This is a genomic window from Acinetobacter sp. YH12233, assembly GCF_013417725.1.
Lineage (GTDB): Bacteria > Pseudomonadota > Gammaproteobacteria > Pseudomonadales > Moraxellaceae > Acinetobacter.
The window spans coordinates 1-115343 of record NZ_VPDK01000004.1; the positions used below are offsets into that span (position 1 = coordinate 1).

General features: G+C 42.7%; 113 protein-coding genes and 1 pseudogene (1 of these 114 running past the window's edge). 73 read left to right on the forward strand and 41 right to left on the reverse strand.

Annotated elements, in window-relative coordinates; translation table 11 throughout:
- Positions 1-227: 227 nt before the first annotated feature.
- Positions 228-1409: a helix-turn-helix domain-containing protein gene (locus tag FTV12_RS03035; protein WP_166139384.1), complete on the reverse strand. Its 1182-nt coding sequence runs from the start codon at positions 1407-1409 to the stop codon at positions 228-230.
- 207 nt (positions 1410-1616) lie between these two features.
- Between FTV12_RS03035 and FTV12_RS03040 the strand changes: the two genes are divergently transcribed.
- Positions 1617-3128: an aldehyde dehydrogenase family protein gene (locus FTV12_RS03040; RefSeq protein WP_180014192.1), complete on the forward strand. Its 1512-nt coding sequence runs from the start codon at positions 1617-1619 to the stop codon at positions 3126-3128.
- A gap of 500 nt (positions 3129-3628) precedes the next feature.
- A complete protein-coding gene (locus tag FTV12_RS03045) occupies positions 3629-3856 on the forward strand; it encodes a hypothetical protein (protein ID WP_125279759.1) in 228 nt (75 codons plus the stop codon).
- Between the two features lie 10 nt (positions 3857-3866).
- Here FTV12_RS03045 and bioB read toward each other — a convergent pair whose 3' ends face one another.
- The 3 genes from bioB to queG all read right to left on the reverse strand — a co-directional run bounded on the left by bioB (position 3867) and on the right by queG (position 6427).
- The gene (gene bioB / locus FTV12_RS03050; protein ID WP_179993091.1) at positions 3867-4868 is read right to left on the reverse strand and encodes a biotin synthase BioB; all 1002 of its coding nucleotides are present in this window, start codon (positions 4866-4868) and stop codon (positions 3867-3869) included.
- A gap of 139 nt (positions 4869-5007) precedes the next feature.
- Entirely contained in the window at positions 5008-5226 is a 219-nt protein-coding gene (locus FTV12_RS03055) for a hypothetical protein (RefSeq protein ID WP_005236211.1), read from the reverse strand.
- A gap of 106 nt (positions 5227-5332) precedes the next feature.
- Complete coding sequence (queG, locus tag FTV12_RS03060; RefSeq protein WP_159124491.1) at positions 5333-6427, reverse strand: tRNA epoxyqueuosine(34) reductase QueG; 1095 nt, start codon at positions 6425-6427, stop codon at positions 5333-5335.
- Positions 6428-6450: 23 nt separating this feature from the next.
- Here queG and FTV12_RS03065 point away from each other — a divergent pair, with 23 nt between their 5' ends.
- Positions 6451-7908 carry an NAD(P)H-hydrate dehydratase gene (locus FTV12_RS03065; protein WP_180033480.1) on the forward strand — a complete coding sequence of 486 codons (1458 nt, stop codon included), beginning with the start codon at positions 6451-6453 and terminating at the stop codon, positions 7906-7908.
- 11 nt (positions 7909-7919) lie between these two features.
- Positions 7920-8201 carry an acylphosphatase gene (locus FTV12_RS03070; RefSeq protein WP_180002180.1) on the forward strand — a complete coding sequence of 94 codons (282 nt, stop codon included), beginning with the start codon at positions 7920-7922 and terminating at the stop codon, positions 8199-8201.
- Here the strand turns inward: FTV12_RS03070 and ruvC are convergent.
- A complete protein-coding gene (gene ruvC / locus FTV12_RS03075) occupies positions 8198-8743 on the reverse strand; it encodes a crossover junction endodeoxyribonuclease RuvC (protein WP_004784062.1) in 546 nt (181 codons plus the stop codon). The genes FTV12_RS03070 and ruvC overlap by 4 nt on opposite strands.
- A 125-nt stretch (positions 8744-8868) precedes the next feature.
- On the opposite strand from ruvC, the gene FTV12_RS03080 reads away from it, so the two are divergent.
- Both FTV12_RS03080 and FTV12_RS03085 read left to right on the forward strand, forming a co-directional pair.
- Positions 8869-9435 (forward strand): FxsA family protein, encoded by a 567-nt coding sequence (locus tag FTV12_RS03080; protein WP_159124495.1) that lies wholly within the window; start codon positions 8869-8871, stop codon positions 9433-9435.
- Between the two features lie 120 nt (positions 9436-9555).
- Entirely contained in the window at positions 9556-10194 is a 639-nt protein-coding gene (locus FTV12_RS03085; protein WP_180033481.1) for a LysE family transporter, read from the forward strand.
- A 5-nt stretch (positions 10195-10199) separates the two neighbouring features.
- Here the strand turns inward: FTV12_RS03085 and FTV12_RS03090 are convergent, their stop codons facing one another.
- Positions 10200-10400, reverse strand: coding sequence for a hypothetical protein (locus tag FTV12_RS03090; RefSeq protein ID WP_005236199.1), 201 nt, complete (start codon positions 10398-10400; stop codon positions 10200-10202).
- 126 nt (positions 10401-10526) lie between these two features.
- Complete coding sequence (locus tag FTV12_RS03095) at positions 10527-10775, reverse strand: hypothetical protein (RefSeq protein ID WP_004784054.1); 249 nt, start codon at positions 10773-10775, stop codon at positions 10527-10529.
- Between the two features lie 459 nt (positions 10776-11234).
- Here FTV12_RS03095 and FTV12_RS03100 point away from each other — a divergent pair, with 459 nt between their 5' ends.
- On the forward strand, positions 11235-12635 hold the full coding sequence (locus FTV12_RS03100; RefSeq protein ID WP_180033482.1) for a serine hydrolase: 1401 nt from the start codon (positions 11235-11237) through the stop codon (positions 12633-12635).
- Between the two features lie 76 nt (positions 12636-12711).
- Here the strand turns inward: FTV12_RS03100 and ahpF are convergent, their stop codons facing one another.
- Positions 12712-14277: an alkyl hydroperoxide reductase subunit F gene (gene ahpF / locus FTV12_RS03105; RefSeq protein ID WP_180033483.1), complete on the reverse strand. Its 1566-nt coding sequence runs from the start codon at positions 14275-14277 to the stop codon at positions 12712-12714.
- Positions 14278-14510: 233 nt separating this feature from the next.
- On the opposite strand from ahpF, the gene FTV12_RS03110 reads away from it, so the two are divergent.
- Together FTV12_RS03110 and FTV12_RS03115 are read left to right on the forward strand one after the other, a co-directional pair.
- On the forward strand, positions 14511-14729 hold the full coding sequence (locus FTV12_RS03110) for a DUF1653 domain-containing protein (protein WP_166139403.1): 219 nt from the start codon (positions 14511-14513) through the stop codon (positions 14727-14729).
- Positions 14730-14772: 43 nt separating this feature from the next.
- Positions 14773-15363: an O-methyltransferase gene (locus tag FTV12_RS03115; protein WP_166139405.1), complete on the forward strand. Its 591-nt coding sequence runs from the start codon at positions 14773-14775 to the stop codon at positions 15361-15363.
- 16 nt (positions 15364-15379) lie between these two features.
- Here FTV12_RS03115 and FTV12_RS03120 read toward each other — a convergent pair whose 3' ends face one another.
- Together FTV12_RS03120 and ahpC are read right to left on the reverse strand one after the other, a co-directional pair.
- Entirely contained in the window at positions 15380-15586 is a 207-nt protein-coding gene (locus tag FTV12_RS03120; RefSeq protein ID WP_004784043.1) for a KTSC domain-containing protein, read from the reverse strand.
- Between the two features lie 294 nt (positions 15587-15880).
- Positions 15881-16444, reverse strand: coding sequence for an alkyl hydroperoxide reductase subunit C (gene ahpC, locus FTV12_RS03125; protein WP_004784041.1), 564 nt, complete (start codon positions 16442-16444; stop codon positions 15881-15883).
- Between the two features lie 362 nt (positions 16445-16806).
- Here ahpC and hrpA point away from each other — a divergent pair, with 362 nt between their 5' ends.
- The 5 genes and pseudogenes from hrpA to FTV12_RS03150 all read left to right on the forward strand — a co-directional run bounded on the left by hrpA (position 16807) and on the right by FTV12_RS03150 (position 26605).
- Positions 16807-20727: an ATP-dependent RNA helicase HrpA gene (gene hrpA / locus FTV12_RS03130; RefSeq protein ID WP_179992420.1), complete on the forward strand. Its 3921-nt coding sequence runs from the start codon at positions 16807-16809 to the stop codon at positions 20725-20727.
- A gap of 30 nt (positions 20728-20757) precedes the next feature.
- The gene (locus FTV12_RS03135; RefSeq protein ID WP_004784039.1) at positions 20758-21867 is read left to right on the forward strand and encodes a beta-ketoacyl-ACP synthase III; all 1110 of its coding nucleotides are present in this window, start codon (positions 20758-20760) and stop codon (positions 21865-21867) included.
- A gap of 14 nt (positions 21868-21881) precedes the next feature.
- Positions 21882-22641: pseudogene (locus FTV12_RS03140) on the forward strand (1-acyl-sn-glycerol-3-phosphate acyltransferase).
- A gap of 154 nt (positions 22642-22795) precedes the next feature.
- Positions 22796-24802, forward strand: a complete 2007-nt coding sequence (locus FTV12_RS03145) for a hypothetical protein (protein ID WP_180033484.1) — start codon at positions 22796-22798, stop codon at positions 24800-24802.
- A gap of 87 nt (positions 24803-24889) precedes the next feature.
- On the forward strand, positions 24890-26605 hold the full coding sequence (locus FTV12_RS03150; RefSeq protein WP_180033485.1) for an AAA family ATPase: 1716 nt from the start codon (positions 24890-24892) through the stop codon (positions 26603-26605).
- A 209-nt stretch (positions 26606-26814) separates the two neighbouring features.
- On the opposite strand, the gene FTV12_RS03155 is transcribed toward FTV12_RS03150, so the two are convergent.
- Positions 26815-27267 (reverse strand): DUF441 domain-containing protein, encoded by a 453-nt coding sequence (locus tag FTV12_RS03155; protein ID WP_159124011.1) that lies wholly within the window; start codon positions 27265-27267, stop codon positions 26815-26817.
- 137 nt (positions 27268-27404) lie between these two features.
- On the opposite strand from FTV12_RS03155, the gene FTV12_RS03160 reads away from it, so the two are divergent.
- Positions 27405-28112: a pseudouridine synthase gene (locus FTV12_RS03160; protein ID WP_180033486.1), complete on the forward strand. Its 708-nt coding sequence runs from the start codon at positions 27405-27407 to the stop codon at positions 28110-28112.
- 10 nt (positions 28113-28122) lie between these two features.
- Here the strand turns inward: FTV12_RS03160 and FTV12_RS03165 are convergent, their stop codons facing one another.
- The 3 genes from FTV12_RS03165 to FTV12_RS03175 form a co-directional block, all read right to left on the reverse strand.
- Complete coding sequence (locus FTV12_RS03165; RefSeq protein WP_004784033.1) at positions 28123-28566, reverse strand: GNAT family N-acetyltransferase; 444 nt, start codon at positions 28564-28566, stop codon at positions 28123-28125.
- 99 nt (positions 28567-28665) lie between these two features.
- The gene (locus tag FTV12_RS03170; RefSeq protein WP_179992426.1) at positions 28666-29013 is read right to left on the reverse strand and encodes a type II toxin-antitoxin system RelB/DinJ family antitoxin; all 348 of its coding nucleotides are present in this window, start codon (positions 29011-29013) and stop codon (positions 28666-28668) included.
- 113 nt (positions 29014-29126) lie between these two features.
- On the reverse strand, positions 29127-30035 hold the full coding sequence (locus tag FTV12_RS03175) for an RluA family pseudouridine synthase (protein WP_180033487.1): 909 nt from the start codon (positions 30033-30035) through the stop codon (positions 29127-29129).
- A 129-nt stretch (positions 30036-30164) separates the two neighbouring features.
- Here FTV12_RS03175 and tsaE point away from each other — a divergent pair, with 129 nt between their 5' ends.
- The 4 genes from tsaE (at position 30165) to hfq (ending at position 34174) form a co-directional block, all read left to right on the forward strand.
- The gene (gene tsaE, locus FTV12_RS03180) at positions 30165-30641 is read left to right on the forward strand and encodes a tRNA (adenosine(37)-N6)-threonylcarbamoyltransferase complex ATPase subunit type 1 TsaE (RefSeq protein WP_180033488.1); all 477 of its coding nucleotides are present in this window, start codon (positions 30165-30167) and stop codon (positions 30639-30641) included.
- Complete coding sequence (gene mutL, locus FTV12_RS03185; RefSeq protein ID WP_180033489.1) at positions 30634-32604, forward strand: DNA mismatch repair endonuclease MutL; 1971 nt, start codon at positions 30634-30636, stop codon at positions 32602-32604. Before tsaE ends, mutL begins: the two co-directional genes overlap by 8 nt.
- A gap of 6 nt (positions 32605-32610) precedes the next feature.
- Positions 32611-33555 (forward strand): tRNA (adenosine(37)-N6)-dimethylallyltransferase MiaA, encoded by a 945-nt coding sequence (miaA, locus tag FTV12_RS03190; RefSeq protein WP_180017625.1) that lies wholly within the window; start codon positions 32611-32613, stop codon positions 33553-33555.
- Positions 33556-33646: 91 nt separating this feature from the next.
- Complete coding sequence (hfq, locus tag FTV12_RS03195; protein ID WP_180033490.1) at positions 33647-34174, forward strand: RNA chaperone Hfq; 528 nt, start codon at positions 33647-33649, stop codon at positions 34172-34174.
- A gap of 103 nt (positions 34175-34277) precedes the next feature.
- Here hfq and FTV12_RS03200 read toward each other — a convergent pair whose 3' ends face one another.
- Positions 34278-35585, reverse strand: a complete 1308-nt coding sequence (locus FTV12_RS03200; protein ID WP_166139422.1) for a peptidylprolyl isomerase — start codon at positions 35583-35585, stop codon at positions 34278-34280.
- A complete protein-coding gene (gene lptC / locus FTV12_RS03205) occupies positions 35585-38056 on the reverse strand; it encodes an LPS export ABC transporter periplasmic protein LptC (protein WP_180033491.1) in 2472 nt (823 codons plus the stop codon). The genes FTV12_RS03200 and lptC overlap by 1 nt, the downstream gene beginning before the upstream one ends.
- A 121-nt stretch (positions 38057-38177) precedes the next feature.
- Between lptC and FTV12_RS03210 the strand changes: the two genes are divergently transcribed.
- The 29 genes from FTV12_RS03210 to FTV12_RS03350 all read left to right on the forward strand — a co-directional run bounded on the left by FTV12_RS03210 (position 38178) and on the right by FTV12_RS03350 (position 60691).
- Positions 38178-39191, forward strand: a complete 1014-nt coding sequence (locus tag FTV12_RS03210; RefSeq protein WP_159124004.1) for an aminoglycoside phosphotransferase family protein — start codon at positions 38178-38180, stop codon at positions 39189-39191.
- On the forward strand, positions 39192-39881 hold the full coding sequence (murU, locus tag FTV12_RS03215; RefSeq protein ID WP_180033492.1) for an N-acetylmuramate alpha-1-phosphate uridylyltransferase MurU: 690 nt from the start codon (positions 39192-39194) through the stop codon (positions 39879-39881).
- An 85-nt stretch (positions 39882-39966) separates the two neighbouring features.
- Positions 39967-40599, forward strand: coding sequence for a 16S rRNA (guanine(527)-N(7))-methyltransferase RsmG (rsmG, locus tag FTV12_RS03220; protein WP_159124002.1), 633 nt, complete (start codon positions 39967-39969; stop codon positions 40597-40599).
- Between the two features lie 24 nt (positions 40600-40623).
- Positions 40624-41406 carry a ParA family protein gene (locus tag FTV12_RS03225; protein ID WP_004784019.1) on the forward strand — a complete coding sequence of 261 codons (783 nt, stop codon included), beginning with the start codon at positions 40624-40626 and terminating at the stop codon, positions 41404-41406.
- Positions 41403-42290 (forward strand): ParB/RepB/Spo0J family partition protein, encoded by an 888-nt coding sequence (locus FTV12_RS03230; RefSeq protein WP_180002195.1) that lies wholly within the window; start codon positions 41403-41405, stop codon positions 42288-42290. Before FTV12_RS03225 ends, FTV12_RS03230 begins: the two co-directional genes overlap by 4 nt.
- 37 nt (positions 42291-42327) lie before the next feature.
- Positions 42328-42969, forward strand: a complete 642-nt coding sequence (locus tag FTV12_RS03235) for a MotA/TolQ/ExbB proton channel family protein (protein ID WP_180033493.1) — start codon at positions 42328-42330, stop codon at positions 42967-42969.
- Positions 42970-42979: 10 nt separating this feature from the next.
- Positions 42980-43402, forward strand: coding sequence for a biopolymer transporter ExbD (locus tag FTV12_RS03240; RefSeq protein ID WP_159124000.1), 423 nt, complete (start codon positions 42980-42982; stop codon positions 43400-43402).
- On the forward strand, positions 43402-45129 hold the full coding sequence (msbA, locus tag FTV12_RS03245) for a lipid A export permease/ATP-binding protein MsbA (protein WP_159123999.1): 1728 nt from the start codon (positions 43402-43404) through the stop codon (positions 45127-45129). The genes FTV12_RS03240 and msbA overlap by 1 nt, the downstream gene beginning before the upstream one ends.
- Before the next feature lie 3 nt (positions 45130-45132).
- The gene (gene lpxK / locus FTV12_RS03250; RefSeq protein ID WP_125279030.1) at positions 45133-46137 is read left to right on the forward strand and encodes a tetraacyldisaccharide 4'-kinase; all 1005 of its coding nucleotides are present in this window, start codon (positions 45133-45135) and stop codon (positions 46135-46137) included.
- Positions 46138-46149: 12 nt separating this feature from the next.
- The gene (kdsB, locus tag FTV12_RS03255; protein ID WP_180033494.1) at positions 46150-46911 is read left to right on the forward strand and encodes a 3-deoxy-manno-octulosonate cytidylyltransferase; all 762 of its coding nucleotides are present in this window, start codon (positions 46150-46152) and stop codon (positions 46909-46911) included.
- A 14-nt stretch (positions 46912-46925) separates the two neighbouring features.
- On the forward strand, positions 46926-47906 hold the full coding sequence (locus FTV12_RS03260; protein WP_180033495.1) for a DNA polymerase III subunit delta' C-terminal domain-containing protein: 981 nt from the start codon (positions 46926-46928) through the stop codon (positions 47904-47906).
- A gap of 17 nt (positions 47907-47923) precedes the next feature.
- Positions 47924-48265, forward strand: coding sequence for a PilZ domain-containing protein (locus FTV12_RS03265; protein ID WP_004784000.1), 342 nt, complete (start codon positions 47924-47926; stop codon positions 48263-48265).
- A 27-nt stretch (positions 48266-48292) separates the two neighbouring features.
- Positions 48293-49066, forward strand: a complete 774-nt coding sequence (locus FTV12_RS03270) for a TatD family hydrolase (protein WP_180033496.1) — start codon at positions 48293-48295, stop codon at positions 49064-49066.
- 40 nt (positions 49067-49106) lie between these two features.
- Positions 49107-49721, forward strand: a complete 615-nt coding sequence (locus FTV12_RS03275; protein ID WP_125279027.1) for a TetR/AcrR family transcriptional regulator — start codon at positions 49107-49109, stop codon at positions 49719-49721.
- 9 nt (positions 49722-49730) lie between these two features.
- Positions 49731-50279 (forward strand): type II secretion system protein, encoded by a 549-nt coding sequence (locus FTV12_RS03280; RefSeq protein WP_166139438.1) that lies wholly within the window; start codon positions 49731-49733, stop codon positions 50277-50279.
- Positions 50269-50853 (forward strand): type II secretion system minor pseudopilin GspI, encoded by a 585-nt coding sequence (gspI, locus tag FTV12_RS03285; RefSeq protein ID WP_171521873.1) that lies wholly within the window; start codon positions 50269-50271, stop codon positions 50851-50853. Before FTV12_RS03280 ends, gspI begins: the two co-directional genes overlap by 11 nt.
- Complete coding sequence (gspJ, locus tag FTV12_RS03290) at positions 50850-51476, forward strand: type II secretion system minor pseudopilin GspJ (protein ID WP_166139440.1); 627 nt, start codon at positions 50850-50852, stop codon at positions 51474-51476. The genes gspI and gspJ overlap by 4 nt, the downstream gene beginning before the upstream one ends.
- Before the next feature lie 14 nt (positions 51477-51490).
- Positions 51491-52462, forward strand: coding sequence for a type II secretion system minor pseudopilin GspK (gene gspK / locus FTV12_RS03295; protein WP_180033497.1), 972 nt, complete (start codon positions 51491-51493; stop codon positions 52460-52462).
- A 160-nt stretch (positions 52463-52622) separates the two neighbouring features.
- Complete coding sequence (locus tag FTV12_RS03300) at positions 52623-53219, forward strand: 6-carboxytetrahydropterin synthase (RefSeq protein WP_166139444.1); 597 nt, start codon at positions 52623-52625, stop codon at positions 53217-53219.
- Between the two features lie 45 nt (positions 53220-53264).
- On the forward strand, positions 53265-53978 hold the full coding sequence (gene ung / locus FTV12_RS03305) for a uracil-DNA glycosylase (protein WP_180033498.1): 714 nt from the start codon (positions 53265-53267) through the stop codon (positions 53976-53978).
- Positions 53975-55096: an enoyl-CoA hydratase/isomerase family protein gene (locus tag FTV12_RS03310; RefSeq protein ID WP_180033499.1), complete on the forward strand. Its 1122-nt coding sequence runs from the start codon at positions 53975-53977 to the stop codon at positions 55094-55096. The genes ung and FTV12_RS03310 overlap by 4 nt, the downstream gene beginning before the upstream one ends.
- 6 nt (positions 55097-55102) lie before the next feature.
- Positions 55103-55618 carry a tRNA adenosine(34) deaminase TadA gene (gene tadA, locus FTV12_RS03315; protein ID WP_104425959.1) on the forward strand — a complete coding sequence of 172 codons (516 nt, stop codon included), beginning with the start codon at positions 55103-55105 and terminating at the stop codon, positions 55616-55618.
- A 62-nt stretch (positions 55619-55680) separates the two neighbouring features.
- Positions 55681-56115, forward strand: coding sequence for an SRPBCC family protein (locus FTV12_RS03320; RefSeq protein WP_166139449.1), 435 nt, complete (start codon positions 55681-55683; stop codon positions 56113-56115).
- A gap of 14 nt (positions 56116-56129) precedes the next feature.
- Positions 56130-56813: a (d)CMP kinase gene (cmk, locus tag FTV12_RS03325; protein ID WP_166139451.1), complete on the forward strand. Its 684-nt coding sequence runs from the start codon at positions 56130-56132 to the stop codon at positions 56811-56813.
- Between the two features lie 110 nt (positions 56814-56923).
- Positions 56924-58600: a 30S ribosomal protein S1 gene (rpsA, locus tag FTV12_RS03330; RefSeq protein WP_004783987.1), complete on the forward strand. Its 1677-nt coding sequence runs from the start codon at positions 56924-56926 to the stop codon at positions 58598-58600.
- Between the two features lie 164 nt (positions 58601-58764).
- A complete protein-coding gene (locus tag FTV12_RS03335) occupies positions 58765-59070 on the forward strand; it encodes an integration host factor subunit beta (protein WP_005097312.1) in 306 nt (101 codons plus the stop codon).
- A 22-nt stretch (positions 59071-59092) separates the two neighbouring features.
- Positions 59093-59458 carry a lipopolysaccharide assembly protein LapA domain-containing protein gene (locus FTV12_RS03340; protein ID WP_005236124.1) on the forward strand — a complete coding sequence of 122 codons (366 nt, stop codon included), beginning with the start codon at positions 59093-59095 and terminating at the stop codon, positions 59456-59458.
- A 243-nt stretch (positions 59459-59701) separates the two neighbouring features.
- The gene (pyrF, locus tag FTV12_RS03345) at positions 59702-60382 is read left to right on the forward strand and encodes an orotidine-5'-phosphate decarboxylase (RefSeq protein WP_166139453.1); all 681 of its coding nucleotides are present in this window, start codon (positions 59702-59704) and stop codon (positions 60380-60382) included.
- Between the two features lie 87 nt (positions 60383-60469).
- Positions 60470-60691, forward strand: a complete 222-nt coding sequence (locus tag FTV12_RS03350; RefSeq protein WP_005236122.1) for a hypothetical protein — start codon at positions 60470-60472, stop codon at positions 60689-60691.
- Between the two features lie 101 nt (positions 60692-60792).
- Here the strand turns inward: FTV12_RS03350 and FTV12_RS03355 are convergent, their stop codons facing one another.
- Positions 60793-61701: a lysine exporter LysO family protein gene (locus FTV12_RS03355; protein ID WP_179992442.1), complete on the reverse strand. Its 909-nt coding sequence runs from the start codon at positions 61699-61701 to the stop codon at positions 60793-60795.
- 65 nt (positions 61702-61766) lie between these two features.
- The gene (locus FTV12_RS03360; RefSeq protein ID WP_180033500.1) at positions 61767-63263 is read right to left on the reverse strand and encodes an NAD(P)/FAD-dependent oxidoreductase; all 1497 of its coding nucleotides are present in this window, start codon (positions 63261-63263) and stop codon (positions 61767-61769) included.
- Positions 63264-63407: 144 nt separating this feature from the next.
- Here FTV12_RS03360 and FTV12_RS03365 point away from each other — a divergent pair, with 144 nt between their 5' ends.
- The 5 genes from FTV12_RS03365 to FTV12_RS03385 all read left to right on the forward strand — a co-directional run bounded on the left by FTV12_RS03365 (position 63408) and on the right by FTV12_RS03385 (position 70840).
- Positions 63408-64415: an AraC family transcriptional regulator gene (locus FTV12_RS03365; RefSeq protein ID WP_180033501.1), complete on the forward strand. Its 1008-nt coding sequence runs from the start codon at positions 63408-63410 to the stop codon at positions 64413-64415.
- Positions 64416-64498: 83 nt separating this feature from the next.
- Positions 64499-65650: a cell division protein ZapE gene (gene zapE, locus FTV12_RS03370; protein ID WP_166135048.1), complete on the forward strand. Its 1152-nt coding sequence runs from the start codon at positions 64499-64501 to the stop codon at positions 65648-65650.
- A 363-nt stretch (positions 65651-66013) separates the two neighbouring features.
- A complete protein-coding gene (locus tag FTV12_RS03375) occupies positions 66014-68179 on the forward strand; it encodes a malate synthase G (RefSeq protein WP_034702314.1) in 2166 nt (721 codons plus the stop codon).
- Between the two features lie 463 nt (positions 68180-68642).
- Complete coding sequence (locus tag FTV12_RS03380; protein ID WP_180033502.1) at positions 68643-70085, forward strand: aldehyde dehydrogenase family protein; 1443 nt, start codon at positions 68643-68645, stop codon at positions 70083-70085.
- A 92-nt stretch (positions 70086-70177) separates the two neighbouring features.
- Positions 70178-70840, forward strand: coding sequence for an SOS response-associated peptidase family protein (locus FTV12_RS03385; RefSeq protein WP_180033503.1), 663 nt, complete (start codon positions 70178-70180; stop codon positions 70838-70840).
- 83 nt (positions 70841-70923) lie between these two features.
- Here FTV12_RS03385 and FTV12_RS03390 read toward each other — a convergent pair whose 3' ends face one another.
- Positions 70924-71388 (reverse strand): MarR family winged helix-turn-helix transcriptional regulator, encoded by a 465-nt coding sequence (locus FTV12_RS03390; protein ID WP_179992445.1) that lies wholly within the window; start codon positions 71386-71388, stop codon positions 70924-70926.
- Positions 71389-72348: 960 nt separating this feature from the next.
- Between FTV12_RS03390 and FTV12_RS03395 the strand changes: the two genes are divergently transcribed.
- The gene (locus FTV12_RS03395; RefSeq protein ID WP_179992446.1) at positions 72349-73872 is read left to right on the forward strand and encodes a TerC family protein; all 1524 of its coding nucleotides are present in this window, start codon (positions 72349-72351) and stop codon (positions 73870-73872) included.
- A 475-nt stretch (positions 73873-74347) separates the two neighbouring features.
- On the opposite strand, the gene thiM is transcribed toward FTV12_RS03395, so the two are convergent.
- The 3 genes from thiM to FTV12_RS03410 form a co-directional block, all read right to left on the reverse strand.
- Entirely contained in the window at positions 74348-75181 is an 834-nt protein-coding gene (thiM, locus tag FTV12_RS03400; protein ID WP_180033513.1) for a hydroxyethylthiazole kinase, read from the reverse strand.
- Positions 75182-75220: 39 nt separating this feature from the next.
- On the reverse strand, positions 75221-76381 hold the full coding sequence (locus FTV12_RS03405; protein WP_125279012.1) for a hypothetical protein: 1161 nt from the start codon (positions 76379-76381) through the stop codon (positions 75221-75223).
- 168 nt (positions 76382-76549) lie between these two features.
- On the reverse strand, positions 76550-76807 hold the full coding sequence (locus FTV12_RS03410; protein ID WP_004783954.1) for a hypothetical protein: 258 nt from the start codon (positions 76805-76807) through the stop codon (positions 76550-76552).
- A 682-nt stretch (positions 76808-77489) separates the two neighbouring features.
- On the opposite strand from FTV12_RS03410, the gene pepN reads away from it, so the two are divergent.
- Together pepN and FTV12_RS03420 are read left to right on the forward strand one after the other, a co-directional pair.
- Positions 77490-80099: an aminopeptidase N gene (gene pepN, locus FTV12_RS03415; protein WP_180033504.1), complete on the forward strand. Its 2610-nt coding sequence runs from the start codon at positions 77490-77492 to the stop codon at positions 80097-80099.
- A 209-nt stretch (positions 80100-80308) separates the two neighbouring features.
- Positions 80309-80518 (forward strand): hypothetical protein, encoded by a 210-nt coding sequence (locus FTV12_RS03420; protein ID WP_004783945.1) that lies wholly within the window; start codon positions 80309-80311, stop codon positions 80516-80518.
- Between the two features lie 41 nt (positions 80519-80559).
- On the opposite strand, the gene FTV12_RS03425 is transcribed toward FTV12_RS03420, so the two are convergent.
- Together FTV12_RS03425 and FTV12_RS03430 are read right to left on the reverse strand one after the other, a co-directional pair.
- Positions 80560-81006, reverse strand: a complete 447-nt coding sequence (locus FTV12_RS03425) for a universal stress protein (RefSeq protein WP_180033505.1) — start codon at positions 81004-81006, stop codon at positions 80560-80562.
- A 125-nt stretch (positions 81007-81131) separates the two neighbouring features.
- Entirely contained in the window at positions 81132-81575 is a 444-nt protein-coding gene (locus FTV12_RS03430; protein WP_125279008.1) for a universal stress protein, read from the reverse strand.
- A 276-nt stretch (positions 81576-81851) separates the two neighbouring features.
- Between FTV12_RS03430 and FTV12_RS03435 the strand changes: the two genes are divergently transcribed.
- Positions 81852-82856 carry an alpha/beta hydrolase gene (locus tag FTV12_RS03435; RefSeq protein ID WP_180017586.1) on the forward strand — a complete coding sequence of 335 codons (1005 nt, stop codon included), beginning with the start codon at positions 81852-81854 and terminating at the stop codon, positions 82854-82856.
- A 66-nt stretch (positions 82857-82922) separates the two neighbouring features.
- Entirely contained in the window at positions 82923-83267 is a 345-nt protein-coding gene (locus FTV12_RS03440) for an SMR family transporter (RefSeq protein WP_180033506.1), read from the forward strand.
- Positions 83268-83284: 17 nt separating this feature from the next.
- Here the strand turns inward: FTV12_RS03440 and FTV12_RS03445 are convergent, their stop codons facing one another.
- The 4 genes from FTV12_RS03445 to FTV12_RS03460 all read right to left on the reverse strand — a co-directional run bounded on the left by FTV12_RS03445 (position 83285) and on the right by FTV12_RS03460 (position 87264).
- Positions 83285-84460: a benzoate/H(+) symporter BenE family transporter gene (locus FTV12_RS03445; protein ID WP_180033514.1), complete on the reverse strand. Its 1176-nt coding sequence runs from the start codon at positions 84458-84460 to the stop codon at positions 83285-83287.
- A gap of 110 nt (positions 84461-84570) precedes the next feature.
- Positions 84571-85230 carry a leucine efflux protein LeuE gene (leuE, locus tag FTV12_RS03450; protein WP_180033507.1) on the reverse strand — a complete coding sequence of 220 codons (660 nt, stop codon included), beginning with the start codon at positions 85228-85230 and terminating at the stop codon, positions 84571-84573.
- A gap of 82 nt (positions 85231-85312) precedes the next feature.
- Positions 85313-86284 carry a transaldolase gene (tal, locus tag FTV12_RS03455; RefSeq protein WP_159124304.1) on the reverse strand — a complete coding sequence of 324 codons (972 nt, stop codon included), beginning with the start codon at positions 86282-86284 and terminating at the stop codon, positions 85313-85315.
- Between the two features lie 89 nt (positions 86285-86373).
- Positions 86374-87264 carry a LysR family transcriptional regulator gene (locus FTV12_RS03460; protein WP_179992455.1) on the reverse strand — a complete coding sequence of 297 codons (891 nt, stop codon included), beginning with the start codon at positions 87262-87264 and terminating at the stop codon, positions 86374-86376.
- A 94-nt stretch (positions 87265-87358) separates the two neighbouring features.
- Between FTV12_RS03460 and aceI the strand changes: the two genes are divergently transcribed.
- Positions 87359-87790 (forward strand): chlorhexidine efflux PACE transporter AceI, encoded by a 432-nt coding sequence (gene aceI, locus FTV12_RS03465; protein ID WP_180017578.1) that lies wholly within the window; start codon positions 87359-87361, stop codon positions 87788-87790.
- A gap of 97 nt (positions 87791-87887) precedes the next feature.
- Here the strand turns inward: aceI and FTV12_RS03470 are convergent, their stop codons facing one another.
- Positions 87888-89405 (reverse strand): acetyl-CoA C-acetyltransferase, encoded by a 1518-nt coding sequence (locus FTV12_RS03470; protein ID WP_179992456.1) that lies wholly within the window; start codon positions 89403-89405, stop codon positions 87888-87890.
- A gap of 240 nt (positions 89406-89645) precedes the next feature.
- Here FTV12_RS03470 and FTV12_RS03475 point away from each other — a divergent pair, with 240 nt between their 5' ends.
- The 5 genes from FTV12_RS03475 to dnaX all read left to right on the forward strand — a co-directional run bounded on the left by FTV12_RS03475 (position 89646) and on the right by dnaX (position 96296).
- Entirely contained in the window at positions 89646-91037 is a 1392-nt protein-coding gene (locus FTV12_RS03475; protein ID WP_004783922.1) for a 3-oxoacyl-ACP reductase, read from the forward strand.
- Positions 91038-91226: 189 nt separating this feature from the next.
- Positions 91227-92081 carry a MaoC/PaaZ C-terminal domain-containing protein gene (locus FTV12_RS03480; protein ID WP_159123195.1) on the forward strand — a complete coding sequence of 285 codons (855 nt, stop codon included), beginning with the start codon at positions 91227-91229 and terminating at the stop codon, positions 92079-92081.
- Positions 92082-92140: 59 nt separating this feature from the next.
- Positions 92141-93403 (forward strand): serine hydrolase, encoded by a 1263-nt coding sequence (locus FTV12_RS03485; RefSeq protein WP_180017572.1) that lies wholly within the window; start codon positions 92141-92143, stop codon positions 93401-93403.
- Positions 93404-93486: 83 nt separating this feature from the next.
- On the forward strand, positions 93487-93930 hold the full coding sequence (locus FTV12_RS03490) for a copper resistance protein NlpE N-terminal domain-containing protein (protein WP_180012052.1): 444 nt from the start codon (positions 93487-93489) through the stop codon (positions 93928-93930).
- 275 nt (positions 93931-94205) lie between these two features.
- Positions 94206-96296, forward strand: coding sequence for a DNA polymerase III subunit gamma/tau (dnaX, locus tag FTV12_RS03495; protein WP_180033508.1), 2091 nt, complete (start codon positions 94206-94208; stop codon positions 96294-96296).
- 7 nt (positions 96297-96303) lie between these two features.
- Here the strand turns inward: dnaX and FTV12_RS03500 are convergent, their stop codons facing one another.
- Both FTV12_RS03500 and FTV12_RS03505 read right to left on the reverse strand, forming a co-directional pair.
- Positions 96304-96738 (reverse strand): thioesterase family protein, encoded by a 435-nt coding sequence (locus FTV12_RS03500; protein ID WP_104425981.1) that lies wholly within the window; start codon positions 96736-96738, stop codon positions 96304-96306.
- A 54-nt stretch (positions 96739-96792) separates the two neighbouring features.
- A complete protein-coding gene (locus FTV12_RS03505) occupies positions 96793-97950 on the reverse strand; it encodes an iron-containing alcohol dehydrogenase (RefSeq protein WP_166134994.1) in 1158 nt (385 codons plus the stop codon).
- A 118-nt stretch (positions 97951-98068) separates the two neighbouring features.
- Here FTV12_RS03505 and FTV12_RS03510 point away from each other — a divergent pair, with 118 nt between their 5' ends.
- From FTV12_RS03510 to FTV12_RS03525, 4 genes are read left to right on the forward strand one after another with little or no spacing between them, the layout of a single operon-like run.
- Positions 98069-98578, forward strand: a complete 510-nt coding sequence (locus FTV12_RS03510; protein ID WP_004783908.1) for a low molecular weight protein-tyrosine-phosphatase — start codon at positions 98069-98071, stop codon at positions 98576-98578.
- 3 nt (positions 98579-98581) lie between these two features.
- On the forward strand, positions 98582-99619 hold the full coding sequence (gene murB, locus FTV12_RS03515; protein ID WP_166134992.1) for a UDP-N-acetylmuramate dehydrogenase: 1038 nt from the start codon (positions 98582-98584) through the stop codon (positions 99617-99619).
- Between the two features lie 5 nt (positions 99620-99624).
- Complete coding sequence (locus FTV12_RS03520; protein ID WP_166134989.1) at positions 99625-100764, forward strand: YdcF family protein; 1140 nt, start codon at positions 99625-99627, stop codon at positions 100762-100764.
- The gene (locus FTV12_RS03525; RefSeq protein ID WP_004783902.1) at positions 100764-101807 is read left to right on the forward strand and encodes an alpha/beta hydrolase; all 1044 of its coding nucleotides are present in this window, start codon (positions 100764-100766) and stop codon (positions 101805-101807) included. Before FTV12_RS03520 ends, FTV12_RS03525 begins: the two co-directional genes overlap by 1 nt.
- A gap of 84 nt (positions 101808-101891) precedes the next feature.
- Here FTV12_RS03525 and FTV12_RS03530 read toward each other — a convergent pair whose 3' ends face one another.
- Together FTV12_RS03530 and FTV12_RS03535 are read right to left on the reverse strand one after the other, a co-directional pair.
- The gene (locus FTV12_RS03530; RefSeq protein ID WP_125278993.1) at positions 101892-103562 is read right to left on the reverse strand and encodes an FMN-binding glutamate synthase family protein; all 1671 of its coding nucleotides are present in this window, start codon (positions 103560-103562) and stop codon (positions 101892-101894) included.
- Between the two features lie 460 nt (positions 103563-104022).
- Entirely contained in the window at positions 104023-105045 is a 1023-nt protein-coding gene (locus FTV12_RS03535; protein WP_166134987.1) for a YafY family protein, read from the reverse strand.
- A gap of 241 nt (positions 105046-105286) precedes the next feature.
- Between FTV12_RS03535 and FTV12_RS03540 the strand changes: the two genes are divergently transcribed.
- The 5 genes from FTV12_RS03540 to FTV12_RS03560 all read left to right on the forward strand — a co-directional run bounded on the left by FTV12_RS03540 (position 105287) and on the right by FTV12_RS03560 (position 109578).
- Entirely contained in the window at positions 105287-106846 is a 1560-nt protein-coding gene (locus tag FTV12_RS03540; RefSeq protein WP_179992461.1) for a circularly permuted type 2 ATP-grasp protein, read from the forward strand.
- 22 nt (positions 106847-106868) lie between these two features.
- Positions 106869-107471 (forward strand): alpha-E domain-containing protein, encoded by a 603-nt coding sequence (locus FTV12_RS03545; RefSeq protein ID WP_004783892.1) that lies wholly within the window; start codon positions 106869-106871, stop codon positions 107469-107471.
- On the forward strand, positions 107468-108247 hold the full coding sequence (locus FTV12_RS03550; protein ID WP_179992462.1) for a transglutaminase family protein: 780 nt from the start codon (positions 107468-107470) through the stop codon (positions 108245-108247). Before FTV12_RS03545 ends, FTV12_RS03550 begins: the two co-directional genes overlap by 4 nt.
- Before the next feature lie 20 nt (positions 108248-108267).
- Positions 108268-109002: a proteasome-type protease gene (locus FTV12_RS03555; protein WP_180033509.1), complete on the forward strand. Its 735-nt coding sequence runs from the start codon at positions 108268-108270 to the stop codon at positions 109000-109002.
- A 114-nt stretch (positions 109003-109116) separates the two neighbouring features.
- Positions 109117-109578 (forward strand): BLUF domain-containing protein, encoded by a 462-nt coding sequence (locus FTV12_RS03560; RefSeq protein ID WP_180033510.1) that lies wholly within the window; start codon positions 109117-109119, stop codon positions 109576-109578.
- A gap of 31 nt (positions 109579-109609) precedes the next feature.
- Here the strand turns inward: FTV12_RS03560 and alr are convergent, their stop codons facing one another.
- The 8 genes from alr to cyoC all read right to left on the reverse strand — a co-directional run.
- Positions 109610-110680, reverse strand: a complete 1071-nt coding sequence (alr, locus tag FTV12_RS03565; RefSeq protein WP_180033511.1) for an alanine racemase — start codon at positions 110678-110680, stop codon at positions 109610-109612.
- Between the two features lie 231 nt (positions 110681-110911).
- Positions 110912-112351, reverse strand: coding sequence for a replicative DNA helicase (gene dnaB / locus FTV12_RS03570; protein WP_004783882.1), 1440 nt, complete (start codon positions 112349-112351; stop codon positions 110912-110914).
- Positions 112352-112567: 216 nt separating this feature from the next.
- On the reverse strand, positions 112568-113014 hold the full coding sequence (gene rplI / locus FTV12_RS03575) for a 50S ribosomal protein L9 (protein ID WP_004783880.1): 447 nt from the start codon (positions 113012-113014) through the stop codon (positions 112568-112570).
- A gap of 9 nt (positions 113015-113023) precedes the next feature.
- Positions 113024-113251, reverse strand: coding sequence for a 30S ribosomal protein S18 (gene rpsR, locus FTV12_RS03580; protein ID WP_004278792.1), 228 nt, complete (start codon positions 113249-113251; stop codon positions 113024-113026).
- 12 nt (positions 113252-113263) lie between these two features.
- On the reverse strand, positions 113264-113650 hold the full coding sequence (gene rpsF, locus FTV12_RS03585) for a 30S ribosomal protein S6 (protein WP_004696436.1): 387 nt from the start codon (positions 113648-113650) through the stop codon (positions 113264-113266).
- 283 nt (positions 113651-113933) lie between these two features.
- Entirely contained in the window at positions 113934-114812 is an 879-nt protein-coding gene (cyoE, locus tag FTV12_RS03590; RefSeq protein ID WP_179992465.1) for a heme o synthase, read from the reverse strand.
- Between the two features lie 10 nt (positions 114813-114822).
- Complete coding sequence (locus FTV12_RS03595; RefSeq protein WP_171064814.1) at positions 114823-115152, reverse strand: cytochrome o ubiquinol oxidase subunit IV; 330 nt, start codon at positions 115150-115152, stop codon at positions 114823-114825.
- A protein-coding gene (gene cyoC, locus FTV12_RS03600; RefSeq protein ID WP_166134969.1) for a cytochrome o ubiquinol oxidase subunit III crosses the window boundary here: on the reverse strand, positions 115149-115343 show its final stretch. 426 nt of this gene lie beyond the right edge of the window; only the last 195 of its 621 coding nucleotides appear in the window; the start codon falls outside the window, past its right edge; the stop codon is at positions 115149-115151. The genes FTV12_RS03595 and cyoC overlap by 4 nt, the downstream gene beginning before the upstream one ends.

Below are 115343 nucleotides of genomic sequence, written 5' to 3' on the forward strand. Positions count from 1 at the left end.
ACTTTCAACTTTTGCCAGTGTTGATCTGTCAGCATGGTACGAGGCATAGCGAATAGTAAAATTGGGTTTGGCGATTTGATTTTACTACTTCGCTATTTTTTTAAGCTAAAAGTGTCAACACACCCTAGTTAAATGCTTTTTATATTTTTATAAGTTGGAATCTTCTCAATGGAAGATAGCCGTAATTATCTTGCTAACAAGAAGCCAAACAAGAAATGATCTGATTTTTAAATATCCTGAAATTTAAGCAGGGTTTGATGTGCTGGATGACCTTTTGGCATCAGTTCAATCAGACGTTCAACCGCATCAATTGCTTCAGGAAAACGTGCTACATGTTTCAGCAGCACATCAGTTTCATTGGCTTTGAAAATAGCATCACTGAGACGTGATTCCAGACAATCCCGCCATGCACATAAAAATGGGCTTTCAGTTTTTGCCAGAAAAACTCCAGTATAAAGTTTTAAGGCTGAATCGATATAACCTGCATCTAAAGACTGTTCGGTTTGCAGGAAGTCTGCTTCAACATGCGCCAGCAATCGATAAGGGCGCGAACCAAGCATACCGCCCAGAATATCTCGTAACTGTGACATTTCAGCTTTTAGCGTACCCATGCTGACTTTACGTTCGCCATAAAGTGCCTGATGCAAGTGATCCAGACTTAAACCTTGTGGGAATAAAGCCAGAATAGCGAGAATTTCAGTCTGGCGTGGGGTTATGGTCAGGGTTTTACCATTAAAAATGACCTGCGGGACAGAAAAGGCACGAATATATAAACGCTGTTTTTGCGATTCCAGTAAAGCAGATTGAATGATGGATGCACAACGTTCGGCTGCTAATAGCCCTAAGCTATTATGTTTTTGCCAGTGGGTGGACAGATCAATAACCCCTAGAATCTGTTTGGAATAAGGATCAATAATGGGGGAGGCATAACAGACTAGATCCTGCACGGAAGGCATGTAATGTTCGCTGGAAAACACGCAGCTCGATTGTTGGGTTTTGATCGACAGGGCAAGGGCATTGGTCCCGACCAGTTCCTCACGCCACTGACCGCCTTCAACTAAGTGAATATTATCAGCAATTGTGCGCAATTCAGGGCAGGAGGCCCGCCATAGTACCGTACTGCCAATATCTCCAACGGCCAAAACCATAGAGGACTGTTCGGCAATATGCCTCAAACTTTCAGCACAATGTTCCAAGGCATGACTTAAAGCCGAAGAAGTGCTGATTTGTTTTATATCTGTTAATGGGGCAGCCAGACGATTTTTGGGAATCTCGGCTAAAGAAGAGCGTTGCCAGGAGCTAACGATGCTCTGTTCGAGTTGTGCTGCATGTGAAGGCGATAAACTGCTGCTTTGACGAAGCTGATCAATTTTTTGCCTTTGTTGTATCAAGCTCTGTTCTGTCATCATTCCTTATTCTCACAATAATTCATGATTTACATCCAAATGTAATTATTATTGTTTTTATGAGGAATCAAAAGAAATGTAAATCGGTTGAGTGCCAACCTTTCTCCAACCTTATAACGCGTATGTTAACTAAATAGAGTACGGATGTACCTTATACCAAAGCTGTAGATGCAGCATTTTTAAAGATTAAAATAAGCAAAGGAAATACATATGCGTTATATCGATCCGAACCAGCCTGGCTCAAAAGTTCATTTCAAAGCCCAGTATGACAACTTTATTGGTGGGCAATGGGTGCCGCCAGTCAAAGGCGAATACTTTGATAATATTTCTCCTGTAGATGGCAAGCTGTTTACCAAAGTGCCACGTTCTAGCGTGGAAGATATTGAACTGGCGCTGGATGCTGCGCATAAAGCTAAAGCACAATGGAATAAATCATCTCCAACGACTCGCTCTAACATTCTGCTCAAAATTGCTGATCGTCTCGAAGCCAATCTGGAACTGCTGGCGGTGGCTGAAACCTGGGACAATGGCAAGCCAATCCGTGAAACCCTGGCTGCTGATATTCCTTTAGCGATTGATCACTTCCGCTATTTCGCCGGCTGTATCCGTGCGCAAGAAGGCGGCATTTCTGAGATTGATGAAGATACCATTGCCTACCATTTCCATGAGCCTTTAGGTGTGGTTGGTCAGATCATTCCATGGAACTTCCCGATCTTGATGGCAGCATGGAAATTGGCACCGGCTTTGGCCGCAGGCAATTGTATCGTTCTGAAACCGGCAGAGCAGACCCCGGTCAGTATTCTGGTACTGGCTGAACTGATTCAGGACCTGTTACCTGAAGGTGTATTAAACATCGTGAATGGCTATGGTGTTGAAGTCGGCCGTCCACTGGCTGTGAATCCGCGTATTGCCAAAATTGCCTTCACTGGTTCGACTGCTGTAGGTCAGCAAATCATGCAATATGCCACTGAAAATATTATTCCGGTGACACTGGAACTTGGTGGTAAATCACCAAATATTTTCTTTGAAGATGTCATGGCGCAGCAGGATGATTATCTGGAAAAAGCACTGGAAGGTTTCACCATGTTTGCCTTGAACCAAGGGGAAATCTGTACCTGTCCATCACGTGCTTTGGTCCAGGAAAGTATTGCTGATCAGTTCCTGGAACTGGCAATCGATCGGGTTAAACGTATTAAAACTGGTCATCCACTCGATACTGAAACCATGATTGGTGCGCAGGCATCGCAGGAACAGCAGGACAAGATTCTGGGGTGTATTGCAACAGGTCGCGGCGAAGGTGCAGAAGTGCTTGTTGGTGGCGGTGTACGTCAGGAAGTCGGGCAAGGCTTCTACATTGAACCGACCATCTTTAAAGGCACCAATAATATGCGTACCTTCCAGGAAGAAATTTTTGGGCCGGTACTGGCAGTAACCACCTTTAAAGATTTTGATGATGCCATCAAGATTGCCAACGATACGATTTATGGCCTAGGTGCTGGTGTCTGGTCACGTTCGGCACATACCTCGTATCGCGCTGGCCGTGCCATTGAAGCGGGTCGTGTCTGGACCAACTGCTATCATATCTATCCGGCCCATGCAGCCTTTGGTGGTTACAAGAAATCTGGGATCGGTCGTGAAAACCACAAGATGATGCTGGATCATTACCAGCAGACCAAAAACCTGTTGGTGAGTTATTCAACCAAGCCAGCTGGTTTCTTCTAAATAAAAGCAAAAAAGCGAACTTCGGTTCGCTTTTTTTATAGTAGAGAATCTTTAATAAGTGGTATTTGAGATATAGATCACAGATGCTAATTAAAAGCATGAATCAATTGAAATTTAACTTTATCGGAAAGTTGAAAAAATGAATGAAATAGGTTTTACATTTTGAAAAATTCTGGTTATAAGTTAGAGGTGGTTTTTATCCAGAACAACAAATCGACACTCAGGAAGGGTGCCTAAAGAAGCGTATTTTAAAAATGATGAAACGGGAGTTTTATAATGCTTCAACTACTGAAAAAACTATTCTGCTTGCACATTTATGAATACCAGCAAATGGAGGAAATTGGGGCAGATTGGGAATGCCGCAAATGTGGTACCCAAAGAGATTAAAAAATACTGCAAGAAAAAGTGAGCGATATGCTCACTTTTTTATATCCATTATATTTAATCTAAACTCATATCCATTAAAATCATTACCAGTACCACATGATGAGAAGGCTTAAATGAGCAAAGATTTCCATGCCAAAACCTATATTGTAGATGAAAATCTGGCTGACACTTTACACTGGTTAAGCCTGCATCAGGACTGTTATGACTCTTTTAGTTTTGATGCACTGACGCAGGAACTGGTCGTACATCATGCCAATGGAACAGACCAGATCCGGATCGGTGATTATCTCAATGCCAGTTATGGCATTTTAATTACTGCACATAACTTTTCAGCATCTTGAATTATTTCAATTAACTTGCCATTGCATCAGTCGCCAATGCGCGGATGCTTGGCTTAGGTTGTTCTGCTACCAGTCCCAATTTTTCAAAGAGCTGCTGGTCACGACCTTTGGCTGTATTTGGAGTCGTTAGCAGTTTTTCGCCTGAGAAAATCGAGTTGGCACCCGCCATAAATGCTAATGCCTGATCTGAGTCAGTCAGTGATTCACGGCCTGCCGAAAGACGAATATAACTTTTTGGCATCAGAATGCGGGCCACTGCAATAGTTCGAATCCATTCAATCACATCCAGTTTTTCAACATCTGCCATCGGTGTGCCTTCGATTGGCACCAGCATATTGATAGGCACAGATTCCGGATGAATTGGAAGGGTAGAAAGCTCAAACAATAAACCGATCCGGTCATTACGACTTTCACCTAAGCCGACAATGCCACCACTACACACTTTTAAACCCGCTTGACGCACATGATCCAGTGTATCCAATCGGTCATCAAAACTGCGGGTACTGATAATATGTGAATAGTATTCACGTGACGTATCCAGATTGTGGTTGTAATAATCCAGTCCTGCATCTTTCAGGCGTTCTGCCTGTGAGGCATTCAGCATGCCTAAAGTCATACAGGTTTCGAGTCCCAGTGCTTTGACTTCACGTACCATGTCCAGTACATAAGGCATATCACGTTCATGCGGATTACGCCACGCTGCTCCCATACAGAAACGTGAACTGCCAGAGGCAAGAGCTTCTTTTGCTTCCTGAATTACTTTTTCTACTGCGATTCGTTTTTCCGCTTCGAGTTTGGAGTCATAATGTGCGGACTGAGAACAGTATTTGCAATCTTCTGGGCATTTACCGGTTTTAATAGAGAGCAGGGTACTGACCTGAACGGCATTGGCATCAAAATATTGACGATGAACCTGTTGAGCCTGAAAGAGCAAATCCATTAAAGGTTGTTGATACAGGGCCTCAATTTCTGCACGAGACCAATCATTACGTATCGGATCAATACTGTTCATCTGTCCATCCTTGTTCATATTTATTTATCAGGCTCCATCTTAAGTAAAAGTATCGCCATCTTCATTAGCAAAATATGACCTTATAGAAAAAACAAAACCCACACAAGGTGAGCTTTGTAGTTGAACTCTTGATCGGAGTTTATTCACGATGATTTCCGTGAATATTCTGGTTTTGTAAATCACTACGATGTTGCTTGTTTAATACACGTTCATCTTGTTCGTGCTGATTATTTTTTGGAGAGCCAAGCGGGCCATGTTGTGACTGCTGCTGTTGCTGTTGTTGCTGCTTCTGGTGTTGATGTTGCAACTCTTCAAGCTGTTCCTGATTTTGATGTTGTGTATCAGATGACTTTTGCATATCCACCTCCGGCTTTATTTCTATTCTTTTTCCTTTATGCCATAGCTTGCACAGTAACTGTGTAAGGCTTTGACGAGAAAATGTGAACCGAAGTAAAAATTGAAAATTACCGGGATTTTGCCAGTTGTTCCTGTATGGCCCAGTCAATATGAACTTGTACAATCTCATCATGTTGATTCTGCTGAGCTTGTAATGCCTGGACAATCTGTGGATCAAAAGGCGCATTACCCAAGCCGATCGCAATATTGCGCATAAAGCTCTGATAGCCGGTACGGCGTAATGGACTGCCTTCAGTTGAGCTTAAAAATGTAGCTTCATCCCATTGCCAGAGATCCAGTAAACTCACTTGATCCAGTCCATGTCGGGGGTGAAAATCTTCAATATTAGTTTTTTGAGCAAAGCTGTTCCACGGACAAATCAACTGACAATCATCGCAACCGAAGACCCGGTTACCAATCCCTCGACGTAACTCCTCTGGAATGATCCCTTTATACTCAATGGTTAAATAAGCAATACAGCGACGTGCATCCAGCATATACGGTTCAACAATAGCCTGTGTCGGGCAAATATCAATACAGGCTGTGCATGAACCACAATGTTTGCTTGCAGGCTCATCAAAGGGTAGTTCCAGTGAGCTAAACAGCTCACCTAAAACAAAGAAAGACCCGGATTTTTTATGGATTAATAAAGTATGTTTACCGGTCCAGCCCATGCCCGCACTTTCGGCCAGGGATTTTTCAAATACAGGAGCAGAGTCTGCAAAGGGGCGAGATTCAAATTCACCGACTTTTTCCCGAATTTTAGAAGCCAGCATTTTTAGGCGCCCGCGCATGGTCTTATGATAGTCACGACCACGGGCATAACGGGCAATAATCGCAGAATTTGGTGCATAGGGCACTAGACGCGGTTCTGGAAGATCGACCAGATAATCCATTCGTACACAGATCACGGATTTGGTATTGGGAATAAGCAGTGTGGGATCGGCACGTTTTTCCAGATTTTCTTCCAAAAACTTCATATCACCGTGATAGCCGCGGTCTAAATATTCCTGCAAGCGGACTAATTCTGCTTGAGCATCCGGTTGGGCAATGACACAATCAGAAAAACCCAGTTCTCGTGCCTGCGCTTTGATCCACGCTTTCAGTTCATGGGGATCTTGTTGATAAACTTGGATTTGCGCTTGGGAATCGGGTGTTGTCATAAACCAGAAACAGGAAATAAGAAATGCAGCAGCAAGTTTATCATAGCCGCAATATACAAGCATGGGAGCAGCGCTGGTTTGGCAAGCAAAATAGTTCTTATGGTTTGATGCAACAGGTAGCATGGTCGATTGCGCAGCGACTCATCCCTTTGTTGGAACAACAGCAATTGACCCGAATCGCTGTGTGTTGCGGTCAGGGTAATAATGCCGGTGATGGTTATCTGATAGGTAAATATTTAAAACAGGCCGGTTTTGAAATAGATATTTATGCAGCAGAACCCGATCCATCACAGGATCTGGCTCAAGCAATCCGGGAAACTCAGCAAATCGGTATACCCACTTATTCAGGTTTTAATTTTCAGAAACAATATGATGTCTATATTGATGCCTTATTTGGGATCGGCTTGAACCGTGATCTGAATGAAAATTGGCAACAGATTATTCAAAGCATTAATGCCCAGCAAGGTCTTAAAATTGCAGTGGATATTCCAAGCGGACTGCATGCCAATACAGGCCAGTCTTTGCCGGTTGCCATTAAGGCAGATCATAGTTTTACTGTTTTAGGTTTAAAGGCGGGACTATTTACCGGACGAGGCAAAGAATATGCCGGCAAGGTAGAGGTCATCTCGGTTATTCCTCCCGATGCTGAACTTGTGCCGATAGCTCAAATTTCCTCGACTCAAATTCATCTGCCTAAACGTGAAGCTTTTGGACATAAGGGCAGTTATGGGCATGTGCTCGTAATTGGGGGGCATGCCGATATGGGCGGTGCGGTCATTATGGCAGCTGAGGCAGCCTTTGCTGCCGGTGCAGGTAAGGTCACTGTGGTTTGTGATGCCAAACATCATACTGCCATTTTGTCACGTACTCCGAATATCATGCTGCGTGATATTAATGCGCTAGATGCTGAGCAACGCCAAGCTTTAGTTCGTCATGTGGATGCTGTCTGTTTTGGTATGGGGTTAGGACGAGATACTTGGGCTGAACAGCAATATAAATACTGGTTTGACCTGATTCAGCAATCAGAACTGGAGACAGTTCTCGATGCAGACGCCTTGTGGTTTCTGGCAAAATCACCACAAAAGTTGAATGCCCATACTTATGCAACACCACATCCGGGTGAAGCGGCTACTTTGTTAGAAATGAAAGCATCAGAAGTCGAAGCAGATCGTATTCAGGCAATTCAACAGCTCCAGCAAAAATATCAGGGACAATGGGTGCTCAAAGGTTCAGGTAGCCTGATTTTAGAAGATGCTCTTTTCATCTGTACCGCAGGCAATGCCGGTATGGGAACCGGAGGAATGGGAGATGTACTTGCTGGCATGATCGCAAGTTTGAAAGCCCAATTTAAAGATGCCACCCATTTACATGAAATCGTAACTTTGCACGCACTTGCCGGTGATGTATTGGCGAAAAAAGGTGAACGTGGCTTGCAGGCGCAAGATATGAAACATGCCATTTACCAGGTTGTGAACCACTAAGGACAATAAAAATGCAGGCCATTCATTTGATCATTCAGGGCAAAGTGCAGGGCGTGGGCTACCGTCGCTGGTTTGAACAACAGGCAATTCAATTAGGTTTAAAGGGTTTTGTGCGTAATCTGGAAACAGGCGAAGTCGAGGCTGTCATTGTTGGGAAGGAAGCGATTGTTCAGGACATGATCCAGCTCAGCAGAACTGGATCACAACGTGCAGAAGTCACTGCAATTCATCAGCAGAGTTTGAATCTTCAAGACGCGGATTTTCAGGATTTTAAAGTATTAACTAAAGACTAACGACGACGGGTGCTGACCCGGCTGCGTCCGCGTGCCATACCGCCTAAGGCATTCAATACGGCCATTTTACTCATGCTGCCTGAAGCATGAGCATGACAAATCGCAGCAGCAAGTGCATCGGCAGCATCTTGTTGCGGTTTGATTGTCAGGTTCAGAATACGCATAACCATCATCTGAACCTGTTCTTTGTCTGCAGCGCCATAGCCCACAACAGACTGTTTGATCTGCCGTGCCGTATATTCGGCAACTTTCAGATCCAGATTCACCAAGGCTGCGACTGCCGCACCACGAGCCTGACCCAGTTTAAGAGCAGAATCCGGATTTTGTGCCATAAACACCTGTTCCACCGCAGCCTCGGTCGGGCCGTAAAATTTGACAATCCGTTCGACACCAGCAAAGATTCGTTTTAAACGTTCAGGCATTTCCGCTGTTTCAGTTCTAATCGTTCCTGCATCAACAAAAGTGAGTTTTGAACCTTCTTTTTGGATGATACCGTAACCTGTTAGACGCGAACCGGGATCAATCCCAATAATTAATGACATGCCTGCACTTTAAAAATAAAATAATGCCCATATTGTTACATAAGCGTATCAAAAAAGCTTGATCCTGATGAAGCAGTTGATTACAGCATCCTAATATTTATTTTACTGAGATTAGATTAATTTTCATGAAATTATTTCTTATTATCCTGGCCGGCTTAGTCCTCGAAGTATTTGTATGGATTGGCGTGGGTGACCTTGTCGGGAGCATGTGGTACGTATTTTTCTGGTTCGTGGCGGCTTTCTTTATCGGTATGAACCTGATCCGGAAATATTCGGCCGGTGTAATGCCACAAATGCAGCAAATGCAGATGGGACAGATGAGTGCAGATCCGGCATTATCAAATAATTTGCCTAAAATCTTAGCCGGCTTTTTCCTGCTGATTCCTGGTTTGATTAGTGATGTACTTGCGGTATTAATGCTGATTCCACCTGTACAACGTGCTTTCCAGGCAGCCATGATGAAAATGATGATGAAACGTCAGCAAGCCATGATGGAAAAAATGATGGGTGGCATGATGGGCGATGTCGGTGGCGGCGCAGGCCAAAACCCTTTTGCTGAAATGATGCGTCAAATGCAAGATATGCAGAACCAGCAGGGTGGTCATGGTGATTCAACCATTATTGATGGTGAAGCTCGTGAAGTGACCCCGGAAGCCAAGAAAATTGAAATGAAAGATGTGAACAAGAAATAAAATCACGCTTTCAATATAAATACTTCAAGCCGAATCTCATGATTCGGCTTTTTTATTGGAACTTTCTAATTTCATTAAACAAAAGTTATAATAGTTTTTTTACCATTTGATCTTTTTTAAATGTCCTTGCTTTTTACCATCTGTTTTCTGCATTTTGTTGCTCAATTAAGCCCGGGTCCTGACATTTTACTTATCGCAAAAAGTGCTGCTTCTACGACACGTATGAATGCCTTAAAGGTGATTTCCGGAATTTCAGCGGGGATCGTGGTTTGGGTGATATTGACGCTAGCTGGCTTTACCGTACTGATCGATCAGTTTCCCTGGATTCAGCAAGTATTGATGGTCATCGGTGGGCTATTTTTGGCCAAAATGGGCTGGGCCATGCTAAAAGGTGGATGTCAAGGTTTTCAGAACAGGCATCAAGCTCAAGATGATTTAAATACGGTAGAAACACCAAAAAGTTACTTTATGCAGGGTTTATTGACTAATCTGTCGAATCCTAAAACCCTGATCTATTTCAGTAGCGTATTTTCACTTGCACTGAGCTCATCAGCTTCTGATTATTTAAAAGCGCAACTGGCAGTGATTATTCCGCTGCAAACCTTTATTACTTTTACTTTACTGATGCTATTAATTTCCCATCCCAAAATTAAAGAGGCTTACCAGCGATCAGGAAGTTATATCGATATGATTTCAGGCGGGTTATTCCTGATTTTTGCAGTCTGGTTATGGTATGACGCGCTAGTTCTAATGAACTAAAAATCTTAATTTGATGGAGTGACAGAGGAGTTTTCGTTAGAAAGCTGCTGTGCAGCGGAAGCGTCAGAAACTGGATGATCCTGTTTCTGCACTGGAGACTGATAACGATTCGGTTTAAGGGTGGCCTCAGTATTTTCCGAACCCTGATAACTGCGACTGCGATTGGCACGCTCACGTAAGCCGCCTTTTTTAATTAACTGAACCATTTTCATCTCTCACTGCAAGATGACTTATTGTAATTCAAATTTTCTATTCTGGCAGCGTTTCATATTCAAGTTAAAAACGCATAAAAAAGACCTGATCCAAGTCAGGTCTTGCTGGAGGATAAAAAATTAGCGCGGACGTTTATTATCTTGTTGCAGCACATCAAATAAAGACGACTGAGCTGGCACTTCCTGCTGCTGTGACTGGATATAAACATGCATTACCTTGAACGCGATTGCAGTAACCAGACAGGCCACCAGACATAAAATCCAAAAACCATAAGGGCTGCGAATATTATGTGAGCCACAGGCATGACATTCTTTTTGGCCAGCTTCCACAACTTTATCGCAGCACGCACAGTGATATTGATAGTACATTGCTAAGCTCCATTACATTTCTGATATTTTTTTTGTTATCTTTCACGGACTTTTATTTCAGGTCTGCATGTCATGTTAATGATGCAATTAGACGCTGACAAGTCATATAACAAAAAGTTACCCAAGTCTCAGTGAGGAAAACAAATAATAATTGGCTAAGTACATAACATCATTAAGTTATTCCGAGAAATTTCTCTGGAATAATTAACTATGCTATCTATCAATTCATAAGCAATTTTTGAACCAGTTCGAGTGGAGCTTAAGAACAACAAGTATAAAATGGGAAATAGACAGGGCAAAAACTTGGATGAATTGATCTGCCCTAAAAAATAGAATGATATGGAATATATTTTGCTTATTTTTTAACTATTCGTTGCACTGTATTAAGTCTATAAAAATGTTTAATTTCAATAATTTTTATGAAAGTGCCCTATAAACTTAAGGAACAATACTGATCTCATGAAGAAAATATCACTGTTTTTATCATCCTTGCTCTATATGAGCAGTCTTTATGCACAATCGGATATTGAAAAGGAAGTTATTGCCCAGTTTCAGCAGGATTTTAATGCGCAAAATTATGCAGCAATTTTTGAAAAGTTTTCACCTGAAGCGAAAAAGGCGATTCCTTTAAATATGTTTGAAAAAGTCTCTAAAGACTTACAGCAGCAACTCGGCAAAATACAAAGTCTTAAGTATATAGAGTCTAAAGGTAAAGAGACTGCAGTCTATAAGGCCAACTTTGAAAAAGACCGTCTGAAACTCAGCATGAGTTTGAATAATGATCAACAGATTTCCGGCCTTTTATTTACGCCCTATATCGAATCTACCGCAGCAAATAATAAGACAGTCAATGCTATTCAAGGCTATCCAAAAGCGATTGCAGAGAAAATTTATCAGGCTACTCGTACTTTTCCAGAACAAACTCAAGTAGCGATAGCGGTATTAGATCAGGACAAACCCCATTACTATGGAGTACAGAAGCATAAGGACAAAATCCAGGCCCAGGCCAATCAGGATAAAATCTTTGCAATTGGTTCTCTGACCAAAGTGATGACATCAACCATATTGGCTGAACTGGTGACACAAAATAAAATTAAACTGGATGACAAGATTAATCCTTATTATGCCTTTCCATTCAAGGACAATATCCAGGTTCGCTTTCAGGATTTAGCCAATCATACGTCTGGACTGCCACGACTACCGAGTAATTTGGAAGTAGATGATGATACTGATCCATATAAGGAATATGATGCAGCTAAACTGGAAGAATATTTAAAAAATTCCTTAGAGCTTGAACATGCAAATAACAGTGGAAAAGTGCCACATTATTCTAATTTGGCTGTGGCTTTATTGGGACAGAGTTTGAGTCAATCGCAAAATAAGGATTTTGCTGAGTTACTCAATGAATATGTCTTTAAAAAGTATGGGATGAAACATAGCTATACCTCGCCTGATCAAGCAGCTAAGCAACTTGTGTCTGCATTTGATGCCCAAGGAAAAGAAATCACCACCTGGGCATTTGATACCTTTTTACCTGCGGGCGGTGTACTCTCTACAGCTTCAGATTTAACCAGATTTGCACAAGCTCAACTCGATGCAAAAAATGCGGCAGTACAATTAACTCAGCAAGCAACCACAGAACAAGCAGGTAGCTACCAATTGGGATTGGGCTGGTTTGTGCGAGAACAGGAAAATGGCACCAAAATCATCTGGCATGGGGGAAATACCGCAGGGCATTCTGCTATTTTGATGATTGATTTAAACAAGAAAAAGGCGGTCACGATTTTAGCTAATGTTGCTGCTGTACATCCTGAAATGGGAAATATTGAAAAACTGGCTGCTCAACTTTTACAGGAATAAGTCAGCTTTAAGATATCTTTAAGATATAAAAAAAGCCCGCATTGCGCGGGCTTTTTTAATTCATGAATTTTAAATCTTACTGACCAGAGCGAATGATGTAATCGAAGGCAGATAATGATGCTTTGGCACCTTCACCAGTCGCGATGATGATCTGTTTGTAAGGAACGGTGGTACAGTCACCTGCAGCAAACACACCTTTCACATTGGTTTCGTTGCGCTCGTTAATCACAATCTCACCACGGTTAGTTAACTCAACATCGGTTCCTTTCAGGAAGTCGGTGTTTGGCAACAAACCGATCTGAACGAAGATACCTGCCAATTCAACAGTGTGCTCTTCATCAGTTGCACGGTCTTTGTATTTCAACGCTGTGACTTGTGAACCATCACCGATCACTTCGGTAGAAAGCGCATTTTTGATTACGGTGGTGTTTGGCAAGCTGTTCAGTTTGTCCTGCAATACCTGATCCGCACGAAGTTTAGTATCGAACTCAACCAGCGTTACATGCTCAACAATACCTGCAAGGTCAATCGCAGCTTCTACACCGGAGTTACCACCACCAATTACCGCAACACGTTTACCTTTGAACAATGGACCATCACAGTGTGGGCAGTAAGCCACGCCACGGGTTTTGTATTCTGCCTCACCTGGAACATTCATTTCTCTCCAGCGTGCACCGGTAGATAAAATCACAGTTTTAGATTCAAGTTTGGCACCATTTTCTAAAGTCACTTCTACCAGACCATTGGCTGTGCGATCTGCACCTTTGATGTCAGACACGCGTTGCAGGTTCATGATGTCAACACCGTATTCACGCACGTGTGCTTCCATTTCAGCGGCAAATTTCGGACCTTGGGTTTTTTGCACTGATGTGTAGTTTTCAATGTCCATGGTATCCATCACCTGACCGCCCATGCGTTCAGCCACGATGCCAGTTTTGATGCCTTTACGTGCTGCATAGATCGCTGCAGTATTCCCTGCAGGTCCACCACCAATCACTAGGATATCAAATGCATCTTTGGCATTCAGTTTTTCCGCGTCTTTGGCTGCGGCATTGGTATCCAGTTTGGCAATGATTTCTTCCAGCGTCATACGACCCTGACCGATATGTTCATTGTCCTGGAAGACCATCGGTACGGCCATGATTTTACGTTCTTCCACTTCGTCCTGGAAGAAAGCCCCATCAATCATGGTGGCTGTTGTACCCGGGTTATAGATAGCAATCAGGTTCAATGCCTGAACAACATCCGGACAGTTATGACAGCTGAGTGAGACAAATACATCAAAGTCAGATTTGATGCCCAAACCTTTAATCGATTCCAGAACTTCGGCAGAGACTTTTGGTGCATAGCCTGAAGTTTGCAGCAATGCCAGAATCAGGGAAGTAAACTCATGGCCCATCGGCAAGCCTGCGAAGAACACACGAGGCTGTTCACCGGCTTTTGCCACACCAAAGCTTGGTGCACGTTTGTTGGTACCGTCAAAACGGGCAGTCACTAGATCAGAAAGCTGGGCGATTTCCTCAACCAGTTCTTTGATTTTGGCTGATTTGTCAGAGCCATCCAGAGTTGCCACTAATTCAATCGGGCCTTCCAAACGTTCAAGTAGTGTTTTTAATTGAGCTAAAGTATTTTGATCTAACATTGCTAACGTCTCCAAAGGAGTAAGAATTCATTCGATAAGTAGATACTAAGCTAAATCGATAAATAGATAAAACAGTTTGTTTTTATAAATTTAATCGGTTTTGCAAATGTATTGAAAAATTCATGATTAATTTCAAGCTTATATCTGGGTGCTTAGCATGAATTTTCAAGTAGTTTAGAATGATATTGCTCTTTTTCGGTTAAGATTGGAATTCTGCATTTGAGAGTTGAACGATGGAATTACAACGCGGTATTTATCAACATTATAAAGGCAAGCTTTATCAGGTCCTGCATATGGCAAGGCATAGTGAAACAGAAGAAAAACTAGTGGTTTATCAATGCCTTTATGGGGACTATTCAATTTGGGTACGACCACTATCCATGTTTACTGAACGTATTATCACCAGTGATGATCGTGAAGTAGAACGCTTTAAATTGGTTCAGGCACTTTAATCAATCCATAAAAAATTTATTTAGATCACCTCAGGGAAGAGCAATGAATCAATTACAACATTTTGAAAGTTTTATGCAGGAACTGTATAAGACCTTTCATGCGCATGATCTTCAGCAAACTGAACGTCTGCAACGTTATCGAAATATTGAGCCTGAATCAGGCCGATTTTTATCATTACTCATTCGTGCCCAGCAGTCCAAACGTATTCTGGAAATTGGGACTTCTACAGGCTATTCCACTTTATGGCTGGCCGAAGCTGCCCGGCAGACTCAAGCGATGATTACAACATTAGAAATAGATGCAGAAAGAGTTGCGCAGGCCGAGCAGTATGCAAATCAGCTAGGCTTAAAGGATTTGATTGATTTTAAAGTGACAGATGCCTTGTATTATCTGCAAGCTGAGCAGGACGTATTTGATTTTATATTGTTAGATGCGGAACGTGATGCTTATGTGGATTATTGGACCCATTTGGCCCGATTGCTCAAGCCAAAAGGTGGAGTATTGCTGGTGGATAATGTGATTTCACATGCTGCGGAAGTAGAAGAATTTATTCAGCTGATCCAGCAGGATTCAGGTTTTATCATGAGTACATTGCCGATTGGAGCTGGCTTACTCATAGTGACTTATCGTTAAGCAGAAATTAGTTAAATTAAAACAGGCAAACTCGGTCGAAATGTAAGTTGTATTCAAGATATTTCTGTACAAAGGCCATTTTATCTTGTCGTCTTAACAGGTTGTCATAAACAAATTCGGGAACAGGATGGTAGAGCTCTATATCGCCATTGCTATAAATGATTTTCAGGTGGCGGCTAGAAGGACTATAAGCCCATGAGATCACGGTTAGCAGTTTTTGCATACGTTTTCCTCCACTGAATATTATTATCTTATGTCTTGAACTTATGCCAACTGACATTGAAGATGTATAACTGAATTGTAAGCATAAGTAGGGGATTGTTATGGAGAGGATGCAATATGCATGCCTGATTTTTATATGATCTTTAAAGTGAAAAATAAAGATTTGGCAGGATGGCTTTAGATAGAAGAAAAAGGAAAATAAAACGTTTGGCCAATAGAGCAATCAAATAAATGTTCAAATAAAAAAACCACGCTAAAAGCGTGGTTTTTTTAAATCAGTTCAATCTAATACAGATTAGATTTTACCAACTAGGTCGATTGAAGGAGCAAGAGTTGCGTCGCCTTCTTTCCATTTAGCTGGGCAAACTTCGCCTGGGTGAGCGTGTACATATTGAGCTGCTTTAACTTTACGAAGAAGTTCTTGAGCATCACGACCGATACCGCCAGCGTTGATTTCAACGATTTGGATTTTACCTTCTGGATCGATCACGAAAGTACCACGGTCAGCAAGGCCGTCAGCTTCGATTAGTACGTCGAAGTTTTTAGCAAGAGTCCAAGTAGGATCGCCAACCATTACGTATTGGATTTTTTTGATTTCTTCAGAAGAATCGTGCCAAGCTTTGTGAGTGAAGTGAGTGTCAGTAGAAACTGAGTAGATTTCAACGCCTAATTTTTTGAATTCTTCGTAGTTGTCAGCAAGGTCGCCAAGTTCAGTTGGGCAAACGAAAGTGAAGTCAGCTGGGTAGAAGAATACTACAGACCATTTACCTTTAAGGTCAGCTTCTGTTACTTCGATGAATTTACCATTTTGGAACGCAGTTGTTTTGAACGGTTTAACTTCAGTATTAATTAAGCTCATCATTGTCTCCATGATTGAGGTTTGTATTTAATTTCCAATAGGGTACAGAAATTATTTTTCTTGCTGAAACAGTATTTTTACATAACATACATCGGAAAAACCGAATTAAGCTAAAAATAAAACACCATCAGCACAAACAGCATTGCTCTTGATATAAATGATTCAACCGTAGAATGGTGAATACATCATGACAAGACTCACCCCGATTTAATGCCTATTCAGACATGATGCCGCAAGCAGTAAAATTCAAGGGCAAAAATTAAAAAATTATAAAAATATTCAAAATGGCCGTTCTTTCGCTTAGGGGCAATACAGCGTAAAATAGCTGCCTATTGTCTTTTTTTATATCAGGTGTTTTCTCAGTGCAGAGTCCTTTAAATGTAGATCAGCTCGTTATGGCGCGTGACCGTCATCGTTTAAATCGACTCCAAAAAGGTAAAGATGCCAACCAAAAGCAATATCAAGAATTATTTGAAAAATCGCATGCCAAAGTCATGCAGCGTATCGAACGCATTCCCAATATCAAGCTGAATCAGGATCTGCCTGTTACCCAGTATGCAGACAAGCTGATTGAAGCGATCCAGCAACATCAGGTCATTATTGTGGCTGGTGAAACCGGTTCCGGTAAAACTACGCAATTACCACAAATCGCCATGCTGGCAGGTCGAGGCCTGACTGGTCTGATTGGCCATACCCAGCCACGTCGTCTAGCTGCGCGTAGCGTCTCACAGCGTATTGCAGAAGAAGTTGGCGAGAAACTGGGTGAGTCAATTTCCTTTAAAGTCCGTTTTAATGAACAGGGCTCGCAGGATTCGATCGTCCGTTTGATGACGGATGGTATTTTATTGGCAGAGCTGGCCAATGACCGGTTCCTGACCAAATACGACACCATTATCATCGATGAAGCGCATGAACGTTCGCTGAATATCGATTTCATCATGGGCTATCTCAAGCAGCTCTTGCCGCGTCGTAAAGATCTAAAAGTGATCATTACCTCGGCAACGCTGGACGTAAACCGTTTCAGTAACTACTTCAATGGCGCACCGATCTATGAAGTGGAGGGACGTAGCTATCCGGTAGAAGTGCGTTATCGTCCAATTTCTGAAATGAGCATTGTCGGCAGTGATGACGACGAGTTTGATGATTTTGAAGAAAATCTGCCACGCGCAGTGGTTGCAGCAGTAGAAGAATGTTTTCAGGATGCACAGGAAAAAGGTCATCCGGAACATGCTGATATCCTGATTTTTGCCAGTACCGAACAGGAAATTCGTGAACTGCAGGAAACCTTGATCAAGCATGGTCCGCGCCATACTGAAGTACTTCCTTTGTATGCGCGTCTGGCACTGGCTGAACAGCAAAAAATCTTTAATCCATCGGGCGGCGGTCGACGGATTATTATCGCCACCAACGTAGCAGAAACAGCATTAACTGTTCCGAATATTCGTTATGTGATTGATAGCGGTTTTGCCCGTATTTCCCGTTATAACTATCGTTCACGGGTGCAGCGTTTACCGATCGAAGCGGTTTCTCAAGCTGCTGCCAATCAGCGTAAAGGCCGTTGTGGCCGTATTGCGCCAGGCGTCTGTGTTCGTCTGTACAGTGAAGAGGACTTTTTAAGTCGTCCTGAATTTACCGAACCTGAGATTAAACGGACCAATCTGGCATCCGTTATTTTACAGATGCAAAGTCTGGGCCTAGGTTCACTGGAAGATTTTGATTTCATTGAGCCACCAGATCACCGCCTGGTCAATGATGGTCGCAAGCTCTTGATTGAGCTTGGGGCAATGACAGAGAAAAATCTCCCTAAAGTTGCCGACGAAAAGCAGTCGGGAACTTCTTCCCCCTTTAATAAAGGGGGAACACAAGGGGGATTAACCAAGATCGGTCAGCAAATGGCAAAAATGCCAATTGATCCACGTCTGGCGCGAATGATTCTTGGCGGTGCCCATTTTGGTGCACTGAATGAAGCTTTGGTAATTGTCGCGGCGCTGGCAGTACAAGACCCACGTGAACGTCCTGCGGATAAGCAGATGCAGGCTGATCAGAAACATGCCTTGTTCCGTGAAGCAGATTCAGATTTCCTGTTTTATATCAAGCTCTGGGATACCCTGCATAATAACTGTGAAAGTATGAGCGAAAACAAACGTCGTACTTTTGCACGGAATCATTTCCTGAGCTGGTTACGTCTGCGTGAATGGAAGAAAACTCATGAGCAGCTGGTGGATCTGGCTAAAGGCTTAAAACTGTCCTTTAATGAAAAGAAAGCCAGTTATGAAAATCTGCATCGCGCTTTATTGACTGGCTTACTGTCTTTTATTGCCAACAAGACTGATGAACGTAATGTGTTTATGGCAGTTCGTCAGCAGAAAGCACGAATTTTCCCGGCATCAACGCTGCACAAAACCAATACCCCATGGGTGATGGCTTTTGAAATGGTTGAAACCTCGCAGGTGTATTTACGGACTCTAGCGAAAATTGAGCCGGAATGGATTCTGCTAGCTGCGCGTGACTTGCTGAAACATCACTATTTTGAGCCGCACTGGTCGAAAAAAGCAGGTGTAGTCAATGCCTATGATCAGATTTCGTTATTCGGCCTGATCATCGAGCCGAAGCGTCCGGTCAATTATGAGAAAGTGGATCAGCCTGCTGCGCATGAAATCTTCCTGCGTGATGCACTGACCACTGGAAATCTCGGTATTAATCCCCCATTCCTGAAGCATAATTTGCTGAAACTGGAAGAAGTGGAACGGGTAGAAGACAAGCTACGCCGTCGTGACTTGGTCGTGGATGAAGAAACCATTTACCAGTTTTATGCCTCCAAAGTGCCGCCAGAAGTGGCGAGTCGCCGTAGTTTTGAAGACTGGCGTGCCACGGTAGAGCCACATGATCCACGTTATCTGTTTATTGATGATGATGCGCTGTGGCTGAATGATCGTCCAACCACACAACAGTTTCCGGATTATTTACGTAATGGTGAATTGCGTCTGGCGACCAGTTACCGTTTTGACCCAAGTCATGATGAAGATGGTGCAACGGTTAAAATCCCGCTGCAGGCTTTGCCGCAGGTCGATGAAAATATCTGGTCATGGGGGGTTCCAGGCTGGCGTCTGGAACTGATCGAAGCTTTATTAAAGACTTTGCCTAAAGATAAACGCCGTAGTCTGGTGCCGATTCCAGATACTGCGAAAAAGCTAGCAGCCCGTATTGATGCGGTAAATTTACGTGAGCATATTTTCAGTTTTCTGGCTTTCCAGTTGCGTGGCGAGCAGATTACAGAAAAAGATTTTAGTCTGGATCGGGTTGAGCAATATCTCTTGCCTTTGATCAAGGTGATAGATGAAAAAGGTCACGTGATTGAACAAGGCCGTGATCTGGCCGAGCTAAAAGCCCGTTGCCGTACTGAAACTCATAGCCCGGTGAAACAGTTAAAAGGTGAATTTAAAACCTTCCCGGAAAACTTTGTCTTTGAAGCATCGCAGAAAGTGACGGGTGTAGTCGTTAAGCAATATCAGGCACTGGTTCCTACCAAAGACTTTGCTGCACTGGAACAGAAAGATGAATCTGGTGTCGTGATTCAGACCTTTAATGATCAGGCTGAAGCCGTCAAACAGCATCGTGAAGGGATCATTCGGCTGGTGCATATGCAGCTCGGAGATCTGGTGCGTCAGCTGAAAAAACAGATTTCCAAACCGCTGGCACTGGCATATTCACCGCTTGGCGATAAGGCCCAACTGGAGCAAATGTTAGTTTATGCCACACTCCACCTGTCAATTAATGAGCTGCCTGTCAATATGCAAGAGTTCCAAAAGTTGGTAGAGGATGTAAAAAAATCTTTCCTGACTCATGGCCAGACTGCACTGAAAGAAATCACGGATATTTATATCCAGTGGCAGGAAATTCGTCGTAAATTACTGGTTTTAGACCCATCTATATTTGGAAAAAATATTGATGATATTGAGGATCAGCTTGATTTGATGAGTCTTTCTGACTTCGTTTATCGGAAACCTTCCGACGTATGGTCAGAATTTCCACGTTATTTGAAAGCCCTGATCTTGCGTTTAGAGCGCTTGCCAAATAACCTACAGAGGGATGATTCCGCCATTGACCAAATTGATCCGTGGATGGAAAAATTATTTAAGTTTAAAAATGACGCTCGCCTTAAAGAATTGTATTTTATGGTTGAGGAGTTAAGGATCTCATTGTTTTCTCAACCGATGAAAACGAAAACACCCATTTCTCCAACTCGCCTGCAAAAAGTATGGGAACGTCTTGGAATCAGTTAAGATATAGGTCATTTTGAGAAGGAGTTTTACATGGGCATCCGTATTACGGGTACTGGCTTGTTCCATCCGGAAGATGTCATTACCAATGAAGAGTTAGTTGAAAGTTTAAATGCTTATGTGGAACTGTATAATCACGAAAATGCAGATAAAATCGCTGCAGGCGAATTAGATGCGCGTCGTGGTTCTAGCGCAGAATTTATTGAAAAAGCGTCAGGCGTACAACGCCGTTATGTGTCAGAAAAAACTGGCATCCTCGATCCAAAACGTTTACGTCCAAATCTACGTGAACGTTCAGATGATGAAATTTCCCTTCAGGCAGAATGGGGCGTGATCGCAGCAAAACAGGCGATGGAAAATGCTGGTGTCACTGCTGAAGATATCGATGTTGTGATCCTGTCATGTTCAAATCTGCAACGTGCTTATCCTGCGGTTGCGATTGAAATCCAGACTGCTCTGGGTATTCAAGGTTATGCGTATGACATGAACGTCGCATGTTCAGCAGCAACTTTTGGTTTAAAACAGGCTGCCGATGCCATCAAAGCAGGTGCACGTCGTGTATTGCTGGTAAATGTCGAAATTACCTCTGCACATACCGATTTCCGTTCACGTGACTGTCACTTTATTTTTGGTGATGTCGCAACTGCATCGATCATTGAAGATACTGAAACTAAAACCGGTTTCGAGATTCTGGATACATCATTATTTACCCAGTTCTCAAACAATATCCGCAATAACTTCGGTTTCCTGAATACGTCTGAAAATGCAGATATTGACGACAAACGTTTCCGTCAGGACGGTCGTAAGGTATTTAAAGAAGTGTGTCCACTGGTTGCCAAGATGATTACTGCTCAACTTGAGAAAAATCATATTGCACCTACAGATGTAAAACGCTTCTGGTTGCACCAAGCCAATGCCAGCATGAATGAACTGATTCTGAAACTGGTAGTGGGTAAAGAAAATGCCAAACCAGGTCTGGTACCTATCATTCTGAATGAGTTTGCCAATACTTCCTCCGCAGGTGTCATCATTGCCTTACATCGTACTGCAAATGAAGTTGAAGACGGCGAATATGGCGTACTGTGTTCATTTGGTGCAGGCTATTCAGTGGGTTCAATCCTGGTACAAAAACGCGTGGCGTAAGCCGGGAGTATATTTTGCAGGTCAAGCATGACGCAGCATGGATCAGGCGCTTAAGTGCCTTATCCAAACTGTATTTCACGCCTACTTTTTTAGGGGCTGAAAATATTGATGCCAGTCGACCTGCAATGTATGTCGGTAATCATTCCATGTATGGCATCTTTGATGCGCCAATGCCGATTGATTACCTGTACAATGAACATCAAGTGGCTGTGGTCAGTATTGCTGATCATAGCCATTTTTATGTGCCGCTATGGCGTGAAGCAGTGAAGAAATTTGGCGCTATTGATGGCATACAGGACTATGTCCGCTCGGCCATGCAGCAAGGCTACTCGATTCTGGTCTTTCCGGGGGGGTGGCCGTGAAGTGCTGAAACGGGAAGGTGAGCAGTATCAGCTGATTTGGAAAGAGCGTTATGGCTTCCTTAAGCTGGCTCAAGAGTTTCAATACGATATAGTCCCTTTTGCTGCACTGGGCGGTGATGAAATCTATGAGATTGGATTTGATGCCAATAAGATCATTCAACATAAGTATTTTCAAAAATTATTAAAAATTCCCCAACTCAATAAATTATTACGTCATGGTGACGTGATTCCTTCCTTACCTAAAAATCTGTTTCCCAAACGCTTGCCTTTTTATTTTCAGTTTATGCCGCGGCAGCCAATTCATCATGTGCAGCACGAGAATGATCTGATTGATTTTCGTGAGTATTTACAACACAAGATCTATCAGGGGCTAGAACTGTTGGCTGACAGACGTCGGCAAGATGAAGTCTAGGTCTTTTCATCATTCCTGCTTTGCTTTACATTGAGATCGAATCGTCTAAAAAATCACCATGCTTCAATTTCTGTAATAGAAAGGAAAAAGCGATTTTAAAGGATTGAAATTCAGTAGGTCTGTAACTCAATAGGGTTAAAACGAAGGGGGAAATATGGAACAGGAGGGTTTGTTACTGCCATTCAGACAGCTCGCTGAACAATGCCTCAGTATTTTTCCTGAGTTAAATCAGCTGTATCTGGATCAAATGGCGCTTATTGGTCATGTGAATGCCCAGAATTTGTTCAGGATTCATCAGGATGAGCATCGAATTGATCTGCTTAATGGCTTATTAAATATACAGCTATATACACCTCAAGATTTAAATCTGGAAAGTCCCCATGCCTTAGCAGAAATGCAGATTGATTCCAGGCTGGCTAAAGCAGAGGCTTTGGAAGAGTTTTTCTTTCAGGATATTTACTTTCTGACTGGGGATTTAAAGCCCCAGCATTCCTTGTTTTTACGTGATAAAGCCAAACAGCTCCGTCAACTTATTATTGATCAAGTCTATATATGGGTTAATGCGCCTGACCGAGTTGCTAATTGCTTAAAACAGATGTCGCTTGTGCAGGCTGAAATCATCGACTCCTTTATGATTAAAGCCGAAGTTTATACTCAGCCTTGTATCAGTAATTGTCTTCAAAGTGGACATGAGATTCCGGCGCATGTTTTAAAACAGCTACAGCAAATCTTTTCCTTGCAATATTTGCAGCCAGATGAGTTTCTATCGATTCAGTCAGTGATGGACAGTCTGGATGCATTCTGTTTCAGTGCGCCTGAGTTTCTGCACCCAGCGACCTACCGGATTATCTCTTTATCCTTTGAAAACCGGTTCAATCTGCATGAGCTGAATGACCATATTGACGATATCCGTTTGCTGTATCGGCATGCCGAAGAGCAAAGTCATCTACTGGGCTTTGTCCGGCTGATGAATCGTGATAGCTGGCATCGGAGTGATCTGCTATCCAAACGCAATTTTCTGGAAAATAATCCTTATTTATGGCAGAAAAAAGTCGCCAAACTTCCTTTATTTGACTGTCATCGGGTAGTGAACTGGTTATTTAAACAGCCTGCGGAAATTTTGGATTGGCTGAGCAGCAATATTCAACATAGCAGTGTGCGGGTGGCGGCAACAGCTTTAAGCTTTATCGATACGCATCATGTTCATCCGCAGATTGTTTTAGCTACCTTGCAATATTTTCAATATATCGCAGCACGTCTGTTTATTGATGATGTTCATCAATATGCCCTTCAGCATCACTGGTTTGAGCATGAGCTGAATCGAACAGTTGTTCTCAAAGGGACGCGTCAGGCTATTGAGGATCATCGTATTGCGATTAGTCCATCGATTTTATATCTGGATGAATGGATCGGATTATTGCGGGATGTAGTGGCAATGGATGATCAGATAACTAAAAGGGTCTATGCCAACTTAAGCCGAGTGATGCAAGCTTATATGCAGCATCTGTATAAGATTACCTGTGATTTGCCTGAGGATGTGCTGGCTTATATTCGGCCTCAAACTCAGCAAGACCGTAATTTTTATAACGTGCTACAACGTAACCAGATTCCATTTGTAGAGTTCAGGAAGCGTTTTTATTTACACGCCCGGCATGTGCGGGAATCCTGTTTTGACGGTTATATCCGCGATTATCTGCCGGAGTATTTTTCTACTCAAACAGAAGTGCCTAAGAATTTAAGCTGGACCAGTTTATTTATGCAGGCAGTTGCCTGGCATGAGCAGATTCAGAAGCAGGAAATTATTGCCAAGCTCAAAAAAGACTTTGCGCTTGCCAGCTGGAGGCCGCTCACACAGGCACATTTTCTACTGTATTTTAATTGGCGTTTTGAGGAGTTGAAAACACTAGAGCGGATTATTGAAGAGGCCAGAATATTCCGGAACTGTCTGGCTGCAAGTTATGCACAGCGTATAGTCGAAGGTGAATATGTGGCTTTTCGCATGTCACATCCTGCCATCAAGTTACCTCTGATTTTAGGCTGCCAGTTGCAGAATGATCAAGTCATCTTTGACCAGCTTGAGTACCCAAATAATCAAAAAGCGGAAGTTGAATATATCAATATTGCCCAGCATTTTATTAACTGGTTAAACCTGCAGGCTTGACCGGATTCAGTGCTTTTCTATCCGTGAAGCTTAACTTTTCCGGCAAAAATCGTTAGGCTATAGCCGTTCTTTTACGGTATCTCTTTTATGAAACAGGAAACTGCACTTAAGCTCTTAAAAGCAGGGGAAAATGTCTTTTTAACCGGTTCTGCGGGTGCAGGGAAAACTTATACGCTCAATCAATATATTAATTATCTGAAAGCCCGTAAGGTATCGGTCGCGATTACTGCATCGACTGGTATTGCGGCAACGCATATGAATGGCATGACCATACATACCTGGGCAGGAATTGGGATCAAAGACTTTTTGTCTGAAGAAGACCTGAAGCGGATGAAAGAGCGTAAATACCTGAAAGAACACTTGGAAAATGCGCAAGTCCTGATCATTGATGAAATTTCTATGCTGCATGCCAAGCAGCTCAATCTGGTCAATCAGGTGCTGAAATATTTCAAGGAAAGTGATGAAGCTTTTGGCGGGATTCAGGTCATTGTTGCAGGGGACTTTTTCCAGTTGCCACCCGTTGGAAAAAATGATGAACGTAACCGCGATAAATTCTGCTTTATGTCGGATGCCTGGGTTGAAGCCAAGTTTCGGGTTTGTTATCTGACCGAGCAGCATCGTCAGGGTAATGATTATCTGAATGATATTCTGAATGCCATTCGTGCGCAGGCCATTTCACCTGAACATCGTTCAGCGCTACAGGGTACACGTCAGCAGGATATTGGCGATACCTATACACGTCTCTATACCCACAATATGGATGTCGACAGCATTAACTTTAAGCATCTGAATGAAATTGATCAGGATCCCCGCCAGTTTGATGCGCAATGTGATGGTAATGAAAAACTGATAGAAACCTTGAAGTCTTCAGTCCGTGCACCCGAAGCCTTAACCCTGAAAAAACATGCCAAAGTCATGTTCGTGAAAAATAATTTCGATATGGGCTATATCAACGGCAGCTTAGGTGAAGTGATCGGCTTTGAAGATGATGATGAGCATGGCGTTCTGCCAAAGGTCAAACTGACAGATGGAACTACCCTGATTGTAGAGCCTGAAACCTGGTCGGTGGATAATGAAGCAGGCAAAACCATTGCCAGTTTCCAGCAGATTCCATTACGTCTGGCTTGGGCGATTACCATTCATAAGTCTCAAGGCATGACGCTAGAAGCTGCTGAGATTGACTTGAGCCATACCTTTGAAAAAGGTCAAGGTTATGTAGCATTATCCCGTTTGAAAAGCTTAAATGGTCTACGTTTGAAAGGCTTTAATGAACAGGCTCTGGAACTGGATAGTCTTGCCATTAAAGCTGATCGCCGCTTTCGGGAACTGTCGGATGAAGCTGAAGCGAATTTTGAAAACGTGGATTTGACTGTACAGCATAAGGCCTTTATCCGTCATTGTGGTGGTACTTTGAATGAAGTCGAGATCCAGCGTAATGAGAAGAAAATTGCCAAAAATGGTGGCAAGCAAAACTACGCGACTGCAACCTTGGATGAAACCCGTGAATTGTTTGAAGAAGGTTATGAGATTTCCGATATTGCCACTGAACGTGGCTTGACACCTGCCACTATTATTAATCATTTAGGACGTTTGCATAAAGAGCAAGGGCTGGATATCTCAGTAGCTCATCCGGGTGAGGAAGTTGTTGAACAAGTCCGCAAGATTTATAAGCGTCTGACTAAACGTCAAAACTCAGATCATTTCAATGATGACGGCAGTATTAAATTACGTCCGATCGTGGAACTGACCAGTCCGCGTATGGGTTATGATCAGGTACGTTTGGCTTTGCTGTTTGTGGAATAAAATTTGAGTTTTTAAATTTTAGTATTTAACGTGAGCTTTTACTTTTGAAAGATCAAAAGTAACAAAAATCTTTTGTTGGATTGAAGGTACATCCTGTACCTCAATCCAACGAGCGACATCCATGTCGCTGATCATGTGATTTAATACTTTGCAGTTCATAATTTTAGAATGTTAATTTTTAAGAATATTGCACAATCATGGTTAAAGGCTTATTGCGTTCCAATCAATAACGATAAAATCCCGGCCGCAATTAATGGCCCGACAGGGACACCACGAAGTACCGCGACACCTGCGACTGTACCAATTAATAGACCTGCAACGACATCAGGCTGACTCGACATCAGTTTCACCCCACGTCCACCAAGCCAGGCAACGAATAGACCGATTGCAATTGCCAGTAAAGATTTCCAGCTCAGAAATGATTTAAGAATACTGTCACCAGGAATTTTCCCGCTAGCAATCGGAGTCAATACGCCAATGGTTAAAATAATAATCCCAATATTTAGGCCATGTTGCTGTACATAAGGTAAGAGTTCATTGAGAGGCGTAATTTTCAGGACAATCAACACGGCCGCAGCAATGGTCACAGCAGTATTATGACTAAAAATACCGCAAGCCAGTAGAACCAGAAGAACAAGCAGATTCAGATCAAGTTGGGACATGAGGAGATAGGAAAAATGAAAAGTCACAGGATTATAGGCTTTTTAGCCATTTAAAGGGAGAAGACCTTATAAGAACTGAATCTGGTTAGTTTTCAGTATAGAATGCGCCTATCGCTCATTTAAACAGGTTTAGACAGATGCTATTGGAAAAAATGTTGCAATCACAAGGTTTTGGTTCACGAAAACATTGTCAGCAACTGATTAAAAATGGTGCTGTTTCGATTCAGGGCGAACTCATCGATAACCCCAAGCATAAGCTGAATCTGCAAGATCTGACCTTTAGCGTCTATGGTCATGAGTATCGCTATCGGGAAAAAGTATATATCGCGCTCAATAAGCCTCAAGATTATGAATGCTCACATCAGGCTACCCATCATTTCAGTGTATTTGATCTGTTTGATGATACCTTGTTAAACCGTGGAATCCAATGTGTAGGTCGTCTCGATCAGGACACCACCGGACTGTTATTGCTGACGGATGATGGTCAGTTTTTACAAGCGTTGACCCATCCTAAGAAACATGTGGCGAAAGTCTATCAGATGACTACTGCCGATCCCGTAACAGATGAGCAGATTCAACAGCTTGAACAGGGTGTGGAATTGAGAAATGAAAAAGGCACCTTTGCTGCTACAGATATTGTTCGTCTGAATGACAATCGACTGCAAATGACCATTCATCAAGGTGTGTATCATCAGGTGAAACGTATGCTGGCAGCTGTTGGCAATAAAGTGGAAAAGCTGCATCGTGCCCAGATTGGTGCATTGGCCTTGAATGAACTGGCAATAGGGGAATGGACCTATCTGGACGCAGAACAAGTGGCACAGGCAAAATTCCGTACCGAATAAAGTCTGGGATCTATTTCAGGAAACAATGGAAAGTCACGAATTCATTGTCCTGAATAAATCCAAGTGACTCATAAAGTTTATGTGACTGATAATTGGTTTTTTGCGTTTCCAGGCTGATTCGAAGCGCATTTTCATGCCGGGCAAATAAAATAGCCGTATCAATCAGTTGTTTGGCTGCACCATGCCGGCGATAAGGCGGGCTAATATAGACATCGTCCAGCACATAATAAGTAGAACATGCGACTGAGGAAAATCTTAAATACAGCAGAATAAATCCGGTAAAAATATCATCCTTGGTGTTGATAAAAATGACAGTTTGACCATCTTCAAAACGCTGTTTCAAAAACTCGTAAGATAAATCCAGATTGGAAGAAGTACCATAAAATTGACGGTACTCATCAAATAAAACGGCCAGGTTAGGTAGATCTTCTGACTGGGCACGTCGCACGATCATCGGCTTACTCCATGTTAATTTTATTATTTATCATTAACATCAAGCATAGCGAAGTTTAAAAGGAGAGAAACTTAAGAATTGTTCGTAAATGCAACAATGTTAAATTTTGTCGCTTTCACCTAAAATAGCATTCAGTTCTTCAAATAAATCAAAATGATCATCATCCAGATTCATTTCCTGATGATCTGCTGGAATCGCTGTAGTACTTGGACTTGAAGTTTGTTCTGACTTTAGTTCACTCTGTTTCTGCTTGCGTAACTTGATCAACTGTTCCAGGTTGATATTCTGATTTTCAATCGAGAAGGGGATTGATTTGGTCAGAACCACCTGTTTAAAAAAAAGACGAACTGCCTGAGCCGGCGTAATCCCCAATTGTTTAAATACTGCAAATGCCTGTTTCTTTTCTTGGGAATCCAGGCGAATTTGATAAACTTCAGTTTTTCTCATAATATTTTCAAAGCTTTAAATTACTTAACTTTTCGCCTTATTCTAATCGATAACTTCGGGATTTCAATCCTCAAGTTGCCGTTTTTAGAAAATAATCTGTAATGACAAGAGATTTACAGTGTCAATTCAAGTTTAGAGCTAAATTGCATCTGCTTTTGGGTAACTGGATCCGTAAACTGAATGTGTTTGGCCAGTAGCTGTAAAGGTGCAGAAAAATCATCATCCGCCTTATGGCAAACCTGCGGATAAAAAGGATCATTCTGGATCGGAATCCCCAAATGACTTAAGTGTACCCTTAACTGATGCTGCTTTCCTGTATGTGGTTTTAGCTCATATTTGCCCCATTGCTGATCATGTTGCAGCAATTGAATTTCGGTTTCGCTATTAGGCTCTCCTTCTACCACCTGCATGGTATAAAAAGGCTGGCCTTTTTCCATTTTCAGCTTTGTGATGAGAGGAAAACTTAAATCATCACGATAAGCCGCAATCGCATGATAAGTTTTCTGTACTTGCCGAGTCGCAAACATTTGCTGATAAACCCCGCGCGATTGCACACATTTTGAAATCAGCACCACACCTGCCGTTTCACGATCCAATCGATGAATCGGAGTAAGATGTTCATTCCCAGTTTGCTGTTTTAGGCGTACCAGCAAGGTTTCCTGTACATATTGTCCAGTAGGACTCATGGTCAAAAAATGAGGTTTATCTACGACCAGCAGATGCTCATTCTCAAACAGAATCTGATGCTGAAAAGGAACATGCACTTCGTGTGCCAAAAAACGATAATAAAAACAATGAGTATTCGCTTGAAAAGAACTTTCGATGGTTAAGGTGTTGCCCTGAGCATCATAAACCAGATCATTATCGAAACGGGATTGCCATTCGCTCGACTCAATATGTGGAAATTGTGCACAGAGATAAGCATAGACTGTCTTGGGTGAATCTGCTGTCACTTGCAGGAATACTTTACTTGCCGTAACTCCATTCAGCATGGGGGGGCTAAATTCAACAGTCGAAGTCATCACAACGTGGATCTATCTCTGGTCTGGAACGGATGCTGTGAAAAAATACAGTTTCTCACAGAGGTGAATAGGCTTTTAAAGCGTTGCGATGCTATCATAATTATTCTTTTTCATCATGTCGTGAGTAATATGCCTTATTCATTTAATGTCACTTTAAAACATGAAGATGACACCCAAAATCTGGCCAAAGTTCTGGCAAATAATTTTTCTTCGGGCGTTATATATCTGATTGGTGACTTGGGTGCGGGGAAAACCACGCTGACGCGTTATTACTTACAACAACTCGGTCATAAAGGCTCAGTAAAAAGTCCGACTTATACGCTGGTGGAGCCGTATCAGGTGAATGGTCAGGATATCTTTCATTTTGATTTATATCGTCTCAATGACCCTTATGAACTTGAATTGATGGGAATTCGGGATTATTTAGAAACTCCCAATGCGCTATTTTTATTTGAATGGCCTTCTAAGGGGGGTGATGAAATCCCGCAATCCGATTTAATTATTGAAATTTTAAAATCAGAAGATGAGCTGACCCGTACTGCAAGTCTGATTTCTTCTAATCTGGCATTACAGCAAGCTTTGGAGCGTGAATTCCCAAATGGTTGATGATTTAAGCATACGCCGTATCCGTGCACTTGATCCTGCGCTGGCGAACCAGATTGCCGCAGGTGAGGTGATTGAACGTCCTGCATCTGTGGTCAAGGAGTTGCTGGAAAACTCGATTGATGCAGGTGCGACCGAGCTGATTATCCGGGTGGAACAGGGCGGCAGTACGCTGATTGAAATCATTGACAATGGCCGAGGCATTCATTATGAGGATTTGCCACTAGCCGTGATGCGTCACGCGACCAGTAAGATTCAGACAGCTGAAGAGTTGCATGCGATTACCAGTTTGGGCTTTCGTGGTGAAGCGCTGGCCTCGATTGCCGCAGTGTCTCGTCTGACTTTAACCAGTAGCCAGAATGAAGATGGCATTGGCTATCAGGTCGAAGTGAACGGTACGGCTTTTGATCATCAGGATATTCAACCGGTCGCAGCATCCAAAGGAACTCAGATCCGGGTGCAGGATTTATTCTTCAATGTTCCGGCGCGGCGCAAATTTCTGAAAAAGCCAGGCACTGAATTTGGACATATCGAAGAAATTGTTCGCCGTATGGCTTTAACGCATTTCGATATTCGCTTTGTATTGGAACATAACCAAACCATCAAGCTGAATTTGCCGGTTGCCGATAGTGGTGCTTTGCGTTTTCAACGTGTGCAACAATTACTTGGCCGTCAGTTTACTGAAAATGCTTACTGGATTGATGCAGACAGTATCAATATGCGTTTATCAGGCTGGCTCGGACATCCTTCGGATGCACGGGCTCAAGCCGATCTGCAATATGTCTATGTGAATGGCCGGATCGTTAAAGACAAGACCATTTCGCACGCTTTGCGTATGGCTTATGATGGTATTCTGCATGGCCATCAGCATGCCGCTTATTTACTATTTCTGGAAATCGATCCAGAAAGCATCGATGTCAATGTACATCCGACCAAACACGAAATTCGTTTTCTGAACCAGCGTGAAGTACATGAATTTGTACGTCACTATGCCAAGGAAACTCTGGCGCAATTTCAGACTGCGAGTGCTGATCTGGCTGAGGCGATGAAAACTGAGTCTGAAGCTGTTGCGATAACACCTCAGCCGCGCTATCAAGAGCAGTTTAGCCTGCATCAGTCCGTAGCCACTCAACCGGTTATTCCAGTCACATCTCCGTATCGTCAGCGTGAAGAAGAAGCTTCTGATGTGTTAACGGATTTTGAGTCATCTGGTCCACAAACTGTGTATTATGCGCAGGATTACAGCAAATCATATTCGGGTTCACAGCAGCTGAATAATGCCTTGAAAAGTTATCTCGCGCCTTTAAGAGAAACTGAACCGGAAACCAATACTTCAGCATCGGATGCATTTCAGTCACATTTACAAAGTAAAGTGGATGAGCATCCATTGGGAATTGCGATCGCCCAGCTGCATGGTATTTATATACTAGCGCAAAATACCGAAGGCTTAATCATCGTAGATATGCATGCGGCGCATGAGCGTATTCTGCTGCAACAGATGAAAATGGCTTGGGATAAACCGGAATTCTGGATATCCCAGCAATTGCTGATTCCTAAAGTGGTGAGCATTAGTCGTATGCAAGCCATGCGTGTTGACGAGCTCAAAGATCAACTCGCTCGTTTAGGCCTGGAAATTGACCAGTATGGTGATGAACAGGTCATTGTACGGGGCGTACCGGCCATTTTGCATAAAGCTGATTTTGATGCCTTGATCCCTGAATTATTGAATGATCTGGATCCTAATGATCAGGGACAGGGTTTAATGCAGAAACGTGACCAGATTCTTGCAGGTATGGCCTGTCATGGTGCAGTACGTGCACATCGAATGTTGAGTCTGTCAGAAATGAACGCTTTGCTGCGCCAGATGGAACAAACTGAATTTGCGAGCCAATGTAATCATGGTCGTCCAACCTGGCGAGCATTTCCATTGTCTCAACTTGATAAACTTTTCGCTCGAGGAGAGTAGCCTTACATGTCCAATCAACTGCCGGTCATCAATTTAATGGGACCAACTGCAAGCGGTAAAACTGCTTTGGCATGTGAACTATACGAGCAAGGTCATTTTGAGCTGATTTCTGTCGATTCTGCGCTAGTTTATCGGGAAATGGACATTGGTACAGCGAAGCCATCTAAAGAGGAATTAGGGCGCTATCCGCATCATCTGATTGATATTATTAGCCCGCTCGAAGTCTATTCTGCAGCAAACTTTGTCGAAGATGCTTGCCGTCTGATTGATGATATTCATGCGCGTGGTAAAACACCAATTCTGGTGGGTGGCACCATGCTGTATTTTAAGGCCTTACTTGAAGGCTTGTCTGATAATTTACCAAGTGCAGATTATGCGGTGCGTGCCCAGATTGAAGAGAAAGCCGCTCGTGAAGGGTGGGAAGCGGTGTATGCTGAATTATGTCAGGTAGATCCCTTAGCTGGCCAGAAATTTAAAGTCAGTGATAAACAGCGAATTATCCGTGCTTTAGAGGTTTTTAAGCTAACAGGTGAGCCGATTACAAAACTACAAGCAGAACAACCAAAAAATTTACCATATCGTTACAGTTTCCATAATTATGCCTTAATGCCCGATCGGTTAGAATTGCACAAACGTATTGAAAAACGTCTTGAAATTATGTGGAAAAACGGATTTTTAAATGAAGTTAAAGGATTAATGGGAAAATACGATTTTGACGAAAATTTACCCTCAATGCGTTCAGTAGGTTACCGCCAAGCCATAGAATTCTTAAAAAAAGGTGACCTAAGTCATGAAAAACAACGGGAAATGGAGGATAAGGCTTTATTTGCGACACGACAACTTGCCAAACGTCAATATACCTGGTTGAGATCTTTGCAAGAAAAGCATAAATTTACAACATATTTTACGCTCGAGCAGGCCCAAGAAGACTTGCGAAACTGTCACGGATAAAGCAAAATTTGAATACTATCTTTTTTATAATTTTTAATTGAAAAATAGAGATAGTTTTTTGCGCTGATTTTTAAATTTTTGGAGTTATAACATGTCTAAAGGTCAAACTTTACAAGATCCATTCTTGAATTCTCTCCGTAAGGAACGTATTCCAGTTTCTATCTTCCTGGTAAACGGTATCAAATTACAAGGTCACATCGAGTCTTTTGACCAATACGTTGTATTATTAAAAAATACAGTAAGCCAAATGGTTTACAAACACGCGATTTCTACAGTTGTACCTGCACGTAACCCTCGTCCAGCTGGTGCTCCTGCTGGTCCACAAGGTGCTGGCTTCGGTGGTCAAGGCGGCACAGGTGGCTTCGGTAGTCAAGGCGCTGCTGGTGGCTTCGGCGGTCAAGGTGGCTTCGGCGGTCAAGGCGCTGGCTTCGGCGGTCAAGGCGCTGGCTTCGGCGGTCAAGGCGGCTTCGGTAGTCAAGGTGGCTTCGGTAGTCAAGGTGGCTTCGGTGGTCAAGGTGCTGGCTTTGGTGGTCAAGGTGCTGGTTTTGGTGGTCAAGGCGCTGGTTTTGACAACGATTCAAAATTTGAAGATTCTTCTGACGACGAAAACAATCGTTAATCGGATCTGAAATAAAAAAGCCTCTTAATAAGAGGCTTTTTTATTGCTTAAAAAATTGAGCCATTAAAAAAAGCCAGCATTATACTGGCTTTCTTTTCTTAAATTAACGAGCGCGTTTAGGATCTAGCTGAGGATCTTTGATTTCTACATAGGCATTGCTACGGGTTTCACGTAACCAGCTATCTAGCTCAGCATCAAACTGGCGTTCACCCAGGATCTGGCGTGCCATACGTTCCTGATATTCCTGAGTCATATCTTGCTGACGTGTATCGGTCACTTGCAGGATATGCCAGCCAAATTGTGACTGGAACGGTTCACTAATCTGACCCACTGGCGTACTTTTCATACGCTGTTCAAATTCAGGTACCATGACACCTGGGCTGACCCAGCCTAAACTTCCGCCATCACGTGCTGAACCTGTGTCATTAGAGAAAGTAGACGCCAATACTGCAAAATCTTCACCTTGCTTAAGACGCGTATATAAGCTATCAATCATCTGTTTAGCATTTTCTGGGCTAACCACTTCTGATGTTTGAATCAGAATATGACGGGTCTGGTACTGAGGAACCAATGCTTTCTGCTCACCACCTTTACGCTCTAAAAGTTTCAGGACATGCACGCCATCTGCCGCAGGAATCAGTTCAGATGTTTGACCCGCTTGCAAAGTAGAAACACGTGCAGCGAGTTCGCCTGGGATTTCTGATAAATTTCGCACGCCCATATCAGACGCATCTACTTTAATATCGCCAGTTGAATATTTTTTGCTGATCGCCTGAATATCATTGCTGCTGCTTAAATCATTTCTTACTTGCGCAGCAATCTGTTGAGCATTTTCTCCGGTTATACGTAAATGCAGAACATGTACCTGGCTGCCTAACAGAGCTTGACCTTGCGGTGTATTCAGGAAGTTTTTCACATCCTGATCACTGATCTGGATACGTGAATTTACTGCTTGCTGGCGTAAACGGCTAAGTGCCAGATCTTCAGCAATACGGTTACGTAAAGAGGCATACGTATTCGGCGCGATAGCATCCAGTTTTTGCTGGAAAGCTTCCAAGCTAGGAGAGCCTGACTCACGTGCTACTTTAAGCACTGCTTCATTTAGAGATTTTTCATCTGGACGGATATTGTAGCGTTTGACCTGTTCCAGTTGAGCCTGACGTACAATTAGCTGTTCAAGTGCTTGTTGTTCAAGATAAGGTTGCGGTGGAACAGGCTTGTTTTGCTTTTGTAACTGGTGAGAAATTTCAGCAACGCTTTGTGCCAGATCACTACGCAGAATAGCGCTATTGTCGACAACAGCTACAACTTCATCTTTAGGTTGGGCAACAGCAAAAGTCGTCATCGCTGAAGAAAGACATAGCGCAAGTGCGGTCGCTTTAAAAATTTGTTTTAACTGTTTTGTCTTCATTAACGTTCTGTCCAAGTTTGATTGATATTGTTAAAACCTAGAATACGATTTTCTAGTAATGAGGTTAGCTTGTTGCTTAACCCGCCAAGACCTTTAAGCGTTACTTCAGCCATTACTGCACGTTTCGCTTTCACATCTGGGTCATTGATATCGTCTAAGTCATTGTAGTATGAGCGGCCATAGACAGATACTCCCCAACAGCATGACTCATAGTTTACGCCAAGTAAATATTCACGTGCGACACTATTATCCAGGTCAAATTGCGCATGGCCGACCAGACGCCAGTTATTGGCAATTGGCTGGATAAATGAGCCAACCACCTGATCATAACTTTCCTGGCGGTTTGGAATATCTTTACGATAGAAATAGCCTACGTTATATAGATTGCCCTGATCGCCCGTATAATAAACCTGTACATCACGCTGGGCATTGGAGCCATTCGACATCCAGCTAGAATTTAGGTTGACATGCACGTTTTTGTTTAACTGACTTCTAAGCTGAATAACTGGACCAGTATGGCTTTCACGGTCAAATTTATCTGCTTCACGATCTAATGTGACACGGCGATCTTCAAAGAAGAAACTTTGTCCCACACTGGCGCGTAATCGCTCTAAACCTTCTTCATTAAATAAACTGTAACTAAGACCTAAAGAAGCGAAGTTATTGTCTTCTAAGCGGTCATTACCATAGAAGCGGCGTGCACTAAATAATTGGTCATAATTAATTGAGGCTACGACAGAGTCAAAGTTTGGCTGATTGCGCTGATTTTCATACGGTGAATAAGCGTAAAACAGGCGAGGCGTCAAGGTCTGTAAATAGCGACCATCTTTTTCAAAAATTAAACCGGTGTCCAGCGTAAATTGTGGCACTACGATAGAATGATTTTCACTTGATGAGCTGGTTTGATTATTATTAATACGATCAATAGTATCTTGATCATAGAAAGTATTGATATTGCGTAATGTTGCCTGAGGAATGAAGAATGACCAAGGGGTAAAGTGATTATAGCGTACCGAGAAATCATTATAGATGCGTGTACCACTTGGTTGATAGATGGCTTCATCACCGGTATCAATATTTTCGATATTTCTGATGTCTTTCTGGAAATAAGCTGTATCGTTATTAAATTCGTATTGTAAACCCAGTGGGTTACCGGTCTTATAATTCACCAAAAGCTGCGGCAAACGCGCATAAGGGCGGTCTTCATCCAGAACGGCAGGATCAAGCGTCTGGAAATCTTCAACTTTAAATTGAGCTTTTAAGCCGGGGATACCATTTTTATAATTAACTTCCCAAGCACGGCGCAAGTTCAGGTCTGTTTTTGAATCTGGGTTATTATCCAGATCGGCAAAAAAGTCCTTGTCTGATGCGTAATTATATTCAAGATTTGTTAAGAACTGATCGTTGATTTGCCAGTTATGCAGGAAGTGCAGGTCTTTACGGTCTTTATTGCTATAACTTTCATCAGATGGCAGGTAGCCACCCCAAATCCGGCCTTCACCATAGTTTTCTGTTAGATAACGAAACTCGCCATCCAGCATCGCACCACGGTCACTAATATAACGTGGCGTAATGGTCGCATCATATTGTGGTGCCAAATTGAGATAAACCGGCACACCTAATTCCAGGCCGCCATCATTGGTAAATCCGAAAGTTGGCGTCAGAATCCCATTGGTACGGCGATCATCGATTGGGAAGTTAAAATAAGGAACAGCGAGTACCGGAACATCTTTCACATAGAGCTTGGTATTACGGGTTTCACCGCGACCGGTTTCCTGATTCAGCTTGATTTGATCTGCCTGAATTTTCCAGGTCGGTTTCTGTTCAGGTGGACAGGTGGAATAGGTGGCATTTTCCAGTTCAAGCGTATCGTCAGAGGTTTTGGCAATCTTTTCAGCACGACCATGCGCATGCTGTTCTTCGGCAATGAAGAAACTGTTGTTTAAGTCACCTTGCTGGGTTTTCAGGTTGTAATTGATATCATCGCTTTGCGAAATCAAGCCACCTTGAGCCAATTGGACTTGACCTTCTGCCTTAGCATAAGTTTGAGTCTGATCAATCGTCACGCGTTCCGCACGAATCTGGCGACCTTCCTGATCAATGACCACATTGCCTTCTAAGTAGGAATCACCGGCCGGATTATAATGACCATAGTCTGCAGTAATGGTTGAAGTTGCCTGTTCAGGGTCAATCGTCGGTGCATCAGGTGCAATAGGAGTGACCCAGGCACCTTCACAATAGGCTGAACTGAGATATTTACCTTGACGCTGCTGTGCTTCTGGTGAAGATTTATCCACATAATATTGTGAGAAGAATGCTTCACCGGGATAGGTCTCATTAATGCGCTGTTTGAGTTGTTCCGCATTTACATTGGATGAGTCATTTGATGCAGCATAGCTTGAGACCGAGCTACTACATAAAAGGGTTAAGATCGCAGTCGCTAGAGGGTTTATTTTAAAGTGATGCTTCATTTGTCTCATTAACCAATCATGCTTTTATCGCAATTAATTATTGTCGCATCATAGAGAAAAAGTTGATAAGTAGCTACACTTAGCACTTTAAAAACTCAGCCTGTACTAGAATTTATTGCAAATGAATACTCAACGCGAACAATTGATACAATCTTGGATTGCTTCTGTACTCGGTTCAGATCAATTTGAAACACATTTTTTAGCAGGCGATGCAAGTTTTCGTCGTTATGCACGAATCAAACTGAATAATAAAACATTTATGCTCATGGATGCACCACCAGAAAAAGAAGATTGTGTGCCTTTTGTGACGATTGATGAATTTTTTGATGCCCATGGCGTACGTGTTCCACACATTGTGGCCAAAGACCTGGAAAATGGCTTTTTGCTGCTCGAAGATTTTGGTGATGTGCTGTTATCAAATCTGCTAAATGATCAGACGGTTGATGCCTATTATGAGCAAAGTTTTAAACAACTGATTCAGCTGCAGTCCATTCCTGGAGAAGGTCAGTTTCCTGCTTATTCTTATGAGAAGCTTATTTCTGAAATGGAGCTGCTGACTGACTGGATGCTGCCTGCTCTAAAAATTCAGCCAACAGAATCAGAGTCCGCTCTGATCAAGCGCACATTTGCGATACTGGCGAATGCTGCTTTGGCACAACCACAAGTCATTGTGCATCGTGATTTCCATAGCCGTAACCTGATGAAAATCGAAAATGAAACCGAACTGGGTGTGATTGATTTTCAGGATGCAGTAATCGGTGCTGATACCTATGACCTGATTTCGATTACCCGTGATGCCTATGTGCAGTGGAATGCAGATCGGGTGTATCGCTGGTTTAAAGTGTTCTATGACCTGTTACCAGCAGCGGCAAAACAGGACCGTGATTTCGAACAGTTCAAAAAAGATGCGGATATGATGGCCATTCAGCGCCATATCAAGATTTTAGGTATTTTTGTCCGCTTGTTTGAGCGCGATGGTAAATCTGGCTATCTAAAAGACCTGCCACGTGTGATGTGGTATCTGCTGGAAGAAACCAAAGACTATCCTGAATTACAGCCATTTATGCAGTTTATTCATGAAAAAGTCATGCCTGCTTTTGAAGCAAAATATGGTTCATACGAGGTAGCGGCTTAAATGAAAGCGATGATTCTCGCGGCTGGCTTGGGCAACCGCATGCGTCCTTTAACTTTGCATACTCCAAAACCTTTACTAGAAGTGGGTGGTAAGCCACTAATTGTCTGGCATATTGAAAAACTAGCTGCGCTGGGCGTGAATGAAATTGTCATCAATACGGCTTGGTTAGGTGAAAAACTAGCTCAGGCTTTGGGTGATGGCTCTCAGTTTGGTGTCAAGATTTTGTGGTCACATGAAGGTGAAGGGCTGGAAACAGCCGGTGGCATTATTAATGCTTTACCACTGCTTGGTGATGAGCCTTTCATTCTGGTGAATGGCGATGTCTGGACGACCATGGATTTTGCTCCTTTACTAAAAGTTGAATTAGGTGAAAATCTGGCACATCTGGTATTAGTACAAAATCCGGAACAGCATCCAAACGGTGATTTCACACTTGCAGACGGCAAGGCTTATACCTTTGACCAGCAGGTGGCGGGTGAAAACCTGACTTTTAGTGGTGTATCAGTGATTCATCCGAAAATGTTTGCAGGCTTAGAGGCTGGAAAACGTCCTTTAGCACCACTATTAAAAGCAGCAATGCTGGAAAACAAGATTGCTGCTTCTAAATTGACAGGTATTTGGGTGGATGTGGGAACACCTGAGCGTTTGAATGCACTGGATTTAATGATCCGTGAAGGGAAGTCTGCTTAAGTGAATATTCACTAAGCACTCCCTACTGTGCCAATATAGAGAAAACGGTATACTTCCACTTAACTTTTTCGAGCGTTGATTGTTTATGCACACGTTTTTTCAAGAACTAAAGCAGGGTAGCCAGGCTTTAGGTTTAGAGCTGTCTGATGAAGCTTTAAATTTATTACTCAAGTACCAGGACGCTTTGGTACTGTGGAATAAAGCATACAATTTGACTGCAATCCGTGATCCTAAGGAAATGCTGGTCAAGCATCTGCTTGACAGTCTGAGTATTTTGAAGGATTTGCCTGCAGGTCGTTTGCTCGACATTGGGACTGGTGGTGGTATGCCGGGCATGATCATTGCTTTATGTCAGCCTGAGCGTGATTGCGTACTACTGGATTCAAATGGTAAAAAAATTCGTTTCCTGAAGCAGTTTATTGCAGACCTAAAATTAAAAAATGTCATTGCAGTACAAACCCGTGTGGAAAATGAAGACAGTATCAATGAGCTGGGTCAGTTTGATGTGATTACCAGTCGTGCATTTGCTTCATTGACAGATTTTGTGAATGCGTCTAAACCGTATATGCATGAGCAGAGTATTATTGCTTCCATGAAAGGTTTGATTCCTAAAGAGGAAGTGGCAGCATTAAAAGATGAATTTAGCTGTCAGATTATTGAACTGAAGGTTCCGCGCTTGGACGAACAACGTCATTTACTTCTATTAAAACGTATTTAAAATTTTTGAAGGATCGGGGTCAACATGGCACAAATTATTGCGATTGCCAACCAGAAAGGTGGTGTCGGTAAAACCACAACCGCAGTAAATTTGGCGGCATCTCTCGCTGTGCTAAAAAAACGCGTTTTGCTTGTGGATATGGATTCTCAGGGAAATGCGACCATGGGGTCGGGGATTCAGAAAAATGACCTGCTGTATTCAGTGACTGATGTATTGCTGGGTGAAGTGCCGATTGAAACTGCGATCACCAAGGCTGAAGTTGGATACAAGGTTTTAGGGGCAAACCGTGACCTGGCTGGTGTGGAGCTGGCGATTGCTGAGCAAAAAGGCCGTGAATTTATTTTGCGTGAAGCTTTGCAGGAAATTGAATCCTCATTCGACTATATCATTGTTGATTGTGCACCAAGCTTAAGCTTGATTACCGTGAATGCACTGGCAGCAGTGGATGGCGTGATTATTCCGATGCAATGCGAATATTATGCTCTCGAAGGCCTGGCTGATCTGACACAAACCATTGACCGCATTCAGCAAGCACTTAATCCAGACCTGCAGATCGTGGGTGTATTGCGTACCATGTATGATGCTCGAAATGCCTTGACCCGTGATGTTTCAGAAGAGTTAGAGCAATATTTTGGTAAAAAACTTTATGAAACCGTGATTCCACGTAATATCCGTCTAGCTGAAGCGCCGGCACATGGTCTACCGGTTATTTATTTTGAAAAAAGTTCAAAGGGTGCAGTTGCTTACTTAAATCTGGCAGCTGAAGTATTAAAGAAAAGCAAAGTGAAAAAAGGAAGTAAAGCATGACCGTCAAGAAACGTGGACTCGCCAAAGGTCGTGGTTTAGATGCCTTGCTGGGATCAATTCAAAAAGAAAAATTACAACTCGAAGCACAAGGTCTTGATCATGGTCAGTTGAAACAGATTGATGTCAATCTGCTGAAACGTGGTGAATATCAGCCACGTCGCTATATCAATGAGCAGGATCTGCAGGAACTGGCCGCATCGATTGAAAAGCATGGCATCATGCAGCCAATCGTGATCCGTCCGGTCGATGATGAGCGCTATCCATACGAGATTATTGCGGGTGAGCGTCGCTGGCGTGCGGCACAGTTAGCGGGTCTGACTGAAGTTCCTGCGATTGTGCGTGAGCTGAATGATCAGGTCGCAATTGCATTAGCTTTAATCGAAAACATTCAGCGTCAGGACCTGAACCCGATTGATCAGGCGATGGCTTTGCAGCGTTTCCATGACGAGTTTGGTTTAAGCCATCAGGAAATTGCCGATACCGTCGGTAAGGCACGTACTACAGTAAGTAATCTACTGCGTCTGCTAACTCTGGCTGAAGAAGTAAAAGACTTTATGCAGCAGGGCCTGCTGGATATGGGACATGCACGTGCCATCCTGACTTTGAAGGCTAAAGATCAGCTTAAAGTTGCTGAGATGGTCATTGAAAAGAGCCTTTCAGTACGCCAAACCGAACAGTTGGTACGCGACTACAATGCACCGAAAACAGAAAAACCAAAAGCAGCGATTGCGCCAGACATTCAGCAGCTCACTCAGCGTCTGTCTGAGCGCTTTAGTGCGGATGTTAAAATTGACTATAACAAGCAAGGGAAAGGCAAGCTGGTTATTAGCTATCATTCTTTAGAAGAGCTGGACGGGATTCTTTCAATCCTGGGCAATGAATAATTAATTTAAAATTTGTTTTTATTGGGGAATAAATCAGATGTGGGAATTGGTTAAAGCAGGCGGCTGGTTGATGCTGCCGCTGGTGTTGTGTTCGATATTTATGCTGGCGATTTCAGTTGAGCGCTTCATTCGTTTAAAAAAGAGTCTGGTACTGCCCAACTCACTTCTGATGGGTCCTGCACAAAATGCAGAACAAGCTATGCAAAAGCTGCAACAAAGTTCAGCTTTGAAAAACAGTACTTTGGGTCGTGTATTTACAGCTGGTTTTGAAGCGCGTCACCAGTCTGAGCAATATGCTCGTGCCCAGATGGAAGTGGTAGCTTCACAGGAAATTGGCTATCTGGAAAAGAATATTAATTTTCTGGGTACTTTGAGTGCAGTAGCGCCTCTACTCGGTTTGCTCGGTACAGTGATTGGGATTATTGAATCATTCTTAATGATTGATGTCGGAACTAATAGTGACCCAGTTTTAATGATGCCCGGTATTTCCAAAGCACTGATCACGACAGCAGCGGGTATGCTGATTGCTATTCCTGCTTTATTTGCACATCGTTATTTCCAGCGTCTGGTTCAGGAATATGTGGCGGAACTTGAACAGCAAGCAACGTTATTTCATGCCAACCTGTTCTATTTAAATGCTTCAGATGATGTAGAAGAACGCATCAAGAAAGCAAGTTAGGAGCAGGGGCATGAAATTTAAACGTAACCAGGTGGAAGATGTACATATCAATCTGACGCCCATGATTGATTGCCTGCTATTTATTTTGGTCTTTCTGCTGCTTTCAACCACGTTTAACCAGATGAGCCGAATGAACCTGACGCTTCCAGATGCGCAAGGTGTACCGCCCAAGAATTTTGATCAGAAAATTGAAGTGATTGTGGATTCCAATGGCCACTATGCCGTGAATGGTCAGTCTATTGCCAGTAAAGATGCAGCAGATTTAAATACGGCAATTAAACAGATTTCGAATGAACGTCGTGATTTAATGTTTGTCATTGCCGCTGATGCAAAAGCGACACATCAGGATGTTATTCGTGTCATGGACGTTGCAGGGCAACTTGGCTTTGTTAATGTCAACATCAGTACGAAAGTACCAACTCGAGGTTATTAGTGAAGCACGATTTTAAGGTCTATCTTCGCCTTTTAAGCTATTTAAAACCATTTTGGGGCACAGCCTTAATTGTCCTGCTTGGTTTCTCTATGAATGCGGCGACAGAAGTTTCTGTGGCCAAATTACTGGAATATATCATTGAGGCGATTCAAAACAAAGACCAGGGTTTCACCTTACTTTTCCCATTCTTAGTGGTAGTACTGATGTTCTTCCGGGGGCTAGGCCTATTCCTCGGTGGGTATTATACGGCGGTCATCTCCCGTAATCTGGTATTTAATATTCGTCAGGAAGTCTTTGCCAAAATATTGCGTTTGCCTGCGCAATATTTTCTGGACAATACCAGCGGTCATATTACGGCCAAAATTATGTATAACGTTGAGCAGCTCACCGCAGCCTCAACTGAAGCACTTAGAACGATCATTCAGCAAGGTCTGATCACAATTGCCTTATTGGGATATCTTTTATATACCAACTGGCGTTTAACCATGTGTATTCTGATCTTTGGACCCGTGATTGGTTTTGTGATCAGTAAAGCTTCAAAACGGATGCGCAAGCTATCACAACAGGTTCAGGACACTATGGGTGATGTGAACCATGTTGTTCAGGAAACTGTAAATGCCAATCTGATTGTCAAAGGTTTTGGTGGTCAGATTTATGAGCAGGAACGCTTTAAACAGAATTCTTTGGAAAATCTACGCCGTGGCTTGAAAATGGTGGCAGTACAGCAGCTGAACAGTCCAGTGGTACAGCTGATCATGTCAGTTTCACTCAGTATCGTGATGTATATTGCATTGCGCCCACAAATTTTGGGAGATACGACTGCGGGTGAATTTGTTGCTTATATTACAGCTGCTGGCATGTTGGCGCGACCAATCAAGACATTAACTGATGTGAATGAAAAAATTCAGCGTGGTATGGCGGCCGCACATTCTGTGTTTGAATTGCTAGATATGCCTGAAGAGCATAATACCGGCAAACTCAATGATGCCTTAAAAGGCAACATTCAATTTAAAGATGTCAATCTGGTTTATGGCGATGGTCACCATGCGATTCATGACTTTAACCTAGAAGTGAAAGCGGGCGAGACTGTAGCATTGGTTGGGCGTTCAGGAGCAGGTAAAACCTCGCTGGTGAATCTGTTGGTACGTTATCAGGAAACTTCATCCGGGCAAATTTTACTGGATCAAAAACCGATTACTGATTATGAGTTGACTGCTTTACGTACCCAGATCGCGATGGTAAACCAGCAGGTAGTGCTGTTTAACCGTACTGTTCGTGAAAATATTGCTTATGGCCAGCTAGAAAATGCGAGTGATGAAGAAATCATTGCAGCGGCAAAAGCTGCCTATGCACATGATTTCATTATGGCCTTGCCACAAGGTTATGATACGCCACTAGGTGCTCAAGGTCTGAATCTGTCAGGTGGTCAGCGTCAGCGTATTGCGATCGCCCGTGCTATTCTGAAAAATGCACCGATTCTGATTCTGGATGAAGCGACCAGTGCGCTGGATAATGAATCTGAATACTTTATTCAGCGTGCCTTTGATCAGGCGATGCGAGATCGGACTACGATTGTGATTGCCCACCGTCTATCAACAATTGAAAATGCCGACCGCATTGTAGTGATGGATCAAGGTCGTATTATAGAGCAGGGTAATCATGCTGAGCTGATTGCACGTCAAGGTGCTTATTATCAGCTGCACCAACGTAATTTCGAGGAACATTAAGTCATGGCTTTGGCACAGATCATTCAGGATGCTTGGAATACACAGGCAAAGTGGCTGGTTGTGCTGCGTCCTTTGTCCTGGCTTTACCGCTTGGGTTTTGTCAGTAACCACTGGCTTTACCGTAAAGGGATTAAAAAAAGCTATACCGCACCTATTCCAGTAATGGTGATTGGAAATATTACCGTAGGTGGGAGTGGTAAAACACCTTTACTGATTCATCTGGTGGATTACCTCACTGAAAAAGGCCTACGGATTGGTGTAATCAGTCGAGGTTATGGTGGTAAAGGTCCTTTTCCTGCTTATGTAGATTTAAATACCTTGCCTGAAGTGGTAGGTGATGAACCAGCCTTAATTGTCCAAGCGACTGGTGTGCCGATGGCTGTAGGGCCAAATCGTCAAAAGAGCATTGAGCTTCTGCTAGAAAAGCATGCACTGGATTTAATTATTTGTGATGACGGTTTGCAGCACTGGGCTTTAAATCGTCAGATTGAATGGATTGTGCTGGATAATAACCGAGGCTTGGGCAACCAGAAACTTTTACCAGAAGGTTATCTGCGTGAACCCGTTACCCGGTTGGAAAAAGGTACCGTGATTGAACATGCAGCAAATCCAGTTTCGCCTTTGCATATGCATCTTGCAGCCTCTCAGCCGTATTTATTAAATCAGGATGTTATCAAAAGCTTTGATCCAACTGCGGCTTTCTATGCAGTAGTCGGCATCGGTTTTCCACAGCGTTTTTATCAAACACTAGAACATCTGGGGCTGCAGCAATTTCAGTGTCATGAATTTCCAGATCATCATGATTATGAAATTGAAGATCTGCAATTCGATGACAATAGTCCGATCATTACTACTGAAAAAGATGCAGTTAAAATTATGGCATTACTCAAACAGTATCCAGATTATCAGCGGGATATCTGGGTGGTGCCGGTCGATGCAGTCTTGTCACCTGCCTGTTATACAATATTGCAGCAGCAATTAGAGCAACAGGGTATTTCTATTTCCTAAGGTTTATTTACGATGAAACATATAGTTATTCCTGCACGCTTCTCCAGTTCACGTTTGCCGGGTAAACCTTTGCTGGAAATCCATGGTCGTCCGATGATTCTGCGTGTCGTGGATCAGGCCAAAAAAGTACAGGGCTTTGATGACCTGTGTGTGGCAACAGATGATGAACGTATTGCCGAAGTTTGCCGTGCTGAAGGTGTTGATGTGGTCCTGACTTCAGCAGATCATCCATCAGGTACCGATCGTCTAAGCGAGGTAGCTCGAATCAAGGGCTGGGCGAGTGATGACATTATTGTGAATGTACAGGGTGATGAACCTTTATTGCCAGCTCAGTTAGTTAAACAGGTCGCGCAACTCTTAGAAGATCAACCGGCTTGCTCAATGTCGACTCTGTGTGAGCCAATTCATCATTTAGAGGAATTCAAGCGTGACAGTATCGTTAAGGTTGTGATGTCTAAGCACAATCAGGCACTGTATTTTAGTCGTGCTACGATTCCTTATGACCGTGATGATGCCAAGCTGGCTGAACAGAAACTGCATGATCAGGCTTATCGCCATTTGGGCTTATATGCTTACCGCGTGAAACTGCTACAGGAATATGTAACCTGGGAAATGGGTGTGCTGGAAAAACTGGAATCTTTAGAACAGTTACGTGTACTGGAAAATGGTCACCGTATTGCCATTGCTGTGGCAGAAGCCAATTTACCGCCAGGTGTCGATACGCAGGAAGATCTGGATCGCTTGAACCAGATGGATCCATCTTCTTTTGCTTAATTTGAGAATTCTCCATGCCGCTTGATGTCAATGCACAGATTTATCCATGGCAGCAACAGGTTTGGGATACGCTAACCGGGCGTTTTCCTAAGCTTGGGCATGGTTTATTGTTCTATGGAAAAAAAGGCTGTGGTAAAGAAGCCTTTGCCCAGCAGTTTCTGGCCTGGGTTTTATGCTTGAACCGTCAGCCTGATGGGCCATGCGGTGAGTGTGGTAGCTGTCAGTGGCTGAAAGCGGATACCCATCCGAATTACGTCTATATCAGCACGGATGAAGATAATAAAAAACAGAATGCCAAAATTAAAATTGAAAAAATCCGTGATCTTCTGCCTTTTGTACAGCAGACCGTCGATGGCTGGCGTGTCATTGTCATTGAACCCGCTGAAGCATTAAATATTGCTTCTTCTAATGCCTTGCTGAAAACTCTGGAAGAACCGGGTGAAAATATTGTCATTATTCTGCTTGCGGATCATTATCTGAAATTGCCTGCAACTATTCGCAGCCGTTTACAGCATTTTGCTTTAGACCGGATTTCATCAGCGCAATTTAGTGAATATGTAGAGGCGCAGTTACCTGAAGCAGGTTCGAGCCAGCAGCAGCTATTAATGAATTTATCCAATCAGATGCCTTTGCAAGCGATTGAGGTTGCACAAAGTTCCTGGTTGCCATTACGTCAGGAATTCATGGAAGACTGGAAAAAACTGGTCATTCAAAAAAATATGCCAATGGCAATTGCGACCAAATGGAATAAAAGCCTGAGTTTTGGTGAATTTGGTCAAATGTTTGAATACTTGTTGTCCGATTTAATTTGTGTCAAGCTAAATCAGGCCGTAAAAAACATTGATCTGGACTTTAATGTATTGGCCGAACAATATTCATTGGAAACACTTTTTAAAATTTATGAGGATTTTCAGCGAGCCAAACAATATCTTGAGCAGAACGTACAAAGTAATCTGGTGCTCGATGAATTGTGTATCAAGCTGATGAATCTTTAGCTTAAGGGGAAAACAAGATGCAACCACGTATGGGCGGTATTATTCAGGCTAATATTCCGGATATTGAAACGTTATTTGCCAGTTATATGCCATATGTTGTAGGTGGTGGACTTTTTATTCCTTCCAAGCAGCCAGTAAAATTAGGTGAAGAAGTTTTTGTTTTGACGACTTTACCTGAACAGACGCAGAAAATTCCATTAACCGGAAAAGTGATCTGGGTGTCTCAAAAGCAGAATGGCATCAAGCCACAAGGTTTTGGGATTCAGCTCACCGGTGAAAAAGGCGTTTTCTTCAAAAATGAAGCAGATCGTCTGGTTGCGGGTCTTAAATCTGATGGACGTAAAAGTTACACTATGTAGTTAATTTACCTTCGGTAGGAACTCATTGTGTTTGTAGATACTCATTGCCATTTAACGCTGCTCGATTTAATACCTTATAACGGTGATCTGGATCAGGCGCTCGCTCAGGCCCGTGAAGCAGGCGTATCCAAGTTTATGAGTATCTCGGTGGATCTGGATGATCATATCGAGCTGGCTAAAATCGCGGCCCGTCATCCTGATGTCGGTTATACCGTTGGTGTACATCCTTGCGAAGATGCGGCGACAATGGCGCGTGCGACCACTGAATATCTGGTTGAACTGGCACAGCCAGAAAAAGTCTGGGCGCTGGGTGAAACGGGACTCGATTATTATCACAGCACCGATTTTATTGCCGAGCAAAAAGACTGTTTTGCCCGTCATATCCATGCCTCACAAATCGTGAAAAAACCTGTCGTCGTGCATACCCGTTCCGCCAAGCATGACACGGTTGATATTATCCGTGCAGAAAAATCTACCCATGGCATTTTGCACTGTTTTACCGAAGATTGGGAAACCGCTAAAACTGTTTTAGACTGCGGTTATTATGTGTCTTTCTCCGGTATTGTTTCTTTTAAAAATGCCCAGGATTTGCGTGACGTGGCCAAACAGGTTCCACTTGATCGCGTTTTAATCGAAACGGATAGTCCTTACCTTGCTCCAATGCCATATCGTGGCAAATCTAATGAACCAAAATACGTTCCTTATGTAGCCAAAGCCCTTTGCGATGTATATGATAAGTCGCTAGAAGAAATGGCTTATATCACAAAGCAGAACTTTGAGAATCTTCTGAATTCAAAGTAAGTAAAGTTAGATAAGAGTACAAGAGAGTTATAGGGTGAAGATGGATCGTCAGGCTCAGTTTCGAGCAAGAGAAACCTTGATTTTTCAAGTTGCAGAACAGTTACTGCTAGAAAATGGTGAAGCAGGGATGACCCTGGATGCACTGGCAGCAGAACTGGATCTGGCCAAAGGCACTCTTTATAAGCATTTCCAGAGTAAAGATGAATTGTACATATTGCTGATTATCCGTAATGAGCGCATGTTGCTGGAAATGATCCAGGATAGTGATAAGGCTTTTCCTGAACATCTGGCATTCTTTATGTTGCATCATCTGCATCACCCTGAACGTACTGTCCTTTTTCATCAGATTGAAGAACGTCTTTCTACAACAGGTGTTGGAATTCAGCACCTGTTTAGCGAACTTTATCAGGTGCGCAAACAGCGCTTACGTTTGATTATCCGTATGACTGAAAGCTATTTGGCTTCAATCAATAGCAGCATGTCGGTGCGTGATTATCTGGCCTCAATTTGGTCGATGACCCATGGTGCAGCTGCGATTCTGAACTCCAGTTTTTATCAGCGCTATCTCGGTTCACGCGATACCTTGCGCGTTGCCCTTATTGATCAAGCTTTAGCTTTACCGAAACAGGTCCATCCTGCCGAGCAGTTCGCCTAAGAGTTGCCTATGATCAGATCACATCACGCCTCCATTCGTGGATTCACTCTAATCGAAGTGATGGTGGTGATTGTGATTATGAGTATTATGGCGTCATTGGTTGTATTGAATATTGGTGGGGTAGATCAGCGCAAGGTAATGCAGGCGCGGGAAGTCCTGTTACTGGATTTGCAAAGAATCTTGCGGGAATCCAATGATCAGTCTCGTATTCTTGCGCTTGATGTTCAGGCTGCCACTGATGTTTCACCATTTCGCTACGGGGTCGTGGAATATCGCGCCCTTAATCCAGCAGAACCCACTTTAAATCAGCAGAAATGGCAAAGCTATGCGGAGTTTAATCTGCGTAATTTGCCAGAGCAGGTCTCTTTCCGGATTCAGTCTTTAGAGCAGCGTTATAATAATGCCCAAAATCGGGATCTTACTGAAGCCAATGCACCCAAGCTGATCTGGTTAGGCAATGGTGAAGTTAAACCGGTCAGAATCCAGTTCTATCTGGAAGATCGTGTAGTGGGCAATCCGATTGAAATTGATCACTTGGGTAAAGTCCATGAAAGCTAGGGTTTTCAAGCAGAGTGCCGGAGCTGATGTAATCAAGCCGTTTAAGTCAAATGCTGATCGTGCGCAATCCGAGTATAGCTCTTCGTCTTGCGCAGCGGTGAAACAGCGTTTCACTCATCGCGGCTCCTCAAGCACAGCTTTCGGACTTTTTTGCGCGATAATGCCGCTCAGGTCGAGGATTACTCGACTTAATCGTGCCTCAGGATTTACCTTGCTGGAAGTGATGGTCGCGCTGGCGATCTTTGCCACAGCAGCCATGACCCTGACTAAAGTTGCTATGCAATATACCCAATCGACTTCGAATGCCATTTTGAGAACCCAAGCCCAGTTTGTTGCCTTGAATGAAGCGGCACTGATGGAAATTAATCAGCAGTGGCTTACTGGTACAGAATCTAAACAACTCACTCAACAGGGCGAAACCTGGCAAATTGATAAGCGCAGTGAACCCACTGTAAGTCCTAATGTACAACGCATTGAATTACAGGTGAGTCTGGTCAACACTGAAACCGGTCAGGCAGAAAATGGAATTAGCAGCTTGATGTTCTTTAATCACCGGATGAATGAAGCGCCATGAAGTCTAAGGGATTTACGCTGGTCGAACTACTGGTTGCTATTGCTATTTTCGCCGTACTCTCTGCTCTAGGCTGGAAAGTATTTGATTATATTGTACAAACCAAAGACCGTAATGCAGTGCATGAACAGCGCTTAAGTCAGTTGCAAGATACTTATCAGCAGATCTTGCGTGATACGGTGCAGGCGGTGCCTTTAACGGCCAATATTAATGGTGATATTCAGCCGGCACTGGTTTTGCAAAACGGACGTTTTAACTTTAGTAAGACTGGAGTCACCGATCCTCTGGAAGAGGGGATTTCTCCAGATGAACGGGTTGAATATCAGTACCGGGCAGATGAACAAAAACTCTATCGCCTGAAATACCGGAATTTAAACCAGACCGGGCGTGATCAACCTGAATCCAGTGTGTTGTTGTCCGAGGTTGAGCAGTTTCAGATCGTAGTACTTAATCCAAATGAAATGACCCAATGGCCAGACTCATCTTTTGATTTAAATCAGATTGAGCAAAAACAGCGTTTACCCAAAGGCATTAAAATTAACTTAATGGTTAATGGGGTCAGTTATGAGTGGATTTTCAGTTTATTGAATACAGATTTCCTGCTTGAAACCCAAAAGTTAACCTGACAAAGAATAATAAAATGCAGATGAACAAAGCAATGATGATCAAACAGCAGAAGGGGATTGCTCTGATTACCATTCTAGTGATGGTGGCACTTGCAACTATTTTGGCTGCGACTATTGCTAAACGTCAGGCCGCAACTGCTGAAAGCACCGCCTATTTAATGCGACAAAACCAGTCTTTGATGTATGCCAAAAGTGCTGAAGCGTTTTTTTCTGAATTGCTGGTCGATGACGCAGAGAATGCAGCGGAAGTTGATCATTTAAATGAAACCTGGGCGCAGCCAATGCCGGCTTTTCAGGTTGAAGATGGTTATGTCTCGGGAATACTGCAAGATGAGTCAGGTAAGTTTAATTTAAATAGCCTGATTACAGCAGAAGGCACGGTGAATGAAAATGCTAAAGCCTGGTTCGAGCTGATATTAAAACGTGCTGGATTGCCAGAGCAGTTGAGTGAAGCCGTGATCGACTGGCAGGATGAAGATGAAATGCCAAGTGGACCAATGGGCGCAGAATCCAATTATTATCAGGGCTTGCCGAATGGTTCTCTACCTCCGAATGCCAAATTTCATAGCGTTGAAGAGCTGAAACTGGTACGAGGCTTTGAAGAAAACAAGTACAAACTAATTGCACCTTATCTAAGTACTGCGCCTGTAGCAGATACTACGGTCAATATTAATACCGCATCTGCATTTCTTTTGGCGAGCATGGATGAAAAGCTGGATGTGAATGCCGTGCAGCAATTGCTGGATCGCCGTCAGGCAAATCTGGAATATTTTTCCAATGTAGCTGATCTTTGGACACTAGAACCCTTTGCTCAGGTGGATGCAGCCAAACACAACCTGTTTAATAACCTGCTTGGGGTGCAATCCAATCACTTTAAAGCACGTATCGAAGTGATGCTGAGTGAGCGTAAACGTCAGTTTAGTAGTGATCTGGTGCGGCAGGACAAGAAGGTTTATGTTGCCTATCGAAGCATGGCACCTTTTTAAAATTCCACCATTTTTAAATAATCTCATTTTTTGGAATTTAATCTGTTTTCGCTTCAATCCCTTTTGCCTATCATGACGAACTGCAAAATTAATCCTCATCGGTTTACTTTTGCTTTATAATTGAAATTAATTCACCTATTTTTTGACGACATTACGGCATATGTTAATTCGTAAGTTATTTAAGTTTGAAAATGCTCATATTGTGCGTAACTGCACCTCGGATCGCTGTAAACGTTCGATTCATGGTCACAGTTATAAAGTTGAGTTATTGCTGAAAGCGTCGAAGTTGGATCATGGCCAGATGGTATATGATTTTGGTCTGCTCAAAGGGGTGATTAAGGATTTTTTTGATTCTTTTGACCATGCGATCTGCTTTTGGCAAAAAGATGATCCTGAATATATTCAGGCATGCAAGAATTTTAGTGCACGCTGGGTATCTTTGCCGGTTTCGCCATCTGCAGAACAGTTTTCACGTATTTTCTTCTTCTTGGCTCAGCAGGTACTGATATCTACTGTCACCCAGAATGGTGAAGGGGATGTTGAAGTTTACTCTGTGATTGTCCATGAAACTGATACCGGCTATGCGCAAAGCTTTCTGGAAGATATCCAGAATGAACAAATGGGTCCACTTAGCCTGGAACAGATTGAATTCTCGGAGCAGGTGCGTGCAGAATGGACAGATCCAGAGATGTTTGCGAAACTGAAACAGGGTCTTCCATTTCATAATCCGGCTGTGGATCTGCAAGTCCAGCCTTAAAAATTCGAATATAAACGCAGACTGACATAGATTTAGGATTGAAGCATGTCTTTAAATGAACAGCAAATTGCCAAACTGAATAAAGTTCAGTTAGATGACAGCTGGAAATATGGACTCAGTGAGTTTTTATTGAGTCCAAAAATGGATGCGTTAAAAACGTTTTTAATTGAAGAAAAAAAAGCAGACAAGGTGATTTATCCACCGAATCACCTGATTTTTAATGCTTTGAATACGACGCCATTAGACCGGGTTAAAGTGGTGATTATTGGTCAGGATCCTTATCATGGTCCGAATCAGGCGCATGGTTTAAGCTTCTCGGTGCAAAAAGGGGTTGCATTACCTCCATCTTTACGTAATATTTTTCATGAGTTACATAATGATTTAGGCGTAAAAATCCCTAAACATGGTGATTTAACTCATTGGGCGGAACAGGGTGTACTTTTGCTCAACGCTGTACTGACCGTAGAGGCTGCACAGCCAACTTCACATCAGAAACGTGGTTGGGAAGAATTCACAGATCACGTCATTGATGTATTGAATGAACAACGTGAACATATCGTTTTTATTCTTTGGGGCGCATACGCACAGCGTAAAGGACAGCGCATTGATCAAAATAAACACCTGATCTTAAAGGCGGCACATCCTTCGCCTTTGTCAGCAAACCGCGGTGGTTTTTTTGGTTGTAAAGTTTTTTCGAAAACGAATAATTATCTCAAACAACATGGCATTGAGCCTATAGATTGGCAGCTGGACGCATGACTTATTCTCCTGTAACTAAACCTTACCATCCGGACCTGATTGTTGAACAAGCCAATAATGGCTGGCGCATTGTACGCCTGAATCGTCCAAAATCATTACACGCTTTAGATGAATCTCTGGTTTCTGCACTACTGGAAGTTTTTCAGGACTTTCATACAGATGACAGCGTAAAAGCGATCTGGCTGGATTCAACTACCCCGAAAGCATTTTGTGCCGGTGGGGATGTACGTAAGCTGCGTCAGTTAGTAATTAATGATGAAGTGGCAACCGCTAATAAGTTTTTTGAACAGGAATATGCGCTAGATCTATTGCTGCATAACTATGCCAAGCCGGTATTGGTGTGGGGTGAAGGTTATGTTATGGGTGGTGGTTTAGGCCTGTTTATGGCGGCTCCATTCCGTTTGGTGACGCCGTATTCACGTCTGGCCATGCCTGAGATTAATATCGGTTTATATCCAGATGTGGGTGCGACCCGCTTCCTGGCAGACCGTGGAGCGATTGGTCTGTTTACGGGTTTAACGGGTTCAATCATGACCGCTGCTGGTGCTTACGGTATTGGCTGGGCGACTCATATCTGTGATGCACAGCGTGATTCAGTATTAGATAAGGTCGTAAATATAGACTGGGAACATTATCCAGCTGGCGATTTCCGTGCGATTGATGATACCTTGAATAGTATGCATCGTCCGGTAGGCCCGGGTCCTCTGCAAAACTCACTGGATGTAATCCACAGTGTATGTCGTGGAATGAACTTTGAACATGACTATGAATCGATTATCGGTCTAAGTGATGCGCGCAGTGACTGGTTGCGTCAGGCCAGCGAAAACCTGCAAAAAGGTTCACCTGCAACCGCTGCTCTAAGCTGGTTATTATGGCAATGGGGTAAACAGGTTCATTCATGGAATGAAATTTTTGAACTGGAAACCCAGATTTCAGATTGGAAAATCCGTCATCCTGATTTTGTTGAAGGTGTACGTGCACGACTGGTTGATAAAGATCTGTCTCCAGAATGGCAAAAGGGTAGTGATTTAAGCCTGAAAGGCATTCTGTCTCAGAATCCACCGATAACCACCATTGAAAGCTGGAATGAGCTACTCAAGCACTATGATGTGATTTAAGTCTGAATGTCCGAAACACAATTTACCGATGAATACTGGATGCGGCTTGCTTATGAGCAGGCTGCACTTGCTGCTGAGCAGGGTGAAATTCCTGTAGGTGCGGTGATTGTCAGTCAAAATCAGGTCATTGGCCGTGGCTACAATGCGCCTATTTCTTTAAATGATCCGACTGCCCATGCTGAAATCGTAGCATTACGTGAAGCTTGTCAGAACCTGAAAAACTACCGCCTGCCTGAAGATGCTGTCCTCTATGTAACTCTGGAACCGTGCACCATGTGTGTAGGTGCATTGGTGCATTCGCGTATTTCACGGGTCGTTTTTGGTACAAATGAGCCCAAAGCAGGTTCTTTGGTGAGTGCACGCAAGCTTTTTGAGACTGGCTACTATAATCATGTATTTCTATTTGACTCGGGCTGTATGCAGCAGCAGTGTGCTGAGCAGTTGAGTGCATTTTTCAAGTTGCGTCGTGAACAAAAACGCCAGCTGAAATTGCAAGAAAAATTACTGAATGCTCATAAATAAATCGAATCTAATTCGTTAAACTTTGCTCACTTTAAAATCATTTATTTTCAGGAAAAAGAAAAATGAAAAATGCGATTCAGGTAAAAAAAGAATTCCCAGCAGCGATTGATAAGGTTTTTGAATTGCTGTCTAAACACGATGCTTATAACGTGGCTTTTGCACCAATGCAGGTGGAACGGATTAAGGATTCGGCAGACCCTGAGCGCCCAGATGGGGTGGGTTCTGTGCGTAGCATGGGTTTAGGTCCAGTCAAGCCGCTAAAAGAGCAAATTACCTTGCTAGAGCCGAACTCCCGTATTGAATACAAGATCGTAAAGAATCCTTTGATTAAACATCATTTGGGTATTATTGAATTTGAAGCATTGGATGATAACAAAAGTCTGGTGACTTATACGATAGAATTGCAGGCGCGTTTTCCATTTGTCAGTAAATTAATTCTTGCACAGCTTAAAACAGGGATTAAACTAGGCCTCGCAAAACTTGCAAAATCTGTATAAATAACGGGAAAGTAATGACAGTTCAAATTATTACCATTGATGGTCCAAGCGGATCTGGCAAAGGCACACTGGCTGCAAAACTGGCAGCACATTACCAGTTTCATTTACTGGATTCAGGGGCTTTGTATCGTTTATTAGGACTGTCATTGCATCACCATAATTTACTCGATGAACTGGATACTAAACTGGCTGAATGCGTACAAATTGCAACAAATTTGGACATCCGATTTGTCAGTACTGAATCAGGTGTTCAAGTATGGCTGAATGGTGAAGATGTCTCCCAAACTATCCGTACTGAACGTGTCGGTGAGTATGCTTCAAAAGTTGCTGCAATTCCTGAACTTAGAACCGCTTTGGTGGCCCGGCAGCATGCTTTTGCTCAAGCCCCTGGTCTGGTGGCAGATGGCCGCGATATGGCGACCAGTATCTTCCCAGAGGCACAAGCCAAGATTTATTTGACAGCTTCGGCTGAATCCCGTGCGCAAAGACGTGTAAAGCAGTTGCAGGGTATGGGGCTGGATGTTAAAATAAACGACATTTTAGCTAATATCGAAGCGCGGGATAAACGAGATATGGAACGCACTGTTGCTCCGCTCAAACCTGCTGCTGATGCGTACATCATCGACAGTTCAGATCTGAATATCGATGAAGTATTCAAGCTGATGACCACATATGTGGATCAGCAATTAGCTCAATAACCCTATTATTTCAGCAGACGCATAGCTTGATCAGTTTTATATGGACTATGTAGATGCTTAATTAAACCGGCCTTGTCTGATCCAAGACCGCTGACTTTATCGGATATATCATGACCGAATCTTTTGCAGCCCTCTTTGAAGAAAGCGAATTAAACCTCAACGTTGAAAAGGGTGCAGTCATCCAAGGCGTTGTAGTAAGCATCGACTCTGATTGGGTAACTGTTGACACTGGCCTTAAATCTGAAGGCGTTGTTGACCGTGCTGAGTTCTTAAATGAACAGCGCGAACTTGAAGTTCAAGTTGGCGACACTGTAGACGTAGTTGTTGAAGCACTTGACAACGGTATGGGTCAAACAGTTCTTTCTCGCGAAAAAGCTAAACGCGCTGAGACTTGGACTAAACTTGAAAAAATCTTTGAAGACGGCGAAATCGTTACTGGTGTTATCTCTGGTAAAGTTAAAGGCGGTTTCACTGTTGACATCGGTCCAGTTCGTGCGTTCCTTCCAGGTTCTTTAGTTGATACTCGTCCTATCCGTGATACTACTCACTTGGAAGGTAAAGAGTTAGAATTCAAAGTAATCAAACTTGACGCTAAACGTAACAACGTTGTTGTTTCACGTCGTGCTGTTATGGAAGCTGAATCTTCAGCTGACCGTGAAGCGCTTCTTGCTCAGCTTGAAGAAGGTCAAACAGTTACTGGTACTATCAAAAACCTTACTGACTACGGTGCATTCGTTGACCTTGGCGGTATCGACGGTCTTCTTCACATCACTGATATGGCTTGGAAACGTATCAAGCACCCATCAGAAGTTGTTGAAGTGGGTCAAGAAGTTACTGTTAAAGTACTTAAATTCGACCGCGAACGTAACCGCGTATCTTTAGGCCTTAAACAATTAGGCGAAGATCCATGGTTAGCGATCATGAGCCGTTACCCTAAAGGTTCTATCGTTAAAGCTCGCGTAACTAACCTGACTGACTACGGCTGTTTCGCAGAAATCGCTGAAGGCGTTGAAGGCTTAGTACACGTTTCAGAAATGGACCACACTAACAAAAACATCCACCCATCTAAAGTAGTTCAGATCGGTGACGAAGTTGATGTTATGGTTCTTGAAGTAGACGAAGAGCGTCGTCGTATTTCTCTTGGTATCAAACAAACTCGTGCTAACCCATGGGAAGAGTTTGCTAAGAACCACGACAAAGGTGAAAAAGTTTCAGGTACTATCAAGTCAATCACTGACTTCGGTATCTTCATCGGTTTACCAGGCGGTATCGATGGTCTAGTTCACTTGTCTGACATCTCTTGGAACGAACAAGGCGAAGAAGCGATCCGTCGTTACAAGAAAGGTGACACTGTTGAAGCAGTTATCCTGTCTGTAGATGCTGAAGGCAACCGTATCAGCCTTGGTATCAAACAATTGAACAGCGATCCGTTCAACGATTTCTTAGCTGCTAACGAACGCGGTGCGCTTGTTAAAGGTACTGTAACTGCAGTTGACGCTAAAGGCGCTACTGTTAAGTTAGCTGATGAAGTTGAAGCAACTCTTAAAGCATCTGAAATCAACCGCGACCGCGTTGAAGATGCGACTAAATTCCTAGAAGTTGGTCAAGAAGTTGAAGCTAAGATCATCAATGTAGATCGTAAATCTCGCTCTATCAACTTGTCTATCAAAGCGAAAGACGAAGCTGAAGAGAAAGAAGCTGTTGCTAACCTGAAAACAGCTGCTGCTGGTCAAGACAATGGTCCTAAAACTATTGGTGACTTGATCAAAGCGCAAATGAATCACTAAGAGTAGATGGTGAATTGTATTGTTAATGTAAGTTAAGTAATACTTTTTACACAAATACTGTAAACGGTAGCGTAGTATTTAATTATTGCGCTACCGTTTTGTATTTAAACAGGTTATTATCGGAAAATAGATCCCGAGTAGCTTGATAATTAAAGAGGTCGCAGATGACTACTGAAGCACTTAATAAGTCTGACTTAATAGAGCGCATCGCGCTAAAGAATCCGCATTTGGCTGAACCTTTAGTGGAAGAAGCAGTTAAAATTATGATTGATCAAATGATTGAAGCTTTATCATCTGATAACCGTATTGAGATTCGCGGATTTGGCAGCTTTGCATTGCATCATCGTGAGCCTCGTGTGGGTCGTAATCCTAAAACTGGTAAATCTGTTGAAGTTGCAGCAAAAGCTGTTCCACACTTTAAGCCAGGTAAAGCACTTCGTGATGCAGTAAACGAATCTGCAAACAAATAAACAAGATATTTACGGGGTGTTCATGCGTTACGTTCTGGTCATTCTTTTATTGCTCGTCTTTGGCTATTCATTAGCTTTGGTGTTGCAAAACGGGACTGAGGTCTCAGTGGACTTGTTATTTACTCAAGTTCCTGCAATGCGCTTAGGGTTATTGCTCCTTTTGACTCTTTCCTTAGGAATAGTGGTTGGCTTGTTACTCGGTGTGCAGGTTTTCCGCGTTTTTCAGAGTAATTGGGAAATTAAACGACTACGTAAAGATATTGAACATCTACGTAAGGAACAGTTGAATACTGCCAAGATGATGGCAGCAGAAGCGGCAGCTCATACACGACATGAGAAAACAGTATTAGATATTAATTCTAATGACAGGCCATCGGCACCGCTTTAGACAAAAATGAGAAGTCGAAGTAATCTACTGATTTTTTTACTTCGCCTGTTTTGATTAAACGCCTTTTAGCTTAGCTTCTAAGGCGTTTTTTTATTGTTAAATTATATTTAGAAAAAATATATAAAAATTATATAAATAAATGACTTAATTTGAATCAAAAAATCATTTTTGCGAAAATATTCTTGGTTGTTATAGGGCTAATCCGTATAATGGTTTAATTTTGTCAATTTGAAGGGTCTTCTCATGAGTATCATCGTTGCACTGGATGCTAAAAGTCAATTTGATGCCTTAACGATTGCAGAGCAGCTCGATCCTGCCTTATGTCGAGTAAAGGTGGGCAAAGAGTTATTTACTCATGAAGGTCCTATCATTGTAAAAGCACTTCAAGACAAAGGTTTTGACGTGTTTTTAGATCTGAAGTTCCATGATATTCCGAATACCACTGCACAAGCGGTATGTGCTGCGGCAGACTTGGGCGTGTGGATGGTCAATGTCCACGCTTCAGGTGGTCGTAAAATGATGGAGACCTGTGTTGAGCGTTTAAAAGCAGGTAACTATAAGACTCAACTCATTGCGGTAACTGTGTTGACTTCAATGGGGCGTGAAGACTTGAAAGATATTGGCTTGGATATCGAGCCTAATGAACATGTAAAACGTCTGGCTCAACTCACCAAAGACAGTGGCCTGGATGGGGTGGTCTGTTCCGCACAAGAAGCGAAAATGCTGCGTGAAACCATTGGACAAGACTTTGCACTGGTCACTCCTGGGATTCGTCCTGAAGGTTCAAATGCAGACGATCAAAAACGTATTGTGACACCAAAGCAGGCAATGCTGGACGGATCAACACATCTGGTGATTGGTCGACCAATTACCAAGTCTGAAAATCCTCGTCAAACCCTAAAAGATATTCTGGCAACATTGTAATTCCGGTTACCTGATGAAAAGCCTTTCATATGAAAGGCTTTTTTTATACATTGAGAAAAGCTGTATAAAAATAAAAAGGAATTTCAAATGAGAATAATAAAGACACCAGAACAAAAGATGCTAGAACAAAGGCTGGAGATGGAAAAAATAGCAGATCAGTTCGAACAGCAGGAAAAATATAAACAACAGGCACAGTCGGGTTCATGGGACTGGATGTCAGGCCTTGATAGCATAGATATTGTAGAACTCGCTTCAGAGATGATGGAGACAGTAGGAGATTCATTGAGTAGGGTTGATTTGAATTTTTAATATTCCGTAGTTTATTTTATTTCTAATTGAATCCCCCTAAATCCCCCTTTATGAAAGGGGGACTTCTCCTCCCTTTAAAAAAGGGAGGTCGGGAGGGATTTTTAAATTACCGCCAACACACTTACCGCTACTGGCGCCAATACAGATAAAATAAAACCGCTCACCATGGCATGTGGAATAAAATCATTGCCACAGGCCTGTTTGACCATGGGTAAAGTCACATCCATCGCAGTCGCACCTGCAGCAGAAATTGCTGATCTTGGGTAACGCCAGCCGGCACAATACATCAGTAAAATCGCAAAAATTTCCCGAAACAGGTCATTCATCAGGGCAATACTACCCAGTTCTGCATTTCTCAGTTCTGTGACGACAACACCCGACATGGAATAAAAACCATAACCTTGCGACAGCATAATCAGGTCTTTTAAATGAATATCTGGATTCCAGAAAGAATAGACAATTGCTGCCACGCATGAACCAGCAATACAACCTGCCGGAACCAGCAGGATTTTCCAGTTCAACCATGAGCGATCAAGTGGTGAATAGGCAAGATCCAGTCCAATCAGAAACATAAAGACCAGTAATAAATGCCAGGTGCTGATTTGAATAGAAAGACCCATTTGAGTGGAACTATAATGCAGCAAGTAGCCAGCGGCTAAGGCGAAGAACGCATAACTGATATTGATCAGTGATTTAATCACTAGCTCAGTGGAGACTCGTCCAGAAGAAGGTTGAAAATCTGCCCATTTAAATAGCAGATAACAACAGCCAAATGCCCCAATAGAGGTGAGAAAAGCAATTGTAATAGAGGTATTTAGAATCTGAGCAGGATGAGGTAATTCCGCTAAAAGTTCAGAAAACTCAAAAGCGATGGCAATCAGTAAGATATAACTAAAATAAGGAAGAACCTTAAAGCAGATTTTTGTGAAGGGAGCAGGAAGCCGTTTCGCAAAAACAAAGCCAAGTGCTAAACAGACCAGAAGTTGGGATACTAACCAAAGCGATTGCATAATAAAAAAGTATGATAAATCAGTCTTTATTATGCCATCGCTAGCACTATGTATGTGAAGGGCTTTTAACTGGCTTTATTTAAAAAATAGTAATCTGCCGCATTAAGGGTTTTGATTTTGAGCCAGTATTTCCAGGTATAAGTGGGCCACAAGGCAAAATTTTTCCCACCTTCCTGTTGATACCAGCTGACACAGCCAGATTGCCAGACCGTATTATCCAGCATATGTTGGACATCCTGATTGAATTTTTCCTGTACCTGATCTTTGACCACAATTGCATCACTATGTGATTGATCCACTAGAGCGATCATTTGTAGGATATAACTTACTTGGGCTTCAATCATGAAAAGCACTGAGTTATGTGCCAGCACAGTATTCGGTCCTAATAGCTGGAACAGATTCGGAAAACCTTTCACACAGATTTCATAATAGCTTTCGGCACCATCTTTCCAGACATCATTCAAGTGAATGCCATTCAAGCCAGTGCAATCAAAATTTTTCAGATAAATTCTAGGATCAGTAATAAATCCGGTACCGTAGATCAGGCAGTCAATCGGACGTTCTTTACCATCTGCTGTAATAATACTGTTTTCGGTCACTTCACGAATGCCTTCAGTCACTAGTTCCACATTTTTACGGTTAAAGGTGGGGAAATATTGATTAGACACCAGAATCCGTTTACAGCCCATGATGTAATCTGGGGTTAATTTCTTGGCAGTTTCCTTGTGTTTGACCTGATAACGAATATAAGCTTCAGCCAGTTTCTGAGCATATTTCATGACAGCTGGTTTAACGATAGGCACCACGCGTGATTCATTGGACCAGTACAGCCGAATACGGTGTAACTTGCGGAACCATTTATATTTGGAAAACAGCTTTTTTTCCAAGTCATGATATAGGCGCTCATCCCGTGGAATGACCCAAACCGCAGTGCGTTGCAAGACATAGAGCTGTTTGCATTCGGGTGCAATTTCAGGGATATATTGAATTGCACTGCCACCTGTCCCAATCGATGCGACATTTTTTCCCTTGAGATCATAATGATGATCCCAGTGAGAAGAATGAAAGATTTTGCCCTTAAATTTTTCAATGCCCGGAATATGGGGAATTTGAGGAATATGTAAAGGGCCAGAGGCAAATACTACAAACTGGGCTTCCAGAATGCTTTGATCCTGCAGATGGATCTGCCATAAGCATCGGTCTTGCTGGTAATGAACCCCAAGTACTTCGGTATTCAGCCGAGCAAAAGCCCGAAGATTATAATCACTGACTAAATCCTGAATATAGCTAAAAATTTCCGGTGCTTCGGCATAGCGTTTTGACCAGTCAGTTTTGGGAGCAAAGGAAAGGGAATACATATGTGATTGCACATCACAGGCCGCTCCCGGATACTGATTATCGCGCCAAGTTCCACCAAAATCGCTATCTTTTTCTAAAATAATAAAATCATGGATGCCTTGCTGCTGTAAACGTACTGCCATCGCTATCCCGCCAAAACCGGCACCGATAATGGCCACTTTGGTATAAGGATGAGTGTGGGTAAGGCTTGTATTGTCCAGCATCTTCGCATTCCTTGCTTATTTTAATAATGGATAATTATCTTGATTTATTAACTGGCCATTAGATATAAAATTGATCTAAACGGCAATAGCCGACTGCTTATTTTTATAGTACAACTAGAGCTATCACATTGTATTTGTATGGTTATGAAACGTTCTGTTCTCAGTCTGATGTATCTGATCCAGGGCATGCGCAAGGCTGGCATAGAGGTCGATCAAAAACTGCAAAATATCGGCTTGCGTGTTGATGCGCTTGATCCGACTTCAATTATTCACCCAAGCGTGGAATATGATGTGCTCAAGGTGGTGGGTCAGGATATCCAGCCAGAACAGGGTTTATTGATCGGCCAGCATTATGCATTGGCAGGTTATGGGCCTTTGCTGATGTTGTTGGTGACCAGTCCTACTGTACGTGATGCGATGCACCAGGTGATTCGTTTTCAGCAATTGACGCATCTTACCGGTCAGTTGGGAGTGGAGCAAAGTGAGTACCGCAGTGCGCTTTGCTATTATCCCAAGAAAACGGAAGATCATCTGGGAATGCTGGTCGCGCAAGCTGAGATTTCAGGTACTTTCAAGTTCATTCGCGATATTTACAAGATGATGGGTTTGTCCAAGCCTGACTTGCAGATTGAACTGCCTTTCGCCGCACCGGAACAACCTGCTACCCAGAAAATCTATAATGATTATTATGGAACACAGGTACAGTTTGGTGCTGCAAGAGCTGCATTCTGGTTTGATGAGGCCATTTTGGATATCCGAATTCCTTCAGCAGATGCGGAGACCTTTGCAGTCTATGAAGCAAAGTGTCTGACTGAACTGGAACGTCTGGCGGAAGATGCTGATGTCCCGACTGTGGTACAGCGAGTACAGGATTATCTGGAGCTGCAAACCGGTTTGATGCCGAGTATGGCTGAAACGGCTCAGGCTCTGAATATTCCAGAACGTACTTTACGCCATCAATTACAGCAGTTCGATACCAGTTATAAACAGATTCGCGAAGAGATTATTAAAGATAAAGCTTTGCGACTCATTGAATATAAACAGTATTCGATTGAAATGATTGCAGAGTTATTGGGTTATTCCGAACCGGCTGCTTTTAACCATGCCTTTAAGCGTTGGTTTGGGCAAAGTCCTCGGCAATATATAAAATAGCCTAAGTTAGTTAATGCCAAAGTGTTATAGTGTGCGTTCTAAACTCCGCTATAATTAAACAGATCCTGAATAGTACGAAACCTATGTCCGATTTTAATTCACAGCACAGCACCGCTTTTAGTCCGATCTCTCCTGCAGAACGTTATGCACAGGCTTTGTCTTCAGGACAGTTTATGCCTGATGATGCACAGGCCATGGCAGTACATGAGCTGAATCGTACCTGGCTGGAATTAATTCAGCGCTTCAAAGCGTCTAAAAAAGCCTTTCGCCGTTTTCGTCGTCAGACTTCGCCAAAAGGCGTATATATGTGGGGCGGAGTAGGTCGTGGCAAGACCTGGCTCATGGATCAGTTTTATGAATCGATTCCATTTCGCCGTAAAACCCGTATGCACTTTCACCATTTCATGCAACATGTGCATCGTGAATTAAACAAGCTTTCGGGTCAGCGCAATCCTCTGGATCTGGTAGCGGATCAGATTTATAAAGATGCTGTGGTGATCTGTTTTGATGAATTCTTTGTATCTAACGTGACAGATGCCATGATCCTGAGTGATCTGTTCCAGAAGCTGTTTGAGCGTGGCATTACGCTGGTGGCAACTTCGAACATTGCACCAGATGGTTTATATAAAAATGGGATTCACCGTGACCGTTTTCTGCCAACCATTGAAATGGTCAAGAAAAACTGTGTCATTCTGAATGTAGATGCCGGTGTGGATTACCGTTTACGTGTCTTAAAGCAGGCGCAATTATTCAAATATCCACTAACGCATGATAATAAAAACTGGTTGGCACATCGCTATACCGCACTGACTCAAACCCAAACCTCTTCTCAAGAGCCAATCATCATCAATAACCGCATTGTGGAAACTGTGGCCCATACTGAAGATGTCTTGTGGTGTGAGTTCTCTGAACTATGTCTAAAACCGCGTAGTCCAGCTGACTTCATTGAAATTGCGAATATTTACAATACGGTATTAGTCAGCAATGTGCCGCATTTAACCGATTTCCTGAATGATGCCACACGCCGTTTCATTTATCTGGTCGATGAATTTTATGACCGTGGAGTCAAATTACTATTGACCTCAGAAGATAATATCGTTGATCTTTATAAAGGTGAGCGACTGGCTTTCGAAATTGAACGGACTCGTTCACGCTTATTGGAAATGCAGTCAGATGAATACCTGCATTCTGAACATCGCCAGATCGAGAAAATAGCTTCAAGTGAGCCTGAATAAATACAACAAGCGCTGGTCATGACCGGCGCTTTTTTATGCATTCCATTGCGTCAAAGATCGACAAGCTCAGCCAAACATGGCTTAATCTTGATCTAAATATGACCTTGTATAAAAAGAACGGACAACTTTTATTCAAAAATCTGAACTTAAGTCTAATTTCTACATTTCAAAAACTTTATACACTGTCATGAGGGTATTTAGCAGGATGATATTGCATCGTGTGTGACATCATTTAATAAGAATATGAGGGTATTCTTATTAGAAAAATGCTCATTATTTTGCGGTGTGATAGTACTATTCAGCTAGATTTTAATCGGTATACTAGAATCTCTTGTATAAAAAGTAGCAATATCAGGAAAGACAATGACTGCACGTATTCAAAAAGGCAAGTTAGCGATTGCTAAAGAACTTTACGATTTTATCGAAAATGAAGCACTACCAGGTTCTGGTTTGGACAGCGAAACATACTGGAAGAACTTTGAACAAGTCGTTGTTGATCTTAGCCCTAAAAACAAAGCACTTTTGGCTAAGCGTGATGATATTCAAGCTAAAATTGATGAATGGCATCGCAATAACACATTTGAATTACAAGCTTACAAAGCTTTCTTGACTGAAATTGGCTACTTATTACCAGAAGTAGAAGATTTCCAGATCAGCACTGAAAATGTAGACGAAGAGATTGCACTATTGGCTGGCCCACAGCTGGTAGTTCCAGTACGTAATGCACGTTACTGCCTGAACGCAGCGAATGCACGCTGGGGTTCTTTATACGACGCTTTATACGGCTTCGACGTGATCTCTGAAGAAGATGGTGCTGAAAAAGGTAAAGGCTATAACCCGAAACGTGGTGAGAAAGTTATCGCATTCGCGAAAAACTTCTTAAATGAAACATTCCCGCTGGCACAAGGTTCACATGCTGATGCAACCAAATATGCAGTTGAAGGTAATGCACTGGTTGTAACGCTGAAAGACGGCTCTACCACAACTGTTGCGGATAGCTCTAAATTCGTTGGTTACAATGGCGAAGCTTCTGCACCGACTGAAATTGTATTGAAAAATAACGGCCTGCATGCGATCATCCAGATTGATGCAAACAGCCCAATTGGCCAAACAGATGCTGCAGGCGTAAAAGACGTTGTGCTTGAAGCAGCTGTAACGACGATTCAGGACTTGGAAGACTCTGTTGCAGCAGTTGATGCTGAAGAAAAAGTAGAAGGCTACCGTAACTGGTTAGGCTTGATGAAAGGTACGCTTGAAGAGTCTATCGAGAAAAATGGCAAGACCATTACCCGTAAACTAAATGCTGACCGTACTTTCAAAAATGTTGAAGGCGGTGAGACCAAGGTTCATGGCCGTTCATTGATGCTGCTTCGTAACGTGGGTCACTTGATGACAAACCCGGCGATCCTTGTAGATGGCGAAGAAATTTATGAAGGCATTATGGATGCATTGGTAACTCCATTGCTTTCTGTGGCTGATATCCGTGGTGAGAACACGATCAAGAACTCACGTACCGGTTCTATGTACATCGTTAAGCCAAAAATGCACGGTCCGGAAGAAGTTGCATTTGCGGTTGAACTGTTTGAACGTGCTGAACAGGCGCTTGGTTTACCTGCGAAAACGCTGAAAATTGGTATCATGGATGAAGAGCGTCGTACTTCGGTTAACCTGAAAAACTGTATTGCTCAGGCAAAAGACCGTACCATCTTCATTAACACCGGTTTCATGGATCGTACAGGTGATGAAATCCATACCTTCATGGAAGCAGGTCCGTTCGTGCGTAAAGGCGAAATCAAAGGCCAAAAATGGTTCCCAGCTTACGAAAACCGTAACGTCATGGTAGGTCTACAAACAGGTCTACGTGGTAAAGCACAGATTGGTAAAGGCATGTGGCCAAAACCAGACATGCTGTTAGACATGTACAAAACCAAGACTGAACATCCTGAAGCAGGTGCAAGCTGTGCATGGGTTCCATCTCCAACAGGTGCAGTGATTCACGCGATTCACTACCACCAAATTAACGTGGCAAACCGTCAGCAAGAATTGCTTGCAACTGAAGCGTTGCCTTTAGATGATTTGTTGACTCCACCTCTTGCAACTGATACCAATTGGTCTGAAGAAGAGAAACTGAAAGAACTGGAAAATAACTGTCAAGGTATCTTGGGTTATGTTGTTCGTTGGGTTGATCTGGGTGTAGGTTGTTCTAAAGTTCCAGACATCAATGATGTGGGCTTGATGGAAGACCGTGCAACTTTACGTATTTCTTCTCAGCATGTTGCCAACTGGTTACGTCATGGAATTGTAACGCGTGAACAGGTTGAAGAAGTAATGCAACGCATGGCGAAAATTGTGGATGAGCAAAATGCGAATGATCCACTGTACAAGCCAATGGCTGCTGATTTTGACAATAGTATTGCATTCCAGGCTGCTTCTGATCTGATCTTCAAAGGTGGTGAACAGCCATCAGGCTATACAGAGCCGCTTCTACATGCAGCTCGTTTAAAACTTAAAGGTTATACAGGTGACTAATCCTGTAACTTGAAAAAAAGCCTCTTCGGAGGCTTTTTTATTGCTCTTAAAAAAGATCTAAGGATAAAAATGTTCTTTTGGAAGGTAAACTAACTGACTGAACACCTAAAACAGAACAATGTCACAGAAGAAAATTTTAATAATAATTATCTGTTAAACAGTAGCTTTATATCTGCCAGTCGCTATTCGTATGAGCGTTTACAGTTCCTCATGCTGGGTAGCTGTAGAGCTTTGGATAGTGTATTTAAGACTCAGTTTAATTCGCAATTTTTAATTTCTAAGAATCGTATTTTGGCTGATGTACTGGAAGATTTAAACTGCGATAAAAGAGAATCATGCATCAGTAAGTTCCACTTACTTATAAAGCTAAAGATAAAAGCGTAACAATTCGTCGCTGTCACTTCCATCCTGAAATGGCTCTGCTAAAGTAAAAGCAAATCAATAAATTGCAGGGAAGAACAGCATGGCATATCAACATTTGGATCAGCAGTTTATTGCGGGTCAGTGGCAACCCGGCCGTTCCCAGAAAATGATTCAGAATCTGAATCCCTACACCCAGGATACGATCTTTACTTTGCAGTCTGCCAGTACAGCAGATGTGGATGCGGCTTATGCTGCAGCTGATAAAGCCTTTCAGCAGGGTGCTATTAAATCAGTTGAGTTAAGACAGCAAATCCTGCAAAAACTACAACAGGTGATTCAGGCACGCCAAGATGAAATTATTGACTGGTTAATTCTTGAGTCTGGAAGTACCCGTTTTAAAGCGGGTCTGGAAGTTGGCGCTGCTTTATCCATTATTCAGGAAAGTCAGAAATTTCCGGAGCAGATCAAGACTGAACAGCTGGAGAGCAAAGATCCCCAACGTAAAAGTCTGGTACTGCGTAAACCCTTGGGTGTGATTGGTGTCATTAGCCCATGGAATTTTCCATTTCATTTATCCATGCGTTCGGTAGCAACAGCGATTGCCTGTGGAAATAGTGTGGTACTCAAGCCAGCAAGTGATACACCAGTGACAGGTGGAACCTTATTAGGCAAATTGTTTGAAGAAGCTGGTTTACCCGCAGGTGTGCTCAATGTGGTTTCAGGTGCAGGCAGTGAAATCGGTGATTATTTTGTCGAACATCCGATTCCAAAAATGATCTCATTCACGGGCTCTACTGAAGTCGGACAGAATGTAGGAAGTAAAGCCTTAGCCAGCCCTCGAATTAAACGTCTGGCGCTGGAACTGGGCGGAAATGCGCCACTGGTGATTCTGGATGATGCTGATCTTGAGCTGGCAGTAGAACTGACAATCATGGGGCGCTTTATGCATCAGGGGCAAATCTGTATGAGCACCAATCGGGTCATTGTCGATGCGTCTATTCATGATGCCTATGTGGAAAAACTTTTAGAGCGAGTGAAAACTGTTGCTGTGGGTGATCCAAATCTGGAAGAGACCATCATTGGGCCGATCATCAATCAGAGTCAGATCAAAAAACATCAGCAGATTATTCAAAGTGCAAAAGAGCAGGGTGCAGAGCTGGTATACGAAGGGGGGATAGAAGGTAATCTGGTCTATCCACATATCTTTACTGGGGTAGCACCTGAATCTCCACTGGCTCAGGAAGAAAGTTTTGGACCGATTCTGCCAGTACTGAAAGCTCGTGATGAAGCACATGCCTTAAAGCTGGCCAATGATACCCGTTTTGGCTTATCCAGTGCGGTTTGTACTTCGAATATTGAACGTGGTATCAGTTTTACAGAACAGCTGGATATCGGTATGACTCATATCAATGGTATTAGTGTGGCAGATCAGGCTAATGCTCCGTTTGGGGGAGAGAAAAACTCTGGGCTTGGGCGTTTTAATGGACGCTGGATTTTTGAGGAATTCACCCGTACTCACTGGCTGACTGTACCCAGTGAATAATATTAAATGATAGAAACTTATCCATAATCCATACAGGTTTAAGCTTGGCATCAAGCTATAATCAGAACATCAAGTGATCTGTCTGATTAAGCATGTGTGCCAACTTTAAGCCTTTAACTTCACAGCAAATACATGATCTGGGCTTGCCGGAAATTCCCTTTGAATATCCGGAAGAAGTCTATCCGAATTATGCTACCCCCTTGTTATTTCAATCTGATCAAGGTCTGGAATGGCGCTCGGTTAACTTTGGCTTTATTCCCAAATGGGCAGAGGATAAAACGATTGGGACAAAAACCTACAATGCCAGAAATGAAACTTTGCTGCAAAAACCAACCTTTGTAGAAGCGACAGTCAAATGCAAGTTTGGGGTAATTCCCGTCTCGGAATTTTATGAGTCAAAGTATTTTGATAATAAACCACAGCGCTGGGGCGTCAGACGCAAGGATGGAAAAGCGACCTTTATTGCGGCACTCTATGAAATTGCACGGGTGCAGGATGAAATTGTACGTTCGGCCAGTATGATTACGATGGATGCAATAGACCATCCCATGATGAAAGAGTTTCATGAGCCGGGAAATATTAAACGTTCAGTCATTGTGATTCCGCATGAACGTTTACATGAATGGCTGAATCTCACACAACCGGATATTCGCAGCTTTGTACAGGGATTTCCAGTAGAGGAGTTCGAATGTTCACATGTACCAAAAGAAAGAATCAAAAAAGCCAGTCCACAGCTGAACTTTTTTGATTCCTAAAACCTAGAAAGCAATGGCGGATCGTTAATTATTATAAAAGGTGTTATTGATCTCGCCAGCTAAATTCAAAATTGAAAAAATACTTAACGAGCCAAGTTTTTAAAGATATGGCGTAAGCTTTCCATAGTTTTTTCAATTTGTAATGGGGTTAGCCCTTCAAATGACTGTTCCAGTACAACATTGGTCAGGTCATTAATTTTATGTGTCATTTCCATTCCTTTTTCAGTCAGCACGACACGGGTAATACGAGCATCGTCTTCACAGGAATAGGTTTCAACCAGACCTTCATCTTTTAAGCGATAAACGATCTTGGTGGTTGTCGACATTTTAGATACGACCATTTCTGACAGGTCAGAAACGCTGGCATGTGGTTTGGCTTTAAGAGCAAGCAAGATACGGCGACGTGAATTATCGACACCATACTTTTTTAGTGCATGATCTACATTTAGGACATATTGGGCATGGACTTGAGTCACCCAGTAGTATGGAAAGTTTTCTAAATTAAAGTCTTCTGCACAAGGTAAAAATTTTGCATATTTTTTAGTCATGAAATGTTCCTTTTATTTATTTTTCTAGGGCACTGACATTTTATGTAAAAGTTTATACATGTTTCAACCTTTATTTTTAAAATGTTAACGAGATTGCATTTGTTAGATCTTCTTAACATCAAAAAATCAGGCGATTTACATGTTGTAGCTCAATCGGGGCAAATTGTAACTGTCTTTATCCAGATGAATGGCATTGATATGACATGCAAATCTTAAGGCTCCAGATTAGGTTTAGAGTCTAAATAAGAGCTGGGTTGGCAAACCATATGGATAAATGGCCGACCTGCGCATATCTTACTTTTGGTGAGTATGCGGAAATACAATTCAAAATCGATGCTGTTTAAATGAATGCTCTGATACATTTTTAATCTGTAGCACGATGCAGATGCGGATTTCTCAAATCTGACCGAAAGCTAGAGCGAGTACATTTAAATTGGTCACTCATCGAATAAAACCGTTTTGGATGAGAAACTTATGCATCTTTTTGATCTCACGACTAACTATTTATAACGTGTATGAACCATTTTAATAAAAAAATCCATATTTAAAATATGTCTTTAGATAAGTGGATTTAATGGACTTAGTCGGATAGTGGATGATTCAATATTTTATGATGCATGATTAGATATGAATATTAAGAGAAACAGTAATTTATATCTCAGGCTTCTATCAGTTAGATTTAATGCGCTTAGGGTCAAAAAGAAGCCTAAATTTTCTTTAATTTGTAATGAGTTATGTAGAACATAACAGATTCAGGCCAATGATTTGAAAATTAAAAGATTTTAGAATGAGGAGAGGCAAAGCGGTGCAACAGTTTTTCATAAATTTTATTGTTCAAAAATCATAAGTTTATGCATAATAGATACATCTTAAGTCGAAAAGGTTAAATTAAATGGATCCCTCGCCGTGCGTTGATCTTCCATATTCGTTGCTTACATACTCAAACGGGATGGTGTTCTAATGGAATTTTTATTAGATCCCGGAATTTGGGTTGGTTTAATTACTCTTATTATTCTCGAAATCGTTTTAGGTATTGATAACCTAGTCTTTATTGCCATTCTGGCTGAGAAACTTCCTCCTGAACAGCGTGATAAGGCCCGTGTGATTGGTCTATCCTTGGCCTTGCTAATGCGTTTAGGTCTGCTGTTTGCGATCTCCTGGTTAGTCACCTTGACTCAACCGCTTATTCAATTATTTAACTGGACTTTCTCTGGACGGGATTTGATTCTGCTCTTTGGTGGTTTATTCCTGCTCTATAAAGCTGTTACCGAACTTCATGAAAAAATTGAAGGCAAGCCTGAAATACAGGTTACGACCAAGGTGGCATATGCAGGCTTTACAGCAGTTGTGGCTCAGATTGTCATACTGGATGCCGTATTTTCACTGGACTCGGTGATTACCGCCGTAGGTATGGTCGATAATATCTATGTCATGATGGCGGCCATGATTATCGCGATGGCCGTGATGTTATTGGCGTCTAAACCATTGACTGACTTTGTGAATCGTCATCCTACGGTCGTGATTCTGTGTTTGAGCTTCCTGCTACTGATCGGGATCAGCCTGATGGCAGAAGGTTTCGGTTTCCATATTCCGAAAGGTTACATCTATTCTGGTATTGGCGTTGCAATTGCAGTTGAAGCCTTTAACCAGTTTAGTCAGCGCAATGCTGCGAAACATGAAGCCAAGATTCCGTTGCGTCATCGCACTGCTAACAGTATTCTCCAACTGATGGGCGCTAAGCTTGAAACCACCAGTACTACTCAGCATGAAGCACAGGAAACCTTTGCGGATGAAGAACGCTATATGATTGGCGGGGTATTGACCTTGGCAGAGCGTTCTGTAGCATCGATCATGACCCCACGAAGTCAGATTTCCTGGGTCGATCTGGAGGATAGTCCGGAACAAATCCGTGAAAAAATCCTGTCTGTACCCCACAGCCTGTTTCCGGTTTGTCGGGGCAGTCTGGATAAGGTGATTACCATCGTTCGTGCCAAAGAGCTGTTAGATGTACTGGATGAACCGGAAGAGTTAAAAGCTTTGATCAAGCGTCATCGCCCTATCTATATCTTTGAAAGAATGAAGGTGATTGACGCGATTAATACCTTACGTACCTCAAAAGGCTCTCTGGTGCTGGTGAGCGATGAATTTGGTCATGTACAAGGTCTGATTTCACCGCTAGATGTGTTTGAGGCAATTGCCGGTGAATTCCCGGATGCCGATGAGCAGCTGGATCTGGTCAAAGTTGATGATACACACTGGATTGCATCTGGTATGCTGGATTTGTACCAATTAGAACTTGAGCTCGGTATGCTGGATCTGATTGATGAAGATGCAGGCTATATCAGTGTTGCCGGTCTGATTCTGGATAAAACCAATAGTGTGGTCGAGGTAGGCACTGAACTGAACTACCAAGGTATTCAATTCAAGGTAATGGAAATCGAAAATAACCGGATTAAGTCGGTGAGTATCCATTATCAGGGTTAATCGCCTGTCTTGATTATTTTTTGAGTCAGTTGCTTAAGGGCAACTGACTCTTTTATTGAATATTATTTATGACTTAGATATTAATGCTCACCTAAGCTTATTCTTCAGGCTAAATGGAGTATTGAATATTTCGGAAGCCAAGAATGCGTAATAGGTTTTACAGGTTTAGAAGTAATAAATCTTACTGAAGTATCAAAATACAGACATGCTTTATTTAGAATTATTAAACAAATTTAAATAAAGTTTAAAAATAAGTGTGAATTTGACTAAGTGGTAAAATATATATTTCACGTAATTTTGAAAGATATTAGTCAAATTCGAGATACAAAAGCTCATCCAAAGCTTACACAATACTCAGCTTGAGCGCTTGAAAAATTATTTTTGCCAGATTAGGGCTGAATTTAATTATCTAAAAATAAGTTGAATAGTGTAATAGGGTGTTCTATGTGTTCATTATAAAACACCCGACTGATGCTTAATCCGCCAAAATCCGAAAGTCTGCATATTGACGGATCGTTTCTATATTCAATTGATGGATCTCATCGGTAAATGCAGCATTAAACTGGCCTAAGGTCGGTGCTTTGGCAAAAGCCAATTGACCGGCGATTGCAAAATGAACATGAGCAGAGAGCGCTGCGATCGCAGGAGAACTTACTGCACTATACGCTGCAATCAGGGCCCCTAGGGCACATCCAGTTGCTGTGACGCGCGGCTGTAAATATGAACCGCCTAAAACCTGAATCACCGGATAATCTCTGGAAATGATGTAATCAGACTCACCTGAAATAGCAATACATTCACATTGTTCCAGTAAGGACTGCGCCTGTAGATAAACTTCCGAGCTATCGACAGTGCTATTGACGCCTTTGGACTCAATATTTTTCCCTGCCAAAGCACCAATTTCTGAAGCATTCCCCCGTAAAATTGTGGGTTGATAGATCATGAGCTGATCCACAACACCTGAACGCCAATGCAGTACATTTCCATAACCAACAGGATCTAGTACCCATGACTTTTGAATGCTGTGTGCTGTTTTCGCAGCAATCTGCATTGCCTCAACCTGTTCAGTAGTCGGCGTTCCCAAATTTAAACTGAGTGCCCCGGCAATTTTGACAAAACCCTCTGCTTCAAAAGGATTATCAATCATGGCGGGCGAAGCATTCGCAGCCAGCAAGATATTGGCCACATAGTTGCTGGCCACCGCATTAGTCATCACATGCACCAAGGGTTGCTGCTCTTGAAGCAATGACCAGGCTTCACAGATCTGATCGAGAAAAGTATTTTGTAATTGTTGCACGGAAGTATTCATCATCCTGATCTTTCAAATATGAATAGGGCTGCTAAATGCTTAGCGGGTAAAATAATGGTCTTGATGTTTGCAGTTACGGCATAACAGGCTGACATAATCGCTGGCATCATATTCAACAGTAAGCTCTTGTGAGCCGCAATGCATACAGCGTTTTTGTGAATAAAATTTCAGGCGTGGTTCAATCTTTTGCCATGAACGCCAGACCGGTTGGAAGAAAATATTTTCATCATAACCCAGGAAGCGGAAAAACAGGATGCTGCTCATTTTGCTCAAAGGCAATTGCGGTGGGCGAGGCAGGATAGAGGTTTCCCATTTTTCATTCACTGAACGTTCCCGATATTGCTGTAGGGTCTTTTTCAGTAAATTGGTATTAATGAAATTTTCATTTCGTGGTTTTAAAGCTTTCTGCTGATACAGATATTCGAGGGCCGATTGCACGAGATAATAAATCTGTCCCACAGCCAAAACATCGAGCAGGCGATAGCAGAAAGCCTGAAAACTTTGATTGCCCGCAATCTGGATACCCCAGCTACGGCAATAGAACTGAGCGAATTGAATGACTTCCTGATACAGCAGACAATACAGTGCATCTTTGACTTCATCCGCACTTTTAAAAGGTACGCCTTTGCTCAGATTTTCATAGAACCAGTAACGCAATTGCTGGGTAATACTAAACAGGCTTGGCTCAGAATAGCCATCCAGACGTACATTAATATAGTACTGCTGATTCTCTTGTTGAATATCTCTAGGAACTAGAATCTGGTCTTTCAGCAGATTTTTGACCAGACCATGTTGATACAGGTAATTCGGGCTGATGGAATAATATTTAATGGCATGCCAGTCAATATATTCCTGATGCTGGCTATGTTCCAGAACCTGTTCATCCAGAATCGAGAGCAGAAACAGTTTATTAATAAAGCTGAGCTGATTGAGCTCATATTCATGCCGATCCTGTTTTTTATGAAATTTCCGGTTTTCCTGTAAACGGACTTCTTTCAGCATACGTTTACGCTGAGCCAGACACTGATCGCAATAACAGTTATGTTTCTGGTCGGTATAGAGCTGATGCTGGCAGTGGCTGCATTCATGATAAGTAATGTCCTGATCATACTGTTCTGCCTCGATCCAGTACATGGAGGCCTTACATAACGGGCACTGCGTACTTTCATCAAGCTGTTTTTGCAGAACGTTGAATACCATGATTGCGCACAACTCCAGAATAAAGAGAAACTGCGATTATACACAGCTCATCAAAGTCACGCGTCATTTGACAATATTTTTAATAAAGCAGATTTCAGAAGAAGAGAGCCTTTAAACGAACAGAGCTACCGAAGTAGCCCTGTATTCAAGAAAACTGGATCATCGTTTTTAAACGGGGCAGGGTAATGTTTCGTCTTCCTCTCCTTGATGTTTCGCTTGAATCAACGCCTGCACTTTTTTGGATGGAACCTTTTTGGCACCGAGTGCATCATAAGTATTCAGAATCGCACTGACCTCATGCGCCTGTAGCTGAACGCCTTCAGAACTCATGAACAGGGCAATAACTTTATGATCAATATTGGCCTGATCCAGAACCTGAAGTGTTTTAAGATTTTCAATCCGTACCACATGCTGTTTTAAATACATAGCTCACCTCAATTTCTTTGTTGTCGTTATTCTTGGAGTCTTTGCGCTTGGAGAAAACACACTTAAACTGTAGCAAAAACTATGCTCATTTTTTAATCAATATTTCGGAATTGCTATTAATCATAAATTATATATTTTTAAATCAAGCACATAAGAAAATGTAAAAAAATATGATATTAGCCGAAAACTTGGCATATATCTTTCTTTGAATCCTGCCATTGCTGTTGGGTGATGCAAAATGCATTCAAACTGGTGCATGTCATTTGTGCATTTAAAATGAAATTTGGAACGCAGATTAACCAGAACTTAATCTTTTAGAAGTCAGGTTTTGCAGCGCCCAGCATCTAAATTAGATATAAGGTTGTCCTGAACCCAGGCAGTAATTTTTCATATTGGAATAATACTTTGCATGTGCAGTAATCATGCATAGAGGAATCATACAGTGCAGATGAAAGCTTTTTTTATTTTATCTTTAAGTTGTTTTAGAGATGGGGATTTTAGATATCGAGCAAATATAAGGCGATTATCGTATATTTTGATGTAGCTCAATTGAAAAGATCAGTAATTATTCCCATATACAATACAAATGAAACGCACAGACAGGTTCAAGATCAAGGCGTATGATCAATGCATTGACAATCTTTTGCCTTAGAAGCTGTGCAATAAAGGATCAGGACATTATATGAATATCGCGGCGAATCCGGTGATCGAAGCAGATCAAACCATTTATTTAAAAGACTATCAAAAACCTTCTTTTGTTGTAGATTCAATCGACCTGAATATTCAAGTCTATGACGATCATACGCTGGTCAGCAGCAAACTGGAGATGCAGCGCCAAACAGCAGGTGATCTGGTATTGCTTGGTCGTGACCTGGAACTGCAATCGATCCAGTTAAATGGTCAGCCACTAAATGCATCAGATTATATTTTGGATGCTGAGCAACTGGTGATTAGCAATGCTCCAGATCAGGCGACTATTGAAACAGTGGTCAAGATTCATCCAGAAAGCAATACCATGCTGGAAGGTCTGTATCAGGCCAGTTCAGATTTATTCGTAACTCAGAACGAACCGGAAGGTTTCCGTAAAATTACGTTCTATCCAGACCGCCCAGATGTATTGTCTGTATTTACCACTCGTGTCGAAGCTGACAAAAAGTATCCGGTTCTACTGGCTAACGGTAACCTGATCGAAACCGGCGAAGTGGATGAAAACCGCCACTATGCACTTTGGCAAGATCCAACCAAAAAGCCGAGCTATTTATTTGCCTGCGTAATCGGTGATATGGCAGTGATGAAAGACCGCTATACCACATCAGAAGGTCGTGATGTCGCACTGGAAATCTATGCTGAAGAAAAAGACATTCCAAAATGCAAAATCGCGATGGAAGCGTTGAAACATTCCATGCGTTGGGATGAAGAGCATTATGGTCTGCCATACGACCTTGATAATTATATGATCGTAGCAACCAGCGCATTTAACATGGGTGCGATGGAAAACAAAGGTCTGAATATCTTCAATACCTCATGTGTATTGGCTGATGAAGAATATACAACTGATGCTGCCATCATGCGTGTGCAATCAGTGATTGCCCATGAATATTTCCATAACTGGACGGGTAACCGGATTACTTGCCGTGACTGGTTCCAGCTGTGCCTGAAAGAAGGTTTGACCGTATTCCGTGATCAGTCTTTTTCTGAAGATCTACAATCTGCTGCGGTACAACGTATTGATGATGTGGCAGTCCTGAAAGCGCATCAGTTTCCGGAAGATTCTGGCCCTTTATCGCATCCACCGCGACCGGATCATTTTGTAGAAATTAATAACTTCTATACGGCGACCGTGTATGAAAAAGGTGCGGAAATTAACCGTATGATGGCGACTTTGCTCGGTAAAGAAAAATTCCGTCAAGGTACAGATGAATATTTCCGCCGTCATGATGGTCAGGCCGTAACGGTTGAAGACTGGGTAGCTGCCTTGACTGCCGGTTCAGGGGTAGATCTATCAAACTTCCTGACTTGGTATAACCAGCCAGGTACACCGAAACTGGTCGCTAAAGGTGAGTATGATGCAGATACACAAACTTATCGTCTTCGCTTTAAGCAAAGTCTGAAAGCTCATCCGAAATATCCGAATCTGAAAGCTGTTCCGATTCCAGTGGCTTTGGCTTTGTTTGATGCGGCTACAGGCGAGCAGCTGAGCCTGCACTCTGATGCCTTATTTGAAAATGGCGTCAAAGATGGGGTGTATCTGTTTGATCAGGATGAAGCGACCATCGAGTTTAGCGGTCTAACCAGCAAGCCGGTGGTTTCTTTACTACGTAACTTCTCTGCACCCGTTGATCTGCATTTTGATTACTCTGAACAAGAACTGGCGTTCCTGTTGCAATATGAAACCAATGGTTTTAACCAGTGGCAGGCGACCCAGACTTTATTAGAACGCATTTTGTTGGATGATCAACCTTCTGAAATCTATATCGAGGCAATGCTAAATACCTTGCCTGATCTGATTCAAAAAGATCCGTTATTGGCTTCCCGTCTGTTTGATGTACCGGCTGAAGGTTACCTGGGTAGCCGTATTGATACAGACTATAATCCAGCCATGATCAAGGAAAAACGTGATGCCTTGCTGCATAAATTGGCACGTGCCTTTGGAGCAACAGCTAAAGAAATCTATCTGAGTCTGGATCCTGAGCTGCAGTCAGATTTCTCTCAGGCGATGGGTGTGCGTGCACTGAAAAATATCATGTTGATGCTGATTGCACGTCAAGGTGATGAAAGTGCATTTGAACTGGCAGGGCAGCAATACCAAAACACAGGCAATATGTCTGAACGTTTGGGTGCCTTGCGTGTTCTGGTATGGAATGATGCACCTCAAGCTAAAGCATTCCTGGATGATTTCTATAACCGCTTTAAAGATGAAGCACTGGCACTGGATCAATGGTTCATGCTGCAAGCAGCTCATCCAAAAGCGACTGCAGAAACAATTAAAGCACTCACTGAGCATGCGGATTATGACTTGAAAGTGCCAAACCGTATCCGTGCGGTGAGTGGCGGTTTGAATGCCAATCCGGTCAATACCTGGAGCTTTGGTGTGCAGCATTATATCGAGCTGGCGAAATATCTGGATCAGAAAAACCCGATTGTCGGTTCACGTCTACTTCAGGTGCTTTCACGCTGGTATACCCTGATTGAACCACAACGCAGTGAAGTCAAAGCACAACTTGAAGCTTTAAAACCACAGGTGAAATCGAAAAATGTCTCAGAGACATTGAACAGCATGTTAAGCGTATAAGATCGTTATGTAAAAAGCCGGATCAACTGATCCGGCTTTTTATTATTGACTTATTTTAAATGGTGAATTTAAGCGCATTTAAAATACTATAATGTGAAATCAGTCACATAAAAGGTTTACAGTAAGAGGCTAGACAGGAAAGTAAAACTATACTTTTCTATTAAACATGAAGAAATCTTCAAATTGATATACTAGAGGTCTTATTCAAGATGTTAGTGAAAATCGAAGATGGTTTTTATTTAAATACTCGGCATATTATTGCGGTTCATGTCAGCAGAAATGCTGCGACTGGTCTGTTTGAAATCTCCCTTCAATATACACCGCATTCTATTCAGCAAGCTGGAGAATACAAAAAAGTATTTAATAGCCAGCTGGATGCTGAACTCTTCCTGAACGAACTGAATCAAAAAGTTCGCTAAAAAAAGCCTGCATCGCAGGCTTTTTTGTTGTCTGGGTTACGTTAAGGTCTCACAATCAATACCGGAATCTCGGACTGGGAAAGGACATTCTGTGCCACGCTACCCAGCATCAGTTTTTGCAGACCTTTACGGCCATGTGATCCCATGATAATCAGATCGGTCGGAACTTCCTGCGCTGCCTGAAGAATTCCTTCAGAAGGTGCCATACCATGAATGATTTTAGTCATGACTTGCGTACCATCATGCACAAAATTTGCCTTAATCTCATTTAAAAGATCCAGTGCATGTTGTTCTGCCTGCATGAAATAGTCAGTGACTGCGGGAGCAACTTTATAAAAGTCCACGCCTTTAAATGGGTCTACAGCAATAATACTGACCAGCGTCACCTTACTATTAAAAGCTTTAGCCAGCTCGCGGGCATGTTCAGCTGCAGCATAGGACATCGAGGATTCATCGAGTGCGACAAGAATATGTTCATAGTTTTGCATGGTGCTTCCTCATTTTTAGAATATGCAGTGAAATGATCATTTAGAAAATGGAGGTTTACTGTAGAAGGGTTCAGACAGAAACACTGCCTGAAAAAATTGCGCACCTTGAAGATGCGCAAATCAGATTATTTTTTAACGATTAACACCGGAATTTGACTGGCGCCAAGAACATCCTGTGCAAAGCTGCCCAGAATCATTTTCTGGAAGCCTTTACGGCCGTGTGAACCCATGACGATTAGATCAGCCTGGGTTTCCTCTGCAGTCTCAGCAATATGTTCGGCATTCACCAGGCCAGTCACAATGCGGGAATCTGCTTCTATACCTTCACTGCCTGCAATTGCAGTGGCTTCTTTTAGGGCATTTTTTGCATTGGCATGAGCCTGAGCAAAATACTCTTTCATAATCGTTGAACTGTAGTAGAAGTCAGCTTCAGTAAAAGGGTCTTCTGCAATCAGGCTAATCAGGGAAAGTTTACTGCCAAATGCCTTGGCAATTTTGGCTGCATGTCGAACTGCAGAAAAGGAAATATCTGAACCGTCTACTGGGACTAAAATATGTTGGTAAGCCATGATTTTTCTCCGCATGTTGTGTGTTTTTTACGCTCTGATTTATTGATAGCACAGTGCACCCATGGGTGCAATTGCAAAAAGCTGAAAAATGGCAAAAAATATTTAAATTACAGATATTTTTCACATAAAAGCAGAGATTTGATGAAAGAAAAAACAGAGTAAAAAACTAGGAATTCAGGTTTTATTGATCAAAAATAACAGGATAAATGACGCTGTTTTTCTGGGGATGGTTTAAACTGCCTGGGCTTATTTTTTGGCTGATCTAGGGGGAAGGTTTTGAGGTTCTTTGTCATTCATTTATTGCTGCTCTGTTCAATTATTCTGGCAGGCTGTCAAAATACTGTACAAAATAGTCGGGTCATTGCCGGTGCTTTTAATTTGACCACAGGGATGCAGCAAAAGGTGATGGATCGCTATGCACCAGGTTCGGTCATCGTGCATCAGAATATGGTCTATGAACCGCAGAAAAAGCTCTCTCTGGATCTGTATCAACCACAAAATATCGAAAATATCGGCCCGCAACCAACCATTGTGTGGATTCATGGTGGTGGCTGGATTTCTGGTTCCAAAGAACATGCCCGGGGTTATTTTAAACTTCTGGCTGCGCAAGGTTATAATGTGGTATCGGTCCAATATCAGTTTGCACCTCAAGCCATTTATCCAAGCCAGTTACATCAGATTGATCAGGCCTTGGAGTTTATTACTCAACATGCAGCCGAATACCAGATTGATGCCGAAAATTTATATCTGGCCGGAGATTCTGCCGGGGCGAATATGGCCAGCCACTATGCTGCACTTTTAACAAATCCCGCCTTTGCCAAACAATCGGATTTTCAACCTTATCTGCAACCTTCCCAGCTTAAAGGTCTGATTCTGCACTGTGGTATTTATGACTTGGAGTCATTCGCCAGTACCGCACCTGATGAAATGAAGATCGTAGAGTGGGGAGTATATAGCCTGATTCAGGCTTATACAGGTGACCGTAAAAATGATACCGAGTTTCTAAAACGTATTTCTCCAATCCAGTATATTACGCCATCTTATCCGCCAGTATTCATTAGCGGGGGCAACAAGGATTTTCTGACCGACACCCAATCCTTGCCTTTTATCAAAGCTTTAAAAGCGCAGCAGGTTCCAGTAACAGAAGTTTTTTATCCCGAATCTAAAGCTTGGCTGATTCATGAATATCAGTTCTTTATGGGCAAGAAAGAAAGTCAGCAGACTTTTATCAAGACGCTGGATTTTTTGCATCAGCTTTCGCCCCTCAGCATAAACTTATAAAAAATTTATTTCTTAAGACCATAACTAAGTTTAGGTCTAGGAAAGATAAATTTGGAGAGTGAAAAAATGAATCCTGCAACTTGGGCATATTTTTTGTTGGGTTTGGCCATTATTGCCGAAGTCACTGGCTCTACATTTCTGGTGAAATCTGAAGGCTTTACCCATTTGTGGCCTTCTTTAGCGGTGGTTGTTTTATTCTGTATCGCCTTTTATTTGCTGTCTCAGGTGATTAAGGTGATTCCTTTAGGCATTGCTTATGCGATCTGGGCCGGTGTCGGGATCATTCTCACGGCCATTGTCGGTTATATTGTATTTAAGCAGGCGCTGGATCTTCCTGCTTTTATTGGTATTGCCCTGATTATTTCCGGTGTAGTGGTCATCAATCTGTTTTCTCAAACGGCAGGACATTAAAAGAGATAGATATAAGTCTAAGCCAGCTGAGGTTTAAGCCTAAATAGTAAATAAACCATCAAACCAAGCAGTAGGCCCCAGAAAGCTGAACCTATTCCAAAAAACTGGATATTGGATGCACTGAACAGAAAGGTCATCAGTGCGGCTTCCCGGTCATGACTGTCCTGAAAAGCCAGTGCGATGTTATGGCCAATGGTGCCAAACAGGGCAATGCCAGCCAGAACCGTAATCAGAATACCTGGAAAAGCCATCAATAAGCTGGTCAGGGTCGCAGCGAAGAAACCCATCAGGATATAAAACAGACCACAGCTCATACCCGCGATATAACGTTTAGCCGGATCAGGATGTGCCTGTGCATCCAGACTGACTGCTGCGCTAATCGCGGCAAGATTAACACTGAAACAGCCAAAGGGAGCGAGTAGTGCTTGAGTGAGGCCCGTCCAACCTAAAATCGAATTTACCTTGGGTGGATAGCCATAACTTTTAATTACAGCCAGGCCTGGTAAATATTGCGATGCCAGATTAATCACCATCAGCGGAAGAGCTAGTCCTAAAATAGCTTGCAGGCTAAATTCTGGCGTGGTCCATACAGGCTGAGCGATACTCCAGTTCAAATGAGGAAGTGTAAAATCGATAAAGAACGGACAGAGTACAATTGCAAGCAGTACGGTAATGACAATGCTATAACGGGTACTGAGCTTTTTAGAAATGAGATAAATGGCCAGTACGGTAAGTACAAAGCCCCAGGATTGTTGCAGGCTGCCAAATACTGAAATACCAAATTTCAGTAAGACACCAGCCAGCATGGCACTGGTCAGACTTTGTGGAATAAACTGAAAAATCCGGTCAAATATTCCGAAAAATCCCAGACAGGCAATCAGGATACCGCAAATCAGAAAAGCGCCAATCGCTTCGGCCAGACTGTAATGGCCTGCGGAGGCAATAATTAACGCTAGACCGGCTGTCGACCAGGCGGTGGAAATCGGATAACGATATTTCCAGGAAAGCAGAAAGCCGGAAACCCCAATACCTATACCGAGTGCCCATAACCAGGAACTGATTTGCGCTGCATTTGCACCCAGGCTTTGGGCTGCTTCAATGACCAGTACCGCGGATACGCTGATCCCAATCATGCAGGTAATAAAACCCGCCATGATGGCAGGAAAGGAGAGATCTTGTAAAAGTTTAGGCATCATCCATGACACTATTTTTAAATGCGTTTAAATCATACGCTTTTCATATATCAACACAATGTTTTTAACAATTTTTGAAAGCGCTGCTCTTGCCAGAAAGCTGCTAATTTTTAGAAGGTTGAAGTCGCCAGTTTAATTCCGAACCCGCAGAAGAGAATTCCTACTGAAGCAACCCCGCCAGCCGTCAATTTATAATTCTGGTTGAAATAGCTCGCGAGTTTGACCCCGGAAAAGATCAGGATTGAAAGGTAGGTCATGCTGATCAGTTGCAGGATTAAAGCCAAGAGTGCAAAAGTCAGTGCCGGATAAGGGTAAACAGGATCAACAAACTGCACGAAAAAAGACAGGTAGAACAGAATCGCTTTAGGATTTAAAACACTGATTGTTAATGCTGTACGGAAAGGCTGAATCGACTCGACAGTTTCAGAAGTAGCCTTTTTAATCTGAACACATTGTGACGACTGTTTCGGAAAGAAAGTCTGATAGGCGGCAATGATCAGTTTGATCCCAAGATAACTGAGATAAACAGCACCGATAATTTTCAGGGCAATAAACAGCACGGGGAACGTATGGAGTAAGGAGGCTGCGCCTAACGCCGTACATAGGATCAGAATCAGATCACCGGTATAAACCCCTAAGGCACCCATATAACCGGTCTTGATGCCAAAGCGGGAGGCAATTGACATGACATAGAGGGAATTCGGCCCCGGCAGTAACACAATTAACGTTGTCCCAATAATAAAGGTCGTTAGATCTGTGATACCAAACACGAAGAACTCGCAAAAATGAAAAAAGCCGATGCGGCATTATAGCAACATCGGCTTGGAGAAATTCTATAAATTCGCTGTGAATTTAGGTGGTGCTCAAAAAACTTTCCTTTAATAAAGCCGCCAGTTGTTCACGGGCTTTGATAAAGCCATCGATACCACCTTGCAGTAATTCACTGGCCATCTGGTCCTGTTTCAGTTGCGCATCAAAATCGGCATGACTGATTGGATTCAGTTCACCTTGAGATTGAATATCTTTGGCTGAAAGCTGAGCCTGAACTTCACGCTGATCATTTTCCAGTTGTTCCAGCAAGTTTGGTGCGACAGTCAGTAGATCACAACCGCTGAGGCCCAGGACCTGTTCAATACTACGGAAGCTTGCCCCCATGATTTCAGTTTTAATCCCATGCGCTTTATAGAATTCATAAATGCGCTTCACTGAGAGTACGCCCGGATCTTTTTCGATCGGATACGACTCAACACCTTCCGCTTTCTTGTACCAGTCTAGAATGCGGCCGACAAAAGGTGAGATTAAAGTCACTTTGGCATCAGCGCAGGCATGGGCCTGATGCTGGCCAAACAATAAGGTCAGGTTGGTATGGATACCTTCTTCTTCCAGTGCTTTCGCTGCCTGAATACCTTCCCAAGTCGATGCGATCTTAATCAGGATGCGGTCAGAATTAATTCCATATTGATCATACAGCGCGAGTAATTCTTTAGCCTTGGCGATGGTCGCTTCAGTATCAAAAGACAGGGAGGCATCCACTTCAGTCGAAACACGACCTTCAATCAGTTTTAAAATTTCAACACCGAATTTGACGGTCAAAATATCAATCGTGCGTTCAATCAGGGCATTATTCACATAGCCTTCTTGCTGGGCTTGTTGAAAAGCAGCTTCAATCAATGCCTGATTTTCAGGTTGTTTCGCTGCTGCAGTAATCAGAGATGGATTTGTGGTTGCATCCAGAGGGCGAAATTTCTCAATTGCGCTTAAATCACTGCTATCTGCCACAATAGTCGTCAAGTTTTTTAATTGGTTTAATGCAGTTAATGTCATTACGATCTAGTTCTATGGTTATTGCTTATGCATTCTTATATATCATAAATCATCCTCTTACCAAGTAGACTGTCGTTGAATTTCTGTGATTAATGGTCGGTTTTTCGCTGCTGACGCAAGTGATTAATCAAAAAATGAGCAGCTGTACCCAGTCGAGTTTCCCGGCTCCAGACCAGATCGACAAAATATTCAAATTTTGGGGTGAAATCGAGCAGCTGCAAGATCTGTAGCTGCTCCTGCAAATGTAGCTGTTCATTGATCATTTCCAGAGGGAGTACACCCCAGCCCAAACCTTGCTGGATCATGTTACAGGCTGAATGATGATTGTCAGTGCGCCAGTAATTCCGGGAAAAGAGCAGTTCTGGCTTAATGCTACGATCACGACTGGCAACAACAATCTGTCGGTTTTGTAAAATCTGTTCATAGCTGACCTGGTGAAATTGACTTAATGGATGCTGTTTGGCCGCCACAGCAACCAGTACCTCACGCTTTAATTCTATAAACTGTTCACGGGTTTCTAATTGCTCCCGCTCAAACATCAGCGCTAACTGCGCTGAACCTTCAAATAGCATGTGATGAGCATCTTCCTGAGGTGCGCTAAAGACATTAACTTGCAGCGCTGGAAATTCCCGTTCCAGCAAAACGATATAATCAGTCCAGCGGGTATGGAGGAGCTCAGACACCACCACAATATTCAGTTCAGATTCAAGACCTGAACTAAGTGCTAGGGCATGTTGCTTCCATTGGTTGATTTCAACCAAAAGCTGCTCAGTTTTTTCATACAGTACTTTCGCCTGTGCAGTTGGTTTTGGCTCACGGCCAATGCGTTCAAATAGCACCAGATTAAGATCAATTTCTAGATTGGCAATGGCCATACTCACTGCAGAAGGAACTTTACCAAGTTTACGCGCAGCAGCAGAGAAGGAGCCAGTTTCCATAACCAGTTTAAACATCTGTAGCTGTTCTTGATTAATATTCATGAATTCTATCTTTCATTTTTATTGATAGATTCTAACTCGAATAATCAAATTTAAAGAAATAAAATTCTTTTATCTCCTGACTTGATGAACTGAAATGTTAATTTCGAAAAGAAGACTGATTCATGCCACCTTATATGAAGGCATTTTATTGGTGGTAATTGCCATATTACTGAGTACGCTCATGCATATGCCGCTTGAGGTCACAGGCGCTCTCGGAATTGCGATGGCTGTGACTTCAATGTTCTGGAATATGCTGTTTAATCATTATTTTGAAAAGTTTGAAGCCAAACATCGTCTGAAAAGAACAATCAAAGTGCGGATTGCTCATGCGATTGGATTTGAAGGTGGTTTGATGCTGGCAACGATTCCGATGGTAGCTTATGCATTACAGATCAGTCTGGCGCAGGCTTTTCTTCTGGATCTGGTGATGACGCTATGTATTTTGGTATATACCTTCATCTTCCAGTGGTGCTATGACCACCTTGAGGCCAAAATGGGGCTGGAACCAGACTACCGAAAAGCTTAACTTGAGTCTTTACTAGAGTAATCCTCAAATACTTCGCTAATAATATTGCAATAAAAAAACCGCTCATAAAGAGCGGCTTTTTTATATGAGGTTTGGATTATTTTTCAATAATAGCTGTTACGCCTTGACCACCAGCTGCACAGATCGAAACCAGTACACGACCCGAACCTTTCTGATTAATCAGTTTTGCTGCAGTTGCGATAATACGACCGCCAGTTGCTGCAAACGGGTGACCTGCAGCTAGAGAAGAACCTTTTACGTTCAGTTTGGCACGATCAATTGAACCTAGTGGAGCATCCAGACCTAAACGTTCTTTACAGAATTTTGGATCTTCCCAAGCTTTCAGCGTTGAAAGTACTTGCGATGCAAATGCTTCATGAATTTCATAGTAGTCAAAATCTTGAAGTTTCAGACCAGCACGTTCCAGCATACGAGGGACTGCATAAGCAGGTGCCATCAACAGGCCTTCTTTCTTCTCTACGAAATCAACGGCAGCAGTTTCCTGGAAAGTCAGGTAAGCCAATACTTCATGGCCATTTGCTTTAGCCCATTCTTCAGAAGCCAATAGCACACAAGACGCACCATCAGTCAGTGGAGTAGAGTTACCCGCCGTCATGGTACGTGCATCGCCTTTACCAAAAGCAGGTTTTAGTTTCGCCAGTTTTTCAACTGAAGAATCAGGACGCAAGTTGTTGTCGCGTTCAAGACCCAAGAATGGAGTTACCAGGTCATCAAAGAAACCTTCTTCATAAGCTGCTGCCATTTTCTGGTGTGAAGAAGCAGCTAACTCATCTTGCGCTTCACGGGAAATACCCCATTCCAGTGTAGTAATCGCCTGATGGTCGCCCATAGACAGACCAGTACGTGGCTCACCATTTTTTGGTGCGTCCATCAGGTCTTTCACATTGATTTTAGTCAGGGCTTTTAAACGGTCTTTCGCCGTTTTCGCAATGTTCAGCTCAAGTAATGCTTTACGTAAGCCATCACCGAAAGCGATTGGTGCATCAGAAGTCGTATCTACACCGCCTGCGATCCCCACTTCGATTTGACCTAGAGCAATCTTGTTCGCGACCAGGAAGGCCGCTTGAAGGCCAGTACCACATGCTTGCTGGATGTCATAAGCAGGGGTTTCCGGTGCAAGAGCAGTATCCAGTACACATTCACGCGTCATGTTGAAGTCGCGGCTGTGTTTCAGTACAGCACCTGCAACCACTTCACCTAAGCGTTGACCTTGAAGGTTAAAACGTTCAACCAGACCATTCAGGGCTGCTGTGAACATATCAGTATTGGATGCCGTAAAGTAAGCACCGTTAGAACGTGCAAATGGAATGCGGTTACCACCGATAATAGCAACGCGGCGAACTGTATTTTGGCTCATGTTTGGTTCCTGTTGAACAGAAGTCTGTGTTATAGATGTTGAATCTTGTTGGCTTGAAGTCGTTTTTTTGGTACGTGCAGATGTACTGCGTGTACGTGTGGTTTTAGCCGGACTTTTTTCTGCGGCATTGGCTGTATCAGGATTTTTAGTGCTACGCTTGCTACGCGTTGATGGTTTTGACACAGTTTCTGTCGCAGAGTTCTCGACTGCTGGATTATCTTGAGTTGTTTTGCTCATAAGGCTTTACCAGGCAAATAGATCGTCTTCTTGGCGGTTACATTAGCATAGAAGAAGATAGGCTGTATTGACTACAATGACATTACAGACTGCGCTTAGGTCAAGTCATCTGCCTATTATCTCAAGTATGATTGGGCGGAAACTGGTAGATCTATTGAAATATAAGTGTCTGGCATCATACTGAAGTTTAAGGATAACTTTAGATCAACCAAAAATTAATTTGTATGAGAGATAATAAACATGACTGATCAGTACCAAACTTTTGCAAAATCTCCTATTGGTAAATTTGTCATTAAAAATTTGGGTCTGCCATCCCCAACTTCTTTAGACCGTTTTGAGTCTGCTACACCAGTTGTCAAAGGTGCGGTATTGTTTGGAGCAGCACCGGCAAGTACCTTGACTGGTGCTATTGCTCAGGTTCTGGCAAATATTCATGCCAATAGTTATGCAGGTAACAATGCTGAACTGCAACAGGCTGCTGCATCGGCTGGACTGAATCTGGGCGCGTTTAATCCGGGCGATAAAGAATCAAAATTCAAAGTTGTCATTTTTGATGCTTCAGGAATCGAAAATTCAGAACAGTTAAAATCACTTTATGATTTCTTCAACCCGATTGCGCGTCAAATCCAAAGTTCTGGCCGTGTCGTGATTGTGGGGACTACGCCTGAAACTGCTAAATCAGTCAGTCAGTCAATTGCTCAACGCGCACTGGAAGGTTTTGTAAAATCTGTGGGTAAAGAGTTTAAAAAGGGAATTGCAGCAAACCTGATCTATGTAGATGCCGGTGCTGAAGCAAATCTTGAATCTGCTTTACGCTTTGCAGTTTCTCCACGTTCTGCCTATGTTTCTGGTCAGGTGATCCGTGTTTCACCTGCTGAAAAAGTGGATGTAGACTGGACTAAACCATTAGCGGGCAAAACTGCTGTAGTGACTGGTGCGAGCCGTGGTATTGGTGAAGCGATTGCTCATGTATTGGCACGTGATGGCGCACATGTCATCTGTCTGGATGTTCCGCAACAGCAAGCAGACCTTGACCGTGTAGCCGGCGAAATTGGCGGTTCAACTTTAGCCATCGATATTACTGCTGCAGATGCAGGTGAGAAAATCAAAGCAGCAGCAGCTGAGCAAGGCGGTCTGGACATTATTGTGCACAATGCCGGTATTACCCGCGACAAGACTTTGGCCAATATGAAACCTGAGCTATGGGATCTGGTGATTAACATCAACCTGTCTGCCATTGAACGTGTAAATGACTATTTAATCTCCAACGATGGTCTAAATGCCAATGGTCGCATTATCTGTGTATCCTCAATTTCAGGTATTGCAGGTAACCTGGGTCAAACCAACTATGCAGCGTCTAAAGCGGGTGTGATTGGTGTGGTGAAATTTACAGCACCAACCTTAAAAAATGGTATAACCATTAATGCTGTTGCACCGGGCTTTATCGAAACACAAATGACGGCTGCGATTCCATTTGCAATCCGTGAAGCAGGCCGTCGTATGAACTCAATGAGCCAAGGTGGTCTACCTGTCGATGTTGCAGAAACAATTGCCATGTTTGCTTCTACGGCTTCAACAGGTTTAAATGGCAACGTGGTTCGTGTCTGTGGTCAAAGCCTATTAGGGGCTTAATGGAATCTCTCCCGACCTCTCTTAAAGAGAGGAGAAGCCCCCTTTTAAAGGGGAATTCAGGGAGATTAAAATTCTAAAGAGAAAATTCCAAGAATTCTCAAAACCTCTCCAGTGCTTCACTTTCATACAATGATTGAAGTATGCTCAGGAGAGGTCACTTTATAAAGATAATATTTCCAAAGGTTCAGTATGAATACGCGCCATTTTAGTCAACTTCCAAAACCTTATTTAGCCTATCCAAAAGTGATTCAAGGCTTGATTTTTAAAAAGCCGAAAGCTGAAAAAGTTCTGCCGCAAGTTGAATATGTGGTGGATTCATTCAAGGTCGATCAGAAACATTTAAAAGCCTATAATGAAGTATGTGGCTTTAAAAATAATGGTTATATTCCAGCTATTTATTTGACCGTATTGTCTCAAAGTCTACAAATGCACATGATGACCTCGGAAGCATTTCCGTTCCCGATTTTAGGACTGGTACATATCCGTAATCAGGTCAAGCAATACCGTAAAGTCGGTGTAAATGAGACTTTAACCCTGTCATGCAAATTTGGTGAATTACAGCCCCATGACAAAGGCGTTCAGTTTGATTTTATTACCACAGTCAAAGTGGGCAATGAAGTCGTCGTTGAGGCATTAACGACTTATCTTTCACGTCAAAAGACTGATGCTAAAGCTGCTGCAAAATCAGCAGAAAGTAAAGCACCAGACTATAAGCTGAATACTGAATGGAAAATTTCAGAAAATACAGGCCGCCGTTATGCCATGACCTCAGGTGATTTTAACCTGATTCATATTCATGCTGTTACAGCGAAGGCTTTTGGTTTTAAACAGGCAATTGCACATGGTATGTGGAGCAAAGCCAAAGCGCTGGCTAATCTGTCATTGCCAGATGCATATGAAGCCGATGTCTGGTTCAAGTTGCCGATGTACTTACCCTCTAAAGTTGAGTTCCTGACCGCTCAAGCAGCGAATGATACAGATTTCCTGATCCGGAACAGCAAAAACCAGAAGCCGCATGTCACTGGTCATGTAAAAGCAATTTAAATCTGAATCAAAAGCCTAAACTCGATTTAGGCTTTTTTATTTTAAGGGATCAAAATTCTATGGATAGAATGATGCAGCCAATCAAAGATTATCTGTTTGCTGATCAGCATAATTATCAGGGCAATGTGGATGCGCGTTTTCGCGACCTTGCTCGTCAGTTTAGCCGCTTACAGGATGCACGTACTGATCAGGGTGGTGCGGCACTTGTTGTATATTTTCAGGGACAAAAAGTTGTCGATATCTATACCGGGAAGAAGTCTGTCACTGAAAACTGGCAGCCCGATACCATGTCACTATGCTATTCCACTGGCAAAGGTGTACTAGCAACCCTAGCGCATATTCTGGTCAGTAAAGGTTATCTGGACTATGACAGATCAGTTGCAGAATACTGGCCTGAATTTGCCCAGAAAGGTAAACGCTCTATTACTTTGGCACATATGCTGAGCCATCAAAGTGGTTTGTTTGATATCCGTAATATCATTGATGATGCCACTGAAATGGCTGACTGGTCACACATGCTGGAGCGGATCGCGGCAGCTGAGCCACGTTTTCAGACCACGACAGATGCCGCTTATCAACCTTTGACTTTTGGCTGGCAGGTGGGGGGAGTACTGGAAAAGGCAACCGGTAAATCATTAGGCCAATTAATGCAGGAATATTTAGTTCAGCCTCTGCAATTAAATGGTGCCTATTTTAGTGTGCCGCTGGATGAACTGCCTCGAGTTGCGCGACCGATCTTTAAAGCAAAATCTGCATCTCAATCTTCTAAAGGCAAAAGAGTAGTTACACGCAAACCCGGTTTAATGGAGCGTGCTCTGGTCTGGAGTGGTCAGAGTCCACAAGATTTTCAGGATGGCATGATTCCTAAAGGCATGAAGAATTTTAGCTTCTTTAGTGATGAGGGATTACAGGCGATTATTCCTTCAGCTAATGGCGTCTTTACTGCAGACAGTCTGGCAAAAATCTATGCGATGTTGGCCAATCACGGTGCTTGGCAAGGCCAGCAGTTGATTTCACCTCCAGTATTCCAGCGACTAAGCCAGGTGCAATATACCCGTCGTGATCGGGTGATGCCTGTGCCAATGCACTGGCGTCTGGGTTATCACCGTATTTTGACATTGGGTAAAGCCTCTACAGGTTTTGGTCATATGGGCTTTAACGGTTCTGGTGCCTGGTGTGATCCGGAACGCGGTTTAAGTTTTGCCTATACCCATAACTTCCCAACAGGTTCATTAACTGGAGATTACCGTCTTTGGGGGCTGACGCAGGAAACTTTGCGCTGTGCTGATGCGGTATTGACGGGAAGAAAAGGCTGGCGCTAACTGAATATCCTTGATTTGGGAGTTTAGTCAGTCATTTAAAATATGCTATTTTGTGGCAAATTCCAGTGCTGCGAAATGAAACCATGAAAAAAGTAATACTGATTCCCTTAGTGGCAACCGGTGCTTTATTCGGTTGTCAGGATCAAACCCAATCAGCTAAAAATACTGTTGTTGAAGCCAAGGCACAGATTCCAGCATGGGCGGGAGAGTATCAGGGTACAACTCCTTGCATGGGCTGCTTGTCCCGTTGTGATGATTGTCCGGGCATGGCTGTCATGCTAACTCTGCACGAAGATCAAACTTATACTTTAGAACGTGAAAGCCTGAGTGGTCATAATGAGGTGGAAACCTTTAGTGGCCCGATTCGTTTCCAAGATGATTCTCATCAGAAAATTGAGCTGGTGAATGTAGCGACTCGTAATTTACTGTATGTTGATCTGGAAGAGCATGTGCTGGAAATCCGTGAAGACAAAAGCGGTAAACGCTACCAGATGCAGAGTGATTTTATTTTAGGGCGATTCGCTTAAACAGATTCAACCCAATCCTTTATCTTTGATCAGAAATTTTTATTTCTAAGATTGTATTAATCCGCTCAAATAGAGCGAAAATCAATAGATATTTTATTTTCCAAATATACTAAAAATATCCTGATATTTCAGTCAGGCATAAAAATGGAGCAAACAGCTTCGAGATAGTTGATTTAAATCAGATTGATAGGTCTATCTCTCCAGATCATAACTGATTAATTCATTCACTATTTTATAAAAAAACAGTATGCTTAGACCTGTAAAAAGGAGCATACATGTATCAAGTACTTGCGCGAAAATACCGTCCCCGCAATTTCAACGAATTGGTCGGTCAAAACCATGTTTCACGTGCCTTAACCAGCGCACTGGAGCGTGGCCGTTTGCACCATGCCTATTTGTTTACGGGAACGCGTGGTGTTGGTAAAACCACGATTGCACGTATTTTGGCGAAGTGCTTGAACTGTGAAACCGGTATTACTTCGACTCCTTGTGAGGTATGTCCGACCTGTACCGCCGTCAATGAAGGCCGTTTTATTGACCTGATTGAGATCGATGCGGCATCACGTACCAAAGTCGAAGATACCCGTGAGCTGCTGGACAATGTCCCTTATGCGCCAACTCAGGGTCGTTTCAAGGTTTATCTGATCGATGAAGTACATATGCTGTCCACGCATTCCTTCAATGCTCTATTAAAGACACTGGAAGAACCACCGGAGCATGTCAAATTCCTGTTCGCAACCACAGATCCACAAAAGTTGCCGATTACAGTTATTTCTCGCTGTCTGCAATTCACTTTGCGTCCATTGGCTGTCGATGAAATTACCGAACATCTGGGCAATATCCTGACGAAAGAAAGCATTCAGGCTGATCAGGATGCGATCTGGCAGATTGCAGAATCAGCACAGGGCTCGCTTCGTGATGCCTTATCCTTAACAGATCAGGCGATTGCCTATGGTCAGGGGGCTATCCAGCATCAGGATGTCAAAGACATGCTGGGCTTGATCGACCGAACCATCATCTATGATCTGATTCTGGCGATTCATCAGAACCAGAAAGCACGTGTTAGCGAATTATTATTGCAATTCCGTCAGCAGGCGCTGGATGTATCACTGGTATTAGATCAGTTGATTTCTACCTTGCATGAACTGGCTTTATTACAATACCTGCCAGATTTAAGCCTGAAATACAGTGCCGAGATCAATCAAAAGATCATGCAGTTATCGGCTTTGATTTCAGCACAAGATTTGCAACTGTATTATCAGATTGCCTGTAAAGGCCGGGCTGACCTACAGCTTGCGGTTACGCAGGAGCAAGGCTTTGAGATGACGGTGCTGCGTTTGCTAGCCTTCCGTCCGCTACAGCCCAATGAAATTCCAACTAATACAGCTCAGATACAACAAGCTGTACCTGCTGCTTCAGCTCCACAACAAAATCAGATAACGCAGCAGGAAAGTGCTCCGGTTGCTCAAGCTGCTGTAGAAGATTTTTCATTAGATGCTGGCTATGAAGACGAGCAGGATAATCATCCAGTCACTGCACAGTCTGAACCATCTTCGGATGATTTTCTGGATGAAGACGAGCCAGAAACCAATTCTGAGCCTCAAGTTATACAAGCTGAATCAACTAGGGTAGAACAATCTGAGTCTGATCAGATTGTATTTGATCCAAATCTGGAAGATGGTCTGTTTGGTTTTGACGATGTTCATGCAGAACCTGTTCCATCCAGCCCTGAAGCCAGCAGTGATGATTTCCTCTTAGAAGAATTCATTCCTGAAAATGATACTGCTGCACCAGTAGAACAAGAACCGGAGTTTAATCTGGATGCCTCGACTCCTGAATCAGAACAAGTGACTCATAAAGCAGATGAAAGCCAGCCGGAAATTTCTACTCAGACAGAGGCTGCATCAACTCAGATTGCAAATACAAATATTTCTACAGACCGTAATCTGCTGCCGCAGGATATTCTGCAAATTCCGGTACAGGATATGCAGGGTGAATGGACGGTAGAAAAATGGGAATTCTGGTTCCGTAACAGCCAGTTATCCCCGGCAGTTCAGGAACTGGCTCAGTATGGCATCATGACTGGTCAGATTAATGCAGCATCGGTCTTTCATATTCCAGAGCGTTATCAGCCGCTTTTGTCGCAGCTACAACATCATCTGGAAGCAGCTTTGCGGGAACAATGGCCACAGACCATTTTCCAGGTGAAGTTTGAAGATGTAGAGCAGTTAACGCCATATACCATGCAGCAAGAACGTAAAGTACGCGCTTTTAAACGCGCAGAAGAGCTGCTGCATGCTGAACCGGCTGTACGTGACTTGCTGGAACAGTTTGATGGTGAATTGCACAATATTCAGCTGAAATAAAATAATTTTAGGCTGAGACAAAACGCGCTAAAGCATCCCGCATTTCAGCTGGAATCGGGGTGCTTTTTCGTGTGTAGCGATCGACAAACACATGCACAAAACTGCCTTGAGCGGCTGCTGTATCAGAATTCATTTTAAAGATTGCCAGATCATAGCTGAGAGAACTATTCCCCATTTTTTCTATGGCGACACCTACCTCAATAATTTCCGGATAAGACAGTTCCTGATTGAACTGGCATTGCGAGCTGACCACCAGTCCAATCATTGGAGAATATTTGGGATCAAATGCGGCTTCCTGAATCAAAAGGGCATTCGCGGCCGTATCAAAATAGCTGTAATAAGTGACATTATTGACATGGCCATACAGGTCATTGTCCGCCCAACGAGTCTGTATCGGCAGAAAAAATGAATAATGTTCGCGTTGTTTAAGAGCTGCTTTCATATTTTTAAATAACTTGTAGTGGCTAGATCTGCTGAGTCGAAAATAATCCTAAATCTAATAGATCGCCTGATAAATGTTGTAAGCATCTTCCAGAGTAAGTTCACGTGGATTGTTCTGTAACAGGCGGCTCTGTTTCATGGCATCTTCCGCCATAATCATCAGCATATGTTCAGGAATTCCTAACTGTTTGAGTTTCAGGGTTAAGCCACTTTTCACCAGATGGTTATTAAAATGATCAATAAACAGGTCAGTCAGGCCATCGTGACAGCCTTTGCTTTGTGGATCTAACCAGCACATCAGTTCGGCATAGAGCGATTTGGCATCCGGCGTATTAAATTTCATCACCTCAGTTAATACCAGTGCATTACTATGTCCATGCGAAATATGGAAATGTCCACCTAATGGATAAGCCAGTGCATGCACAGCCCCAACCGGTGCATTGGCAAAGGCCTGACCTGCCAGCATAGAACCAACCAGCATGTTTTGACGTGCGTCCAGATCCTGCCCATCGTCCAGCACACGTTGCAGATTGGCATTTAACAGTTTTAAGGCATGCTTGGCCAGCATATCGGAATAAGGATTTTTTTTGATTTTAGAGGTATAAGCCTCAATAGCATGAACCATGGCATCAATGCCAGTCGCAGCAGTAATTAAGGGCGGCAGATTTTGGGTAAAGGTTGCATCCAGAATGGCAGTATCTGCAAACAGGATCGGTGCCACAATTCCGGTTTTGGTAGTTTCACCTGTAGTGACAATTGAAATCGGAGTAACTTCAGATCCTGTACCTGCAGTGGTAGGAACCAAAATCAAGGGCAAACGGGGGCCAGTAGCCTGATTTACGCCATACAGATCAGACAAAGATTGGTGCTGTGCCGGATGACTCAAGATTGCGATCAGCTTGGCGACATCCATAGAGCTGCCACCACCAAAGCCAATCACGATATCGACATTTTCCTGTTTGGCAAAATCTGCTGCTTCAAGCACTACATGCTCAGGTGGATCGGCCTGTACATCGGAATAAATTGCATAATCCAGTCCCGCATCTTCAATAATTTCCAGAATAGGCAGGTGTAATTGATGCTGTAGCATGCCTGGATCAGTGACTAGTAAAACACGCTGATAACGGCCCTGTTTGAGAATAGAGGATAATTCCTGAATCGTGCCGAGGCCGGCGATGATGTTGGGAACGGTTTGAAACTGAAATCGATTCATGTCTTTATCCTTTAATTTTTATCGCAAATACAAAATTATTATGGGGCGGTGATATAGGATTCATCAGGTAAATAACTTAACATAAGTATCTTGAAAATGATTAACTCTGAGGTTGTTTATGTCATCCAGAACGCCATATAAGGTGTTATGTGTTTGTTTGGGAAATATTTGTCGTTCTCCCACGGCAGAAGTGGTACTCAGACATTATTGTGATGAACAGAAACTCGATATTGTGGTCGACTCAGCAGGAACCAGTAATTACCATCCGGGGAAAGCACCTGATTTGCGTAGCCAGCAACATGCCTTAAAACGGGGTTATGATCTTTCTGGCCTGCGTGCGCGTCAACTCAAAACCCATGATTTTATTGATTATGATCTGATTCTAGCGATGGATCTGGAAAATCTGGCAGATATTCAGGCGCTCCAGCATCAGGCAGAGGCAGAATTCGGACGCCTGCGTGCCCAGGTTGCTTTAATGAGTGAACATGATCAGCACTATCCAAAACAGGCTTTGCCAGATCCATATTATGGCGGGGCAGATGGTTTTGAGCGTGTCCTGAACCAATGTGAGTCCAGCAGTCGGGCCTGGGTAGAAATTTTTAAACAACATCAAACAGAAAAGGTTTAAGTCATGCAGATTCAGACTCAGGTTCAACTTAAACCTTTTAATACGCTAAATCTCGAAGTGATTGCCGCTTACTACAGCCGGATCCAATCAACTGATGATCTGATTGCTGCACTGGAGTTTGCTGAGCAGCAACAACTGAATGTGCTGATTCTTTCTGGCGGTAGCAATATGTTATTGCCGGAACAGATTGATGCTCTCGTCCTGCATATGGATATCCAGGGCATTGAAATGCTAGAAGGAAATGAGCAGCATCAATGTCTGCGGGTAGGTGGGGGCCAAGTTTGGCATGACTTCGTACTCTGGACGACAGAACAGAAACTCTATGGTCTACAGAATCTGGCCCTGATTCCCGGACTGGTCGGCGCATCTCCAGTGCAGAATATTGGGGCATATGGTGTCGAAGTCGGCGAATTTATTCATGCGGTAGAGGTCTATGACCGTAAGCTGAAAAAATTTGATTCCATTCCTGCTTCAGACTGTCATTTTTCCTATCGTCATAGTATTTTTAAAGATGATCCAACACGTTATGTGATTACACACGTTACTTTTAAATTACTAAAACAGGCAAATCTGAAACTGAATTATGGTGATCTTAAAGCAGCGGTGGGTGATAATCTCACAGCAGAAAACTTGCAGCAGCAGGTGATCCGGATTCGTCAGAGCAAACTGCCTGATCCTAAAGAATTTCCAAACGTGGGAAGTTTCTTTAAAAATCCTATCGTAAATCAACAGGTTTTTGACCGAATTGCTGTGCATTTTTCTAATTTGCCCCATTATCCACAGGCCAATGATCAGGTTAAAATGGCGGCAGGCTGGCTGATTGATCAGGCAGGCTGGAAGGGGAAACAGCTTGGGCCAGTTGGCATGTTCCATAAACAGGCACTGGTTCTGGTGAACTATGGTCATGCTTCTCTGACGGATGTCCGTCAAGCCTATGGCGCAGTACAGCAGGCTGTCTGGGACAAATTCAAGATTATGCTCGAACCTGAACCGGTATTATTTGATTGTAAAGGCTTAATTCGATCTCATCAGGATAAATAACGTATATGAAAAACACCCATTGGATGGTCCGTTTAGTACAAATCGTCGCAGGACTGTTTGTATTTTTCGGCTGTCTGGTGATGTTGATCTATTCGCCATTTTATTCGCAGCTTGTGGTTAAGGGACTCAATCGATTTGTGTCCTTTGAAATTAACGAAGTTGCAGCACAAAGCCAGAAAATGGCTTCCTTGAGTGAAGATGATACGCTCGAACCAGGTTCTGATCAGTGGATTGCCCGTCAGGCTTATTTGCGTGTGATGGAGCAGGATATCCAGCAAAATCATTCTGCCAATCTGATGCTGATTCAGGCACGCTACAAGGTACTGCAACAGATGATTGAAGAACATCAGCGTGAACAGCAGGAAGAAAAAGCAGAACAGAACCAGCCTGCACAAGTGCCTTTATTGTCCCAGCAAGAACCTGTGGAAGCCGTTGACCCGACTCAGAAGGTCCGCGAACTGCTGGAATGGGACAGTAATGAAAACAAGGAACGGATTGAACAATATGTTGAATTCTTAACGACTCATCCTCTGGAAGATGAAGAAGCGAGTGCCGTACAGGTCACAGCGAAAGAGGAAATCAAGGAAGATCTGGCTTTACTGCAGGAACAGCAGCAACAGAAACCGGTCAATCAGTCTAAACCTTATGCCATTGTGGTCTTAGGTGGTGGTTTAACTTTACATGAAAATGGTAAGGATATTGTGGTCAATGACTATACGCGTTTGCGTCTGGAAACCACACTCGCAGTTGAAAAACAGTATCAGTTACCGATCGTATTGAGTGGTGTGGAAGCGCCGTATATGCAGCGCTGGTTACAAAATTACAATGTCGATGCCAAATTGCTTGAAGACCGCAGCATGAATACCTGTGAAAATACCCGTTTCAGCTCGTTATTATTGCAAAAAAAAGGTGGGGCACCGACTGTGATTCTGATTACCGACCGTTATCATATGCCGCGTACCCGTCGTCTGTTTGCACTGAATGGTATTCAAACGATTCCAGTGGAAGCACCGATGCCGAAGTCCTTGACCCGTTGGCGTCCAAGTCGACAAAATTATGATCATAGTCGCCGTGCCAATTATGAAATGCTGGCCACTATCCGCGATATGTGGTTTGGCTCCAGTGACTGTCGGGAGGTGCCTTAATGTCTGATATTCCGTTTTTAAATCCGACCATCCTGAAACAGCTGGATTTACCTGTGCCAAGCAGGGAAACAACGCCACAGCTTTTACAGCCCTTAAACTTGAATAGGGATGACCAGCCGACTATTGATCTGCTGTCTTATCGCAGACTATATGGTTTCGATTTGCTGGATTGCAAGCATTGGCAGGGCTATGTACAGATGCCGCTGTTTAAACTGCATGTGCAAGTATTTACACCTAATCTAGAAAATACCCGTTTTGACAAGATTCAGGGAACGGCCTTTCTGTTACATGGATATCTGGAACATAGCGGAATTTATCAGCCGATCGTACGTGAGTTGCTGGAACAGGGCTTTAGCGTCCTGACTTATGACCTGCCGGGGCATGGTCTCAGCGATGGTTCATCTGCCAGTATCCAGAATTTTGACCATTACCAGCAGGTTTTGCATGCGGTATATCGTTATGTGAAGCATGCAGAGCAGTTACCGAAACCATGGGTTGGTATTGGACAAAGTACTGGTGGTGCGATCTGGATGCATCATTTGCTCGAATTTGCAGAACGACGTGAAAATCCGTTTGTAGATCGCGTGCTGTTATTGTCACCGTTGATTCGTCCGGCTAAAACTGCCTGGTGGCATAATCCGCTCGGACTCGGCATTATCAGCCGGATCAAGCGTGAAGTACCACGTCATTTCCGTCGTAATAACCATAATCCTGAATTTCTGCGTTTTATCCGCCTCAAAGATCCTTTGCAACCCCGCATGATGGGCATGGACTGGATTCTGGCGATGTCACGCTGGATGCAGGAAATGGAAGCACGTCCAGCCTGTCGTATCCCTGTCTGGTTAGCTCAAGGTGCTCAGGATCAGACAGTGGACTGGCGTTACAATATTGAATTTATCCGGCGCAAGTTCCGCCTGCAAACTTTGCTAATGCTGGAAGAAGGTTCACATCAATTGATTAATGAACGCGCGGATATCCGTGCAGCACTCACAGGTTTAATTCCAGCCTTTTTACATGCGCATGGCAGTAAGACCTATTATTAGACTGTGACACTCTCAATTAAAAAAAGGCGTTTTAGTAAACGCCCTTTTCTTGTCTAATTTGACTAAGTTTTGATTCTTATAGGCTCAAAAACTTTCCAGTTTGGCCATATTCCACATACGGAAATAAAAGTTTTCCTCATCTTTATTTTCACAGTGTAATAATTCACCTTCTTTAAGCCAGAAATGAATCTGGGCAAAGTTCTTGATTTCATGATTGCTGATTCGCTGTGCCAGATGATGCGGTTTAATAGCAGAAGGATGTTTTAAACCTGCTGAAGCGATTAGCTCAGACAGGGCATGCATTGTATTTTTATGGAAATAAAATACTCGCTCGGCCTTAGTCGGGACATGCAGGGCTTTTTGACGCTCTTTATCCTGAGTAGTGACTCCCACAGGGCATTGATTGGTATGACAACTTTGAGCCTGAATACATCCGACTGCAAACATGAATCCGCGCGCTGAATTAACCCAGTCAGCTCCAAGTGCCATGGTACTAGCAATATCAAAGGCACTGATAATTTTCCCGCTTGCACCAATTTTAATCTTGTCTCTCAATCCTGCACCGACCAAGGTATTGTGCACAAACAAAAGACCTTCTCTTAAAGGAGTACCCATATAGTCAATCAATTCAATTGGTGCAGCACCGGTACCGCCCTCAGATCCATCTACCACAATAAAATCAGGATAAATTTTGGTATGTAGCATGGCTTTCACCATACTCATAAATTGCCAAGGTTGACCCAGACAAAGCTTGAATCCGACTGGCTTACCTTCAGAAAGCTCACGTAGTTGTTGAATGAAATTCATCATTTCAATCGGGGTTTTAAACGCCGGATGTCCAGAAGGTGAGACACAGTCATGTTCACGGCTAATCCCGCGAATCTGTGCAATTTCTTCTGAAATCTTGGCTTTAGGTAAAATGCCACCATGCCCAGGCTTGGCGCCTTGTGAAAGCTTGATTTCAATCATCTTTACCTGAGGTAGCTTAGCTTTTTCTGCAAATTTTACCGGATCAAACTGACCTTCTAAGGTCCGGCAGCCAAAATAGCCGCTACCAATTTCCCAGACAATGTCACCGCCATGTTCCAGATGATAAGGGCTGATACTACCTTCACCGGTATCATGAAAGAATTTGCCTTTTTGCGCACCAAGATTTAAAGCCCGAACCGCATTGGCACTTAAACTCCCGAAACTCATAGCCGAGATATTCAAAATTGAAGAAGAATAAGGCTGCGTACACTGCTCATTGCCGATCAGAATGCGGAAGGTTTCTGGATCAGCAGGTCGGCAAGGGGTGAGAGAGTGGCTAATAAACTTATAATTTTCTTCATAGACATTCATGATTGAGCCGAAAGGCTTATCTGAATTTTCATTTTTGGCCCGTTGATACACCAGACTGCGCTGCATACGTGAAAATGGCAAAGCATCCCGATCCGCTTCAATAAAATACTGACGAATTTCAGGACGGAATTCTTCAAAGATAAAACGAAAGTGGCCCATAATCGGATAATTTTTTAAGATTGAATGTCTGTTCTGCAAGACGTCATATAGGCCTAGCAGGCTCAGCAGAATACTAACGATCCATAGTGTATTCACTAAGGTTGCCGGCATAAAATAATAAATATAGCGCGGCTCATAACCGATATGAAAAATCGTAAAAATAACGGCGATGGTGATGCAGGCAAACCAGACCGAATGCCGTGAAAAGAAAGTATTAAGTAATTTGTGTCGTACTAATTGCGCAGGGTTAGCCATTATGAAATTAAATCCCTATTTCCACTACGATAGCGTTTAATAATGTGCAGAGCTGCCTGGCTTATACAAGCATAGAATTGTTTTTTAATTTTATAAACTTGCTGAAAATGGAGCGTAGGCCGCTATACCTCACTTCTAGATAGATAATAAATTTTCCAAATAATCTTCTATGGAAAAATTGTGCAAAAGGCATGCATTCTTTTTATTTCAAAAACAGGCTTAAGCGCTCTATAGTGATTTTTATCCCCACAGCAGGAGTGTAAATTATGACAAAAAAATCGATCCGTTTTAATAATGCAGAGCTGGCTTGCTCATGTTATCAGACTCTTTAATTTCTAATGTGACACATCCGGTCTGTTTTCTGGGGCAAGAGGAAAGCAGACCGGCTCAGTAACAGACCACCAGAACAATAAGAAAAATAAAATGATAAATTGATCAGGTCCCCAAAATGGGGACTTTTTTATTCTTTGGAAGAGACTGAATCAGTTTCATTCACTTGGTAAACAGCATCTGCCACTATTTTTGGTTCGATATTTTTGATTTTATTGCCAAAACTTCGTAACCACCAAACCAGTTGTGAGGTAAAAGGCACAGTTGCGCTAATCAGGGCTATGCCATTTTCAATTTTTTCAATTTTTTGATCTTTGCTGAGCTGACTTTCTTCAAAATAGTGCGCATCAGATTCAGGCATGCTCAGTTGAAGCAATACATTTTCCGTTGGCTGGTTAAAATCGACCCGGAATCCTAAAGCGCCAGATTCAATATATTCATCAATATCAAAATTTACCGGGTGTAGGGCACGAGAATTCAGCACCTCTGCTGATTTAAAACGGTGCAGGGCAAAGGTCTGAATATCCGATTTATCATGACGGGTACAGACCAGATAGATAATTGAACCTTTTTGCACTAATGCCAGCGGATTTAAAATATAGGTTTTCTCTTCGCCATTATGACCACGACCCTGATAAACACATTCCAGCTGTTTGTCCTGTAACAGGCCTTCGTAAATCGCCTGTTGGGCCGTTTTATCAACGACAGGCGGAATAAGCGGTTGGGTAGCTGGCACGATTCTGACCCGGTTAATCCATTGTCGTACGTTATTTTGTGAAGACAGGCTGCGTCGAGCCAGATCAAACCAGGGATTCATTTCTTCAATCAGACTAGGTGGCAGTAGGTGTTTGAGATGTTCTTCCACCATCATAAAAGTCACCGCCTGTGAACTGGTCATATGCGGCAAGCTTTGAATAGGGGCATCTGAACGCCAGCGCCAGCCTTGTGGTGTGGTTTTACTGCTCTCAATCGGAAAACGCTGGGCAATCTGATTCAGGTCACGCTGAATGGTGCGTAAACTGATCTCGATCCCTTCGCGATTCAGGATTTCCTGGAGTTCACGGGTTCCCATCCATTTGCCGGTAGAAAGACGCGACAAGATTTGCCATTGGCGGTAAAGGCTATTGGAGGTTTCTTTTTCTTGTGCTGACATAATGTATTTTTACTGGCAATCAGTGGAAACAAATTAAATATGAGCTTACCACAATAAGAAATCTGAATTTTTTTCGCAAGTTATTCTGCGCAACAATTGACCTACAATCCGTAAACATCTTGGCGAAAAATGATATTGAGTGAATAGGCACTTTACTGGGTTAATACAGACTTCGAAACGGATGTCATGGCATGGATATTGCTTTGATTTTATTATAATAGATTACAATGAAGAGGTTTGTATGCTAAAAGAAAGCCAGGATACAAATACTATTACAACAGTAGAAAATCATACTGCAGCAGATTTAAGCAAAAATTTTACAGATACTACAGCACTTAATATTTCAATCAAGCACAGTCCGCATTTTTTATACCAAGAGATTTCTTCGAAATTTTTCAATGAAATGCGTGATCATCAGGTAATACACAGTCAGGCAGGTCAACGAATTGAAGAATGGCTGTCACAGCATACACTAGATGAACTGAATCAGCTAAATGAAGTAGCAAAAGAACATTTTCTTTATGACGGTATTACGTTTACCGTGTATGGAGATGAGCAAGGCACTGAGCGGACTATTCCTTTTGATGTAATCCCACGGGTGATTGCCCGTAAACAGTGGAATATGGTGGCACTCGGTTCAGCACAGCGTGTTCAAGCCTTAAACCTGTTTCTGCATGATATTTATCATCAGCAGGATATTCTTAAAGCCAATATTGTCCCTGAGCTTCAGGTGCTCACCCATGAAGCGTATCAGCCACATATGTACCAGCATCATTTGAAAGGCAGTATCTATAGCCAGATTAGCGGGATTGATATTATCCGGGATTCCAAAGGTGAATTTTATGTACTGGAAGATAACCTGAGAACGCCATCTGGGGTGTCTTATATGCTGGAATGCCGCAAGATCAGCCAGAAGTTAATGCCAAAAGTCTTTGAGCAATCCAATATTGCCGGTATTGAACAATATCCAAAACTCTTAAAAGAAATTCTGGCGGAAAATGCTTATACCGATAATCCATTCATTGTGGTTTTGACCCCGGGTCGTTTCAATAGTGCATACTATGAACACGCTTGCCTTGCAAGGGAGATGAATGTGCCTTTAGTGACATCACGTGATCTTTTTGTTGAGAACTCGAAGGTTTATGTAAAAACAATACGTGGGCGTCAACAGGTTGATGTTATTTATAGAAGAGTCGACGACGCCTATCTTGATCCACTGTGCTTTAAACCAGACAGTACTTTGGGTGTTCCGGGCTTAATGTCCGCATATTTACAGCACAATGTTGTAATCGCAAATGCCCCGGGTACAGGTGTGGCAGATGATAAATCGATTTATCCTTATGTCGATAAAATGATTCATTTTTATTTGGGTGAAAAACCGATTTTAAATAATGTTCCAACCTACCAATGCCGTAATCCGGAAGATCTGGACTATGTGTTGACAAATTTGGATCAGCTGGTCGTCAAGGAAGCACAAGGTTCTGGCGGTTACGGCATGCTGATTGGGCCACAAGCCTCTCAACAGCATATTGATATTTTCAGAGATAAAATTTTAGCTGCGCCGCATTTATATATTGCGCAGCCAACTTTGAATTTGTCGGTCAGTCCGACTTTAAGCAATTTTGGTATTGCTGAACGACATATTGATCTGCGTCCTTTTGTCTTGAGCTCACCTTACCGCACTGAAATTGTGCCAGGTGGTCTGACCCGGGTAGCCATGCAGGCAGGCTCACTGGTGGTCAACTCATCGCAAGGTGGCGGGATCAAAGATACTTGGGTAGTCGACAACTTACATTCATAACATTCCAAAGAAGGATAACGTCATGGTTTTGTTAAATACCAATGCGCAACATATTTTTTGGTTAGGCCGTTATTTATCTCGTACCCAGTTTTTATGTTCGCATTTTCCATTTTTAGATGATGAAGCCGCTGTGGCTTATGCACATGCTTTCTGTTTGCCTGCGTTTGATGCCAGTTCATTAAATGAGCTGGTTCTGGATAGTACCCAGCCGACTTCATTTACCCAACAGTTTCAGGTGGCAAAAGACAATATTCAGGAATTACGCGGTGTATTGTCTGGCAAAGCCTATTCCGAACTACTGAAACTGATTAAAACTGCGGATCAGAATGCCGGTTATATCTGCGATGTCGTGACAGATTGTGCCGAAATTCTGGAAGCAGAATCATCAGATGTATTTCTATTTTTCAGTCTGGGCCAATGTTTGGAACAGCTAGATCAGCAGTTACGTCTCGGTGAGGATACTACCCGTACCTTATGTAAAATCGATTATATTGTGGATACACTCTGTGAGATTGGTTGGGGCAGTGTAAAACAATACTGGACACAGTTACGTGCCGCACCTGATCTGAAGCAGTTTTACCAGTTTAGTGATCATATTCATCGCTTGTTCGAGGCTGATGTATGAAATTGATGGTGAATCACCAAACGCAATACACGTACACAGCCGAGGTGAGGAACAGTATTCAGTACATCAAAATGATGCCTTCCACCAATGAACATCAGAAGGTGCATTATTGGGATGTCAGTGTACCGGGTCAGAAAGTGATTCGGCATGATGCCTTTAAAAATCTCTGGATGACCAGTACACAGCGTGAATCCTATCATAGCCTGATGATCATGGCACAAGGCATCGTTGAGCTAAATCTCGCGCATGAGCAGGGCTTAAATGATTCCTTAAATCCATATCTATTTTTACAGCCGACTGAAGCAACAAAATGCAATGCAGAGATGAAGGATTTTGCAGATCGTCATGTTCCAGCATTAACTCGTAAACATTTAATCGGCTTGGCTCAAGCCGTACTCGAACACGTTCCTTATATATCAAATAGTACTACGGTACAGGGGTCTGCTATTGATGCTTTTGAAGCACGTCAGGGCGTCTGTCAGGATCACAGTCATATTTTTATCGCCATGTGTAAACATTTAGGTTTACCATCACGTTATATATCAGGTTATCTTTATGCACAGAATGCCTCACATCTGGCGAGTCATGCTTGGGCTGAGGTATTTATTGAACAGGCATGGTACTGTTTTGATGTGAGTAACCTGTTATTTACGCCTAGTGCGCATGTCTATGTTGCGGTGGGGCGCGACTATTGGGATGTTGCACCAGTACGTGGTGTAAGAGAAGAAGGCGGTGTGGAATCCATGTATTCCATCGTCCAGGTACTAGGATGTTAATTCATTAATAAGGACAAAAAATGACGTATTGTTGTGCCCTTCGTTTAGAGCAAGGTATGCTATTTATCAGTGATACACGTACCAATGCTGGTGTGGATCACATTTCGGTATTTCGAAAATTATATACCTTTGGGGTAGATGGGGAGCGCGTTATCGTACTCCAGGCTTCCGGAAACCTGGCAACAACACAGGCGGTAATCGGACATATCAGAAATCAGCTGGAACTCAGGCAGGAACCGAATATCCTGAGTTTACCGACCATGTTTGATGTTGCGGAACTGGTGGGTAATACACTCAAAAAAGTGATTGCCAATGTCACGGATGATAGTTTAGAACAAAGTACTTACTATTGTAATTTCCTGGTCGGCGGCCAGATTAAAAATCAGGAAATGCAGCTCTATCATATCTACCCGCAAGGCAATTTTATTTGCGCGACACGAGATACGCCATATTTCCAGATTGGTGAAAGCAAATACGGTAAGCCGATTCTGGATCGTGCCTTGACCTATGAGATGCCACTCGATGAGGCATTACGCTGTTCTCTGATTTCTTTTGCTTCTACCTTACGTTCAAATGTATCTGTCGGTATGCCGCTGGATGTACTTGTCTATAAAAAAGACAGCTTGATGATGCCGAAAGGTAAACGTATTGCTGAAGACGATGAATATTTTTCGGATATCAGTCGGCAATGGTCAGAAACTTTAAAGAAAGGCCTGGCTGAATTACCCACCCCATCGAATGATTATTTCTTATAATATTTATAGAAATAAAAATAAGTTTTTCTTATAAGAATTAGTAAAAATTGACCGTTTAGTATACAGTGCTAACTTCTATACGATATTGCATAGATAAGAATAGAGGTTAGCCGCATGTACCAATTTTGTTATGCCAGTGAAAGTACCTCGTCCAAAGCCGACTTACTTCAAGATTTAACGGATATCCTTAAAGAAGCACGTGATTTTAATCATCCTAATCAAATAACAGGGGTGCTTTATTTTGCTGATGGACATTTTTTCCAGTGCTTGGAAGGTGAATGTCTGGTTTTAAAAGCTTTACTGACAGAGAGACTGTCTAAAGATCCACGCCATAAAAATATTAAACTATTTGAAACCAAAGAGATTGAGCAGCGTACTTTTGGCGACTGGTCAATGAAATATATTTCTAAACGTAGTTCTATTCAACAATTCTGCCAAGAAATGGGATTTGAGGTTTTTACGCCTAATGATTTTAACCAGGAACAAGTAGATGCTTTATTATTTGAACTGTCATTGATCGAAAATGAAGAGCAAAAATCAGCTTCAATGCTGACTTCATCAAAAAGCCCAACATGAGTTGGGCTTTTTTATTTTTAGATATTTTTCTTTAAACCAGTTTGCGTACCGGGCGGGCAGACATACGGCAAAGCAATTCATAACCAATGGTGCCATTGGCTTCAGCCACATCATCGACCAGACGGGATTTGCCCCATAGTTCGACTTCAGTACCCAATTCCAGATTTAGGTTAGTCGCATCAATGGCAATCATATCCATTGCGACACGGCCAATCACACGGGTTTGCTGGCCATGAATTACAACATAGTTCTGTTTCGGGAAAGCTCGTGGATAGCCGTCACCATAACCGATAGAAACAATGGCTAAAGTCATATCTTGATCAGCAGTGAAAGTAGAACCATAACCGACATGTTCACCCGCTTTGATATTATTCAATGCAATCACTTCGGCAGTAAAAGTCATGACTGGTTTTAGATCTAAATCATGTACAGTCTTGTCTGCAAATGGAGTCGCGCCGTAGAGCATGATGCCCGGACGAACAAAGTCAAAATGCAATTCTGGATATTTATAGATCGCAGCTGAGTTACAGCAAGAACCCATTAAAGGTGCGCAGTCATTCTTCACTTCCAAGAACTGCTGGATTTGCTGTTCATTGAGAGGATGTTCCGCATCAGCATTGGCAAAGTGCATCGCCAGCACGCAGGTAAAACCTTCTGCTTTTAATTGATTGATCACATCTTTAATCACATCGATTTTAAAACCAAGACGGTTCATACCGCTGTTGAGTTTTACCCAAACTTTTAGGCCTTTCGCAATATAGGCTTCTTTATTTGCCAGTAACCAGTCCAGTTGTGGCTGATGATGCACAATGACTTCAATATTCTGATCGATCACAACCTGCATTTCATCTGCAGAGAAAATGCCTTCGATTAGGGTAATGGGTTGCTGGTAGCCGAGTTCACGAATTTCCAGGGCTTCTTCCAGACAGGCGACACCAAAGGCATCACTATCTTTTAAGGCTGCTAAGCAGTCTTTAATTCCATGTCCGTAAGCATTGGCTTTGACCATGCTGACGATTTTAGCGGTTGGGGCAAGTTGTTTGACACGGTTTAAATTATATTGCAGTGCTTCACTGTCAATATAAACTGTAGCTTGGCGCACCCTAGATACTCCTGCGGGATGACAAAAATAATATCGTGTGGAACACACAAAACAGGGAGAGAAATAACAGGATTGTGAAAACAAAAGCGGTCATTTCAAAATTGTGAATATTGTAGACCTATCTACTATAAATGGACATGCTCATTTATATAATTTCATGCACAGCAAGCATTCTAAATAAAAAAGAGACCATTTCGGCCTCTTTTCTACACTCAGATCAAACTTGAATACTTACTCTTCATCATCATACTGGGCATAGAACTCAGGAGAGAGGTTACTGAAACGGGTATATTGACCTTCAAATGCCAGACGTACGGTACCAATTGGACCATTACGCTGTTTACCGATAATAATCTCGGCAGTGCCGGCTTCTTTCGATTCCTTGTTATAAACCTCGTCACGGTAAATAAACATGATCAAGTCGGCATCCTGTTCGATCGCACCAGATTCACGAAGGTCAGACATCACCGGGCGTTTGTTGGGACGGTTTTCTAGAGAACGGTTCAACTGTGATAAGGCAATGACTGGACATTGCATCTCTTTGGCCAAGGCTTTTAAGCTTCGAGAAATTTCCGAGATCTCGCCTACACGGTTATCACCCATACCCGGTACTTTCATCAATTGAAGATAATCGACCATGATACAACCGAGCTTACCGCCATGCATTTTGGCAATACGACGCGCACGCGCACGAACCTCAGTCGGTGGTAGTGCAGAGGAATCATCGATATAAAGATGCTTTTCCTGTAAATGCACAATGGTACTAGTCACTTTTGACCATTCATCGCTGTCCATTTTACCAGCACGTAAGTGACCTTGATGCACCCGGCCGAAAGAGGAAATCAAACGCATCGCAATCGAATCCGCTGGCATTTCCATCGAATAGACCAGTGCAGGGAGGTTGTTGTTAAACAGCACGCTTTCGACCAGGTTCATGGCAAAGGTGGTTTTACCCATAGAAGGACGGGCTGCGACAATAATCAGGTCGCCAGCCTGCATACCGGAAGTTTTATTGTCCAGTTCCACGAAACCGGTGGTCAGACCGGTAATTGAACCTTCAAGCTGAGAAAGTTCATTTAGCTTATCGAATACGTCTGCGACAACGGTATTAATGGCTTTTGGGCCTTGAGCCTTGGCATTGTTATTATGTTGTTCGGCAATCGAGAAAATATTAGTTTCAGCCAGATCTAGAATTTCACTCACCGGACGGCCTTTAGTGTCATAGGCATTCTGTAAAATTTCAGAGCTGACCTTGATCATGCTACGTAAAGTAGAGAACTCTTTAATTTTTCCGGCATAGGTTTCCAGGTTATAGAAACTCGAAGGCGAATCAGCCATCAGCTGCATTAAATATTCTTCACCACCGACCGCATCGAGTAAGTTCTGCTTGATCAGCCAGTCATGAACCAGTACTGCATCATAAGGCGAGTTTTCTTTAGAAAGCTGTTCAATGGCACGGAAGATATATTTATGCCGGGTCGCATAAAAATCATTTTCGGTAAGTACATCGCCGACTTGTTCAAAAGATTCAGCCACAGTCATAAGGGCAGCAAGTACAGCCTGTTCAATCGCTAAATTGTGCGGGGGAGTACGGAACTCCTTAAGTTGGGTATCAGCAACAATTTCTGGTTTAGCGGTAGGTGCCTTTTTGCTGGCATTCGCCTGTGACATATAAATCCCTGATTTTAAATACAATGGTTAAATATTGTCGGAGATGAATAAGGTTTATTCACTACGAGATGAAATGATACGCGGTCTGATCCAAAATGCGAAGTGCAATTTTTTGTGAACGCGAAGAATAAATTGAATTTTCTACTGTTGAGCAGATTATATTTTTTAGAGATAAAAAAAGAGCATGCCAAAGCATGCCCTTTTTTCGGTGAGAAATTACTCAGCTACGATAGTAACCAGAACTTCTGCAGCAACATCATGGTGCAATTGGATTGCGATGTTGAATTCACCAGTGTTGCGAAGTGCGCCATTTGGAAGACGAACTTCAGCACGGTCAACTGTAAGACCAGCATTTGTCAACGCGTCAGCGATGTCACGAGTACCGATTGAACCGAACAGTTTACCTTCATCACCAGCTTTCGCAGTGATTACGATGTTTACTTCGTTCAATTGGTCAGCACGTGCTTGAGCAGCAGCTAATACTTCAGCTTCTTGTTTCTCAAGTTCAGCACGACGAGCTTCAAAAGCAGCAGTGTTAGCTTCAGTAGCTGCAACTGCTTTACCTTGAGGGATCAAGTAGTTACGGCCGTAACCAGCTTTAACTGAAACTTTATCACCAAGTTTACCAAGGTTTTTAATGCGTTGTAATAAGATAATATCCACAGCTCAACCTCACTTATGATTGTCAGTGTAAGGGATCAAAGACAAGTAGCGAGCTTGTTTGATAGCAAGTGCTAGCTGACGTTGGTAACGAGCTTTAGTACCTGTAATACGGCTAGGAACAATCTTGCCGTTTTCAGTGATGTACTGTTTTAAAGTGTCGATATCTTTGTAGTCGATGTACGTAACGTTCTCAGCTGTAAAGCGGCAGAACTTGCGACGACGGTAAAAACGTGCCATGTTAGGTTCTCCTTATGCTTCAGCAGAGTCTTGAGCTTGTTGTGCTTCTTCACGTTGAGCTTTACGCGCACGTTTTTCTTCAGCACTCTTAGCCAATAGTGACTCTTCAGTGATAGCGTTTTCACGACGGATGATAAGGCTACGAATGATTGCATCGTTATAACGGAACAATTCTTCTAGCTCATCAAGAGTAGTTTGACCACACTCAACATTCATCAGAATGTAGTGAGCTTTGTGGATCTTGTTGATTGGGTAAGCCAATTGACGACGGCCCCAGTCTTCAAGACGGTGGATTTGACCTTCAGCTTCTTTGATGTGAGTCAGGTAACGTTCTACCATACCCACAACTTGATCGCTTTGGTCTGGATGTACCAATAGTACGATTTCGTAGTGACGCATTGTCAGCTCCTTACGGTTTAAACAGCCCCAATTTAAGTGAAATTGAAGCAAGGAGTCACAACCTTGGTTGTGTCGCATAATATGCGAAGCGTGAAGTTTAGTGGTTTTGGGGCTGAAATACAAGCAAATCTTGCCAGATGATGAATGTTTAAGTAGGTATGGAAGCAAATAAAAATTTACAAGAGGGAAATTTCTAGAAGAAACACAGTTACTTTAAGTAAGCTTGAAAGGAATTAGGTATTTAGCAGGAGAAATAAAAAAGATAGAGTAAAACTCTATCTTCTTAAAAGAATATGATTGGATTCTGCGGGGCAGTAGAAGTAAAACTGAAAATAATACTGATCACGGTAATTAGTTTGACCGAGAACATGAAATACTGTTTTGCCCATGCCTGATTATCTTCAGCTTTAAAGCCCTGAATACTGAGATAGATCCAGTAAAGCGTCATCAGATTTAATACCACCAGATAGATCCAGTTTGCATAACCATAAACAAATAAAGCATTCATGGTAATTCCGAACAATATCACGTAGATCAAAGATTCGATCTTGGTACGTCGAATTGAACGGGCGACAGGCAGAATTGGAATGCCTGCATTTTTGTAATCTTCAAAACGATAGACTGCAATTCCCCATGAATGGGGCATTTGCCAGAGTGCATACCCTAGAAAAATTAAAAGGGCACCCAGGTCAAACTGGCTTGCAACTGCGGTATAACCGATCACAGGCGGTGCTGCACCAGAAATACTGCCTACCAGTGTTTGGTGAATAGTTGTTCGTTTTGTCCATAAGCTGTAAAAACCAACGTATACGACAAAACCAATAACTGCGAATAGGAAAGCGTATGCATTTACCCAGAACCATAAAATGCCAAAACCGATCACACCCAGTACAAAAGCAAAGGTGAGAGCAACAGGTACAGAAATAGTTTTTTTGACAAGTGCGCGATTTTGTGTGCGCTGCATTTTTTGGTCGATGTCCTGATCAATAACGTTATTGACCACGCATCCTGATGCCACTACGAGAGTAGTACCAATAAGAGTAAGAAGCAGGAGAAGGAAATCTACAGAACCTTGAGTGGCTACGAAGTAGCCACCCAAAGTGGTAACAAAGTTACCGAAGAGAATTCCTGGCTTAGTCAGGAATAAATACTTTTTCAGCATGACAACCAGTTTAGATCATCATGTTGTAGTGTAGGTAGTTCATGATCCATACAGAACCCACTAAAAGAATAGCGATGGTTAAGATGGTATACACAAATGCAATTACGTTCCAGCGTTGCTCTGAAGAAGAGTTCATGTGCAAGAAGTAAATTAATTGCACAAGAATCTGAGCGACTGCAGTAATTGCAATAGCAGTAATCAAGATACCGCGGCTAAAACCACCTGCCATGACCATACCGAATGGAATTACAGTAAGGACAACAGACAGGATGAAGCCAACAGTATATTGCTTCATGTTACCGTGTGATTCGCCAGCAGCGTTGTGATCATGACTCATTATAGAACTCCCATCAAGTAAACTACGCTGAATACACAGATCCATACGATGTCAAGGAAGTGCCAGAACAAGCTTAGGCACGCAAGACGACGAGTGTTAGGCAGAGTCAAACCATATTTCTTGATTTGAATCATTAACACGATCATCCATACCAAACCTGAAGTCACGTGGATACCGTGCGTACCTACCAGCGT

Bases quoted from the DNA above. Each gene is read 5' to 3' on its own strand.
- rpsF (WP_004696436.1), bottom strand. From the start codon at position 113,650: ATGCGTCACTACGAAATCGTACTATTGGTACATCCAGACCAAAGCGAT.
- murU (WP_180033492.1), top strand. From the start codon at position 39,192: ATGAAAGCGATGATTCTCGCGGCTGGCTTGGGCAACCGCATGCGTCCT.
- FTV12_RS03095 (WP_004784054.1), bottom strand. From the start codon at position 10,775: ATGTACTATCAATATCACTGTGCGTGCTGCGATAAAGTTGTGGAAGCT.
- gspK (WP_180033497.1), top strand. From the start codon at position 51,491: ATGCAGATGAACAAAGCAATGATGATCAAACAGCAGAAGGGGATTGCT.
- tadA (WP_104425959.1), top strand. From the start codon at position 55,103: ATGTCCGAAACACAATTTACCGATGAATACTGGATGCGGCTTGCTTAT.
- FTV12_RS03175 (WP_180033487.1), bottom strand. From the start codon at position 30,035: ATGACTTCGACTGTTGAATTTAGCCCCCCCATGCTGAATGGAGTTACG.
- lptC (WP_180033491.1), bottom strand. From the start codon at position 38,056: ATGAAGCATCACTTTAAAATAAACCCTCTAGCGACTGCGATCTTAACC.
- FTV12_RS03540 (WP_179992461.1), top strand. From the start codon at position 105,287: ATGCTAAAAGAAAGCCAGGATACAAATACTATTACAACAGTAGAAAAT.
- FTV12_RS03475 (WP_004783922.1), top strand. From the start codon at position 89,646: ATGACTGATCAGTACCAAACTTTTGCAAAATCTCCTATTGGTAAATTT.
- FTV12_RS03440 (WP_180033506.1), top strand. From the start codon at position 82,923: ATGAATCCTGCAACTTGGGCATATTTTTTGTTGGGTTTGGCCATTATT.
- cmk (WP_166139451.1), top strand. From the start codon at position 56,130: ATGACAGTTCAAATTATTACCATTGATGGTCCAAGCGGATCTGGCAAA.
- aceI (WP_180017578.1), top strand. From the start codon at position 87,359: ATGTTAATTTCGAAAAGAAGACTGATTCATGCCACCTTATATGAAGGC.
- FTV12_RS03405 (WP_125279012.1), bottom strand. From the start codon at position 76,381: ATGGTATTCAACGTTCTGCAAAAACAGCTTGATGAAAGTACGCAGTGC.
- FTV12_RS03535 (WP_166134987.1), bottom strand. From the start codon at position 105,045: ATGTCAGCACAAGAAAAAGAAACCTCCAATAGCCTTTACCGCCAATGG.
- ruvC (WP_004784062.1), bottom strand. From the start codon at position 8,743: ATGTCATTAATTATTGGGATTGATCCCGGTTCGCGTCTAACAGGTTAC.
- ahpF (WP_180033483.1), bottom strand. From the start codon at position 14,277: ATGTTAGATCAAAATACTTTAGCTCAATTAAAAACACTACTTGAACGT.
- tsaE (WP_180033488.1), top strand. From the start codon at position 30,165: ATGCCTTATTCATTTAATGTCACTTTAAAACATGAAGATGACACCCAA.
- FTV12_RS03070 (WP_180002180.1), top strand. From the start codon at position 7,920: ATGCAGGCCATTCATTTGATCATTCAGGGCAAAGTGCAGGGCGTGGGC.
- FTV12_RS03065 (WP_180033480.1), top strand. From the start codon at position 6,451: ATGCAGCAGCAAGTTTATCATAGCCGCAATATACAAGCATGGGAGCAG.
- lpxK (WP_125279030.1), top strand. From the start codon at position 45,133: ATGGCTTTGGCACAGATCATTCAGGATGCTTGGAATACACAGGCAAAG.
- FTV12_RS03120 (WP_004784043.1), bottom strand. From the start codon at position 15,586: ATGCAAAAACTGCTAACCGTGATCTCATGGGCTTATAGTCCTTCTAGC.
- FTV12_RS03365 (WP_180033501.1), top strand. From the start codon at position 63,408: ATGAAACGTTCTGTTCTCAGTCTGATGTATCTGATCCAGGGCATGCGC.
- miaA (WP_180017625.1), top strand. From the start codon at position 32,611: ATGTCCAATCAACTGCCGGTCATCAATTTAATGGGACCAACTGCAAGC.
- murB (WP_166134992.1), top strand. From the start codon at position 98,582: ATGCAGATTCAGACTCAGGTTCAACTTAAACCTTTTAATACGCTAAAT.
- FTV12_RS03550 (WP_179992462.1), top strand. From the start codon at position 107,468: ATGAAATTGATGGTGAATCACCAAACGCAATACACGTACACAGCCGAG.
- FTV12_RS03385 (WP_180033503.1), top strand. From the start codon at position 70,178: ATGTGTGCCAACTTTAAGCCTTTAACTTCACAGCAAATACATGATCTG.
- FTV12_RS03485 (WP_180017572.1), top strand. From the start codon at position 92,141: ATGGATAGAATGATGCAGCCAATCAAAGATTATCTGTTTGCTGATCAG.
- ung (WP_180033498.1), top strand. From the start codon at position 53,265: ATGTCTTTAAATGAACAGCAAATTGCCAAACTGAATAAAGTTCAGTTA.
- mutL (WP_180033489.1), top strand. From the start codon at position 30,634: ATGGTTGATGATTTAAGCATACGCCGTATCCGTGCACTTGATCCTGCG.
- gspI (WP_171521873.1), top strand. From the start codon at position 50,269: ATGAAAGCTAGGGTTTTCAAGCAGAGTGCCGGAGCTGATGTAATCAAG.
- FTV12_RS03430 (WP_125279008.1), bottom strand. From the start codon at position 81,575: ATGGCTTACCAACATATTTTAGTCCCAGTAGACGGTTCAGATATTTCC.
- FTV12_RS03145 (WP_180033484.1), top strand. From the start codon at position 22,796: ATGGAACAGGAGGGTTTGTTACTGCCATTCAGACAGCTCGCTGAACAA.
- FTV12_RS03090 (WP_005236199.1), bottom strand. From the start codon at position 10,400: ATGGTTCAGTTAATTAAAAAAGGCGGCTTACGTGAGCGTGCCAATCGC.
- FTV12_RS03085 (WP_180033481.1), top strand. From the start codon at position 9,556: ATGTCCTTGCTTTTTACCATCTGTTTTCTGCATTTTGTTGCTCAATTA.
- FTV12_RS03480 (WP_159123195.1), top strand. From the start codon at position 91,227: ATGAATACGCGCCATTTTAGTCAACTTCCAAAACCTTATTTAGCCTAT.
- FTV12_RS03035 (WP_166139384.1), bottom strand. From the start codon at position 1,409: ATGATGACAGAACAGAGCTTGATACAACAAAGGCAAAAAATTGATCAG.
- FTV12_RS03410 (WP_004783954.1), bottom strand. From the start codon at position 76,807: ATGTATTTAAAACAGCATGTGGTACGGATTGAAAATCTTAAAACACTT.
- FTV12_RS03210 (WP_159124004.1), top strand. From the start codon at position 38,178: ATGAATACTCAACGCGAACAATTGATACAATCTTGGATTGCTTCTGTA.
- FTV12_RS03200 (WP_166139422.1), bottom strand. From the start codon at position 35,585: ATGAAGACAAAACAGTTAAAACAAATTTTTAAAGCGACCGCACTTGCG.
- gspJ (WP_166139440.1), top strand. From the start codon at position 50,850: ATGAAGTCTAAGGGATTTACGCTGGTCGAACTACTGGTTGCTATTGCT.
- FTV12_RS03265 (WP_004784000.1), top strand. From the start codon at position 47,924: ATGCAACCACGTATGGGCGGTATTATTCAGGCTAATATTCCGGATATT.
- pepN (WP_180033504.1), top strand. From the start codon at position 77,490: ATGAATATCGCGGCGAATCCGGTGATCGAAGCAGATCAAACCATTTAT.
- rpsA (WP_004783987.1), top strand. From the start codon at position 56,924: ATGACCGAATCTTTTGCAGCCCTCTTTGAAGAAAGCGAATTAAACCTC.
- FTV12_RS03420 (WP_004783945.1), top strand. From the start codon at position 80,309: ATGTTAGTGAAAATCGAAGATGGTTTTTATTTAAATACTCGGCATATT.
- rpsR (WP_004278792.1), bottom strand. From the start codon at position 113,251: ATGGCACGTTTTTACCGTCGTCGCAAGTTCTGCCGCTTTACAGCTGAG.
- FTV12_RS03310 (WP_180033499.1), top strand. From the start codon at position 53,975: ATGACTTATTCTCCTGTAACTAAACCTTACCATCCGGACCTGATTGTT.
- FTV12_RS03320 (WP_166139449.1), top strand. From the start codon at position 55,681: ATGAAAAATGCGATTCAGGTAAAAAAAGAATTCCCAGCAGCGATTGAT.
- kdsB (WP_180033494.1), top strand. From the start codon at position 46,150: ATGAAACATATAGTTATTCCTGCACGCTTCTCCAGTTCACGTTTGCCG.
- zapE (WP_166135048.1), top strand. From the start codon at position 64,499: ATGTCCGATTTTAATTCACAGCACAGCACCGCTTTTAGTCCGATCTCT.
- thiM (WP_180033513.1), bottom strand. From the start codon at position 75,181: ATGAATACTTCCGTGCAACAATTACAAAATACTTTTCTCGATCAGATC.
- FTV12_RS03045 (WP_125279759.1), top strand. From the start codon at position 3,629: ATGAGCAAAGATTTCCATGCCAAAACCTATATTGTAGATGAAAATCTG.
- ahpC (WP_004784041.1), bottom strand. From the start codon at position 16,444: ATGAGCTTAATTAATACTGAAGTTAAACCGTTCAAAACAACTGCGTTC.
- rsmG (WP_159124002.1), top strand. From the start codon at position 39,967: ATGCACACGTTTTTTCAAGAACTAAAGCAGGGTAGCCAGGCTTTAGGT.
- FTV12_RS03040 (WP_180014192.1), top strand. From the start codon at position 1,617: ATGCGTTATATCGATCCGAACCAGCCTGGCTCAAAAGTTCATTTCAAA.
- FTV12_RS03115 (WP_166139405.1), top strand. From the start codon at position 14,773: ATGAATCAATTACAACATTTTGAAAGTTTTATGCAGGAACTGTATAAG.
- FTV12_RS03375 (WP_034702314.1), top strand. From the start codon at position 66,014: ATGACTGCACGTATTCAAAAAGGCAAGTTAGCGATTGCTAAAGAACTT.
- FTV12_RS03155 (WP_159124011.1), bottom strand. From the start codon at position 27,267: ATGTCCCAACTTGATCTGAATCTGCTTGTTCTTCTGGTTCTACTGGCT.
- FTV12_RS03275 (WP_125279027.1), top strand. From the start codon at position 49,107: ATGGATCGTCAGGCTCAGTTTCGAGCAAGAGAAACCTTGATTTTTCAA.
- FTV12_RS03460 (WP_179992455.1), bottom strand. From the start codon at position 87,264: ATGAATATTAATCAAGAACAGCTACAGATGTTTAAACTGGTTATGGAA.
- FTV12_RS03530 (WP_125278993.1), bottom strand. From the start codon at position 103,562: ATGGCTAACCCTGCGCAATTAGTACGACACAAATTACTTAATACTTTC.
- FTV12_RS03170 (WP_179992426.1), bottom strand. From the start codon at position 29,013: ATGAGAAAAACTGAAGTTTATCAAATTCGCCTGGATTCCCAAGAAAAG.
- FTV12_RS03230 (WP_180002195.1), top strand. From the start codon at position 41,403: ATGACCGTCAAGAAACGTGGACTCGCCAAAGGTCGTGGTTTAGATGCC.
- FTV12_RS03300 (WP_166139444.1), top strand. From the start codon at position 52,623: ATGTTAATTCGTAAGTTATTTAAGTTTGAAAATGCTCATATTGTGCGT.
- FTV12_RS03490 (WP_180012052.1), top strand. From the start codon at position 93,487: ATGAAAAAAGTAATACTGATTCCCTTAGTGGCAACCGGTGCTTTATTC.
- FTV12_RS03335 (WP_005097312.1), top strand. From the start codon at position 58,765: ATGACTACTGAAGCACTTAATAAGTCTGACTTAATAGAGCGCATCGCG.
- FTV12_RS03340 (WP_005236124.1), top strand. From the start codon at position 59,093: ATGCGTTACGTTCTGGTCATTCTTTTATTGCTCGTCTTTGGCTATTCA.
- FTV12_RS03425 (WP_180033505.1), bottom strand. From the start codon at position 81,006: ATGCAAAACTATGAACATATTCTTGTCGCACTCGATGAATCCTCGATG.
- FTV12_RS03350 (WP_005236122.1), top strand. From the start codon at position 60,470: ATGAGAATAATAAAGACACCAGAACAAAAGATGCTAGAACAAAGGCTG.
- FTV12_RS03545 (WP_004783892.1), top strand. From the start codon at position 106,869: ATGGTTTTGTTAAATACCAATGCGCAACATATTTTTTGGTTAGGCCGT.
- FTV12_RS03110 (WP_166139403.1), top strand. From the start codon at position 14,511: ATGGAATTACAACGCGGTATTTATCAACATTATAAAGGCAAGCTTTAT.
- FTV12_RS03225 (WP_004784019.1), top strand. From the start codon at position 40,624: ATGGCACAAATTATTGCGATTGCCAACCAGAAAGGTGGTGTCGGTAAA.
- bioB (WP_179993091.1), bottom strand. From the start codon at position 4,868: ATGAACAGTATTGATCCGATACGTAATGATTGGTCTCGTGCAGAAATT.
- FTV12_RS03520 (WP_166134989.1), top strand. From the start codon at position 99,625: ATGAAAAACACCCATTGGATGGTCCGTTTAGTACAAATCGTCGCAGGA.
- FTV12_RS03160 (WP_180033486.1), top strand. From the start codon at position 27,405: ATGCTATTGGAAAAAATGTTGCAATCACAAGGTTTTGGTTCACGAAAA.
- FTV12_RS03280 (WP_166139438.1), top strand. From the start codon at position 49,731: ATGATCAGATCACATCACGCCTCCATTCGTGGATTCACTCTAATCGAA.
- FTV12_RS03150 (WP_180033485.1), top strand. From the start codon at position 24,890: ATGAAACAGGAAACTGCACTTAAGCTCTTAAAAGCAGGGGAAAATGTC.
- FTV12_RS03260 (WP_180033495.1), top strand. From the start codon at position 46,926: ATGCCGCTTGATGTCAATGCACAGATTTATCCATGGCAGCAACAGGTT.
- queG (WP_159124491.1), bottom strand. From the start codon at position 6,427: ATGACAACACCCGATTCCCAAGCGCAAATCCAAGTTTATCAACAAGAT.
- cyoE (WP_179992465.1), bottom strand. From the start codon at position 114,812: ATGCTGAAAAAGTATTTATTCCTGACTAAGCCAGGAATTCTCTTCGGT.
- FTV12_RS03555 (WP_180033509.1), top strand. From the start codon at position 108,268: ATGACGTATTGTTGTGCCCTTCGTTTAGAGCAAGGTATGCTATTTATC.
- FTV12_RS03445 (WP_180033514.1), bottom strand. From the start codon at position 84,460: ATGCCTAAACTTTTACAAGATCTCTCCTTTCCTGCCATCATGGCGGGT.
- FTV12_RS03505 (WP_166134994.1), bottom strand. From the start codon at position 97,950: ATGAATCGATTTCAGTTTCAAACCGTTCCCAACATCATCGCCGGCCTC.
- FTV12_RS03100 (WP_180033482.1), top strand. From the start codon at position 11,235: ATGAAGAAAATATCACTGTTTTTATCATCCTTGCTCTATATGAGCAGT.
- FTV12_RS03235 (WP_180033493.1), top strand. From the start codon at position 42,328: ATGTGGGAATTGGTTAAAGCAGGCGGCTGGTTGATGCTGCCGCTGGTG.
- FTV12_RS03470 (WP_179992456.1), bottom strand. From the start codon at position 89,405: ATGAGCAAAACAACTCAAGATAATCCAGCAGTCGAGAACTCTGCGACA.
- FTV12_RS03380 (WP_180033502.1), top strand. From the start codon at position 68,643: ATGGCATATCAACATTTGGATCAGCAGTTTATTGCGGGTCAGTGGCAA.
- FTV12_RS03055 (WP_005236211.1), bottom strand. From the start codon at position 5,226: ATGCAAAAGTCATCTGATACACAACATCAAAATCAGGAACAGCTTGAA.
- dnaB (WP_004783882.1), bottom strand. From the start codon at position 112,351: ATGTCACAGGCGAATGCCAGCAAAAAGGCACCTACCGCTAAACCAGAA.
- FTV12_RS03560 (WP_180033510.1), top strand. From the start codon at position 109,117: ATGTACCAATTTTGTTATGCCAGTGAAAGTACCTCGTCCAAAGCCGAC.
- FTV12_RS03165 (WP_004784033.1), bottom strand. From the start codon at position 28,566: ATGATCGTGCGACGTGCCCAGTCAGAAGATCTACCTAACCTGGCCGTT.
- FTV12_RS03355 (WP_179992442.1), bottom strand. From the start codon at position 61,701: ATGCAATCGCTTTGGTTAGTATCCCAACTTCTGGTCTGTTTAGCACTT.
- FTV12_RS03395 (WP_179992446.1), top strand. From the start codon at position 72,349: ATGGAATTTTTATTAGATCCCGGAATTTGGGTTGGTTTAATTACTCTT.
- FTV12_RS03525 (WP_004783902.1), top strand. From the start codon at position 100,764: ATGTCTGATATTCCGTTTTTAAATCCGACCATCCTGAAACAGCTGGAT.
- FTV12_RS03360 (WP_180033500.1), bottom strand. From the start codon at position 63,263: ATGCTGGACAATACAAGCCTTACCCACACTCATCCTTATACCAAAGTG.
- dnaX (WP_180033508.1), top strand. From the start codon at position 94,206: ATGTATCAAGTACTTGCGCGAAAATACCGTCCCCGCAATTTCAACGAA.
- pyrF (WP_166139453.1), top strand. From the start codon at position 59,702: ATGAGTATCATCGTTGCACTGGATGCTAAAAGTCAATTTGATGCCTTA.
- FTV12_RS03080 (WP_159124495.1), top strand. From the start codon at position 8,869: ATGAAATTATTTCTTATTATCCTGGCCGGCTTAGTCCTCGAAGTATTT.
- FTV12_RS03500 (WP_104425981.1), bottom strand. From the start codon at position 96,738: ATGAAAGCAGCTCTTAAACAACGCGAACATTATTCATTTTTTCTGCCG.
- FTV12_RS03240 (WP_159124000.1), top strand. From the start codon at position 42,980: ATGAAATTTAAACGTAACCAGGTGGAAGATGTACATATCAATCTGACG.
- FTV12_RS03510 (WP_004783908.1), top strand. From the start codon at position 98,069: ATGTCATCCAGAACGCCATATAAGGTGTTATGTGTTTGTTTGGGAAAT.
- tal (WP_159124304.1), bottom strand. From the start codon at position 86,284: ATGACATTAACTGCATTAAACCAATTAAAAAACTTGACGACTATTGTG.
- FTV12_RS03135 (WP_004784039.1), top strand. From the start codon at position 20,758: ATGGGCATCCGTATTACGGGTACTGGCTTGTTCCATCCGGAAGATGTC.
- hfq (WP_180033490.1), top strand. From the start codon at position 33,647: ATGTCTAAAGGTCAAACTTTACAAGATCCATTCTTGAATTCTCTCCGT.
- FTV12_RS03390 (WP_179992445.1), bottom strand. From the start codon at position 71,388: ATGACTAAAAAATATGCAAAATTTTTACCTTGTGCAGAAGACTTTAAT.